109 protein-coding genes, 1 tRNA gene and 4 pseudogenes (1 of these 114 only partly in view) are annotated in these 112,557 nt (G+C 59.3%); 53 read left to right on the top strand and 61 right to left on the bottom strand.

Annotated elements, in window-relative coordinates:
* Together EJD88_RS14420 and lpxO are read left to right on the top strand one after the other, a co-directional pair.
* A protein-coding gene (locus EJD88_RS14420) for a Wzz/FepE/Etk N-terminal domain-containing protein (RefSeq protein ID WP_158878332.1) crosses the window boundary here: on the top strand, window positions 1–1,303 show its 3' portion. 14 nt of this gene lie to the left of the window's left edge; the window shows 1,303 of its 1,317 coding nt (coding positions 15–1,317); the start codon falls outside the window, past its left edge; it ends in the stop codon at window positions 1,301–1,303.
* A gap of 250 nt (window positions 1,304–1,553) precedes the next feature.
* Entirely contained in the window at window positions 1,554–2,453 is a 900-nt protein-coding gene (gene lpxO, locus EJD88_RS14415; RefSeq protein ID WP_158878300.1) for a lipid A hydroxylase LpxO, read from the top strand.
* Between the two features lie 18 nt (window positions 2,454–2,471).
* On the opposite strand, the gene ligD is transcribed toward lpxO, so the two are convergent.
* Both ligD and EJD88_RS14405 read right to left on the bottom strand, forming a co-directional pair.
* On the bottom strand, window positions 2,472–4,943 hold the full coding sequence (gene ligD / locus EJD88_RS14410; RefSeq protein WP_158878299.1) for a DNA ligase D: 2,472 nt from the start codon (window positions 4,941–4,943) through the stop codon (window positions 2,472–2,474).
* Between the two features lie 24 nt (window positions 4,944–4,967).
* On the bottom strand, window positions 4,968–5,795 hold the full coding sequence (locus EJD88_RS14405) for a Ku protein (RefSeq protein ID WP_099583120.1): 828 nt from the start codon (window positions 5,793–5,795) through the stop codon (window positions 4,968–4,970).
* Between the two features lie 184 nt (window positions 5,796–5,979).
* Here EJD88_RS14405 and EJD88_RS14400 point away from each other — a divergent pair, with 184 nt between their 5' ends.
* The 15 genes and pseudogenes from EJD88_RS14400 to EJD88_RS14335 all read left to right on the top strand — a co-directional run bounded on the left by EJD88_RS14400 (window position 5,980) and on the right by EJD88_RS14335 (window position 20,298).
* Window positions 5,980–6,294 (top strand): hypothetical protein, encoded by a 315-nt coding sequence (locus EJD88_RS14400; protein WP_099583119.1) that lies wholly within the window; start codon window positions 5,980–5,982, stop codon window positions 6,292–6,294.
* A gap of 11 nt (window positions 6,295–6,305) precedes the next feature.
* The gene (locus EJD88_RS14395; protein ID WP_158878298.1) at window positions 6,306–7,454 is read left to right on the top strand and encodes a PQQ-dependent sugar dehydrogenase; all 1,149 of its coding nucleotides are present in this window, start codon (window positions 6,306–6,308) and stop codon (window positions 7,452–7,454) included.
* Window positions 7,455–7,632: 178 nt separating this feature from the next.
* The gene (gene gabP / locus EJD88_RS14390) at window positions 7,633–9,042 is read left to right on the top strand and encodes a GABA permease (protein WP_112195406.1); all 1,410 of its coding nucleotides are present in this window, start codon (window positions 7,633–7,635) and stop codon (window positions 9,040–9,042) included.
* Entirely contained in the window at window positions 9,039–10,115 is a 1,077-nt protein-coding gene (locus tag EJD88_RS14385) for a GlxA family transcriptional regulator (RefSeq protein ID WP_158878297.1), read from the top strand. The genes gabP and EJD88_RS14385 overlap by 4 nt, the downstream gene beginning before the upstream one ends.
* 172 nt (window positions 10,116–10,287) lie before the next feature.
* Window positions 10,288–11,415, top strand: a pseudogene (locus EJD88_RS27560) (HAMP domain-containing protein); the annotation flags it as partial.
* A 144-nt stretch (window positions 11,416–11,559) separates the two neighbouring features.
* The gene (locus tag EJD88_RS27555) at window positions 11,560–12,273 is read left to right on the top strand and encodes a methyl-accepting chemotaxis protein (protein WP_371926557.1); all 714 of its coding nucleotides are present in this window, start codon (window positions 11,560–11,562) and stop codon (window positions 12,271–12,273) included.
* A 17-nt stretch (window positions 12,274–12,290) separates the two neighbouring features.
* Window positions 12,291–13,211, top strand: a complete 921-nt coding sequence (locus tag EJD88_RS14375; protein ID WP_158878295.1) for a substrate-binding domain-containing protein — start codon at window positions 12,291–12,293, stop codon at window positions 13,209–13,211.
* 165 nt (window positions 13,212–13,376) lie between these two features.
* Window positions 13,377–13,883: a CinA family protein gene (locus EJD88_RS14370; protein ID WP_158878294.1), complete on the top strand. Its 507-nt coding sequence runs from the start codon at window positions 13,377–13,379 to the stop codon at window positions 13,881–13,883.
* Window positions 13,883–14,401, top strand: a complete 519-nt coding sequence (locus tag EJD88_RS14365) for a hypothetical protein (RefSeq protein ID WP_158878293.1) — start codon at window positions 13,883–13,885, stop codon at window positions 14,399–14,401. The genes EJD88_RS14370 and EJD88_RS14365 overlap by 1 nt, the downstream gene beginning before the upstream one ends.
* Window positions 14,402–14,408: 7 nt before the next feature.
* The gene (locus EJD88_RS14360) at window positions 14,409–14,855 is read left to right on the top strand and encodes a DUF421 domain-containing protein (protein WP_054070289.1); all 447 of its coding nucleotides are present in this window, start codon (window positions 14,409–14,411) and stop codon (window positions 14,853–14,855) included.
* 95 nt (window positions 14,856–14,950) lie between these two features.
* Window positions 14,951–15,178 carry a PLD nuclease N-terminal domain-containing protein gene (locus EJD88_RS14355; protein WP_099583105.1) on the top strand — a complete coding sequence of 76 codons (228 nt, stop codon included), beginning with the start codon at window positions 14,951–14,953 and terminating at the stop codon, window positions 15,176–15,178.
* 22 nt (window positions 15,179–15,200) lie between these two features.
* Entirely contained in the window at window positions 15,201–16,130 is a 930-nt protein-coding gene (locus EJD88_RS14350) for a ZIP family metal transporter (RefSeq protein WP_099583104.1), read from the top strand.
* 224 nt (window positions 16,131–16,354) lie between these two features.
* On the top strand, window positions 16,355–17,371 hold the full coding sequence (locus EJD88_RS14345) for a M42 family peptidase (protein WP_256673649.1): 1,017 nt from the start codon (window positions 16,355–16,357) through the stop codon (window positions 17,369–17,371).
* Window positions 17,372–17,702: 331 nt separating this feature from the next.
* Window positions 17,703–18,587 carry a manganese catalase family protein gene (locus EJD88_RS14340; RefSeq protein ID WP_158878292.1) on the top strand — a complete coding sequence of 295 codons (885 nt, stop codon included), beginning with the start codon at window positions 17,703–17,705 and terminating at the stop codon, window positions 18,585–18,587.
* Between the two features lie 109 nt (window positions 18,588–18,696).
* On the top strand, window positions 18,697–20,298 hold the full coding sequence (locus tag EJD88_RS14335; protein ID WP_178117128.1) for a histidine kinase famiy protein: 1,602 nt from the start codon (window positions 18,697–18,699) through the stop codon (window positions 20,296–20,298).
* Between the two features lie 194 nt (window positions 20,299–20,492).
* On the opposite strand, the gene cyoD is transcribed toward EJD88_RS14335, so the two are convergent.
* The 4 genes from cyoD to cyoA are packed head-to-tail and all read right to left on the bottom strand — an operon-like array spanning window position 20,493 to window position 24,350.
* Entirely contained in the window at window positions 20,493–20,831 is a 339-nt protein-coding gene (gene cyoD / locus EJD88_RS14330) for a cytochrome o ubiquinol oxidase subunit IV (RefSeq protein WP_112195382.1), read from the bottom strand.
* A gap of 1 nt (window position 20,832) precedes the next feature.
* Entirely contained in the window at window positions 20,833–21,447 is a 615-nt protein-coding gene (gene cyoC / locus EJD88_RS14325; protein ID WP_158878291.1) for a cytochrome o ubiquinol oxidase subunit III, read from the bottom strand.
* Between the two features lie 3 nt (window positions 21,448–21,450).
* Window positions 21,451–23,424: a cytochrome o ubiquinol oxidase subunit I gene (gene cyoB, locus EJD88_RS14320; RefSeq protein WP_158878290.1), complete on the bottom strand. Its 1,974-nt coding sequence runs from the start codon at window positions 23,422–23,424 to the stop codon at window positions 21,451–21,453.
* Window positions 23,425–23,426: 2 nt separating this feature from the next.
* The gene (gene cyoA / locus EJD88_RS14315; protein ID WP_158878289.1) at window positions 23,427–24,350 is read right to left on the bottom strand and encodes a ubiquinol oxidase subunit II; all 924 of its coding nucleotides are present in this window, start codon (window positions 24,348–24,350) and stop codon (window positions 23,427–23,429) included.
* A gap of 418 nt (window positions 24,351–24,768) precedes the next feature.
* On the opposite strand from cyoA, the gene EJD88_RS14310 reads away from it, so the two are divergent.
* Both EJD88_RS14310 and EJD88_RS14305 read left to right on the top strand, forming a co-directional pair.
* Window positions 24,769–25,083, top strand: coding sequence for a hypothetical protein (locus EJD88_RS14310; RefSeq protein WP_158878288.1), 315 nt, complete (start codon window positions 24,769–24,771; stop codon window positions 25,081–25,083).
* A gap of 367 nt (window positions 25,084–25,450) precedes the next feature.
* Entirely contained in the window at window positions 25,451–25,720 is a 270-nt protein-coding gene (locus tag EJD88_RS14305) for a DUF6555 family protein (protein ID WP_099583095.1), read from the top strand.
* A gap of 48 nt (window positions 25,721–25,768) precedes the next feature.
* On the opposite strand, the gene EJD88_RS14300 is transcribed toward EJD88_RS14305, so the two are convergent.
* The 11 genes from EJD88_RS14300 to EJD88_RS14255 all read right to left on the bottom strand — a co-directional run bounded on the left by EJD88_RS14300 (window position 25,769) and on the right by EJD88_RS14255 (window position 35,904).
* Window positions 25,769–25,984, bottom strand: coding sequence for a hypothetical protein (locus tag EJD88_RS14300; RefSeq protein WP_158878287.1), 216 nt, complete (start codon window positions 25,982–25,984; stop codon window positions 25,769–25,771).
* A 137-nt stretch (window positions 25,985–26,121) separates the two neighbouring features.
* Complete coding sequence (locus tag EJD88_RS14295) at window positions 26,122–26,673, bottom strand: ATP-dependent Clp protease proteolytic subunit (protein WP_099583091.1); 552 nt, start codon at window positions 26,671–26,673, stop codon at window positions 26,122–26,124.
* 53 nt (window positions 26,674–26,726) lie between these two features.
* Entirely contained in the window at window positions 26,727–27,011 is a 285-nt protein-coding gene (locus EJD88_RS14290; protein WP_099583089.1) for a general stress protein, read from the bottom strand.
* 331 nt (window positions 27,012–27,342) lie between these two features.
* Entirely contained in the window at window positions 27,343–27,516 is a 174-nt protein-coding gene (locus EJD88_RS14285; RefSeq protein ID WP_027616405.1) for a general stress protein, read from the bottom strand.
* Window positions 27,517–27,949: 433 nt separating this feature from the next.
* Complete coding sequence (locus tag EJD88_RS14280) at window positions 27,950–32,095, bottom strand: CheR family methyltransferase (RefSeq protein WP_158878286.1); 4,146 nt, start codon at window positions 32,093–32,095, stop codon at window positions 27,950–27,952.
* A gap of 336 nt (window positions 32,096–32,431) precedes the next feature.
* On the bottom strand, window positions 32,432–32,674 hold the full coding sequence (locus EJD88_RS14275; protein ID WP_158878329.1) for a hypothetical protein: 243 nt from the start codon (window positions 32,672–32,674) through the stop codon (window positions 32,432–32,434).
* Window positions 32,674–32,928 (bottom strand): DUF6555 family protein, encoded by a 255-nt coding sequence (locus tag EJD88_RS14270; RefSeq protein WP_158878285.1) that lies wholly within the window; start codon window positions 32,926–32,928, stop codon window positions 32,674–32,676. The genes EJD88_RS14275 and EJD88_RS14270 overlap by 1 nt, the downstream gene beginning before the upstream one ends.
* Window positions 32,929–33,029: 101 nt before the next feature.
* Window positions 33,030–33,311, bottom strand: coding sequence for a hypothetical protein (locus EJD88_RS14265; RefSeq protein WP_158878284.1), 282 nt, complete (start codon window positions 33,309–33,311; stop codon window positions 33,030–33,032).
* Between the two features lie 265 nt (window positions 33,312–33,576).
* Complete coding sequence (locus EJD88_RS14260; protein ID WP_371926556.1) at window positions 33,577–34,317, bottom strand: OBAP family protein; 741 nt, start codon at window positions 34,315–34,317, stop codon at window positions 33,577–33,579.
* 105 nt (window positions 34,318–34,422) lie between these two features.
* Window positions 34,423–34,677, bottom strand: a complete 255-nt coding sequence (locus EJD88_RS27235; RefSeq protein WP_099583081.1) for a hypothetical protein — start codon at window positions 34,675–34,677, stop codon at window positions 34,423–34,425.
* 624 nt (window positions 34,678–35,301) lie between these two features.
* Window positions 35,302–35,904, bottom strand: coding sequence for a helix-turn-helix domain-containing protein (locus EJD88_RS14255; protein ID WP_112195367.1), 603 nt, complete (start codon window positions 35,902–35,904; stop codon window positions 35,302–35,304).
* A gap of 161 nt (window positions 35,905–36,065) precedes the next feature.
* Here EJD88_RS14255 and EJD88_RS14250 point away from each other — a divergent pair, with 161 nt between their 5' ends.
* Entirely contained in the window at window positions 36,066–36,761 is a 696-nt protein-coding gene (locus EJD88_RS14250) for a B3/4 domain-containing protein (protein WP_158878282.1), read from the top strand.
* Window positions 36,762–36,829: 68 nt separating this feature from the next.
* Here the strand turns inward: EJD88_RS14250 and EJD88_RS14245 are convergent, their stop codons facing one another.
* Both EJD88_RS14245 and EJD88_RS14240 read right to left on the bottom strand, forming a co-directional pair.
* Window positions 36,830–38,449, bottom strand: a complete 1,620-nt coding sequence (locus EJD88_RS14245; RefSeq protein WP_158878281.1) for a methyl-accepting chemotaxis protein — start codon at window positions 38,447–38,449, stop codon at window positions 36,830–36,832.
* Between the two features lie 131 nt (window positions 38,450–38,580).
* Window positions 38,581–38,730 (bottom strand): annotated as a pseudogene (locus EJD88_RS14240) (DUF4224 domain-containing protein); the annotation flags it as partial.
* A 187-nt stretch (window positions 38,731–38,917) separates the two neighbouring features.
* On the opposite strand from EJD88_RS14240, the gene EJD88_RS14235 reads away from it, so the two are divergent.
* On the top strand, window positions 38,918–39,538 hold the full coding sequence (locus tag EJD88_RS14235) for a hypothetical protein (RefSeq protein WP_256673648.1): 621 nt from the start codon (window positions 38,918–38,920) through the stop codon (window positions 39,536–39,538).
* Between the two features lie 253 nt (window positions 39,539–39,791).
* Here EJD88_RS14235 and EJD88_RS14230 read toward each other — a convergent pair.
* Window positions 39,792–39,878 (bottom strand) — tRNA-Leu (locus EJD88_RS14230).
* 325 nt (window positions 39,879–40,203) lie between these two features.
* On the opposite strand from EJD88_RS14230, the gene EJD88_RS14225 reads away from it, so the two are divergent.
* On the top strand, window positions 40,204–40,662 hold the full coding sequence (locus tag EJD88_RS14225; RefSeq protein WP_158878280.1) for a GFA family protein: 459 nt from the start codon (window positions 40,204–40,206) through the stop codon (window positions 40,660–40,662).
* Window positions 40,663–40,664: 2 nt separating this feature from the next.
* Here EJD88_RS14225 and EJD88_RS14220 read toward each other — a convergent pair whose 3' ends face one another.
* On the bottom strand, window positions 40,665–41,192 hold the full coding sequence (locus tag EJD88_RS14220; RefSeq protein WP_099583068.1) for a DinB family protein: 528 nt from the start codon (window positions 41,190–41,192) through the stop codon (window positions 40,665–40,667).
* Between the two features lie 95 nt (window positions 41,193–41,287).
* Here EJD88_RS14220 and EJD88_RS27230 point away from each other — a divergent pair.
* Window positions 41,288–41,365, top strand: a pseudogene (locus tag EJD88_RS27230) (DUF533 domain-containing protein); the annotation flags it as partial.
* A 28-nt stretch (window positions 41,366–41,393) separates the two neighbouring features.
* Here EJD88_RS27230 and EJD88_RS14215 read toward each other — a convergent pair.
* The 8 genes from EJD88_RS14215 to EJD88_RS14180 all read right to left on the bottom strand — a co-directional run bounded on the left by EJD88_RS14215 (window position 41,394) and on the right by EJD88_RS14180 (window position 49,535).
* Window positions 41,394–42,203: a hypothetical protein gene (locus tag EJD88_RS14215; protein ID WP_158878279.1), complete on the bottom strand. Its 810-nt coding sequence runs from the start codon at window positions 42,201–42,203 to the stop codon at window positions 41,394–41,396.
* A gap of 18 nt (window positions 42,204–42,221) precedes the next feature.
* Window positions 42,222–42,569 carry a DUF2493 domain-containing protein gene (locus EJD88_RS14210; protein ID WP_158878278.1) on the bottom strand — a complete coding sequence of 116 codons (348 nt, stop codon included), beginning with the start codon at window positions 42,567–42,569 and terminating at the stop codon, window positions 42,222–42,224.
* Between the two features lie 65 nt (window positions 42,570–42,634).
* Entirely contained in the window at window positions 42,635–45,349 is a 2,715-nt protein-coding gene (gene mgtA, locus EJD88_RS14205; RefSeq protein ID WP_158878277.1) for a magnesium-translocating P-type ATPase, read from the bottom strand.
* Window positions 45,350–45,583: 234 nt separating this feature from the next.
* On the bottom strand, window positions 45,584–45,877 hold the full coding sequence (locus EJD88_RS14200; protein ID WP_112195357.1) for a hypothetical protein: 294 nt from the start codon (window positions 45,875–45,877) through the stop codon (window positions 45,584–45,586).
* 317 nt (window positions 45,878–46,194) lie between these two features.
* The gene (locus tag EJD88_RS14195) at window positions 46,195–46,806 is read right to left on the bottom strand and encodes a LysE family transporter (protein ID WP_158878276.1); all 612 of its coding nucleotides are present in this window, start codon (window positions 46,804–46,806) and stop codon (window positions 46,195–46,197) included.
* 73 nt (window positions 46,807–46,879) lie between these two features.
* Entirely contained in the window at window positions 46,880–47,671 is a 792-nt protein-coding gene (locus EJD88_RS14190) for an AraC family transcriptional regulator (protein WP_158878275.1), read from the bottom strand.
* Between the two features lie 96 nt (window positions 47,672–47,767).
* Window positions 47,768–48,238, bottom strand: a complete 471-nt coding sequence (locus tag EJD88_RS14185; protein ID WP_112195352.1) for an arsenate reductase ArsC — start codon at window positions 48,236–48,238, stop codon at window positions 47,768–47,770.
* A gap of 13 nt (window positions 48,239–48,251) precedes the next feature.
* On the bottom strand, window positions 48,252–49,535 hold the full coding sequence (locus EJD88_RS14180; RefSeq protein WP_158878274.1) for an arsenic transporter: 1,284 nt from the start codon (window positions 49,533–49,535) through the stop codon (window positions 48,252–48,254).
* A gap of 227 nt (window positions 49,536–49,762) precedes the next feature.
* Between EJD88_RS14180 and EJD88_RS14175 the strand changes: the two genes are divergently transcribed.
* The 4 genes from EJD88_RS14175 to EJD88_RS14160 all read left to right on the top strand — a co-directional run bounded on the left by EJD88_RS14175 (window position 49,763) and on the right by EJD88_RS14160 (window position 51,818).
* Window positions 49,763–49,978 carry a hypothetical protein gene (locus EJD88_RS14175; RefSeq protein WP_112195350.1) on the top strand — a complete coding sequence of 72 codons (216 nt, stop codon included), beginning with the start codon at window positions 49,763–49,765 and terminating at the stop codon, window positions 49,976–49,978.
* Between the two features lie 312 nt (window positions 49,979–50,290).
* Complete coding sequence (locus tag EJD88_RS14170) at window positions 50,291–50,986, top strand: AzlC family ABC transporter permease (RefSeq protein ID WP_112196956.1); 696 nt, start codon at window positions 50,291–50,293, stop codon at window positions 50,984–50,986.
* Complete coding sequence (locus EJD88_RS14165; protein ID WP_099583048.1) at window positions 50,983–51,294, top strand: AzlD domain-containing protein; 312 nt, start codon at window positions 50,983–50,985, stop codon at window positions 51,292–51,294. Before EJD88_RS14170 ends, EJD88_RS14165 begins: the two co-directional genes overlap by 4 nt.
* A 170-nt stretch (window positions 51,295–51,464) precedes the next feature.
* Window positions 51,465–51,818: a hypothetical protein gene (locus EJD88_RS14160; RefSeq protein ID WP_099583047.1), complete on the top strand. Its 354-nt coding sequence runs from the start codon at window positions 51,465–51,467 to the stop codon at window positions 51,816–51,818.
* A 144-nt stretch (window positions 51,819–51,962) separates the two neighbouring features.
* On the opposite strand, the gene EJD88_RS14155 is transcribed toward EJD88_RS14160, so the two are convergent.
* The 11 genes and pseudogenes from EJD88_RS14155 to EJD88_RS14110 form a co-directional block, all read right to left on the bottom strand.
* Window positions 51,963–52,667 (bottom strand): YoaK family protein, encoded by a 705-nt coding sequence (locus tag EJD88_RS14155; RefSeq protein ID WP_099583046.1) that lies wholly within the window; start codon window positions 52,665–52,667, stop codon window positions 51,963–51,965.
* A 69-nt stretch (window positions 52,668–52,736) separates the two neighbouring features.
* Window positions 52,737–53,775 (bottom strand): annotated as a pseudogene (locus EJD88_RS14150) (ATP-binding cassette domain-containing protein).
* Window positions 53,776–53,899: 124 nt separating this feature from the next.
* A complete protein-coding gene (locus tag EJD88_RS14145) occupies window positions 53,900–54,928 on the bottom strand; it encodes a DNA topoisomerase IB (RefSeq protein WP_099583045.1) in 1,029 nt (342 codons plus the stop codon).
* Between the two features lie 72 nt (window positions 54,929–55,000).
* On the bottom strand, window positions 55,001–56,080 hold the full coding sequence (modC, locus tag EJD88_RS14140; RefSeq protein ID WP_099583168.1) for a molybdenum ABC transporter ATP-binding protein: 1,080 nt from the start codon (window positions 56,078–56,080) through the stop codon (window positions 55,001–55,003).
* Between the two features lie 5 nt (window positions 56,081–56,085).
* On the bottom strand, window positions 56,086–56,766 hold the full coding sequence (gene modB / locus EJD88_RS14135) for a molybdate ABC transporter permease subunit (protein ID WP_099583044.1): 681 nt from the start codon (window positions 56,764–56,766) through the stop codon (window positions 56,086–56,088).
* The gene (modA, locus tag EJD88_RS14130) at window positions 56,767–57,525 is read right to left on the bottom strand and encodes a molybdate ABC transporter substrate-binding protein (protein WP_158878273.1); all 759 of its coding nucleotides are present in this window, start codon (window positions 57,523–57,525) and stop codon (window positions 56,767–56,769) included. It lies immediately after the preceding gene.
* Window positions 57,526–57,643: 118 nt separating this feature from the next.
* The gene (locus tag EJD88_RS14125; protein ID WP_158878272.1) at window positions 57,644–58,702 is read right to left on the bottom strand and encodes a nitronate monooxygenase family protein; all 1,059 of its coding nucleotides are present in this window, start codon (window positions 58,700–58,702) and stop codon (window positions 57,644–57,646) included.
* Window positions 58,703–58,808: 106 nt separating this feature from the next.
* Complete coding sequence (gene ada / locus EJD88_RS14120; protein ID WP_158878271.1) at window positions 58,809–59,855, bottom strand: bifunctional DNA-binding transcriptional regulator/O6-methylguanine-DNA methyltransferase Ada; 1,047 nt, start codon at window positions 59,853–59,855, stop codon at window positions 58,809–58,811.
* Between the two features lie 75 nt (window positions 59,856–59,930).
* Window positions 59,931–60,596 carry a DNA oxidative demethylase AlkB gene (gene alkB / locus EJD88_RS14115; protein ID WP_158878270.1) on the bottom strand — a complete coding sequence of 222 codons (666 nt, stop codon included), beginning with the start codon at window positions 60,594–60,596 and terminating at the stop codon, window positions 59,931–59,933.
* A 4-nt stretch (window positions 60,597–60,600) separates the two neighbouring features.
* Window positions 60,601–60,765, bottom strand: a complete 165-nt coding sequence (locus EJD88_RS27015; RefSeq protein ID WP_178117126.1) for a hypothetical protein — start codon at window positions 60,763–60,765, stop codon at window positions 60,601–60,603.
* 25 nt (window positions 60,766–60,790) lie between these two features.
* The gene (locus EJD88_RS14110; RefSeq protein WP_027606593.1) at window positions 60,791–61,093 is read right to left on the bottom strand and encodes a DUF1883 domain-containing protein; all 303 of its coding nucleotides are present in this window, start codon (window positions 61,091–61,093) and stop codon (window positions 60,791–60,793) included.
* 212 nt (window positions 61,094–61,305) lie between these two features.
* Here EJD88_RS14110 and EJD88_RS14105 point away from each other — a divergent pair, with 212 nt between their 5' ends.
* Together EJD88_RS14105 and EJD88_RS14100 are read left to right on the top strand one after the other, a co-directional pair.
* Window positions 61,306–61,659: a hypothetical protein gene (locus EJD88_RS14105; RefSeq protein ID WP_099583038.1), complete on the top strand. Its 354-nt coding sequence runs from the start codon at window positions 61,306–61,308 to the stop codon at window positions 61,657–61,659.
* 21 nt (window positions 61,660–61,680) lie between these two features.
* Window positions 61,681–61,911: a hypothetical protein gene (locus EJD88_RS14100; protein ID WP_112195335.1), complete on the top strand. Its 231-nt coding sequence runs from the start codon at window positions 61,681–61,683 to the stop codon at window positions 61,909–61,911.
* A 7-nt stretch (window positions 61,912–61,918) separates the two neighbouring features.
* Here EJD88_RS14100 and EJD88_RS14095 read toward each other — a convergent pair whose 3' ends face one another.
* Together EJD88_RS14095 and EJD88_RS14090 are read right to left on the bottom strand one after the other, a co-directional pair.
* Window positions 61,919–62,200, bottom strand: a complete 282-nt coding sequence (locus EJD88_RS14095) for a hypothetical protein (RefSeq protein WP_032885705.1) — start codon at window positions 62,198–62,200, stop codon at window positions 61,919–61,921.
* 141 nt (window positions 62,201–62,341) lie between these two features.
* Complete coding sequence (locus tag EJD88_RS14090; RefSeq protein ID WP_003191311.1) at window positions 62,342–62,527, bottom strand: hypothetical protein; 186 nt, start codon at window positions 62,525–62,527, stop codon at window positions 62,342–62,344.
* 310 nt (window positions 62,528–62,837) lie between these two features.
* On the opposite strand from EJD88_RS14090, the gene galU reads away from it, so the two are divergent.
* Together galU and gorA are read left to right on the top strand one after the other, a co-directional pair.
* A complete protein-coding gene (gene galU / locus EJD88_RS14085) occupies window positions 62,838–63,677 on the top strand; it encodes a UTP--glucose-1-phosphate uridylyltransferase GalU (RefSeq protein WP_003212579.1) in 840 nt (279 codons plus the stop codon).
* 98 nt (window positions 63,678–63,775) lie between these two features.
* On the top strand, window positions 63,776–65,134 hold the full coding sequence (gene gorA / locus EJD88_RS14080) for a glutathione-disulfide reductase (RefSeq protein WP_099583036.1): 1,359 nt from the start codon (window positions 63,776–63,778) through the stop codon (window positions 65,132–65,134).
* On the opposite strand, the gene EJD88_RS14075 is transcribed toward gorA, so the two are convergent.
* Entirely contained in the window at window positions 65,135–66,142 is a 1,008-nt protein-coding gene (locus tag EJD88_RS14075; protein WP_158878269.1) for a DNA-binding protein, read from the bottom strand. It abuts the gene before it with no gap.
* A gap of 170 nt (window positions 66,143–66,312) precedes the next feature.
* Between EJD88_RS14075 and EJD88_RS14070 the strand changes: the two genes are divergently transcribed.
* The 3 genes from EJD88_RS14070 (at window position 66,313) to ahpF (ending at window position 69,631) form a co-directional block, all read left to right on the top strand.
* Window positions 66,313–67,245 (top strand): site-specific integrase, encoded by a 933-nt coding sequence (locus EJD88_RS14070; protein ID WP_158878268.1) that lies wholly within the window; start codon window positions 66,313–66,315, stop codon window positions 67,243–67,245.
* Window positions 67,246–67,378: 133 nt separating this feature from the next.
* The gene (gene ahpC, locus EJD88_RS14065; RefSeq protein ID WP_010210361.1) at window positions 67,379–67,942 is read left to right on the top strand and encodes an alkyl hydroperoxide reductase subunit C; all 564 of its coding nucleotides are present in this window, start codon (window positions 67,379–67,381) and stop codon (window positions 67,940–67,942) included.
* A 123-nt stretch (window positions 67,943–68,065) separates the two neighbouring features.
* Complete coding sequence (gene ahpF / locus EJD88_RS14060; protein WP_099583033.1) at window positions 68,066–69,631, top strand: alkyl hydroperoxide reductase subunit F; 1,566 nt, start codon at window positions 68,066–68,068, stop codon at window positions 69,629–69,631.
* A gap of 52 nt (window positions 69,632–69,683) precedes the next feature.
* On the opposite strand, the gene gloA is transcribed toward ahpF, so the two are convergent.
* A complete protein-coding gene (gene gloA / locus EJD88_RS14055; RefSeq protein WP_112195327.1) occupies window positions 69,684–70,205 on the bottom strand; it encodes a lactoylglutathione lyase in 522 nt (173 codons plus the stop codon).
* A gap of 198 nt (window positions 70,206–70,403) precedes the next feature.
* Between gloA and EJD88_RS14050 the strand changes: the two genes are divergently transcribed.
* On the top strand, window positions 70,404–70,940 hold the full coding sequence (locus EJD88_RS14050; protein WP_099583031.1) for a DUF4946 domain-containing protein: 537 nt from the start codon (window positions 70,404–70,406) through the stop codon (window positions 70,938–70,940).
* Window positions 70,941–71,051: 111 nt separating this feature from the next.
* On the opposite strand, the gene EJD88_RS14045 is transcribed toward EJD88_RS14050, so the two are convergent.
* The 3 genes from EJD88_RS14045 to EJD88_RS14035 form a co-directional block, all read right to left on the bottom strand.
* A complete protein-coding gene (locus EJD88_RS14045) occupies window positions 71,052–71,417 on the bottom strand; it encodes a histone-like nucleoid-structuring protein, MvaT/MvaU family (protein WP_032885697.1) in 366 nt (121 codons plus the stop codon).
* 197 nt (window positions 71,418–71,614) lie between these two features.
* Window positions 71,615–73,156, bottom strand: coding sequence for an EAL domain-containing protein (locus EJD88_RS14040; RefSeq protein ID WP_158878267.1), 1,542 nt, complete (start codon window positions 73,154–73,156; stop codon window positions 71,615–71,617).
* 52 nt (window positions 73,157–73,208) lie between these two features.
* Window positions 73,209–74,114 carry a LysR family transcriptional regulator gene (locus tag EJD88_RS14035; RefSeq protein WP_158878266.1) on the bottom strand — a complete coding sequence of 302 codons (906 nt, stop codon included), beginning with the start codon at window positions 74,112–74,114 and terminating at the stop codon, window positions 73,209–73,211.
* Window positions 74,115–74,190: 76 nt separating this feature from the next.
* On the opposite strand from EJD88_RS14035, the gene EJD88_RS14030 reads away from it, so the two are divergent.
* Both EJD88_RS14030 and hppD read left to right on the top strand, forming a co-directional pair.
* Entirely contained in the window at window positions 74,191–75,114 is a 924-nt protein-coding gene (locus EJD88_RS14030) for a DMT family transporter (protein WP_158878265.1), read from the top strand.
* Window positions 75,115–75,357: 243 nt separating this feature from the next.
* A complete protein-coding gene (gene hppD, locus EJD88_RS14025) occupies window positions 75,358–76,434 on the top strand; it encodes a 4-hydroxyphenylpyruvate dioxygenase (protein WP_099583027.1) in 1,077 nt (358 codons plus the stop codon).
* 54 nt (window positions 76,435–76,488) lie between these two features.
* Here the strand turns inward: hppD and rarD are convergent, their stop codons facing one another.
* From rarD to EJD88_RS14010, 3 genes are all read right to left on the bottom strand, one after another.
* Window positions 76,489–77,370: an EamA family transporter RarD gene (gene rarD, locus EJD88_RS14020; RefSeq protein ID WP_112196954.1), complete on the bottom strand. Its 882-nt coding sequence runs from the start codon at window positions 77,368–77,370 to the stop codon at window positions 76,489–76,491.
* Between the two features lie 144 nt (window positions 77,371–77,514).
* Window positions 77,515–78,525, bottom strand: coding sequence for an aldo/keto reductase (locus EJD88_RS14015; RefSeq protein ID WP_099583026.1), 1,011 nt, complete (start codon window positions 78,523–78,525; stop codon window positions 77,515–77,517).
* 81 nt (window positions 78,526–78,606) lie between these two features.
* Window positions 78,607–79,509, bottom strand: coding sequence for a LysR family transcriptional regulator (locus EJD88_RS14010; protein ID WP_158878264.1), 903 nt, complete (start codon window positions 79,507–79,509; stop codon window positions 78,607–78,609).
* Window positions 79,510–79,610: 101 nt separating this feature from the next.
* Between EJD88_RS14010 and EJD88_RS14005 the strand changes: the two genes are divergently transcribed.
* Window positions 79,611–80,315, top strand: coding sequence for an SDR family oxidoreductase (locus tag EJD88_RS14005; protein ID WP_112195313.1), 705 nt, complete (start codon window positions 79,611–79,613; stop codon window positions 80,313–80,315).
* A 66-nt stretch (window positions 80,316–80,381) separates the two neighbouring features.
* On the opposite strand, the gene EJD88_RS14000 is transcribed toward EJD88_RS14005, so the two are convergent.
* The gene (locus EJD88_RS14000; RefSeq protein ID WP_158878263.1) at window positions 80,382–81,692 is read right to left on the bottom strand and encodes an MFS transporter; all 1,311 of its coding nucleotides are present in this window, start codon (window positions 81,690–81,692) and stop codon (window positions 80,382–80,384) included.
* 161 nt (window positions 81,693–81,853) lie between these two features.
* On the opposite strand from EJD88_RS14000, the gene EJD88_RS13995 reads away from it, so the two are divergent.
* The 4 genes from EJD88_RS13995 to EJD88_RS13980 all read left to right on the top strand — a co-directional run bounded on the left by EJD88_RS13995 (window position 81,854) and on the right by EJD88_RS13980 (window position 85,890).
* A complete protein-coding gene (locus EJD88_RS13995) occupies window positions 81,854–82,960 on the top strand; it encodes a sugar diacid recognition domain-containing protein (protein ID WP_112195311.1) in 1,107 nt (368 codons plus the stop codon).
* Between the two features lie 91 nt (window positions 82,961–83,051).
* Window positions 83,052–84,191: a glycerate kinase gene (locus tag EJD88_RS13990; RefSeq protein ID WP_158878262.1), complete on the top strand. Its 1,140-nt coding sequence runs from the start codon at window positions 83,052–83,054 to the stop codon at window positions 84,189–84,191.
* A 54-nt stretch (window positions 84,192–84,245) separates the two neighbouring features.
* On the top strand, window positions 84,246–85,316 hold the full coding sequence (locus EJD88_RS13985) for a DUF1176 domain-containing protein (RefSeq protein ID WP_158878261.1): 1,071 nt from the start codon (window positions 84,246–84,248) through the stop codon (window positions 85,314–85,316).
* A gap of 61 nt (window positions 85,317–85,377) precedes the next feature.
* On the top strand, window positions 85,378–85,890 hold the full coding sequence (locus tag EJD88_RS13980) for a GNAT family N-acetyltransferase (protein WP_158878260.1): 513 nt from the start codon (window positions 85,378–85,380) through the stop codon (window positions 85,888–85,890).
* On the opposite strand, the gene EJD88_RS13975 is transcribed toward EJD88_RS13980, so the two are convergent.
* Complete coding sequence (locus EJD88_RS13975; protein WP_158878259.1) at window positions 85,887–86,579, bottom strand: aspartate/glutamate racemase family protein; 693 nt, start codon at window positions 86,577–86,579, stop codon at window positions 85,887–85,889. The two genes, EJD88_RS13980 and EJD88_RS13975, sit on opposite strands and share 4 nt — an antisense overlap.
* Before the next feature lie 163 nt (window positions 86,580–86,742).
* On the opposite strand from EJD88_RS13975, the gene EJD88_RS13970 reads away from it, so the two are divergent.
* On the top strand, window positions 86,743–87,237 hold the full coding sequence (locus tag EJD88_RS13970) for a hypothetical protein (RefSeq protein WP_158878258.1): 495 nt from the start codon (window positions 86,743–86,745) through the stop codon (window positions 87,235–87,237).
* A gap of 120 nt (window positions 87,238–87,357) precedes the next feature.
* On the top strand, window positions 87,358–88,029 hold the full coding sequence (locus tag EJD88_RS13965; RefSeq protein ID WP_158878257.1) for a DUF3313 domain-containing protein: 672 nt from the start codon (window positions 87,358–87,360) through the stop codon (window positions 88,027–88,029).
* Here EJD88_RS13965 and EJD88_RS13960 read toward each other — a convergent pair.
* The 5 genes from EJD88_RS13960 to EJD88_RS13940 form a co-directional block, all read right to left on the bottom strand.
* Window positions 88,026–88,997: a DUF3829 domain-containing protein gene (locus tag EJD88_RS13960; RefSeq protein WP_158878256.1), complete on the bottom strand. Its 972-nt coding sequence runs from the start codon at window positions 88,995–88,997 to the stop codon at window positions 88,026–88,028. The two genes, EJD88_RS13965 and EJD88_RS13960, sit on opposite strands and share 4 nt — an antisense overlap.
* A complete protein-coding gene (locus EJD88_RS13955; RefSeq protein ID WP_158878255.1) occupies window positions 88,994–90,544 on the bottom strand; it encodes a J domain-containing protein in 1,551 nt (516 codons plus the stop codon). The genes EJD88_RS13960 and EJD88_RS13955 overlap by 4 nt, the downstream gene beginning before the upstream one ends.
* Before the next feature lie 63 nt (window positions 90,545–90,607).
* Window positions 90,608–92,008 carry a DUF1254 domain-containing protein gene (locus EJD88_RS13950; RefSeq protein ID WP_112195296.1) on the bottom strand — a complete coding sequence of 467 codons (1,401 nt, stop codon included), beginning with the start codon at window positions 92,006–92,008 and terminating at the stop codon, window positions 90,608–90,610.
* 130 nt (window positions 92,009–92,138) lie between these two features.
* Window positions 92,139–92,507 carry a response regulator gene (locus tag EJD88_RS13945; protein ID WP_158878254.1) on the bottom strand — a complete coding sequence of 123 codons (369 nt, stop codon included), beginning with the start codon at window positions 92,505–92,507 and terminating at the stop codon, window positions 92,139–92,141.
* Window positions 92,508–92,724: 217 nt separating this feature from the next.
* Window positions 92,725–96,033, bottom strand: a complete 3,309-nt coding sequence (locus EJD88_RS13940; protein ID WP_256673704.1) for a hypothetical protein — start codon at window positions 96,031–96,033, stop codon at window positions 92,725–92,727.
* A 492-nt stretch (window positions 96,034–96,525) separates the two neighbouring features.
* On the opposite strand from EJD88_RS13940, the gene EJD88_RS13935 reads away from it, so the two are divergent.
* The 5 genes from EJD88_RS13935 to EJD88_RS13915 all read left to right on the top strand — a co-directional run bounded on the left by EJD88_RS13935 (window position 96,526) and on the right by EJD88_RS13915 (window position 103,094).
* Entirely contained in the window at window positions 96,526–100,023 is a 3,498-nt protein-coding gene (locus EJD88_RS13935) for a response regulator (protein ID WP_158878253.1), read from the top strand.
* Window positions 100,024–100,854: a protein-glutamate O-methyltransferase CheR gene (locus EJD88_RS13930; RefSeq protein WP_224793894.1), complete on the top strand. Its 831-nt coding sequence runs from the start codon at window positions 100,024–100,026 to the stop codon at window positions 100,852–100,854.
* Window positions 100,851–101,450, top strand: coding sequence for a chemotaxis protein CheB (locus tag EJD88_RS13925; RefSeq protein ID WP_158878252.1), 600 nt, complete (start codon window positions 100,851–100,853; stop codon window positions 101,448–101,450). Before EJD88_RS13930 ends, EJD88_RS13925 begins: the two co-directional genes overlap by 4 nt.
* Window positions 101,444–102,637: a hybrid sensor histidine kinase/response regulator gene (locus EJD88_RS13920; RefSeq protein WP_099583006.1), complete on the top strand. Its 1,194-nt coding sequence runs from the start codon at window positions 101,444–101,446 to the stop codon at window positions 102,635–102,637. The genes EJD88_RS13925 and EJD88_RS13920 overlap by 7 nt, the downstream gene beginning before the upstream one ends.
* A gap of 79 nt (window positions 102,638–102,716) precedes the next feature.
* Window positions 102,717–103,094 carry a response regulator gene (locus EJD88_RS13915; RefSeq protein WP_099583004.1) on the top strand — a complete coding sequence of 126 codons (378 nt, stop codon included), beginning with the start codon at window positions 102,717–102,719 and terminating at the stop codon, window positions 103,092–103,094.
* Between the two features lie 59 nt (window positions 103,095–103,153).
* On the opposite strand, the gene EJD88_RS13910 is transcribed toward EJD88_RS13915, so the two are convergent.
* The 4 genes from EJD88_RS13910 to EJD88_RS13895 form a co-directional block, all read right to left on the bottom strand.
* Window positions 103,154–103,417, bottom strand: a complete 264-nt coding sequence (locus EJD88_RS13910) for a hypothetical protein (RefSeq protein WP_158878251.1) — start codon at window positions 103,415–103,417, stop codon at window positions 103,154–103,156.
* Between the two features lie 382 nt (window positions 103,418–103,799).
* Window positions 103,800–105,470: an ATP-binding protein gene (locus tag EJD88_RS13905; protein ID WP_112195284.1), complete on the bottom strand. Its 1,671-nt coding sequence runs from the start codon at window positions 105,468–105,470 to the stop codon at window positions 103,800–103,802.
* On the bottom strand, window positions 105,470–106,969 hold the full coding sequence (locus EJD88_RS13900) for an ATPase domain-containing protein (protein WP_112196953.1): 1,500 nt from the start codon (window positions 106,967–106,969) through the stop codon (window positions 105,470–105,472). The genes EJD88_RS13905 and EJD88_RS13900 overlap by 1 nt, the downstream gene beginning before the upstream one ends.
* Before the next feature lie 121 nt (window positions 106,970–107,090).
* Window positions 107,091–108,149 carry a tetratricopeptide repeat protein gene (locus tag EJD88_RS13895; protein WP_099582999.1) on the bottom strand — a complete coding sequence of 353 codons (1,059 nt, stop codon included), beginning with the start codon at window positions 108,147–108,149 and terminating at the stop codon, window positions 107,091–107,093.
* Window positions 108,150–108,445: 296 nt separating this feature from the next.
* Here EJD88_RS13895 and EJD88_RS13890 point away from each other — a divergent pair, with 296 nt between their 5' ends.
* From EJD88_RS13890 to EJD88_RS13875, 4 genes are read left to right on the top strand one after another with little or no spacing between them, the layout of a single operon-like run.
* The gene (locus tag EJD88_RS13890; RefSeq protein ID WP_158878250.1) at window positions 108,446–109,213 is read left to right on the top strand and encodes an SDR family NAD(P)-dependent oxidoreductase; all 768 of its coding nucleotides are present in this window, start codon (window positions 108,446–108,448) and stop codon (window positions 109,211–109,213) included.
* Between the two features lie 10 nt (window positions 109,214–109,223).
* Window positions 109,224–110,408: an acetyl-CoA C-acyltransferase gene (locus tag EJD88_RS13885; protein WP_158878249.1), complete on the top strand. Its 1,185-nt coding sequence runs from the start codon at window positions 109,224–109,226 to the stop codon at window positions 110,406–110,408.
* A gap of 12 nt (window positions 110,409–110,420) precedes the next feature.
* Entirely contained in the window at window positions 110,421–111,548 is a 1,128-nt protein-coding gene (locus EJD88_RS13880; RefSeq protein ID WP_099582994.1) for an acyl-CoA dehydrogenase, read from the top strand.
* A gap of 11 nt (window positions 111,549–111,559) precedes the next feature.
* Entirely contained in the window at window positions 111,560–112,333 is a 774-nt protein-coding gene (locus EJD88_RS13875; RefSeq protein WP_099582992.1) for an enoyl-CoA hydratase, read from the top strand.
* The last annotated feature ends 224 nt before the right edge of the window (window positions 112,334–112,557 follow it).

Here is a 112,557-nt window from a genome sequence, read left to right as displayed (position 1 = left end):
TCAGCTTCGCCTACCTTCGACATCGGATGAAATTGATCTCGTTGAACTCCTCCACGCAGTATGGAAGCAAAAAAAACTGGTCATCGGTTGCACGATACTGGTTGGCCTTCTGGGAGTAGGTTACGCATTTCTTGCGCCCAGGGTTTACCAGGTCAGCAGTGTGCTGCGGCCAGCGGCGATCAATGAGCTGGATGCCCTCAATCGTTCCGAGGTATACGAGTTGCCGCCGGCCGAGGCGTTGGCCAAGGTCGGCGCACAACTGGACTCCTACGAGGCCCGGCTGGGCTTTTTCAGGGCCAACCCGGCACTTTTCGAAGCCTTCCAGCGCCCTGGGCAAAGCCTGGAGCAGAGCTTTGAAGCCTTCAACCGCGATGGCATTAACCTGGTGATGCCAGATTTGAAGAAGGCTGACGCAGTCAACGCTTACGTTCGCCTGGAAATGCAGTACCCCAAGGGGGTTGATGGCGCGGCCATTCTTAACGGATTTGTCGACTACGCCATTGCACAGGAGCGCAACCAGGTAGGTGCCGACCTCAAGGTTATTGTCAATAACCGCCTCAACGAACTCAAGGGTAAGATCGACGCCGCACGTGCCAACTACGAAGCGGCTAAAGAATCGAAGATCGCCATGCTGCTGGAGTCGGATCAAGTCAAACGCGCACGTTTGCAGGATGAACTCACGGCGTTGCGTTTGCAGATGAAGATCGAGCGCACCAATCACCTTGCGGAACTGGCCGAGGCCATCTCCATTGCCAAGTCCGTTGGCTTCAAGACCCCCACCGCCCCCTCATCCATGGGAGGGAGCTCCCTGAACGGCTCGAACCCGACCATGCGCACCGTGGTAACTAATCAGAAGACCCCGTTGTACTTCATGGGCACCGAAGTGCTGGAAGCGGAGCGGGCAGCGCTGCAACAGCGTACCGATGACGATTTCACCAACAGCAGGGTGGCCGAGATCTCCAAGGAACTGCGCATGCTCGACACAAACCGTGAAGTCGAGGTTCTCAACAATCGTAAAAATGGAGATATTTTCCTGCGGGACGTTGAACGGCTGTGGGCGGAAGAGGCGCGGCTGCGCGGCCTGAATATCGATATGACTGGGCTGAAACTGGTCACTGTGGATCGTCGGGCACAGCCGCCGCTGTACCCGATAAAACCAACGGTGGGCATCATCATCGCACTGAGCGTATTGGCGGGGCTGCTACTGGGAGTGTTCGTGGCATTGATCCGGCATTTCGTGCAGGCTCGGCGTGCGGTCGGGCAGTTTTCGGTGTTCGATGATCGCCAGTCGCCGCGCCAATAGGGCGAGCCGTTACACGGGCAGCCTGTCGAGGCAGCTGCCCAGGACACTCTGTAGACAGCTTTTCACAATTCTCGGTTAACTTTTAGTTACAGAATATGGCTAAATAACTGTCAGTGGCCATGGAACTGCTTGTCATCAAGCCGCTCCTGGTGCCTGTCTGTGAATTGTGATTTCAGTTGCTGCTATCCATCCTCGGCCGTCGTGGGCACGCAGGAGCAGCCTGTTCTCTACTGACGTGTGACGAAATCCCTTGAAACTGATCATTGTTGTCCTCTATGTCGCCTCCATAGCGTATGTACACCTGCGTGGCCGGGTTCGGCACAAACTGGGTCGCCAACTGAGTGATCATTCGACCTTCCTGGCACCCATCAACTGTTTTCTGTATCTGTGCTCCAAACTGCCCGGCCGACCGTATCTTTCGACCAGCGATTTCCCCGACCTGAGCCCCTTGCAGGAGCACTGGGAGGAGATTCGTGAAGAGGGCCAGAACCTGATGCGAGCAGGGGCGATCAAGCGTTCCGACCAGTACGATGACGTTGGTTTCAACTCGTTTTTCAAGTCGGGCTGGAAGCGGTTCTACCTCAAGTGGTATGGCGACAGTCACCCGTCGGCAATGAAACTGTGCCCGCGCACCACCGAGTTGGTGCAGAGCATCGGTTCGATCAAGGCCGCGATGTTCGCCGAACTGCCGCCGGGTTCCAAGCTGGTGCGCCATCGCGATCCCTACGCCGGGTCCTACCGTTATCACCTGGGCCTGGATACGCCGAACGATCCGGGCTGCTACATCAACGTGGACGGGGAAAACTATTACTGGCGCGACGGTGAGCCGGTGATGTTCGACGAGACCTTTATCCACTACGCCGAAAACGCTACGCAGCAGAACCGCCTCATCCTGTTCTGCGATGTCGAGCGCCCGATGAAGTACCGCTGGGCGGCTGCATTCAATCGCTGGTTCAGCCGCACGGTGATGGCGGCGGCGGGTTCGCCCAACGACTCGGGCGACAAGACCGGCGGGCTTAACCGCGCGTTTACGCAGCTGTACAAGATCCGCCTGCGCGGCAAAGCGCTAAAAAAACGCAACCGCACGCGTTATTACCTGGAAAAATGGGCAATTTTCGCGGCCTTGGCGCTGATCTTCGTGCTTATCTAAAGCTCGCTCCGGGCGCCTTCACTGCGGTGGCTGGGCGCCCAATTTGTGCCACATTTTCTTGCTGATCTTCTGCCGATGGGCATAACCCGCCCACGGGTCTTCCTTCAGCCGCTGCAAGCGTTGGTGCAGATTAGCCACCGTCCACTGCTGCGCGCCGCGCACTTGCGGCAATTCCTTGCGACTGACCGGCACCGACACCGGCAGCCCTGGGCGTGCCCGTACCGAATACGCCGCCACGGTACTCGCGCCCCGTGCGTTGCGCAGGTAGTCGATAAAGATCTTGCCGACACGGTTTTTCGGCCCGGACGTGGCGGTAAAGCGCTCGGGCAATTGCTGGGTCATGAATTGGGCAATGGCCTTGGCGAACGCTTTTACCGTCTCCCAACCGTCCCGACGCGCCAGCGGCACTACCAGGTGCAGACCTTTGCCGCCGCTGGTTTTGACGAATGCTTCAAGGCCCAGATCGTCCAGTACCGACAAGGTCAGTTGCGCCGCTTCCAGCATGCTTTTCCAGGGCAGCGCCGGGTCCGGGTCGAGGTCGAGTACAAACAGGTCAGGGGTCTCGATCTTGTCCGAGGTGGCGCCCCAGGTATGGAATTCGACGCTACCCATTTGCACGGCGCCGACCAGGGCCTGGGTGCTGTCGATCTCCATCAGCCGCGCATGGCCGGGGTCCAGCGCGGCGTCCAGTTGCTTGATATGGGGAATCGCCAGGCGCTCTGAGTGTTTCTGGAAGAACTGCTCACCCTCGATGCCTTCCGGAGCCCTCAGCAAGGACACCGGGCGATGGCGCAGGAAGGGCAGGATCCATTCGCTGATACCTTCATAGAACTGCGCCAATTGCTGCTTTTGCGTGCCGCTGTGTGGGTCGATCACCCGCTCAGGATGGGTGATCTTCACCGCGCTCCTGGCTTGAGGGGCTTTCACGGATTCTGCCACCTGCGGCTGCTCGTGCACGATCTGCGCGGCCGGCTTATCGCTGCGCATGCCCATAAAGGCGGCATGGCGCACCACACCCTCACGGGTCCACTCGGCAAACTGCACTTCGCCGACCAGCGTCGGTTCCACCCACCGCACGCCTCGCGCCTGGGCACTGGTCAAGGCTTTGTGCAAAGGGGAGGTCGTGCGGGCCCGCGCCTTGAGCTGCGCGTAGATAGTGTCGAGCGAGGCCTGATCAAAACCGGTGCCCACGCGCCCGGCGTACCTCAGCCCGCTGTCGTCATTCACCGCCAGCAACAAGGCGCCAAAACCGCTGCGCGAACCCTGGGGGCGGGTATGCCCGACAATCACGAATTCCTGTCGCAACCGGCATTTGAGCTTGATCCAGTCGGCACTGCGCGTGGATGTGTAGGGGCTGCCCATGCGTTTGCCGATCACGCCTTCCAGGGCCAGGTTGCAGGCACTCTGCAAGATGTCCTGATGATGGGCAGTGAAGGCTTCGGAAAACCGCAGCAGCTTACTTTTGCTACTGGCCAGCGCGGCCTTGAGTTCGGCCCGGCGATCTTCCACGGGCGCCTGGCGCTGATCGCGGCCCTCCAGAAACGGCGCATCGAACAAGTAATAGACAAGGTCCAGGCTGCGGCCGCTGTCAAAGGCATTTTGCAGGGCCTGGAAGTCCGGTAACCCTTCAGGGTTGAGGCTGACCACTTCGCCATCCAGCCAACTGTCCTTGAGCTTGAGAGCGTGAAGGGCCTTGACCTGGCGGGGCAGGCGCTCGGTCCAGTCATGGCCGTTGCGGGTAAACAGCCGGACCTCGCCGTCGCGGATACGCGCCAGCATGCGGTAGCCATCAAACTTGATTTCGTACTGCCAGTCGCCGTCGGGTGCGCGGTCTACCAGAGTTGCCAATTGCGGAGTGAATTGCTCAGGCACAGCAGTGGCTTTTTTTTGCTTGGTTTTCGCATTGGCCTTGGCCTTGGGGGGCGCGATGGAGGCATCGCTGAGCACGCTTCCCGGCTCGGCTTGCACGATGTCGTAGTCGGCAGCGGGGCGCGCCTGTTGGTCGTTCTCTTTGATCAACAGCCATTGTTCCTTGTCACCGCTGCCTTTCAAGCGGGTGCGCACCAGTGCCCAATCTCCCGAGAGTTTTTCGCCCACCAGCGTGAACTTGAGTTTGCCGGCGGCGTAGGCCTTGTGTGGGTCGTCATGGGGTTGCCAGACTCCACGGTCCCAGACAATCACATCGCCAGCACCATATTGACCGGCCGGGATGCTGCCTTCGAAACTGCCGTAGCCCAGTGGGTGGTCTTCGACGTGCACCGCCAGGCGTTTCTGGCGAGGGTCGAGGCTGGGGCCCTTGGGCACGGCCCAGCTTTTGAGCACGCCGTCGAGTTCCAGGCGAAAGTCATAGTGCAGGTTGCGCGCGTCGTGCTTCTGGATCACGAATGACAGCGCCGACACCTTGCGCTTGCCGGTGGGCGCTTTGCCCGAAGGTTCTGCGGTGATCTTGAAATCACGCTTGCGGTTGTATTCATTCAGGGGCTTTGTCATGGGGTTCTCCGCGTGCTGGCGGGCTCAAGAGGCCTTTTTCTTGGTGGTTTTCTTCGCCGCCGGCTTGCCGGCCAGGCTGCGCTTGAGCAGTTCGGTCAGGTCGATCACGTCGGCCGACTTGCGCTCTTCGCTGCCTTCCTGGGATTCCACGTCTTCGATCTTGCCGGCCTTGGCCTTCTTGGCCACCAGCGCCATGATTTTTTCCTGAAAGCTGTCGCGGTAGTCCTCCGGCTGCCAGTCGGCGCTCATGTCTTCCACCAGCCGCTTGGCCATGTCCAGCTCACCCTTGGCCAGGGACGGCTTGGTCACGTCGCTGCCCAGTTCCAGTTCATCCAGGCTGCGCACCTCGGCGGGCCAGCGCAGCATCACCAGCACCAGAGCCGAGTCCAGCGGCATCAGCGCCGCGAGATGCTGCTTGGTGTGCAGCACCACATTGGCCAGGGCGACCTTGCGGGTTTTCTTGAGGGTTTCCCGTAGCAATGCGTAGACCTTGCCACCGCGTTTGTCCGGCGCGAGGAAGTAAGGCGTGTCGATGTTCTGCAAGGGGATCTGGTCGCTGGCGACAAAGGCGATGATGTCGATGGTTTGGGTGGATTTGGGGTGGGCCGCACGAATCTCTTCTTCGCTGAGCACCACATAGCGACCCTTCTCGAACGCTACGCCCTTGACGATGTGCTCCTTGGTGACTTCCTTGCCAGTGGTCTTGTTGATGCGCTTGTAGCCCACCGGGTCCATGCTGCGCTTGTCCAACCAGTCGAAATCCACGCCCTGGGCGGACGTGGCCGAGACCAGTGACACCGGGATATGAACCAAACCGAAGCTGATGGCGCCTTTCCAGATGGCCCGTGGCATATGAGCGATTCCTTGATCAGAGACTGTGTTCGGGTGACTCGCAGGCGCTGGAAAAAGTTTCCCCGGACAGATGCGCGGACAGATCGTGTTACACCTGATGAGGAAGTATTTAGTTACCAAAGCCGAACCCCAGGCGTAGCGTGGTATCGAACGCAGGTACTCCTCGCCCCAGAGAGGCTTTGTCATGATCACCCGAGTGCATCAACTTGCAGCGCTGGCGTTGGGCCTGGCACTTGCAGCCACCGCCCAGGCGCAGAACTTGCCTGGCAGCAACAGCACTAACAACGGCCCCATCCACCGCGCCAATCCCAACAGCATGCAGGGCACCCAGCCCAATGCGCCGGCGATTCGCGGCACCCAGACCGTGCCGACCCCGCGCACGCCGACCCTGGAAAACGGCGGCATCGGCAACCGCTATCCCCAACGCGAGGCCGCGCCCAGTCGCCCGGCCACCGAGACCAAAGCCCCCACATTTGATGCCAACGGCAATCGCCGGTAAGGACTTGTCTTATGTTTATACGCAAAACCCTGTTAGCCGTTATGTGCGCGACGACCCTGACCTCGGTTTACGCCGCCGGTTCGCAGCAATTTCCCAGTGAGCAAGGCAGTCTGAGCGTCACGGCGGTCGCCAAAGGCCTGGACCACCCCTGGGCCGTGGCGTTTCTGCCGGACCAGCAAGGTTTCCTGGTGACCGAACGCCCAGGCCATCTGCGGGTTGTCAGCCCGGATGGCAAGCTCTCGGCACCTCTGAGCGGGGTGCCTGAGGTGTGGGCCAAGGGGCAGGGCGGTTTACTCGATGTGGTGCTCTCGCCTGATTTCAAAGAGGACCGCACGGTCTACCTGTCGTACGCCGAAGGCGGCGGCGAAGGCGGTACGGCCGGTACGGTGGTGGGCCGTGGACGGTTGGCAGCGGACCTCAGCGGCCTGAGCGATTTCAAAGTCATCCTGCGCCAGGAGCCGAAGCTGTCCACCGGCAATCACTTCGGCTCGCGCCTGGCCTTTGACCAGAATGGCTACTTGTTCGTGACCCTGGGCGAAAACAACGACCGGCCCACCGCCCAGGACCTGGACAAGCTGCAGGGCAAGGTTGTGCGGATCTACCCCGATGGCCGCGTGCCGGATGACAACCCCTTCGTCGGTCAGCCGGGCGTACGGCCCGAGATCTGGTCCTACGGCCAACGCAACCCGCAGGGCCTGGCGCTGAATCCCTGGAGCGGCACGATCTGGGAAAACGAGCACGGGCCACGAGGCGGTGACGAGATCAACATCATCGAGCGGGGCAAAAACTACGGCTGGCCCCTGGCGACCCACGGTATCAACTACTCCCTGACGCCGATCCCGGAGGCCAAGGGCAAGACGGCGCAAGGCACCGTGGCGCCTCACCATGTGTGGGAGAAGTCACCGGGCATCAGTGGCATGGCGTTTTATGACAGTGACCGCTTCAAGGCGTGGCAGCACAACGTGTTCATCGGCGCGCTGGCCAGCCAGGAACTGATCCGGTTGCAGTTCGACGGCGACAAGGTCATCCATGAGGAGCGTTTGCTGGGCGGTTTGAAGGCACGCATTCGCGACGTGCGGCAGGGGCCGGATGGCTACCTGTATGTGCTGACGGATGAAGACCGCGGCGTTCTTTACCGTGTCGGCCTGAATCAGGACTGAAGGGTGGCGCCCAGCCCCCACAGCCCTGCGTCGTTGTCGGTATCAGGCGATTGTATGACGCAATGAGGCTATTTTTGCGGTCGGCATGCCGCGTACTGTGACCCGTCATTAAGAAATGATGATCGCCTGACCCTCCAGTCAGTACGTTTAATGTCGATCACAGAGAATAAAAACAACGATGAATAGCCCGATTTCCAAGGATTCAAACGGCCAACTGGCGCAGGGCTTCAAGCCGCGCCATGTGACCATGCTCTCGATTGCCGGGATTATCGGGGCGGGGCTGTTTGTCGGCTCCGGCCATGCGATTGCGGCAGCGGGGCCGGCGGTGATGCTGGCCTATCTCTTTTCAGGGCTGCTGGTGGTGCTGGTCATGCGCATGCTGGGGGAAATGGCCGTGGCCAATCCGGACACCGGCTCCTTCTCGACCTACGCCGACCAAGCCATCGGCCGCTGGGCCGGGTTTACCATTGGCTGGCTGTATTGGTGGTTCTGGGTGCTGGTGATTCCCATCGAAGCCCTGGCCGCCGGGCATATCCTCAATCAGTGGTTCCCGCAGATCGACGCTTGGCTGTTTGCCTTGTTGTCGATCTTTTTGCTGGTGATCACCAATTTGTTCAGCGTCTCCAAATACGGCGAGTTCGAGTTCTGGTTTGCCATGGCCAAGGTCATCGCGATCATCGGGTTTATCGGCCTGGGCGGTGCGGTATTGATGGGCTGGATTCCCGAGCGCGAAGCCAGCGGTTTGAGCCGTCTGATGGAAGACCATGGCGGTTTCGCGCCCAACGGGCTGTCTGCGGTCGTCGGCGCCTTTATCACCATCATGTTCAGTTTTATCGGCACTGAAGCCGTCACCATTGCCGCCGCCGAGTCCAGCAACCCGGCGCAGAACATTGCCCGGGCGACCCGTTCGGTGATGTGGCGCATCGGTGTGTTCTACGTGCTGTCGATCTTTGTGGTGATTTCCGTGGTGCCCTGGAATGACCCGCTGTTGGCATCGGTCGGCTCTTATCAGCGCGCGCTGGAGCTGATGAACATACCCCACGCCAAATTGCTGGTGGACGTGGTGGTATTGATCGCCGTGGCCAGTTGCATGAACTCCTCGATCTACATTGCTTCGCGCATGCTGTATTCACTGGGCAAGCGTGGAGATGCGCCAACGCTGATGAAAAAAACCTCAGCCGCCAGTGTGCCAAGGGCCGCCGTGATCGCCAGTACGGTGCTTGGGGCAGGCGTGACCTTGCTCAGTTACTTCATGCCGGCCGGGCTGTTCCAGTTTCTGCTGGCCAGCTCGGGGGCCATTGCGTTGCTGGTGTACCTGGTGATCGCCGTATCGCAACTGCGCATGCGCAAGATCCTGCAAAGCCGAAACATCGCGCTGACGTTCAAGATGTGGTTGTTTCCATGGCTGACTTGGGTGGTGATCGTGTTCATTTGCGCGGCCTTGGCGGTGATGCTGTTGAGCCCCGAACATCGCCTTGAAGTGTCGTCGACCATCTGCCTCGCGTTGCTGATTTCCCTGGCCGGCGTGATCACGGCGCGGCAACCCGAGCGGGTGCAGAAACCGATAGCGGTCGCCTCGCGCCCATGAAAGTCCGGCCCGTCACCGCTGTTGTGTTTGTGCTGCTGGATCAGTTCACCTTGATCTCGTTGGCGTCTGCAGTAGAACCGTTGCGCATGGCCAATCAACTCTCGGGTCAGGAACTCTATCGTTGGCACACCGCCAGTTGCGACGGTAATCCCGTGTGGGCCAGCGATGGCATGCCGATCACGCCTGACGGTTCCATAGCCAGCGTACCCTCGGCCGATATCGTGTTTGTGTGCGGCGGAACGGGTATTCAAAGCACCGTCACCCGCGAACTGGTGAAGTGGCTGCGTACCCAGGCGCGCTATTGCAGGCAACTGGGTGGCATCTGCACCGGCAGCTGGGTGCTGGCGCAGGCGGCGCTGCTCGACGGTTTTGAGTGCAGCGTGCATTGGGAATGGCTGGCAGCGATGCAGGAAGCCTTTCCACGGGTAACCGTCAGCGCCAGCCTGTTCACCCTCGACCGGGATCGTCTCACCAGTTCCGGGGGCACCGCGCCCATGGACATGATGCTGCACCTGATCGGCCGTGAGCATGGGCACGAGCTGTCGGCGGCCATCTCCGACATGTTCGTGTACGAGCGTATGCGCAATCAGCAAGACCATCAGCGCGTGCCCCTCAAGCACATGCTGGGCACCCAGCAACCGAAGCTGCAGGAAATCGTCGCGTTGATGGAGGCCAACCTGGAAGAGCCGATCAACCTGGATCAGTTGGCGGCATATGTGGACCTTTCACGCCGCCAGCTGGAGCGAATGTTCCAGAAATACCTGCACTGCTCACCGTCGCGCTACTACCTCAGGTTACGGCTGATCCGCGCGCGTCAGTTGCTCAAGCAAACCCCCATCTCCATCGTCGAACTGGCGGTGCTCTGTGGCTTTGTGTCCACCCCTCACTTCTCCAAATGCTACCGCGAGTATTTTGGCGTGCCGCCCAGCGACGAGCGGCTGGTGACGGCCAGCGAGCAGGGTGTTGGTACGAAACCGACCCGGGCCGCCATGCCGGTGCCCATGCCGATGAGTGCATTGGATCAGGCACGGGGCGAGGCGACATTTGCCAGTGTTAAAAACCTCAAGTCCTGAGCGTTGTCGAGCGCCAGCCTTGCGTTAAAGGCTGACACATGACTCTGTGCTGTGCTTTACCCTCAAGTTTCCCGCTGCCCAGCCGATGAAAGACTTAGCGTTGCGAGCTTTCTCCCTCGATGTACGCCCACGCTTCAGACAGCCTCACCCATAACAATTAAAGAGGGTAGCCATGACGATTTTACAGAGGGTGATCGGAGGCTTTGCCGTGCTTGTGCTGTTGCTGCTGACAATGGCCGGGATCAGCTATCAAAGCACGCATTCCATCAGCGAGCGCCTGGGCATTATTACGGGCCAATCGGCGCCGTTGAGTCGGGCCGCCAGTGAGTTGTACGTGCACATCCTGCGCGCGAACCAGGCGTTGCTGGCCATACTGATCAGCAACGATCTCAAACAGATCGACGCCGGCAAGCAACCGTTCACTGACAGCGTTGACCAGTTCAATCGTTTACTCGAAAGCACCGCGGTGTATGTCGTCGACCGGGACGAGCTGAAGGCCAGTCTCGCTCAACAGCGTCAGTTAGTGAATGCCTACACCGAACAGGCGCAAGCCCTGATGGCCTCGCATCGTGAGCATGTGCAGCAGCTCGCGCTGACGCGTGTGCTGCAAGGTTACAGCAGTGGCCAGGGTTCGCAGTTGACGGGTTTCTTGCGTGACGAGATTGCTCGTGCACGCGGTGCCGGCGACAACCAACAGGTCGCGGCAGCTGAAAAGCTGCTGTTGGAAGTCAATAAATCCTATGACGGACTGGCCGCCCATGCCGCGACGCCCGCCATCGAGAACCTGCAACGGGTGCTGAACCTGCAGGACGAGGTCATCAGCACACGCCTGCAGGCGTTATTGGCCGTCGACCCCAGAGGTGGACGGATTGCCGCCGTGATGGTCAATCGTCTGCTCACGGACCTGACCGGAGCCGACGGTGTATTCCATGCCTACCAGGCAGAGGCAAAACTGGGCGCCCAGGTCATGCAGCAACGCAATACGGTGGAAGCCGCACTGCAATCGACCCTTGGCAAGATTGGCGAGTTTGGCAGCCAATCCCTTGAGGTCGCCAATCAGGCCCGGGACGCTGCCAACGCCACCATCGGCACCAGCCGCAGCCTGTTGTTGATCGCTTGTGTACTGGCGGTGCTCGCCGCTGTGCTGATCGGGCTCTGGGTGGCTTTCAGCCTGCGCCGGCCGCTGGCCGCGTTTCGCGAGGTGCTCAAGCAACTGACGGCGGGTGATATGCGCGTCAGTTTCGACGTCTCGCGCAAGGATGAGTTTGGAGAGCTGGGCGGTTACCTGAACGAGCTGACCATTGCCCTGCGCAAAACCTTCCGCGAGCTGATCAGCTCCGCCGATGCCCTGGCGACCACGGCAGACAACAATGCCCTGAACAGTGAGCAGACCACCCGCGTGGTGGATGAACAAAAGGACCGGCTGCAATCGGCGGCCTCGGCCATGACTGAAATGGAAAGCACCGTGGAAGAGGTTGCACGGCGCGCCCAGGACACCCGCAAGGCGGTGGATGACACCAGTGACCTCACAGATGAGGTGCAGGAGCGTGTGGCCGAGACCATCGACAATATCCGGCGTCAGGCGGAGCAAGTAAACAAAGCCACGGAGGTCACTGACGAGTTGCAGAAGTACGGCCACACTATCGAGGGCATCGTGGTTGCCATCCGTACCATCGCCGAACAGACCAACCTGCTGGCGCTCAATGCCGCCATCGAAGCCGCGCGTGCGGGCGAGCAGGGCCGAGGTTTTGCCGTGGTTGCCGACGAGGTGCGCTCCCTGGCGAGTCGCACCCAGTCCTCAACCAGCGAAATCCAGGACATGATCGGCCGGATGCAGGAAACGATTCACTCCGTCGTCCAGGTGATGAACGAAAGTCAGGCGCAATCGAGCCAATGCGTGACCCTTGCCTCCGGTGCTGGGCAACTGCTGCACTCGATGAGCGCGGCGGTGGGCACGATTCGCGACATGAATATTCAGATCGCCGCCGCCACCGAGCAGCAGAGCGCCACCGTCGCGGAGACCAGTCGCATGGTCATCCAGATCAATGACTCAGCACAGCAGACCGCGCAAGGTGCCGAAGAATCGGCCAGCAGCAGCCAGCGCCTGTCGAGCATGGCCAAAGTGCAGCGTGAATTGCTTCATCAATTCAGCGTTTGATCCTCAGGAGCAAGAAAATGAACGCATGGTTGAAATGTTTCCTGGGGTCGGCGCTCTTAACCACGGGCCTGGCCCAGGCGGCCACACCGCTGGTGGGCGTGGCCATGGCCAAGTACGACGATAATTTCCAGGCGTTGCTGCGCAATGGCGTGCAGCAAAAGTCAGCGGCGATGGATATCGATATCTTTATGGAGAATGGGCAGGACAATGCTGAACTGCAGATGCGCCAGTTCCGCAACCTGATCCACTCCAAAGTCGACGCGATCATCGTGGCGGTGGTCGATGGCAAGAGCACGCCGCAGATGATGCGCCTGGCGAGTGAAGCGAATATTCCACTGGTGTTCGTCAACCGTAATCCATCGCCCGAAAAACTCACCGCCCGTGCGGCGTTTGTCGGTTCCAACGAACTGGAGTCAGGCACGTTGCAGATGGAAGAGTTGGCGCGCCGTGCCGGCTACAAGGGCAACGTGGTGATTTTGGTCGGCGACCCCGCCAATGCGTCCTCGCTGATGCGCACGGAGGACGTCGAAAAAGTCGTCGCCAAGTACCCGGACATGAAAATCGTGCAGAAAAAAGTCGCCAACTGGGAGCGCAGCCAGGCCGCCACGGTGGTCATGGACTGGGTGAAGCAAGGCGTCGACTTTTCGATTGTCGCCGCCAACAACGATGAGATGGCGATCGGCGCGATCATGGGCCTGGAGAAGGCGGGCAAACAGGCCAAGGATTACTGGGTCGGCGGCATCGACGGCACGTCGGATGGGCTCAAGCTCATGGCGGATGGAAAAATGGCAGTCAGTGTGTTCCAGGATGCCGTGGGGCAGGCCAATGGCGCGGTTGAGGCCGCTGTTCATCTGGCGCGTGGCGAAGGGTTGGAGGCGCCGATCATCTGGGTGCCGTTCCAACTGATTACCCCGGAGAATCGCCAGCATTTCGAGTGACAGGGTGGCGGAGCAGGCGGTCAATGCGCTGGGCTGGGCTTGTGGCGACACGGGGTGCAGGGGAGGTCGGGCGCCCCATGGCGCTCTAATCCTATTCGTGGAAAATCGTTGGAATGTTTGGCTTCTATAGCGGTCGATCAAACAATACCCCGATGAGTTCAGCACATGCCCATCGCAGATGAGATCGTCCAATACTTGCGTGAGCACGCCTTGGTAGTGACCACGGCGGAGTCCTGCACCGCAGGCAGAATCGTCACGCTGTTGTCTGAAGTGGAAGGCAGCGGCGAATTTATCGAATGTGGTTATGTGGTCTATTCGCCACAGGCCAAGCAACGATTGCTCCATGTCAGCCCCCAGACTATCGAGACGTTCAACCTGACGAGCGTCGAAGTTGCTGAGGAAATGGCCAGAGGGGCGTTACGAGACAGCACTGCAAATGCCGCCATCGCGACTACGGGGATACTCGGCCCCGACGCTGTGGACGGTATTCCCGCGGGCACAATTTGTTTTGCCTGGGCGTTTCAGTCCGATGACAAGTGCTATCTCTTCAGTCACGAGCACCGGTTCTTCGGCGGACGTTGTCAGGTTCAAGAGCAAGCCACCGAATACGCCTTGCGCCAGCTTCCCCATTTTCATCGCCGCGCGCAGCTCGGCGATACAGGTGAAGCCTGATGAGCGAAGACACCGATCATCCAGACTTGAAAAGCCGAAACCGTCCCGTTCGTGAGGACATGGCCTATCAATTGAAGGTCTGGCGTTTCGAGCGGGTCGGCTGGTACGTGTTGGTTCTGATTTTGGTGATGGCGCTCGGGGGCGTGTTTTCCAGAGGACTGCTCAGTTCGAGAGAGGTGCGTAGCGACGATGGGAAGGTCAGGGTCGAATACGAGATGTTTCATCGAAACGGCTCCACCAACTCGATGAAAATCACGCTGACAGAAAGGCCAAATTCACCCGTTGAACTGGAGCTGGCCGGGCAGTTGCTAGAGGGCTTCAGCATTGAAACCTTACAACCCGAACCGTTGCGATCACGAAGCTCCTCACAGGGCATGAAACTCTGGATGCAAACTGACGCCGATGGACAGGCGATCCTGTACCTCACCTTACGCGGCGACGCGGTCGGTCTCTTGCGCAGCAAAATCATCTCAGCCGGCACTTCAAGCGTAAGGCTTGTTCAATTCATTTTTCCTTAGGTGACCTATGGACTCTGTCTTGCGTGCAGGAGCAATGTATTTAGCCCTTATGGTGCTCTTCAAGATTGCTGGGCGGCGCTCATTGGCAGAGCTGACGACCTTCGATTTCGTCTTGCTGATGATGATCGGCGAAGCCACCCAGCAAGCGCTGCTGGGCGATGATTTTTCCATCACCAACGGCGTGCTCGTCATCGTGACGCTGATCGCCATTGACGTTGGCCTATCGCTGCTTAAACAGCGTTCTGGCTGGGTATCAAGGCTGATCGATGGTGAGCCAACGATCATCGTCGAGAATGGCAAGCTCCTGCACAGACGCCTGCGTCACGCTCGATTAATCGAAGCCGATGTAATGGAGGCTGCGCGCTCCAGCCAAGGTATCGAGAGGCTGGAAGAGATCAAGTTCGCGATAATTGAGCGCAACGGAAAAATCTCCATCATTGCTAAAGAAAATTAAAACGCAGACCCGTACTAGCTGCAGACCCGTGATTTTCTTGGAACGTCCGTATTCGCACGGAGCCTAAGGGTTAACACCCTAAGGAGGGCTAAACCATGTCTGAAGCCACCAGCTATTTTGCGATTGCTGTCGCCGTGTTCATTCTGCTTGTCGATCTATTGGCCATTGTCAGCGTGTTTCGGAGCGACAAAACCGTAGGGATAAAATCAGCGTGGGCGCTTGGTCTGATCATATTCCCGGTAGTGGGTTTGGTCGTCTGGGGAGTCGCCGGACCACGGGGCGTCAAGGAGGGGCCTTCCTCGCCCGAGCACAGTAAAGGCTGACGCTTAAAGCTACGGAGGAAGAATGACGGAACCCTCTTCATCTTTTGGAGTGCATTTGCGCGGTTGGTTGGCACACGTTTCCCGCTCAGGGTGGGGAGGACTGTCCTTTTGGGCGTTGCTGTTGTGTGTCACTGTTTTCCTCTTGGTCAGCGGTTATGGATCGTTTGTCGGTGCCAACAAGGCGAATCTCCACTTTGCTTTTCTGGGTGGGCTATCCGGGTTCGCCGCGACAGGACTTGGAGCCATTGCAGCAGTCGCATTGCGTGACATAACCGCCCGTACGCAAGACATCATGCTTGGCTTTGCCGCCGGCATGATGTTGGCCGCCAGTTCCTTCTCGCTCATTCTCCCTGGTATCGAAGCAGCTCAGGCCCTTTGCGCAAACCAGTTGCTCGCAGCATGCGTTGTTGTTGCGGGATTAGGGTTGGGCGTAGCGCTGATGGTTGGCCTTGATCGTTTCGTCCCTCACGAACACGAGAAAAGCGGGCGCAGGGGGCCGGACGCGCAGCGTATCAATCGGGTCTGGTTGTTCGTCTTGGCAATCACGCTGCATAACCTGCCAGAAGGGATGGCTATTGGAGTGAGCTTCGCCAACGGCGATATGAAGGTGGGGCTGCCGCTGACAACCGCGATTGCCATACAGGACATTCCGGAAGGGTTGGCAGTCGCCCTGGCATTACGGGTGACAGGCATCTCTGCGCTTCGAGCCGCGCTGATTGCGGTTGGTTCGGGGCTGATGGAACCCTTGGGGGCAATTGTCGGTTTAGGGATTTCCAGTAGCTTTGCCTTGGGGTATCCCATCGCTCTAGGTTTAGCAGCTGGCGCCATGATTTTTGTAGTGTCCCATGAGGTCATTCCCGAGACACATCGCAATGGTCATGAGACACCAGCGACCTTAGGCCTGATGCTGGGTTTCGCAGTCATGATGTTTCTTGATACAGCCCTGGGTTAGTTCTGAACCTTTTATCCGTCGCCCTGAAAAATTTCCGGAACACCTCTTGAATTTGTAATCCAAGTAAAAGCCGTGATTTGAAATCAGGCGGCGCTGCAATGGCGCCGCTTGCCATTTACAAGTGCCTGCGCGAGAGACCGAAAATGTCTGATGCACAACGTGAAGCGAATTCCAGAGCCTCAAACCCGCAAAACACACTTTCCGAATTGTTGACTCAACTCCTGATGGCTCGCGGGCCAGGTGGGCAGGAAGATGAGGTTCGCGAAATATGCTTGCAAACCATTACTCCTCTCTGCGACGAAACATGGGTTGATGCCGCAGGTAACGTCATAGGACTTATCAAGGGTAAGCGGGAGGTTACCGAATCGCGCAGAGCCGTAAGGGTCATGGCGCACATGGATGAAATCGCGATGGTGGTTAAGAGCGTCAATGAAGACGGCACATTGAGAGTTACTGCGCTGGGAGGCGCGAACCCGGTGAATTTCGGTATGTGTCCGGTTGATATTCTGGGTGATAACGAAATTATCCCAGGCGTTTTATCTTTCGGCTCAATGCATGCAACGCAGAATGCACCCCAAGGCGCTGATGTGTTATCGGGAAACGTGCACTGGAATGACGTTCATGTGATTACGCGATCTTCACCGCCGGTCTTGCGCACTCAGGGCGTACGTCCAGGTACGCGGGTCGTGTTGAGTCGTCATTGGCGTGAACCGTTTCGGGTGGGTGACGCCATCGCTGCGCATTTTCTGGATGACCGTGCCCCCATGGCGGCCGTGATCGATTCCGCCCATCAATTGAGCCATCGTCGAGATGAGCTGGCATGCGACGTATATCTTGTATTTACGACGTCGGAAGAAGAATCCAATGCAGGGGCGATGTTCGCATCCGCATCTCTCCCAGGTGAAACCACTATCGCTGTAGAGGTCGGGCCAGTGATGGATGAGTATGGAACGAGGCTGAGTGTCGATCCAATCATCAATACTGGCGACGAAAAGGGTTATTACACACGCGACATCGTGACGTCCTTGGCTGCTGCAGCAGAGCGCTGTGGTTACAGCCCTCAATATGCGTTACTCGTCGATTTTGCTTCAGATGCGAGCGCCGTATTAAGCAATGGCTCGTCGGCCAGAGCGGGGTGCATAGCAATACCTACCGAAAACACTCATGGTTATGAGCTGATTGTGGACGGCGCAGTTCGGGCTTGTTCGGCGACGCTTTGCGAGTACCTGGCCACTTGCTAAAGGCTGAAAGCCTTCCAGCGAGTAGCTTGTTCAAACTGATGAGGCTACAGGCGCGGGAACGTGCATGCTCGCTTCAACATAAGTTTCGGCTCACCACATGACTTTGCGCTTCGCTTGCCAGTCGCGCCGTTCATCGCCTGAGCCGAACGAGGACGCCGGGAAGTGAGCCACAAGTGCTCTGCGTCGCGGTTTCGCTTGATGCGTAACCCCCGACCGCTGGTCGTACTGCAACGGTTTATTTTGAAATTTATGAACAGGGAAGCGCCTCACAAAAAGGTAGGCAGCGCTCCAGGCGGGCGCTGCCCCTTTCTAAGCCTGAGGAGATTTGTTCATGTTTCTACATAACAAGCGACTTCAATACACAGTCCGTGTCGCCGAACCTAATCCAGGTCTGGCCAACCTGCTGCTGGAACAGTTTGGCGGCGCTCAAGGGGAGCTCGCGGCAGCGTCCCGCTACTTCACCCAGGCCTTGGCTGAAGACGATCCGGGCCGCAAGGATCTGCTGATGGACATCGCCACCGAAGAGCTCAGCCATCTGGAGATCGTCGGGTCCATCATCGTGATGCTCAACAAGGGCGCCAAGGGGCGCCTGGCCGAAGGCGTGGAAGAGGAGGGCGAGTTGTATCGCTCCCTCAACGGTGCCGGCAATGACTCTCACATCACCAGCCTGCTGTACGGTGCCGGTGCGCCATTGACCAACTCTGCCGGCGTGCCCTGGACAGCGGCCTATATCGACACCATCGGTGAGCCCACCGCGGACATGCGCTCCAATATCGCCGCCGAAGCCCGCGCCAAAATCGTCTACGAGCGACTGATGAACGTCACGGATGATCCGGGCGTAAAAGAGGCGCTGGGCTTTTTGATGACGCGGGAAATCGCGCATCAACTGTCTTTTGAAAAGGCGCTGCATTCGATCCAGCCGAACTTCCCTCAAGGCAAGCTGCCGGGCATGCCGGAATTCACGCAGGTCTATTACAACATGTCCCAAGGCGCGCAAAGTGTGCGTGGCCCGTGGAACCAGGGCGAAGGGTGGGAGTTCGTGGAGAACCCGCAACCGGCGGTCGATGGTGGTGATGGCTTGGCCACCGTGCAGCTGGATGCCGATGACGAAGCGACGTTGAGCGCGATGAAGATCCGCACCGCCTCGGACGCGACGAGCGATCCCGTTACCGGTGCTGACCTGGGCTCGGGAATGCAATCTAAACGCGAGATTTGACGTTGGGCGGCGCCCGACCGCCTGCGGCGGGCGCCAATTCAGTGCAGGGTGGCACTGTGCGACGTTTTCACGGTCCATGGAACACGCGCCACGTAACTGGAGGTGAACCTTGGCAAGCAAGAAAAAGCCCGTGGTCGACCGTGTCGACCCGGCTCGGCTCTCTTCCAGCCGCAAAGACCTGTTTTTCGCGGCCATGGAAACCAGCCAAAGCGCGATGATCGTTTGCGACCCCGCCCAACCCGACAACCCGATAATCTTCGCCAATCAGGCGTTCCTGAGGCTGACGGGGTATGAACAGGATGAAGTCATCGGGCGCAATTGCAGGCTCCTGCAAGGACCTGAAACCGATAAGCGTGCGCTGCGGCAAGTGCAGCAAGCGATGACATGCCGCCATGAGGTATGTGTGGAAGTACTCAACTACCGCAAGGACGGTTCGACGTTCTGGAATGAACTGTTCATTTCGCCGTTGTTCAACGAAAGCGGCCAATTGGTGTACTTTTTTGCCTCCCAATTGGACGTGAGCCGGCGCCACGACGCTGAACTGCGCGTGCGCCGCGTCCAGGACCTGGAGGCCCTGGGGCAACTGACCGGCGGCATCGCCCATGACTTCAATAACCTGCTGCAGGTGATGGTCGGTTATCTCGAACTGATCCAGCAGAGCGCCAAGCGCCCCGGCACCGACCCGCAGCGCATCTTCAACAGCGCCAGCCGCGCCAGGGCCGCCGCCGAAAAAGCTCAAACCCTGACCCAACAACTACTCGCGTTCTCGCGCAAGCAACGGCTCGACAGTCGCGTGATCAACCTGAACACCTTGCTGAGCCGCACCGATTTCCTGGCGCAGACACTGCAGGATGTTCAGCTGCATGTAGATCTGGCTGAAGACCTGTGGAACTGCCGTATTGACCCTGCGCAGGCGGAGCTGGCCGTGCAGCATTTGTTATCCAACGCCCAGGATGCGCTCGAAGGACATGCCGAGCCGACCGTGACGGTCAAGACGCGCAACGTTCAGGTTCCGGGCGATGCCAATGCGCAACGCGACGGGCTGGCTGAAGGCCGCTACGTGGGCCTCTCGATCAGCGATAACGGCAATGGCATCGATGAGAGCGTCCAGGAGAAAATCATGCAGCCGTTCTTCACCACCAAGGAAGAGGGCAAGGGCTCGGGGCTGGGGTTGTCGATGGTGTATGGCTTCGTCAAGCAATCGGGCGGTACTGCGCGCATCCATTCCTACCCAGGCGTTGGCACGACGGTATGCCTGTATTTTCCGGCGAACGACAGCCAACTCTGGGTCGAGCAAACGCCTGCGGCCACCTCGCTTCAAGGCGACGAGCGCATCTTGATTGTGGAGGACCGGCCCGAAGTGGCCGAGCTCGCGCAGGAGGTTCTGTCTGACTACGGTTATCGCACCGACATTGCGCACACTGCCGCCGAGGCGCTGGACCGGCTCGCCGGCACGACCTATGACCTGGTGTTCAGTGACTTGATCATGCCCGGCCAGATGAATGGCGCGGAGCTCGCGCGCGAGATAGCGCGCCTGTATCCGCACACCAGGGTGCTGCTTACGACGGGCTATGCGAAAGACTCGTTGGAGCGCGCGGATATACAGGTGCATGAATTCGAGCTGATTGCCAAACCCTACCAGCCCGCTGATTTGCCCAGGAAGATTCGCAGCTTGCTCGACACAGCGTGGACAGCGCCAGCATCAGGTTGAGGGCCATCACCAACAGAATCGAGAAGCCGAAGATCGAGCGCGCCCAGCGCGCTGGATCGACCCGGCGCACGCCGCTGTTGGCCAGCGCCAGCCAGTAAGCGCACAAGGCGCTGATCACGGCGAAATACGGTATGCCCATCTGGGCCACCACTCCCAGCAGCAGGGGGCCGACGCAGAAGGCCAGGGTGTACGCCTCAGTGCGCCAGCATGTTGTGGTGAATACTGCCCATGATCCATAGCGAGAGCCCTACCAGCAAAAGAATGATGACCGCCGAAAAAATCAGTGCAATCAGGTTCCAGCGTTGTTCCTCGGCCGTATCCAGATGCAGGAAGAATTTGAGGTGGACCACGATCTGGATCACCCCCAGCGCCACCACCAGCCAGGCGGTGATGGTGCGCGGAAGCGAAGGGAACATCACCAAGGCGAAAGGGATCAGGGTCAGCAGCACCGACAGCAGGAACCCGACCAAGTAGGAACGGCTACTGCCATGGCTGGTACCGGCGCTGCTGTGAATCGGACTTTGTTTGTACATGTCACACCACTCCCAACAAATAGACCACGGTAAAAACGCAGATCCACACCACGTCCAGGAAGTGCCAGAACAGGCTTAGGCAACTGAGCCGGGTGGCGGTGGTGTTGGTCAGGCCTTTCTGGCGAATCTGCACCATCAGCACAGCCATCCAGATCAACCCCGTCACCACGTGCGCGCCGTGGGTGCCGACAAGGGTGAAAAACGCGGTCAGAAACGCGCTGCGGTCGGGTCCGTAGCCTTCTGCGATCAGATGGTGGAACTCGTTGATTTCCATGGCGATGAAGCCGGCGCCGAGCACGAACGTGAGTCCCAGCCAACGCAGCACCTGGCTTTGCTGGCCACGGTTCATCGCGAGCATCGCGTAGCCGTAGGTGATGCTGCTCAACAGCAGCAGCATGGTTTCAAAGAGCACATAGGGCAGTTCGAAAATATCCACGCTCGAAGGACCGCCGGCCACGCTGTCGCGCAACACTGCATAGCCGGCGAACAAGCTCGCGAACAGGATGCAGTCGGTCATCAGGTAGATCCAGAACCCGAAGACGCTCAGCGAACCCGCGTCTTCATGTCCGTGTTCCTGAATATGAGCGACGTCTTTTTCAATCACGATATTGGACATGGATCAAGCCTCTGCCAGGTCTTTGAGACGTGCCGTTTCGATGCGTGCCACCTCTTGCGCGGGCACGAAGTAATCGGTGTCTTCGTCGTAGCTGCGCACCACGAACGCGACCACCGAAGCCACCAGCCCGAACGCCGCCAGCCACCAGATGTGCCAGACCAGGGCGAAGCTGCAGATCAGCGCGAACAGGCTGATCACCAGGCCCGAGGCGGTGTTGCGCGGCATGTGGATGCTTCGGTAATCGGTATGGCTGAGGGTGCTCACGCCGCGCTCCTTCATGCCCCAATAAGCGTCCAGGTCATTGACCTTGGGTTGCTCGGCGAAGTTGTACAGCGGTGGCGGAGAGGCGGTGGCCCATTCCAGGGTGCGCCCGTCCCACGGGTCGCCAGTGAGGTCGCGGTATTGGTGGCGGTTGCGGATGCTGACGAACAGTTGCAGTGCCTGGGCGGCCACGCCGCAGAGGATGATTGCCACGCCCAGCAGTTCCAGCAGCAGCCAAGGCCGCCATTCCGGATTATCGAAGTGGTTGAGTCGGCGGGTCATGCCCATGAAGCCCAGTACGTACGACGGCATGAACGCGAAATAAAAGCCGATCAGCCAGCACCAGAAGGCGATGCGGCCCAGCTTGTCGTTCAAGCGGAAGCCAAAGGCCTTGGGGAACCAGTAGGTCAGGCCGGCCATGTAGCCGAACACTGCGCCGCCGATGATCACGTTGTGAAAATGCGCGATCAGGAACAGGCTGTTGTGCAGCATAAAGTCGGCGCCCGGTACTGCCAGCAATACCCCGGTCATCCCGCCGATGCTGAAGGTCACGATAAAGCCCAGTGTCCACAGCATGGGGGTCTCGAAGCGCACCCGGCCACGGTACATGGTGAACAGCCAGGTGAAGATCTTCACCCCGGTCGGCACCGCGATAATCATGGTCATGATGCCGAAGAACGCGTTGACGTTACCCCCTGCGCCCATGGTGAAAAAGTGGTGCAGCCACACGATGAACGACAACACGGTAATCGCAATCGTCGCCCATACCAGCGACACGTAACCGAACAGCCGCTTACTGCTGAAGGTCGCGGCAATCTCGGAAAACACCCCGAACGCCGGCAGGATCAGGATGTACACCTCCGGATGCCCCCAGGCCCAGATCAAGTTGACGTACATCATCGGGTTGCCGCCGGCTTCGTTGGTAAAGAAATGCATGCCCAGGTAACGGTCCAGCGACAGCATCAGCAGGGTGGCAGTAAGAATCGGAAACGACGCCAGGATCAGCACCGAGGTGCACAGCGCATTCCAGGTGAACACCGGCATCTTGAACAACGTCATGCCTTCGGTACGCATCTTCAAGATCGTGACGAAGAAATTCAGCCCCGTCAGTAACGTGCCGATGCCGGATATCTGCAATGACCAGATGTAGTAATCCACCCCGACCCCGGGGCTGTAGGCCAACCCGGATAACGGCGGATAGGCGACCCAACCGGTTCGTGCGAACTCACCGATCCCCAATGAGACGTTGACCAGCGCGGCACCGGCCACGAACAGCCAGAAGCTCAGCGCGTTGAGAAACGGGTAGGCCACGTCGCGTGCGCCGATCTGCAACGGCACCACAACGTTCATCAGGCCGACGACGAAGGGCATGGCCACGAAGAAAATCATGATCACGCCATGGGCGGTGAAGATCTGGTCGTAGTGTTCCGGCGGCAGATAACCCGGCCCGCCACTGGCGGCCATGGCTTGCTGGGTGCGCATCATGATCGCATCGGAAAAACCGCGGAGCAGCATCACCAGCGCGACGATGATGTACATACAGCCGATCTTTTTGTGGTCCACCGATGTGAACCACTCGCGCCACAAATAGCCCCATTTGCGCTTCCAGGTAATGGTGCCCACTATCGCCGCGCCGATCAGCCCGATGAAGGCCAGCGTGTACATCACAATCGGTTCAGTGGTTGGAATCGCATCCCATGAGAGTTTTCCGAACATTGCTATTGCTCCTCGGCCAGTAAACGGGTGTGTTGATCGACGCGCTCTCCAGTGCCGCTCAATGGCGCTCGCCTGGTTTTATTGGCCTTGTTCATGCCTTCGTATTTATCGACGATGTCCAGGAACAGCCGCTCCTGCACTGCCGAGTAATAGGTCACCGGGTGCTTGATGGTGGGCTTGGCCAAGTGCGCATAGCTCGTTTGGTCAAGGGTTGTGGAGGCGCCCTTGACCTTGTTCACCCAGGCCTGGAAGTCGGTGGGGCTTAATGACAGCGTGGTGAAATGCATGTCGGAAAAACCGGGGCCGTTGTAGTTGGCGGCGATCCCTTTGAACTCGCCGGTCTCGTTGGCGATCAGGTGCAACTTGGTCTGCATGCCTGCCATGGCGTAAATCTGCCCACCCAGCGCCGGTATGAAGAACGACGTCATGGCCGCATCGGAAGTGATGGTGAAACTCACCGGCGTGTGCACCGGCAAGGCCAGTTCGTTGACGCTGGCGATGCCCAGGTCGGGGTAGATGAACAGCCACTTCCAGTCGGTGGCCACCACTTGGACGTTGATCGGTGGCGTGTCCGAGTCGAGCGGGCGATAGGGGTCGAGGGCGTGGGTGGTTTTCCAGGTCACCCACCCCAAGGCGATGATGATCAGCAGCGGCACGCCCCACACCACCGCTTCGATTTTGTGGGAACTGGCCCAGCGCGGTGAGTAACGGGCCTTTTTATTGGTGGCGCGGTAGCGGTAGGCGAATACGAACATCAATACGATCACCGGCACCACAACCAACAGCATCAGGCCCGTGGCGAGGATAATCAGGTCGCGTTCATCGGTTGCAACCTGCCCTTTGGGGTTGAACACCATTAAGTTGCAGCCGCTTAACAAGAAGACGCTGGCGAGATATGCCAGGCAATAGCCAATCGCTCGTTTCATGCCTTGCTCCTGTATTGAAAACGTCCGTTGTGACGGCGCCGAAACTCCGGCGCCGGTGTTCGCAAGTTGATTAAGCGAAACGCTGGCGCTGCGCTTGTTAGTGCGTGGCGCGATCAAGTGCATAACACCAGGCAATACGGCGCCGCCAGTGGAAAATCTGCATCCACTGCCCGGATCTGTTGACTTTTTCGGCCGCTCTGCGGGGCGTGTTTCACCGCGCTCCCGAACATTTTGAATAGGCGTTGGGGGGTTGGTTTAACAATTTGTTACTTCGCCTGACGAACGGCTTAACAAGCGAAACGGCAATAGACTTTGATGGGCGCATGACGTAGTTGGCCTTGGAAAAAAGACGGAATCCCTGTTGGGACATTCAGGTCTTACTTGAGGGTCAACCCACTAACGGCCCGGGAGAATAGTTATGTTTATTCGGGGTAATACCTATAAAGCATGGGCAGAAAAGGCATTGGAAGAGGAATGCTTTACTCAGGAAGTGGAAAACGGTTGCCATATCGAAGTCAGGGCCCGGGAGCGCGAAGACGCCGATATCGAAGTGTTGGTCAGCGTCTATACCGCGACGGGGCAATGCGTGGTCGAACGCACCAGGCAGTTGCCGGGCGCCGAATGGACCATGCACGACGCGCTCAAGCGCGGCATTGATCAGGCGGAACGGATCGCTGGCGGGGAATCGGGACGGCTGCCTTGCGCCGACGCGCACCTGCACGAGGACGATTAACGGGGCGCCGTGAAGTTCAAGTTACGCACCGCAGCGCATTCGAGCGCGGCGAAATAAGCCGCCGTTGCGTATATAAGTTCGGCGCACTAGTCACCGGCTCGCCGAATAGCGTTACGGCCCTATGTACTGCTCGAAAAAAAGCCCGTACGGAGTACGGGCAAGACAGGAGTTTTTACCAGAGCCTGGAGGGAACAGGCTCAATAGTAAGAAGCGCTAAAGTGAAAACGGTTTTGTTTTTTTTCATGAGGTGCCGACGAATGGTCATATCCCGGCGGGGCCGTAAGTGGGCGCAACTAAAAATACACATCAAAGAGGAAAAATCTGAACCTTCGCGCTGCTCCAATAACAAAAATCAGAAGGAGGGCATATGAAAAATTCTTTATATATTATCGAGTACGAATACCATCATAAGCCGAGATCTTTCATTATAAGAGCGGAGGTTATGAATAATGCAGAAGCGTGGCATTGGGCATCTTGCGATGCTGGGATCGGTATAATTCCGCGGTCACGCCATGAAAAGATCAAGCGGGTCAGCAGACCCCTTGCAGAACGCTACGGCCTGGAGAATGTCAGGTGGCGTCCTTCTGGCAGTATTCCATTTATTGCACAGCCCTATGTACCGCCGCCCCCTGAATGAGTGTAATTTTTAACAAATAAACTCATTTGAGTGTGGTGTTGGTTTGAGTCAAACCTTACTGTTTTTTCGACGTTCCTGCAGCATGCATAATTTGATGGCGCTGCGTTGAAGGGCGTCCATCATCAAGTCCGCCAGATACTGTTGCCTGCATTGCGGGCAGAGCATCTCGGCGGCTGTGGACACCAGATAGGAGGGTTCGTCCGTCGTCGGCTCCAAGGGCTGTTTACATTGGGCGCACTGGCCGTTCGCGTGTAGACCAGACATGTTCGACTCCTCCCTGAATTAAAAGCTCACTCACAATCCATGATGAGTTGAACGATTTCAATAAAAAAAAGGAAGAGTTTCAAACAAGCGATTAATTGATGTTAAAACGCCAATATTGGGGTTTCAGTTTAAAAGCGCTAGGAGTGAATGAAGCTGCTTACAAACTCTGCCTGGATGACCGGTAGTTCGATCCCATGGATCAAGCCGGCTGTCATGGCTTGTTGCGGGTCGAGAATGCGCGGCGCCGCGATCAGGTACTTTTCTGTTTCGAGTTTTTCCTTTGCATCCTGGGTACGCTCTTCGACGATGCGTGCATACAACTGCAAGTCGTAGTCAAGGCTCATGGCGTATTCGGACATACGCGAATGGTCGACGGCGCCTTGCACATGCCAGTGAAACGGATGAAACAGAAACTTGCTGTGCTTGCACGCCGTCCTGCGCTCACCGGCCAGAAAGATGATATTGCCCATCGACTCCACGGTGCCGAGGTTGTGGGTGTGCACCGCGATCGGCAGCGCCAGCAGGAAGTTGTACATGGTAAAACCGTAGCTGCATTCGCCGCCCATCGTGGCGATGTTCACTACCAGGCCCGAAGCCTCTTGCTGAACGGCCAACGAGGCTTTTTCGATGAGTTGGCTGCAGGTAGAGGCGGTGACCGGCCCGGTAAAGTTAATGACGTGTAAAGGCATGGTGTCTCCCGTCCATCAGGGCAGGGGAGCGCGGCTCCCCTGCATCAAGCACATCAACTGTTGCGTCCGCCACCATGGCTGTTCTGGCCGCCTTTACGGCCAGCTTCCGAGGCTTTCTCACGGTCGTTGGCAAAGTTGCCGCCACTGTTCTGACCGCCTTTGCTACCGGCGTCGGCGGCGCGCTCGGGATCATTCTTGAAATTGCCGCCGCTGTTCTGGCCACCCTTGCTTCCGATCTCCTGATAGAACTCTTTGTCATGTGAAGCCGAAGTTGCCTCGCCACCTTTCTTGCCGGCTTCGTTGACGCTCATTTGATTTTGCTTGTCGTTAGTAGTCATCTCAGTCATCTCGTCGTTATGTTGGTGATATATCTTTCAACTCGATCTACAGGTAGTTAAATACTGATGGTCGCTCAGGTTATAAATGCCTTTCGTACAGCGGTAGTGTTTGCGACGCATCGACAGTTGCTTCAGCCAGTTCGACAACGCGCCGATGTTCGTAACACGGCATTGTGTTCGCGCGTAGGCTTGCCCTCGGTTCAGTTCGCACTTGTGTGCTCGGTTTGTGAGGTAAAACACTTCGCTGATAGTCAGCTGATGCCCCCATGCTTAGTTCTCCTCTGCTATTAAGAGAAGGGGCAGCATGGCTGCCCCCTTGTGACTGCTGTTACTACTTGCGGCCGCCGCCATGGCTATTCTGGCCACCTTTACGGCCAGCTTCCGAAGCCTTTTCACGGTCATTGGCAAAGTTGCCGCCAGATGCCTGGCCGCCTTTCTTTCCCGCCTCGGACGCTTTTTCGTGATCGTTGGCGAAGTTACCTGGGTTTTTATTACTGGTCGTCATAATGCTACTCCAACTGTAATTGAGGTTTCGCTTACGCCCGTTTATTGCAACGGACATAGTTTCCGATAAGGGCGGCCTTCGAAATGTTTCGGGATTTTTTAAAAAGGACGATGAACGGTCTTTGGCTGAAGAAAACTTGTACAGATGCGCGGTGTTCGCGCCGCTTCGTATAAGTTTTTACTCCAAGTGGGGTGGGAGTGATATTAAATTAATAGCAATGGCTGCCGCTTCGCTTAGTGTGCAAAAATAGTTTTAATTGAAAGCTCTTGCACGGGTCGACTACCGAACCTACATCACGGAATGTTAGAGGCTGTATGCCAAATATATAGGTATGAAAGAGACTGATCGTGGGGCGGTGCTGGACAGGAAACAGCGGCTGGCTGCAGAGGAAGCCCCGCTCCTTGAGCGGAACGGGAAAATCCTCTTATCCCAACTAGCGACGTAAGCAACACAATTTTTCGATCAGAACAATCAACGATTCGTGGGCGACCGGTTTGCTCAAATGGGTGGTGAAGCCCGACTCAGCCGCTTTTTTCTGGTCACTGCCGGCCCCGTAACCGGTGAGGGCGATGGCGGGGACCTGGCGCAGATGACCTATCGCGCGCAGCTTGCGCATCAGCTCATGGCCATTCATTTTCGGCATGCCAATGTCCGAAATGATCAAGTCGTACTGTGCATCGCGGGCTGTTTCCAGCGCGGTCTGTGGGTCATTGAACGCGTTAACCTGAGCACCCTCCATCTCCAGCAGCAGATTCAGCACTTCAAGCACCTCGCAAGAGTCATCCACCAGCAACACCTTGACGCCATGGAGGCGTTCATTCTCGTCCTGTTCAGCGTCAGAAAGTGGCAGATGATCCTGTTGTTCGCACAGCGGCAGCCATACCGAGAAGGTGCAGCCAAAACCCAGCCCCCTGGAATGAACACTGACCGAGCCTTCATGAGCCTCCACCAGTTGGCGTACCAAGGACAAGCCTATGCCAAGGCCCTCGCGTTGATGCGTCTGATGCTGGTTTTCTGCCTGCCCGAACAGATCAAAGATCTTCTCCAGGCTGTCATCCGCCAGGCCGATGCCACTGTCGATCACGTCCAACTGGGCGCGCCCCTCCGAGCGGCTCAGCACCAACTGCACCTGACCGCCCTCCGGAGTGAATTTCAGCGCGTTGTTGACCAGGTTCCAGATCACTTGCTCAATGCGCGTCGGGTCGACGTCGACGATCAGGGATCCATGATCCGAAGGCGTTTGCAGCGTCACCTGACGACGATGCCCGTCGGCGAGCACTACGCCATGGATCTCCCTCAGCGTGCGAATCAGATCAACCCGTTGTCTCTTCAGCTTGAGCTTGCCCGTACGCACCCGTGCGACATCCAGCAGGTCGTCAATGATCCGTGCCTGGCTGGACACGGCCTCGCAGATCGTATTCACGGCTTTGATCGCCGGGCCCGCCGCCTTGGTAGCGGGCAAGCGACGCAGTAACTCGGCGTTCAGTTGGATGAGGTTCAGTGGATGTTTGAGTTCGTGCGACATCACCGCGAAAAACTCGTCCTTGAGATGACTCTTCGTCTGGGTTTCCATCAGGCGCTGGCTCTGCTCATCCTGAGTGCGTTTGTGGCCGGTCAGGTCGCGGGCGATCTTGACGTAGCCCTTCAAGCTGTCGCTCTTTAACTGCGTGACCTCACCGCTGCAGTAGAACCGACTGCCATCCTTGCGCACATGCCAGCGCTCATCTTCACCGCGACCATGTTCGCGGGCCGCGCGCAGCTCGCTCTCGGGTGCGCCGGCGGTGCGATCCTCCGGTGAAAAAATCAAGTCGTAATAGGCGCCCAGCACTTCGTCCTTGGTGTAGCCGAAGATCAGTTCTGCACCCGTGTTCCAGTCGGTGATGGCGCCGTGGTCATCAAGGATGATGATTGCAAAGTCATGGGTGCTCTCGGCCACCAGACGCATGCGCTCTTCGCCCAGGCGCAGTTCCTCTTCGGCCTGGCGCCGCTTGGTGATATCGATGAAGGTCAGCACCGTACCGTCGATGTGATCCTCGCTGGAGCGATAGGGCAACAACCGCGCGATGTACCAGCGGTTGTCCTTACCGCTGATTTCCCGCTCGATCATGTTCAGCGACTCAAACACCGTCGTAGCGTCTTCGGTGATTTGCGGGTAATCCAGGCGGTGGGTGATGTCCATCAACGAGCGCCCAGTGTCCACCGGGAGCATGCTGAAAATATCGGTGGCGCGGGGCGTGAACCACCGGATGCGCATATTGCGGTCGACGAATACGGTGGCGATGTCGGTGGAGGCGATCAGGTTGGTCAGGTAGTCATTGACCTTGTCCGTCTCTTCTACCTTGGTTTTAAGTTCATAGTTGACGGTCAACAGCTCTTCATTGATCGACTGCAGCTCTTCCTTGCTGGTTTCCAGTTCTTCGGTGGCCGAGCGCAATTCTTCGTTGACCGCCTGCATTTCTTCGTTGGAGGCCTTGAGTTCTTCGCTTGAGACTTCCGACTGTTCGATGGTGTCCTGCAAGTGCAGCTTGGTGCGTTGCAGCTCCTGCTCCAGGTTGCCCATGATGGCGTTTTCAGCATGGCTGACGGCGGTGGATTCGGCCTGTTGGAGGTCGATCGGGCTTTCCTGGAAGATCACCAGCACATAGTCGCTTTCGGTCGCGTCATCGCGATAGGGGCGGGCGGTAATGTCCACCATGAAGAGCGCCTGCTCGCGCTGAACGCGGATCTTGCGGGAGGTCACAGGCATGTTCGATTGCTGGACCTGAAAGAGTGTGGTGCGGATGTCGAGGCGCAGGTCGGGATGAACCAGTGCCAATAGGTTATGCGTTATCTCACCCGCCACATAACGCAGGAACCGCCCGGCACCTTCGCTCATGTGCAGGATCTGCGCGTGGATGTCCACAATAACGCTTGGCGGTGCGGCTTTTTCCAGGGCCCGCAGATGAATATCCGCGAATGAAACTTTGTTGGGGGCCTTATTTTCAGTCGCGATCGACGCGGTGCTTGGGCGCAAGTAGCCGCCTCGCGGCATGGTCGGGACGCGGCGCATAGCGGAGGAGCCGGCACGCACCCGAAAAATGCGGTTTCGTTTGTCGACTGGCACAAACAGGTCCAGGCAGCCGTCGGCCGACTCCGAGGAACCAAGGAACAAATAGCCACCGGGGCGCAGCGCAAAGTGGAACATCTGCAGGATGTCGCGCTGCACTTCGCGGTCCAGGTAGATCAACAGATTGCGGCACACGATCAGGTCGATCTGGGAGAACGGCGGGTCGGCCAGCAGGCTGTGTTTAGCGAACAAAACTTTCTCGCGAATTTCTTTACGCACCCGATAGTGCTGGTTTTTCTCTTTAGCAAAATACTGGCGCAACCGCGGTGGCGGTACGTCGGTGATGATCGCCTCGGGATACACGCCGTTGCGGCCGTGGGTGATTGCGCGCTCGTCAATATCGGTGGCAAATACCTGCATCTTGGCGCCGCTGGCATCCAGCGCCAGTTGCTCGGCCACCAGCATCGCGAGGCTGTAGGCTTCTTCGCCGGTGGAACAGCCGGCCGACCAGATGCGCACCTCTTCACGGTGCGGCACGCTGTCTTCGAGTGACTTCACCAGGTTAGGTACCACGTCACGCTCAAGCGCTTCGAAGGCCTCGCGGTCGCGGAAGAAGTTGGTCACGCCGATCAGCATATCGCCGAGTAGCGCCTTGGTTTCGTCTGGGTGCCCCTGGAGGAAATTGTAATAGGCCGCCAGGTCCGGCTGGGCGGTTACTTGCAAGCGACGCTCAATACGGCGCAACACTGTGGCGCGCTTGTAATGCTTGAAGTCGTGCCCGGTACTGGCGCGTAGCTGAATCAGGATGTCCAGCAACAGCTGCTCGGCCACGGCTGCATCGCGTTCGGATGCGGGCGGGGTGGTTTTGATTTCGGGATCGTTGGCGGTGGGCAGGATGATCGATTGAGCATTGCGCCACAGCTCCAGCAACTTCTGGGGCATTTCCACCACGGGAAGCACGAGATCGACCATTTGCGTTTCGATGGCAGCCCGCGGCATACCATCGAACTCAGCATCTTCCGGGGCCTGTACCAGAGTGATCCCGCCTTGCTCCTTGATTCGAGAAAGGCCCACCGCGCCGTCCGCTCCGGTCCCTGAAAGGACCACGCAAAACGCCCGCTCTTTATGCGCATCTGCCAAGTCGCGAAAAAACAGGTCGATGGCAATGTGCGAGCCGCCCTCGCGGGTTGATGGGGTTACCGCTAAATAGCCATCATTCATCTTCAAATGGTGAGCCGGCGAGATGACATACACCTGATTCTTTTCGATGGGCGTCGTGTCGTTGACCTGTGATACCGGTAAGCGGGTCGACTCCTGGATAATCTTGTCCGCCACGCTTTGATGATCAGGAGACAGGTGCAGAATCACCACGAACGCCATGCCGCAATCTTTGGGCATATGCTCGAAAAACGCTTTTACTGCTTGCAGCCCGCCCGCAGACGCGCCAATCCCAACCACCGGAAAATCCAAGTCACTGGGAATCAGATCCTTGCGTTGCGGAACGTTAGGGGACCGCAGGGGGGCAGACTTCATAAATACCAACCTTGGTTAACTGCGCACGCGAAGAGCGTGGAGGGGAAAAATTAAGCGAGGGCGAGGGCTGAACCAAAAGTGAAATATAGCGGAAAACCTGCGTGCAAAAGAATGCCTCGAATCGCTAACCCTATAAACCTTACCTTGCGGTTGAGGCACGCCACCTTCAGAAGGTTTATTCAGACTGACCAATGGTTCTGCCGCGCCTGAAGGGTTATCCGGTTTTTTCAAAATCCATCTGAACTTACCCTTCCGGCCCACCGTCGCAAAAGTAACCACAGCCAGGGGCTGTGATACTTGGCCGGGCGTCGGCCCTGTTTTCGACAGGGCTGTCAGCTACTTTTTTCGCTTGGCGCGGTGAATGCGCATCCACTCTTGGTAAGCGGCAGTGCGTTGCGCATCTGCGACTTTCTTCGCTTCGATAAAGCGCGCCCACGTCTGCGCATCGCCGCTGTAGCACTCAATGATTTTATATGCCAGCGCATCCAGTCGATCGGCTTCGAAAAACATCTCGTTATTTCGCGCGACCTCATCTTCCCGTGCTTGTTTTTCCGTATAACCAAGTGCCTGGCTGTTCATCATGTAAGGCCCTCCGACCACTGAACCTGTGTCGCGCCGCTCCAACGTACATCGGTAATGCCGTATTTTTCCGCCATCGGTTTAGAGACTCGCTTGAGGGTGTGCTGGCTAAATCTGGGTATGACGGCGACACCTGCATCGCAACTGGCCCAATGCCAAGCCTCGGCATTGTTCATTTGCGCTGCGCGCACGATGAAGGACTTCGGTTCACCGTGAAGCTGATACTCGATGGTAAATAGATTGTTCTGTTTCATGAGACCTCCCTATGCTCATGAATTACAGATATTTGACGTCAAATAAAATTCAAAAAATTGTCCGACAACTCGATGGATGAGCCTGGGCGTTCATTACGACCTCAGTCGTCTACTGTAAACGTGAGCCACCCGGGCGCATTCGTGGGCCGTTCGATATCGACGATGACGCCACTCACGGTGGAGCCATCGGGTAAATTGACCGTGACGAAGTTCGAATTACCCGGCCAATCCAGTGGCTTGTCGAAGTCCAAACGCGCAATCGTCGGCTTTCCGCTGCTACTCATTTGGATGTTTACGCCGTTGTTAAAGCGTTCATCCGAGGGTGTCCCCAAATGGCGCGAAGCAGTAATCACATTGGCAATACCTTGGAACTCGTAAGACATGCTGATTTACCTCAATTAGACGGGGCGGCTGCCCCCGATTCAGTTATGCGGCTTCAACTCGGCGCTCGCCGCTGGCGGGCCTAAACAGGTTGCCCGACGAGGTCGCTGAATGGGAGGCCGTTGCAGGGCGGTGCGGGTGAGCCAGCCGGATGCCAGGACTCATTCCGGTTGCTGAATCAATCATCATGACATCCTCCTATCGCTGGTCTTGCGATAGAGAAGGGCCGGCAGATGATCGTTCAATCCAAATGGCTGAGTGGCGCGTTCAGTGCTGATGGGCCGTTACAGTCGGATCGGTGATCTGGATAACGGTACCCTGTTGCCATGCGTCCGCACCGGGTGCGATGGGCGGGGCAACTATATCGACGCGAGTCTTCTTCTTTTCGGTGCTGTCGATACCCATTCGCTGATCTCGCTCGGCGACCATCCGAGGGTCGGCCTGGCCATCGGTGGTAAACCCCATCATCAATTGCGGCGCACCCATCGGCAGGCGTTTGTGGAGATCGGTATGCCAGGTATGCCAGGTCTTACCGTAGGTATGTACCAGTTTTTCCATCAAGGCGTGCTCGGCCACTTCGGGGATTCCCGGCGCGACCAGTTGTCCTGATTTCACTTCGTGCACGTGGCTGTGCCAAAGCGCCTTTTCAGGGGCAGGCAGTGTGCTGAATAACTGCTCGCTGATGATGTATTCCACGCCCATCAATTTTGCATCCTTGCGATTGCCGTCGTAGATCACGCATTGAATCACTTCTTCGTTCAGAACCGCGCAGTAGTGATGCGCTTCCATCTGCACATCGGGATGGCCGTTATAGAAGTGAAAACCGTCCAGATAGGCGTTCAATGCATCAACAGGCGGACGAGATTGGAGCAGGGCTGCACCGGCTTCCAGGGTTCGGGTTGATGGCGTAGTCGGTTTACCGGGCGCCCCCACATTCGAGGGGGAATCATTGCCAGCGCAGGCGCTTAGCAGGGTAAAGATTGCCGCCAAGGAAAACGATTTGGCCATTCTGGCTGTCGTGGTAGTCATTGTCGTGGGTTCCATCCTCTTGCCTTCTCTCAAGCTGATTGGGGAAAGAGCTTCAGTAGGGTCCGGCATATGAATTCCTGTTTATTACCCTACAGATGAACGCCTGGAAGACTGTCTCGACATGACCATTTCTTCCAGTATTTCCCGTATGAGCCTATTGATTCCCGATTCCCCGTGATAGTGGGCGCGATTGATATTTGCGATGGTGAACTGATCAGCGTCGTGCGCCGTTACGGTCACCGAAAGGCTGCCGTCGGGATTGAACGCACAGTTGACTGCGCAGTTAGGAAGGCGAGCGCAAAGGGCTGTTTCAATCTCAACTTTGGTAAGCGTGTCCATGGGTTCACCGGATTAAATGCGTAAACACGACAAGCCTAGATCAGAATGCCACGGCGTAAATGCTAGCAAGATAATGGCGTTGCGCGACGTTCCTTTCTGGAAGGTACCGCTCGTCAGACATGGCTCGAATTTCTTGAACATACGGTTTGCTCTCTCGGCCAATTTAATCAAATAGGTCTAGCGCGGTGCGATGATCGGTTTTGAGATTTCGCGCCGTATTGACTCACTCGCCAATAGGTAAACGATCATGAAAAAGTTGAGTATGTGCTTGGGCTTTTGCAGTGTATTCATGCTTCATGGATGCTTTGACAGCGCCGATAATGCAACCAAAGACAACTCCAGCGGTACCAAGTCCTCTGTACAGATGCAGGAAGGAAAGGCCGACGAGCGTAGCCAATAATTGATGGCCCGGCCGTTGTGAACCGTTGGGCCAAAACCCTTTTACGACAATAAAAATATTGGGTTTGGATGCTCCAAAAATGTACGCAATGTGCTCAGCAGATCGAGGCGCTGAATGAAGTGAGCTAAGGGCTTAACTGAAGTGACTACATGGCATGGGGGGAGGGGGGCGACCACCGATTGACGTTGGCCCGCCTCGGTGACCCTGCCTGGGACTTCCGGTACCTACTGGTGCATCTCCGTCACAGACATAGTGAATACCAGCTTGGATCTGCCAGCGTTGGAATAGGAATGGGGGACGTCGGTTTTGGCGACTGCCGAACTCCCCGCAGGAATGACCAACTCTGTTTCCCCTACCACACATTTCAGCGTGCCTTTTTCCACATGAAACAGTTCAAGCGTGCCCTGAGGATGCCCCTGTGAAGCGAAAGACTCGCCTGGGTGCATTTCCCAACGCCACAGCTCGATCATATTAGGGCCGGAGGTTCCCGCCAAAAGGCGCGCCGTTCCTCCCTGATCCCCGGTCCAGAGCGTGGGGATGTCTTGACTGTCGATGATATGGGCGGATGGGGCTTCGGTCACATTGACGATGTCTGCAACGGACAGGCCCAACGCGGCGGCGATTTTGCAAAGGATGCCGATACTGGGGTTCGCCGTACATTTCTCTATTTCGACAACCATTCCTTTGCTCACGCCAGCGCGGCGGGAAAGCTCATCCAGCGTGATCTTCTGCGCTTTGCGCGCCTGTTTGAGAGTGCGCGCAACGGCCAGGCTGACGGCTTGAGCATCAGCGCCAGGGGTAGTCGACAGGCTGGTATTGGTGGTCATTGATGAGGTCATGAGGAAAAAATGTGCTGGGATTCTCGGCCTTTATCAGCAGCTCCGTCAACCGGATCATCCGTTATAGTAGATGATATTGGTCATTATATTGACTTTGCTGGTCGTCAGTGACTAGCATGAAATGACATTAAGATTCCTGGAGGTTTTTGATGCTGTCCGTACTGCCGTTAATCGATCCAGCCGTTGCCCAGTTGGTGCCGGAGTTCAGGGCTCTGAGCATCGTGGTGGAAGCTACGCCACTGGCTCATCCTGAGGTGGCTCAGGTCGCGCTGGACCGTGCTTGCAAGGCCGTGCAGGAAGGTGGGCCAAGCTGGGGAGAAGCCCATTTGGCCGCATGGGCTGAGACATTCCGAAAGTTTGGGGCCAAGCCGCAACGCACGCCTTGTTCAGCTGAAGCGCTGCGTAAACGAGTTTTACGTGACGGCAGCTTGCCTAGCCTGGATCCCATCGTCGATCTCTACAACGCAATCAGCATCGAGTACGCCATCCCGGTTGGAGGGGAAAACATTGAGGCCTATGTGGGCTCCCCACGGCTCGTAGTCGCAGATGGCACTGAGCCTTTTGACACGATGAAAGAGGGGGCTCCTGCTTTCGAGTATCCGGATGCCGGCGAGGTTGTCTGGCGCGATGACAAAGGCGTGACCTGCCGTCGCTGGAATTGGCGGCAAGGCGTCAGGACCCGTCTCGGTGCTGACGCGAAGAGCATGTGGTTCATTCTGGAGAGTCTGCCGGCGATGCCGCTTGAAGCCTTGACGGAGGCGGGTGACAAACTCATCGAAGGGTTGCAGCAAATGATGCCGGGCGTCCAGATCGAAAGCTCACTGATTGGTCCTGGGGCCAGATAGCCGAAAGATCATTTTCAGACCATACCTAGAGCGCTTTTGAGTCTTGGATTTTCAGTAGTCGCCCTTTTTCACACCACGAATTTGTTAACCAAATGATTCAGGTTAACCGCCAGTTTGGACATTTCGCCACACGCACTGGCTGTCTGGCTGGCACCCGCAGCACTCTGAGTTGCCAGCTCGCGAATACTGACCAGATTGCGGTCAACCTCACGAGCAACATGCGACTGCTCTTCAGAGGCCGTGGCAATCAGGAGATTACGCTCATTGATCTGAACAATGGCCGTGGCTATTTGATCCAGCGAGGTGCTGGCCTCTTGAGCAACGCCAAGTGATTCGGTCGCCAGGTCCTTGCTCGTGTTCATCGCCTTTACAGCCAGGTCAGAGTCGTTCTGAATGGCAGCGATCATCTGCTCGATTTCTTGAGTCGATATCTGGGTGCGATGGGCCAAAGCCCTTACTTCGTCAGCAACTACCGCAAACCCACGGCCTTGCTCGCCTGCGCGTGCTGCCTCGATAGCAGCGTTCAAAGCCAAAAGGTTGGTTTGTTCTGCAATCGCCCGAATCACCTCGACAACTTTAGTGATGCTCTGTGCACGATCTGACAAACCTTGAATTTGTTCGCTTGTGTTTTCAACGTTAACGTTCAGCTTTTGAATGGAGCTCAATGTCTGCGCCACTCGGGCCAAACCTACCTCGGTATAGCCTTGGGTGCGCTTTGACTCTTCTGAAGCTGACTCCGCGTTACGAGCGACTTCATCAACAGCAGCGCTCATTTCCGTGACAGCTGTGGCAGCCTGATTGACCTCGTCATTTTGGGCGACAAGACCCCGACTCGACTCCTCAGTTACGGCTGTCATCTCTTCTGACGCAGAGGCCAGTTGGGTGGATGAATCGGAAATCTGCATAATTGTAGTGCGCAGGTTTGTCTGCATCTGCGCGAGCGCCTTCAACAGTCGCCCGACCTCATCCGTCCCGCTGACCAAAACTTCCTTGGAGAGGTCACTGGCCGCGATACGCTCTGCCACAGACAGGGCATCGTTAATCGGAGAGGTGATACTTTTTGTCAGTAATAATGCCAATCCAACCGTCAAGATGACCACGCCCGTTATAAGGCCGACAACAAGCCAAAAGCCATTGTTATAGAAGTCGGTCGCGTTTTGCCCAGCCCTCGCCGCACCTTCATCGTTAAAGGTGGTCAACTCCTTGATCTGCTGCTCCATGGTATTCGTCAGGGGACGGATGTTGTTACTCACCTGACTGACCGCGGCCGCTATGTCCCCCTGTCTCATCAACGGTTCGAGAATATCCAGTTGTTTGGAATAGGCATCGGCGCTGTTTTTTACCGGTGTATAAAACGAACGCTCCTTATCACTCGCGATCAGAGGCTCATAATTCGCCACTGCATCGATGAACGCTTTGCGGTAGCCAGGGAAGCTTTCAATATTCTTTTGAAGAGACTGAGGGTCAGCAAGGCCTCGCTGTGTTTCGAGCCTCAGACGAAGTGTCGCTTTATCCATCAACGCCGTTTGTCGGATGCTAGCCATCCAGTTGAGTTCGACGTCTTTTTCGGAGTCCCTCAGCTTGCCCATCTGCAGAACTGCAAATGCGCCGAGCACAAATACCAACGCAATAATTAGCGCGAAAAACAGAGCGGCGCGTGGTGCTACGTTGAGGTTTCTAAGGCGCATTCGGGATTCCTGTTTTCCAACTGTGGTTGATACGTTCGACAGGCTATCGACCCAAAGTTGGGAACCTTAAGGATAAGGCCGGAAAGGCCATGTGGTTGCCGACACAGCGCCGGTTGAAAAAATTCAGTCTGGGTTAAGGCGTTGGCGATAACGCAAGGCCAACCGCTGCGCTTGATGGGGTGGCGAATCCCGTTCCGCTTTAGCACTTGCACCTGGCCGGTTTTCGTTTTTGCGCCTGTGAGTGTGCAAACCTCCTCGTGCGACAGAAAATGAATATCCATACCTACCTTCCGCCGCGCGCAGTGGGTCGCGCTGTCTTGATGATGTGGATGACTTTGAAGGGGAAGGTTATTGCGTGGTGACGCGAGTAATCGAAGTGCGGAGCGCGACGAGAAGGGCCCGTGATCCGTTTCCAGACTGTCCAGCAGTAGTGGTAACGTCTGCGCTGTCATCCCTGGAGACGGCCAAATGAATCATCAAAGTCCAGCTAACGCCACAGCAACAAATGCTGGCAAGGTAAGTACTGCCCACCCGCCTATTTGGTATTACGGCCCCGAAATACCAATTATCGGAAGCAATGGTATGGGCGTTTTTGGCTTCACCCTTGCGCTGCTTCTGCTTTTACCGGGCTACGGGCTTGCGACGTTCCTTTTCACAGGGCCGGACGTCATTCATGGTCTGCAGCCTAACCATGGTGAAGGCCTCACAGCGTCATCCTTCATTCTGTTAATGCTGGCCAGTGCAGTGCTCATTGGTGCGTTCTTTGCTTGGGTTGTCTCTGAGCCTCAAGTGCAGGCCTTCACGTTCGACGGAAATCAGCAACTGCTGACCCTCACCATAACCCGCCGTTGTCGAAGCCCCATCGAAGTACGCGTCCCGTTTAGCGAAATCATCTACATTTGCCCTTATGTGATGAATTCGTTTGCTCATGATGGACATTTTCACGTCGCGTATCGCGGAGCGAAGGGCAAGGTTTTTGGGTATCGTCTAGGGGACGGTACTTCTCTCGAAAATATTGAGTTTCATGGGGCGTGGTTGCGTGGAATGGTAGGAGAGCGAATGTGCGAGCTGACGGATCTCGACGACTGAAAGCAGCCTAAAGCCTGTCTGAGCTACCGCACTATTGGTCGGCCCATCAGGTGTTCATTAGTCATACGGCATTCCTTGCCGGGCCATGCCCGGGCGGCGGAGTGGGAAAACTCAAACGCTATATGCACATAGAGCAGTCGAGACGTGAAAGGTTTGGGAGTGGTGTTCGTCGGCAGGACGCCGGGGGAAGGGAATTGCGGAGCAGAAAAGATAAGGGCCTGCCCAGGTTTCCCCGGCAAGCCCTTGATATCCTTGGTGCCCGAACCCGGAATCGAACCGGGACGCCCTTACGAGCGGGGGATTTTAAGTCCCATGCGTCTACCAGTTTCGCCATTCGGGCGGTAGCGCGATGCAGCAGGGTTGGGAATATATAGATCCAGGCGCGTATGCGCAAGGCCGCACAGCAGCTTTGTTGTGCGCGGGCTAGGGTGAAAAAGCTCGAAAGATCAGTGATCTACGGAGGCTTTAAGAGAAAATCAAGAGGATTCCCACGGCTTGGGAACAAGACTCATACCAAACAGCCGTAGCGATATTCCACCTTGGCAGCCCGTCAATGCATCGGTTGACGCGCCGTATCCGCAAACGTTCGTGTATGGCGCCAACCTGTTCAAGGCGAAACCTGGACGCTACCCTGCCACTCCCCTAATCATAAAAAGGAATGAGTGATGAGTGTCCAGACTCTGCCCCAGGAAGGCAGTTGCCGCTGTAGTCGTGTGCGTTTCAGTGTGAGTGAGGCGCCTGTGATCACCATGGCCTGCCATTGCACGGGGTGTCAGAAAATGACCTCCAGCGCGTTCTCCCTCAGTGCGTTGTTCCCGGCCAGCGCCTTCACCGTGACTCAGGGCTGTCCGGTGATCGGTGGCCTGCAAGGGGTGGACCGTCATTATGTGTGCCCACATTGCATGAGCTGGCTGTTTACTCGCCCCCATGGCATTGATGAGTTCGTCAATGTGCGTGCGACCTTGCTGGATAACGCCAGCGGGTATGTGCCGTTCATGGAAACCTGGACCAGCGAAAAACTGCCCTGGGCCACGACCCCTGCGGTCGAAAGCTTTGCGCAACTGCCTGAACCCCAGGACTTCCCGCGTTTGATGCAGGCCTACGCCGTGTTCAGTGCCCGTTGACGTCAATCGATCAATGCCAGCAGGTCCGTGTCGCCGACATCCACCCCGGCTTGAGTCAGCAGGGTCGTCGCCTGGCCCCGATGGTGGGTCTGATGGTTGAAGAAGTGCAGCAGCAGGCTGGCAAACGGCTTGTCGGCGGCAACGCCACGCATGTTGTGGTAGTGCAGGCGTAGGTCGAGGTCGGGCTCGCGCAACAGGTTGGCCCAGTCGATGATCAGTTGGTCCAGCCAGGTGCGGCGCGCCGCCAGTGCGCTCAGGTCAGCGAAGGCCAGGTGCTTGAGATCGACAGGCATGGCAATGGCCGCCAAGGGGGCCAGCGCGGTAGAGCCTGCAGGGTGTTGGGCGAAGCGCTTGAGCCAGACCGTATCACCCAGCACCAGGTGGTTGAGTGTGCCCAGGATCGAGCCGAAAAAAGCCTGGCGATCCGCGCGTAACTGCGCATCTGAAAGCTTGGCGGCGGCCTCATAGACCTTGCGGTTCATCCACTGGTTATAGGTCGCCATCAGTGCGATCTGCTCGATTCGGTTCACGGGTGTTCCCTGGTTGGCTGCGCGCCCGCTCGGCGGTCATGGTGTTCCGGCAGCGGCGGGCTATGGTTGTTGAACGCCAATACTACGCCAACGCGTCCTTCCAGACAGTCGACCAGTTTGATGGCCCCGAAGCCGAGGCCCACAGCCATGCAGTGTTGCGCGCCTTGATTGCCATCTGCATCTGGAGCAACAGGCCAAGGCCTAGAACCGCAACGTAGCGCCGGTCGTCAACCATTGTTCACGCTCGCCGATCAGGCTGCGCCCAACCACAACGTCCACATCGACGTATGTCCCGAGATGCAAGCGTGGCCCGGCCTGCCATGCCTGGTCGCCGCCGGCCTGACCATAACGCTCGGCGATCAGCGTCAGCATCGGCACCGGCTGATACTCAAAACCGGTGCCCCAGGTCAGGCGGTGTTTTTCATCGCCGTCGTTATAGGCATGGGCCCAGCCGGCATTCAGATTCAGGCGCAGCGGCGCCAGCGGCTGCCACGTCAGGGGGACGTTGAAATCCGCGCCGTCATACGCATGCCTGCGGTCCTGGGCAAAGTGCGCGCCGCCGGCAATCGCCAGCTGCAGCCCAAGATCATCCCGTGACAGCATCTGGGCCTTGAGTTGCGGGCTGAGCTGGCTTTCGCCGCTGGCACGTGACAGTGCTGCGCCCCATTGCACCGCAGGCATGGCACTTAACGTACAGGCCGGCGACAGTGTTTCGCTGTGGCTGCTGCCGTCGTGGCGATAAGCGCTGTACCAGGCGTCTACGTTGCATTCGCCTGGCGCGTTGATAGCACCGTCATCGACCACATAGGCGCCGCCAGCCGCATTGGCCTTGGATATCACGGCGATGAGCAAAATAAAGCCCAGCGTCAGGCCGATAAACATTAAGTTATGCCGCAATGCACGGCGTTTAGCCGGCGGCAACAGCAGCAAGCTGTGGCGCACATTACGGCCGTGACGCGCACGGTATTTGGCAAACCCGTCAGGGCGTTTTGGAGTGTGTGGGGTGTGCATGATGCACCTCGCTTGAGTTCAGCTTTCTACAGTCAGCACCGAAATGCCGCTGGCTTTGGCCTGGCAGACCAGCTCCGATGTGTCCTCACCACCCGGCAGGGCGATGACCACATCCGGGCGGCTGTCGGTCAGCATGAAGTGATTGCGCTGGCGTTCGGCCTGCTTGCCATGGCGTTGCCAGTTGGGCGGGTAACGCACCACGTCGATCCCGATTTCCCGGGCCCATTCCTCGATGTCACTGCCGAGGAACTGGTTGCCGCCGTGGATCAATACCTTCACCGGGCGCAGGCGGTGGTAAGCGTCCAGCACGTGGCGGGACTTCTTGGTGTCGGCGTAATGACGACCTGCACAGATCAAGATGCGCATAGTCCGGCTCCTTGTGAGGCACGGCGGCGGCCCGGCGACCGCCGCCGTTTAAACGGCAGGGGTGATCAGTACCACTGCTTGAAGCGGCGGATGTAGATCGTTTTCATCAGTTGGGCCACGCAGCAGTAGCTGACCAAGGTGCCCACCAGCCACGGAAAGTACGCCAGCGGCAGCGGTTGCAAGCCCACCAGGGTACCCAGCGGCGAGAACGGCACGTAGATCCCCAGCACGATCACCACGCAGGTCATCATCAACACCGGCCAGGCGGCTGTGCTCTGGAAGAACGGGATCTTGCGGGTGCGCAACATATGCACCACGAGGGTTTGCGAAAGCAGGCCTTCGATAAACCAGCCGGACTGGAACAGAGTCTGCATCTCGACGCTGTTGGCGGCGAACACGTACCACATCAGCGCAAAGGTGGTGATGTCGAAGATCGACGAGGTCGGCCCGATCCACAGCATGAAACGGCCGATGTTTTTCGCATCCCATTTGCGTGGCTGGGCCAGGTATTCCTTGTCCATCTTGTCCCACGGCAACGCCAACTGGGAGATGTCGTACATCAGGTTTTGCAGCAGCAAGTGGATTGCCAGCATCGGCATGAAGGGGATGAAGGCACTGGCCACCAGCACCGAGAACACATTGCCGAAGTTGGAGCTGGCGGTCATGTTCAGGTACTTCATGATATTGCCGAAGGTTTCGCGGCCCTTGAGCACGCCTTCTTCCAGCACCATCAGGCTCTTTTCCAGGAGGATGATGTCGGCGGATTCCTTGGCGATGTCGGTGCCGCTGTCCACCGAGATGCCGACGTCGGCATCGCGCAGGGCCGGGGCATCGTTGATGCCGTCACCGAGAAAACCCACGGTGTGGCCGTTGGCTTGCAGGGCCTTGAGCACACGGGACTTCTGCAGCGGCGTGAGCTTGGCGAACACCGTACGTTCTTCAACGTGACGTGCCAGGCTGGCGTCGTCCATCAATTCGATCTCCGCCCCCAGCAGCGGCCGGCCGGGCTCAAGGCCGACCTGACGGCAGATCTTGCTGGTGACCACCGCGTTGTCGCCGGTCAGCACTTTGACCGCTACGCCGATCTGTTGCAGTGCAGCAATCGCAGGGCCGGCGGTTTCCTTGGGTGGATCGAGGAAGGTCAGGAACCCCTGGATCACCAGGTTGCGTTCATCGCCGGTGGTGTGCTGCTGGCGTGCCAGCGCCTTGGGGATAGTGCGGGTCGCCACCACCAGCACCCGAAAGCCGTCTTCGTTGTAATCGTTGGCAATCGCCAGCAGTTCCTCGCGGCGGCGTTCATCCAATGGCACGGCGGCGCCGGCGTCCAGCACATGGGTGGCAATGCCGAGCATCTCTTCCACCGCGCCTTTGCACACCAGCAGATGGTCGTCGGCCGCGTCCTTGACCACGATGGACAGGCGACGGCGGACGAAGTCGAAGGGCAATTCATCGACCTTGCTGTAGGCAAACGGCACCTGGAATTTCGGATTCTGCTCTGAAAACTGCACCACTGCCTGGTCCATCAGGTTCTTCATGCCGCTCTGGTGATAGCTGTTGAGCCAGGCCAGGCACAGCACGGCATCATCGCGTTGGCCAAAGGCGTTGACGTGATGTTCGAGGATGATTTTGTCCTGGGTCAGGGTGCCAGTCTTGTCGGTGCACAACACATCCATGGAGCCGAAGTTCTGGATCGCATTCAAGCGCTTGACCACCACTTTGCGCTTGGCCATGGCCGTGGCGCCCTTGGCCAGGTTGGCGCTGACGATCATCGGCAGCATTTCCGGGGTGAGGCCCACGGCCACCGCCAGGGCAAACAGGAAGGCGTCGCCCCAGTCACCTTTGGAGAAACCGTTGAGGAAGAACACGATCGGCACCATCACCAGCATGAACCGGATCAACAACCAGCTGACGCTGTTCACTCCACGGTCGAACGCGGTCTGCACCCGTGAGCCAACAATCGCCTTGGCCAGGGAGCCGAAATACGTACGCGCTCCGGTGGCCACCACCACGGCCCTGGCCCGGCCGCTGACCACGTTGGTGCCCATGAAACAAATGTTTGGCAGGTCCAGCAGGTTGCCTTGATCGGCGCTCACCGGGCTGGCGGATTTTTGCGTGACGTCGCCCAGGGTGTCGTACTTCTCCACCGGCAAGGCTTCGCCGGTGAGCACGGCCTGGCTGATAAACAGATCGCGGGATTCGATCAGGCGGATGTCGGCGGGGATCATGTCACCGGCCGAAAGCTGCACGATATCGCCGGCCACCAGGTCGCGCATCGGCACTTCGCGCAGGGTCGGTTGGCTGCCCACCTGCTCACGGCGCAGCACGGTAGCGGTGGTGCGGACCATGGCTTTCAAGGCCTCGGCGGATTTGGCCGAGCGGTGCTCCTGCCAGAAGCGCAGCAGGCTGCTGAGCAGGACCATGGTCATGATAATGATGACTTTGGTCGGGTCAGCGTCTTCACCTGCCTGCATCGGCAGCCAGCAATCGGTAAAGAAGCTGATGGCGCCCAGGGTCAGTAGTACGTAGATGAACGGGTTGTTCAGTGCGTGCAGGAACTGGATGAGTGCATGGGGCGGCTTGTCGTGGGCAACTTCGTTATAGCCTTCCCGTTGCAGGCGGGCAGAGGCGTCCAGTTCGGTCAGGCCATCCTGGGTGGCACGGACGTTGGCGAGGGTGGCTTGCAGGCCGTTGTGGGCTTCGCGGGCGGCACGCATCGACAGTCTGGTGCCTTCGTCGATGCCTTTTTTCTTGTTCAGTGGCGTGTTTTTTACGGCGCTCATTGTTTGTACTCCTGTCGCCGGCTCTCGACAAAACATACCGGTACTTACCTGATTACAGGCGAGCAACAGCATGCCGGGCCGCCAACTTGGCGATCGGTTTAAATAAAGTATTCACATCACTTTTACAGTGCCCGCCAACAGCGTGTTAGTTAACTAACACGCAGCGGGCTACGACTGGCTAAGTCCATAAAGAACTCCAGGGTGTTAATAAGAAAGTTGCTGTTTCCAACCAGCTCAGGCGGCGCGAGCGCTCACATACAGACCGAGCATCAAGCTGGCTTGCTCCAGGCTGGAAACCTTCGGTCTCTGCGGGTCTTGAGGGTCGGCGTGGTCCCACTGCTGCACCAATTGGCCGCTTTGCGGGCAGATACGCCAGTGCGCCAGCGGGCGCGCTGGATACACTTGAGGGGAGGGTGCAACAAAGGTCGGGCGGGCCGGGGCAAAGCCTGCGGGCGCCCGGCACAGCTTGGCGCGCAGGGCTGCGGCTAGCGTGCGTACATCAGGCAAAACAAGGAGTTGGAAGGTCATAACACACCTCGGGACCGGACGGGCATCCGGCGAGGCAGTTACGGTGGAGCATCAAGCTCTAGCGCAGCTTACCGGACCGGGGAGGCGAGTCCTGTCATATTCTGGGTTTGGCGCCCGACGCCCGCAAACGCGGTGCTCGGACAGCGACTAGATACTGTGTCCATTGGCTTCTTTTGTGAGGTTTAAAAAAGGCCCCAGTTGCGGGCAGGGGCAATCTACTCAGGCGCTTACAAAATGTCAACGCATGATTAATTAAATTACCCAGTGTTCAGAGTTTATTCAGGCGAGAGGCGCTGGAAGTTACGCGATATATAACTTCATATACCTTGTGCCGCGAGAATCGCCAGATAGATCAATACCAACCCGCAGGTGCCATAACTGATACGTTGCCACAGGGGCGAAGCATTCTTGCGCAACAGGTTCACCAGCGCTGCGATCAGAAAGCAGGACAACACCGATGCCAGCATGAAGCCGGCAAAAAACATCAGGGTCTGCCCATGACTGGGCGTGGCGCCGACGATGCCGGACAACGCACTGCCAAGAGCGCCCCAGTAAACAATGTTTTTCGGATTAGCCAGGGAAATCGCCGCGCCCACCGCCAAGGCATTCTGTCCGGAACTGGCCGGTGCGTTGCCGGCTTCTGGTAACTGCCACGCATCGATCAGGCTGCGTACGCCGAGCCACGCCAGGTACAGCGCGCAGACAACGGTCAGCGGCACACGCACGGCGTCATGCTGGATAAGCAGGGCAATGCCGGTCAGGCCGATAACGGCCCAGACAGCATCACCGACCAGCGAGCCGATCTGCACCATCAGCGCAGGGGTAAAACCGTGCAGCAAGCCTCGTCGCAAGGTCTCCGCCAACACGGCGCCAGGGGACAGGCAAAATACAAAACCGAATACCAGCGCGTAGAAAAAGATTGTCAGCATGCCCGCGATCCTTCCAATGAGGAGGGCAGTGTGAAGCGCGGGGCGAAGGTTGTCTTGAACCAGATTGCGCTGCTCAGCGTTTCACTGCGCTCTGGTAACGACCCGGAGTCATGCCGTACGCCGCGCGAAAATGCCGATTGAGGTGGCTCTGGTCGGCAAACCCTAGGTCCTGGGCGACGTCCGACGCGGCGGCGCCGTTACGCAATAACCCCTTCGCACGGCGGGTGCGCAGTTGCATGGCCCACTGGCGAGGGCTGAGTCCGGTCTCTTTTTGGAAGGCCCGTAGCAGGTGGAATTTGGACAGCCCCAACTCGTCGCCGAGGTGGTCCAAGGGCAGCGAGTGATGCAGGTGCTCGGCCAGCAACTCCTGGGCACGCAGGACCATGGCTTTACCTGTCGCCGTACTGCCGGGCAGGCGTACGCCACTCATGGCAACCACCTCACCGAGCAGCACGACCATGGCGTCTTCATTCAGGTCACGGACCAGCGCATCGGTGCACAAAGCGCCTTTCACCGCCGCTGCCAGGCGTTGCGCGAGCAGTGGTTGAACACATAACGAGCGATCAAACTCCAGATGCGCCAAGCCCAGGTCCGCTGCTAATTGATCCGCAGTGACATAAAGGCTGACGAACTGCCACGGTGCGCCATCCGCCGCACCACCGCCTTGAATCTGCCCAGGGTTGTACAGGGTAATGCTGCCCGGCCCGGCGTCGAACTCCCGGCGGTCCAGCCAGACTTTTTCCTCACCGACCAGGTTTACGCCGATCACACATTCGTCATGGCTGTGGCGGGCGAAGGTCAGGCCGGTGCAGACGGTGCTGCTGACTTCGTAGTGGCCCAGCCAGGCGTGTTGCATCGTGCTCATTGCGCAAGCTCAGTCAGGAAGTGGGCATGAGCATACGCTGGCAGCACGGGCCAGATCGACTATTGATTGACCCGTGTGAGTCATTGCGTTCTCCCGCTACAACGCGGCGATACGGGATAACTCGACCTTCAGTCGGGCAGGATCGAGACAGGCAAACGGCAGGGCGAAAAACGCCTGGCAGCGACGTTCGATGATCGTGAGCGTGGCCTTGAACGCTGCGTCCACGCAAGCTTCATCGCCGTGGACATCCGACGGGTCCTCTAACCCCCAGTGCGCCTTGAGCGCCGGCCCGAAATACACCGGGCAGGCTTCGCCGGCGGCCTTGTCGCAGACGGTGATAACCAAATCCGGTGGGCTGCCTTCAAAGGCGTCGTTGCCCTTGCTGTACAACCCTTCGGTACTGATGCCCGCAGCCTGCAGGGTGCTCAGGCTGCGCGGCAGCACCTCGCCCTTGGGAAAACTGCCTGAGCTGATGGCCTCGAAACCTTGCGGTGCGAGGTGGTTGAACACTGCTTCGGACAAGATGCTGCGGCAGCTGTTGGCGGTGCACATGAACAGGACTTTCATTGCAGTCTCTCCGTCAGACACTCAGGCGCAACGCGAGGGCGGCGAGGGTGATCAGCAGCACCGGCAAGGTCAGCACAATCCCGACCTTGAAGTAGTAGCCCCAGGTGATGGTGATGCCTTTGCGTGCAAGGATATGCAGCCATAGCAGGGTGGCCAGGCTGCCGATGGGGGTGATTTTCGGGCCCAGGTCGCTGCCGATCACGTTGGCGTAGATCATCGCGTCCTTGACCACGCCCACGGCATGGCTCGACTCGATGGATAGCGCGCCGATCAAGACCGTCGGGAGGTTGTTCATCGCAGAGGACAGCAAGGCTGTCAGCACCCCGGTGCCCATGGCCGCGCCCCAGACACCGTAAGTGGCAAAAGTATCAAGCCAGGTCGCCAGGTAGGTGGTGAGGCCAGCGTTACGCAAACCGTAGACCACCAGGTACATGCCCAGGGAGAAAATCACGATCTGCCACGGAGCTTCCTTCAGCACTTTGCGCGTGGAGATCTTGTGGCCCTTGGCGGCGATCACCAGCAGGAGCACAGCGCACACCGCAGAAATCGCGCTGATCGGAATGCCCAGCGGTTCCAGTGCAAAGCAGCCGATCAACAGGATCCCCAGCACCCACCAGCCGGCACGGAAAGTGGCGCGGTCATGGATGGCGCTGGCGGGGTCTGCAAGGTCGGCGGGGTCGTAGGTGTGCGGGATGTCGCGGCGGAAGAACCACAGCAATATGGCGAGGGTGGCCGCGACGCTGACGAGGTTGACCGGCACCATCACTGCCGCGTATTCGTTGAAGCCGATCTTGAAGTAGTCCGCCGATACGATATTCACCAGGTTCGACACCACCAGCGGCAGGCTTGCCGTATCGGCGATAAACCCTGCGCCCATGACAAACGCCAGGGTGGCCGCCCGTGAAAAACGCAGGGCCAGCAGCATCGACATGACAATGGGGGTAAGGATCAGCGCCGCGCCGTCGTTGGCAAACAGCGCCGATACCAGCGCACCGAGCAGCACCATATAGGCAAACAACCGCCGACCACGCCCGCGGCCCCAGCGCGCCACATGCAGGGCGGTCCAGGCAAAGAACCCGGCTTCATCCAGCAATAGGCTAATGATGATCAGCGCGACAAACGTACCGGTGGCGTTCCAGATGATGTGCCACACCACCGGGATATCGCCCAGGCTGACCGCGCCGCAGGCCAGGGCCAGGATCGCGCCGAGGGTTGCGCTCCAGCCAACGCCGAGGCCCTTGGGCTGCCAGATGACCAGGATGATGGTGACGATGAAAATGGCAACGGCGACAAGCATGAATTAACGCTCCGGCAGCTCAGCAGCGATGCTGGCCCGTAGTGGTCTGCGATCATGGGGAGTTGTATGGCGGTTAGGGAATATACGTATTTCCCCATATTTCAGCCAAACTTTGTTTCAAATTGACCTGGATCAAACACCGGCAACTCAGCCACAAGTGATTGAAATTAAAATGAAACACGAATGTCCTAAAGTGCCCGCCCATTGCTGAAGAAGGAAGACCCCGCGTGCCCCGTGCCACTCGTAACCTGCGCAAGACCTTGGATTCCGTCGCGGAAAATAACGAAACCGCGGCGTTCGACCTGATGCGCGCCGTCGAGAAACTCGGCGATGAAGTGCTACGCCAGCGCCTGCTCAATACCATTCACCGGCTTAATCAGGATGCTTACGAGCTGCGTGAGGCGCGCGATTCGGTCGAATGGGTTTCGGTCAAACTGGCGTGATGGGCCAGTGCAGTCGTCCATATTCGGTTAACTATTCATAGGAACCAGTGCCGGTGACAGCGCCAATCGGATGCGGACATTCCTGAACCCGATAGGTATTGACATGCTACCTCCCATCGCGTTTCCCATCTGCCATCCACACCGACCGCGCAACAGGCTGGTTTATCGCCTGCTGTGATGCAGCCTTCAATGCCGACCCTATAGCCCCCCAACGGGCAGTTCCGCGTACAGCGGATGTGCGCAATATCGTTCAAGACAATCTTGATACCGGCAGGCATGCTTGGCGACCCCCAGCCGACGAGCCTGTTTCAGATGCCCAATGCCTTGCCTCTCCACGCGTTTTCCCGCGGCGCAATTGCAGTGATTCCCTTGTCGTTGGCCTGTGCACCCTGGGGGTTGTTGGCCGGTTCCATGGCCATCGATGCACAATTCACCCCGCTGCAGGCCCAAGGCCTCTCCGCCATTGTGTTTGCCGGTGCCGCACAACTGGTGGCCATTGGCATGGTCAAGAGCGGTGCCAGCCTGATTTCCATCGTACTGACCACGTTGCTGCTGACGTCCCAGCATTTGCTGTACGGCATGCATATGCGTCCAACGTTGTCGGCACTTGATAGCCGTTGGCGTATGAGCCTGGGGTTCCTGCTCACCGACGAGTTCTTCGCCCTGGTCAGCCACTATGACCGCCAGACCTTCAATCGCTGGTATGCCTTGGGCGTCGGCCTGACGTTTTATATCATCTGGAACCTGTTCACCCTGGCTGGCATTGTGCTGGGCAAAAGCATTCCCGGTCTCGATCAACTGGGCCTGGAGTTTTCCATTGCCGCGACCTTCATTGCCTTGATCACCCCCGTGGTGCGGGATGTGCCTACGGTGGTCTGCGTAGCGGTGTCATTGCTCTGTTCAGTGTGGCTGAGCTTCCTGCACTGGGAGTCAGCTGTGGTGGTGTCCGGCGTGCTGGGCATGAGCGCAGGCTTTGTCTGCAAGCGACTGGGAGTAGGGCAGCCATGATTTACCTGATGATTGTGGCCATGGGCCTGGTGGTGTTTCTCAACCGCTACCTGTTCATCGAACCTCGCCTGCCGGTGCGCCTCAACCGTGGCGCGCGGGAGTTTCTCGGGTTTGCGGTGCCGGGGATGCTGACAGCGATTTGCGGGCCGATTATTTTTCTTGCCGACCACCAGCTCAACCTGAGCCCGGCCAACCCGTATTTGCTGGCGGGTATCAGTGCGGTCGCGTTGATGTTCTGGACACGCAATGTGCTGCTCACGGTCGTGCTGAGCATGGCGCTGTTTTATCTGTTCCGTTGGTGGCTCTGACGCGCAGACGAAAAAAAGCCCGCGGGAGGGCGGGCAGAAGGGAGTCTTCAAAAATGAGCCAGGCCACTATAGGTGGCGTTCGCCTGCGTCACCGTGAAACAAAATTCATCCAGGCGCCAGTCAGTTGCGCGGCAATGCTACAGTCGCGTTTTTTTCAAGGAGGCGATGGCATGCACAAGGTGGTTATAGGCGCATTGGTCGTGGCAGCACTGGCCGGCTGCGCAGGTTCGAAGATGAACGAAGCGCGCTCGGGAGCGCCCTACAAGACCCTGGCATCGGACAAGGCCACGGTGGTGGTTGCCGAGTGCATTCAATTTGGCTGGCAGGATGAAAGCGTCTACGGCGTCGATGCCAGTGGCTTCAAGGAGCCGAATGGCGCCGGTGGTTTCACCGTCTATACCAGGGGCGGGGATTACTTTGCCGACGTGCAAAGTGCCGGTGCAGGATCGTCCATCAAGTACTACGCCGGCGAAGACACGATGCCCGCCAAACGTCGATTGGCAGCGCTGGCGACTTGTCTGTAATCCGTTGCCTTAGTGTTTTTAGGAAACGCCCGGCGGGACAGCCGCCGGACATTGGCTTATTATTCCCACCGCTTGCCCGGCGTGATGGCTCTTTACCGGTACACGGACGTCGAGGCCATACCGTCGGGCGAGCATCTTTAGCCCTTATCGCGGCATAAATCCCAAGTGCCAGCGACGCGGAATCTTCAGCGATACCAGCCCCAACACCCCAGCCAACCCACTGCTGACCAGCAACGCCTTCAGGCCCATGTGCTGCTCCAGCAACGCGCCAATGACTGCCCCCACAAACATGCCGCCCCACGGGATCAACTGCACCCGCCAGCCGTTACGCCTTTCCCCCAGCATCCAGCGACCCAGGCCACGACCAAAGCGTGACAGCGCCCCGGTGACATAGGTAAGGCCCACGGGCAAACCGTTGACCTCTTCGACGGCCGCATTGAGCATGCCCATTGCGATGATCGCCGCCAGCAGCGCGGGCAAGGTATCGTCTGATGGCCACAGCGCACCGGCGCACAAAAAAGCCGCGATACATAACAGCAAAGGCAGCGTATGCCGCCGGCCAAAGCGACTGACCACCACGCCCAATGCGTTGCCGACCACGAAGGTGGCGACCAGCAATAACAAGCGCCCCGTCAGCCCCAGATCGCCGGCGCTGATCGCTACGGCCAGGCGCGTAGTGTTGCCGCTCATGAACGAAACAAAATCGCCGCTGGCCATAAAGCCGATGGCATCGGTCATACCGGCCAACACCGAAAGACTGGCCACCAGCATCAAGCCGACTCGGCCGCGCCAACGCTGTCGATGGGCGAGTGCAGCATTGGCGTAAGGCTTGCGGGACGAAGGCAGCATAGGGCCGGGTTCCTCGGTGAGATTATCCGGCCACTACGGTAGGACGCTTTGCGCCCACACGCAATGACCTCAGGCAGCGTCCAGTCGCCAGCCATCCGGCGTCCAGCGCAACCGGTGGGTCGGCCGGATCGCCTGCACAAACGCCGCATCATGGGACACCACCACCATCGCTCCGCCAAACCCTTGCAGCGCCTGCTCGAAAGCCGTCACTGATTCCAGGTCCAGGTGATTGCTGGGTTCGTCGAGCAGCAACAGTTGCGCCGGCACATGGCGCCACAGGGCGATTGCCATGGCGGCTTTCAGGCGTTCGCCGCCGCTGAGTTGCGCGACCGGTTGGATCACGCGCAGCGCGTCCAGTTGCAGCAAGGCCAAGCGCGTGCGCAGCTCGGCTTCGGTCAGCGGCGTGCCCAACAGGTTGAGCTGCTCGATGATCGAGCGATGATTGTCCAGTAAGCCCAGATGCTGATCGATATAGGCACTGGGCACGTGCACGCTGCATTCCCCTGCGACCGCTTGCCGTTGGCCAGCCAAGACTTTGAGCAGCGTGGACTTGCCGCAACCGTTCGGCCCATGCACGGCGACACGTACCGGGCCCATGAGGTGGAGGTTGACGCAACTCGCGGGCAGCCATGATGATCGCAACCCGGGCCAGTTGTCCGCCGCTGAGTTGCTCGGCAGGCGTGTCGACACTCAGCTGCGACAATCCCGCTGTATCCAAAGCGCTGCGCAAACGGTCCGCGAGGTCCCAGCGTTCATCGATCGTCGCCAGGTCATCCACACTGGCGGAGCCTCTGGCCATACGATCCAGTGCCGCCAAGGTGTCAGCGGTTCCTGTGAGGCTGGCGACCGTATCGCCCGGCTCGACCACCACGGCCTGAGGCACAAACGCCACGCTCGCCCGGCGATCCAGCGTGCCGCAGGAGGGTGACAACTCGCCGGCGATCAACCTCGCGAGGATACTTTTGCCACAGCCATTGCGCCCCACAATGCCGGTGGGCGTAGGGTCGATGGACAGGGTGAGGTCTTCCAGCAGGGTTTCGCCATTGGCGAACTGGAAGTACAGGTGTTGCAGGGAAACCAAAGCGGGCAGCCGGTTGACGTGAGTCATCAGCACCTCCAAAGCAATGTCGAACAGGCCAACAAGCACGCGAGGCGGCTCGTTGCAGGTACATTCTGGAAGGCTTAGTGGTTCACGTCGGCGGTCATCCCGTGGGGCAGAAAGGAGGTAAAGCCTAACTCGCCTCGGCGAGCTGTTCAAGGAACATGGCCAGCGCGACTTCCTCTGCCTTGAGCCCTTTGCGCACCCGCGGCTTGGGCAATCTGGACAGCTCGCCCAGGCTGAAATGCTCCAATACCGCTGGGTGGATATAGCATTTTCGGCACACCGCTGGTGTATTCCCCAACTGCCGGGCAACGTCCTTGACCATCGCCACCACATGCCGTTTGGCGTCGGATTCCGGCTGCCATTCCAACTCGCGCAACACTGCCAGCGCCAGGGCGGTGCCGGCCCAGGTGCGATAGTCCTTGGCGGTGAAATCGGCGCCGGTGAGGCTGTGCAAGTAGGCGTTTACATCATGGGAACTGACGGTGTGTCGTTCGCCGTCTGCGTCCAGGTACTGGAACAGGTCCTGCCCCGGCAATTCCATGCAGCGCTTGACCACGTTGGCCAGGCGCCGGTCCTTGACGCTGACCTGATGCTCCACGCCACTTTTGCCGCGAAACTGGAACTGTATCTCGCTGCCATTGATGTCCACATGGCGGTTGCGCAGGGTGGTCAAACCGTAGGATTTGTTGTCGCGGGCGTATTGGGTATTGCCGACGCGGATCAAGGTAGCGTCCAGCAGCATCACCACGGTGGCCAGGACTTTTTCACGGGTAAAGCCAGGCTCGGCCAGTTGGGCCTCCAACTGCTTGCGCAACTTGGGCAGTGCGCTACCGAACGCTTGCAGGCGTGAGTATTTGTCGGTGTCACGGACTTCGCGCCAGCGCGGGTGGTAGCGATACTGCTTGCGTCCACGAGCGTCGCGCCCGGTGGCTTGCAGATGGCCACGCGGGTCGGCGCAGATCCACACATCGGTGTAGGCGGGCGGGACGGCGAGGGCGTTGATACGCTTGATTTCCTCGTCGTCGTCAAGGCGCTCACCCTTGGCATTGAAGTACTGGAACTTGCCGCGCACCCGCTTGCGGCGAATGCCGGGTTGGGTGTCGTCAACATAATGCAGGTCGCGGGGCAGGTCGGCGGGGATCGCGGAGTCGGGCATGGCGGGTTCCTTGGCAACAAATCAGGCCGGTATGTCTGATTGACCGCAGCGCTGTGCGGTCGTGCCAAATGCTTACGCCAGCACCGCGACTGCCTTGATCTGTGCCCACAGCGTCTGGCCCGGATGCAGTTGCAACTGGTCGCGGGAGAAGCGCGTGATGCGCGCCAGCAATGGCGTGCCCTCGGCTTCCAGGCGCACCAATACATGGGCGCTGTTGTCTGCGGGCGTTTCCTGGATCACCGTTACCGGCAGGCGGTTGAGGATGCTGCTCGGTTCCGACCCTTGCAGGCTGAGGCTCACGTCCCGTGCCTGCACCTTGACCCGCAGCGCGTGGCCCACGGCCATCGGTGCATGGGCCACGCGCATGGACAAGGCGCTGCCCGGCAGATGCAGGGTCAGCAACTGGTAATGCGCGTCGTAGGCAGTGACCGTGCCGTTGATCACCACACCGGCATCGTCGCCCCGTGCCAGCGGCAGGTCGAGCCGCGCCAGGGTTTCGCCAATCGGTCCGCTGGCCAGGGCCTTGCCGTCACTGAGCAGGACGATATGGTCGGCCAGGCGTGCGACCTCATCCTGGGCGTGGCTGACGTACAGCACCGGAATATCCAGCTCATCGTGCAGGCGTTCCAGGTACGGCAGGATTTCGTTTTTGCGCTGGCTGTCGAGGGCGGCCAGCGGTTCATCCATCAACAGCAGTTTCGGGCTGGTGAGCAATGCACGGGCGATGCCGATGCGCTGGCGTTCACCGCCGGACAAGTGCAGCGGGTTGCGCTCCAACAGGTGACCAATCCCCAATAGCGCCGTGGCCTGCGCCATGTCCACCCGGCGCTGTAGGCGGGGAATGCGCTTGAGGCCGAACTCCAGGTTGGCCCGCACCGACAAATGCGCGAACAGGCTGGCCTCTTGAAAGACATAACCCAGCGCGCGTTTATGGGGCGGTACGAACAAACCGCTGCGGCTGTCTTGCCACACGTCATCGTTGACCTGGATGAAACCATTTTCGGCGCGTTCAAGCCCGGCGATGCAGCGCAGGCAGGTAGTCTTGCCGGAGCCGGAATGCCCGTACAGCGCAGTCACGCCACGGCCTGGCAGATGCAGGTCCACGTCCAGCGCAAACCCGGAATAACGGAGTTGCAGGCGTACATCAATCATCGACATCAGCTCCAGCCCATCCTGGTTTTACGGCTGGAGTACAGCGCCAGCAACACGAGGAACGCAAATACCACCATGGCGCCGGCCAGCCAATGGGCCTGGGCGTATTCCATGGCTTCGACATGGTCGTAGATCTGCACCGAGACCACGCGGGTCTTGTCCGGGATATTGCCGCCGATCATCAGCACCACGCCGAACTCACCGACGGTGTGGGCAAATCCGAGGATCGAGGCCGTGATAAAGCCTGGTCGCGCCAGGGGCAGGATCACCGTAAAAAAAGTGTCCCAGGGATTGGCGCGCAGGGTGGCGGCCACTTCCAGTGGGCGAGTGCCGATGGCGGAAAACGCGTTTTGCAACGGCTGCACCACAAACGGCATGGAATAGATCACCGAACCAATCACCAGCCCGGCAAAGCTGAAGGTGAGGGTGCCCAGGCCCAGCCATTGGGTGAACTGGCCGAAGTAGCCATTTGGCCCCATGGTCAACAGCAGGTAGAAACCGATCACCGTCGGTGGCAACACCAACGGCAGGGCCACAATGGCGCCAATCGGGCCGCGCCACCACGATTGGGTGCGCGACAGCCACAACGCAATCGGCGTGCCGATGACCAGCAGGATCACGGTGGTCAGCGACGCGAGCTTGATGGTCAACCAGATAGCGGAAAAATCGGCACTCGATAGGGGCATTTACTTGGCCGGCTCGTAACCGTAGGACTTGATAACGGCAGCGGCTTTTGGCCCTTTGAGGTACTCGACCAGCGCTTTGGCAGCAGCGCTGTCTTTGCCTTTGTTCAGGATTACCGCGTCCTGTTTGATCGGATCGTGCATGGACGCCGGAACGATCCACGCCGAACCGCTGGTGACTTTGCCGTCTTTATAGATCTGCGACAAGGCAACAAAACCCAACTCGGCGTTGCCGGTGGATACAAACTGGAAGGCCTGGGTGATGTTCTGGCCCTCGACGAGCTTGTCCTTGACCTTCTCGCTCAGGCCTTCTTTCGCCAGTACCTGGGTGGCGGCCAGGCCGTAGGGCGCGGCTTTCGGGTTGGCGATGGACAGGTGCTTGAAGTCGTTGTTCTTCAAGACGTCGCCTTTGGCGTCTACATAGCCTTCTTTGGCCGACCACAGCGCGAGGGTGCCCACGGCGTAGGTGAAGCGCGAGCCTTTGACGGTATCACCTTCGCTTTCGAGTTTTTGCGGAGTGGTGTCGTCGGCGCTCAGGAACACTTCGAACGGCGCGCCGTTCTTGATCTGGGTGTAGAACTGGCCCGTGGCGCCGTAGGCCGCGACCAGTTTGTGACCGGTGTCTTTTTCAAAATCGGCGGCAATCGCCTGGATCGGTGCGGTGAAGTTGGCAGCGACGGCCACCTGCACTTCATCGGCGTGGGCCGAACCGAAAGCGAACGCAGCGACCAACACGGCCAGGCGTGAGGCGTGAATCATCATGGAGCAGCTCCTTGGAGATGTACGGCGTGGTATAGGTAGAAGGGCTAACCGCTATGTATGGGAATATATAGCGGCTAGCCATCGCCGGTACAGCGCAAAGTTGCTCCAGACGGCTGGACTATTTGAGTTTGGCCAGCGCGTGTTCCGCCAGCTCGCGGGTCAGGTCATAGGTGGTTGCGTCTTTGCCAAGGCGCAGTGCCTGGCCCGACCAGAGATTACTGAACCCGGCTTCGTCCTTGGCCTTGAGCGGCATCAATGCACCGCCAGCACGCGGAAACGCGGGAGCTGTCGGGTTGATTGCACCCAGTTCACGCATCACACGGTTGACGATGCCCCGCGCCGGGCGGCCGGTGAACAGGTTGGTCAGCGCGGTTTCGCTGGCCTGGGCATGGCGCAGTGCATGGTGATGGGACGCGCTGACCGTCGCTTCAGGGGTGAATAGATACGCGGTGCCAATCTGTACCGCGCTAGCGCCCAGGGCAAATGCCGCGACAATACCCCGTGCATCGCCAATGCCTCCGGCGGCAATCACTGGCACGTTCACGGCGTCGACAATCTGGGGTAGCAGGGCGAACAGGCCGATCTGCGTGTTGAGGTCGTCGCTGAGGAACAAGCCCCGATGACCGCCAGCTTCACTGCCCATGGCGATGATCGCGTCGCAGCCGTGCTGTTCCAGCCAGACGGCTTCTTCCACGGTGGTGGCCGACGACAGCACCTTGGCGCCAGTGGCTTTTACCCGATCCAGCAAGGTTTTTTCCGGCAGGCCGAAGTGAAAGCTGACGACTTCGGGCCGGAATTCTTCCACCACCTGGCAGGCGGCGTTATTGAACGGTGCGCGGTCACTGACCGGGGTGGGCGCATCAAAGTCTGCGCCCAGCTCGCGGTAGTAAGGCTCCAGCAAAGCCTTCCAGCGACGATCCCGTGCCACGTCCACTGCAGGCGGTTGGTGGCAGAAGAAGTTGACGTTGATGGGGCGCTTGCTGGCCTGGCGGATGGTCGCAAGGGCCTCGCGCAGTTGTTCGATGTTCAGTGTCGCAGCAGGCATCGAACCGAGTGCTCCAGCTTCGCAGGCCGCGATGACCATAGCGGCGGAAGTGGCGCCGGCCATAGGCGCTTGGATGATGGGCAGGTCGATGCCCAATAGGTCGAGAATGCGCGTGTCTGGCCAGGTGCTCATGGGATGCGTCTCCAGCGGTCGTCGGACTTTTCGCTGTTTTAGCAGGGCGTCCGCCATCCGGCCAGTCTGTTTTATTCACTGGACGACGCAGGGGTTTCGTGCGCGTTTAGTGGTCGCGTTCGCGGTCAAGCAATTGCCGCTTGCGCTCAACGCCCCAGCGATAGCCCGACAAATCACCATTGCTGCGCACCACACGGTGACAGGGAATCGCCACCGCCAGGCTGTTGGCGCCGCAGGCCTGGGCGACGGCCCGGAACGACTTGGGCGCGCCAATGCGCTCGGCAATCTGCCCATAGCTGGCGGTGTCGCCCACCGGAATGTCGCGCAAAGCCTGCCAGACCCTTTGCTGGAACGCAGTGCCGCGCAAGTCCAGCGGCAAATCCAGCCCCAGAGCGGGTGCCTCGATGAACCCCACGACATGGGCGACCAATTGCTCGAAGTCGTGATCGGCGCCCACCAGGTCAGCCTTGGGAAACTGATTCTGCAGGTCACGCACCAGTTGCTCCGGCTCATCCCCCAGCAGGATCGCGCACACGCCGCGCGTGCTCTGGGCCACCAGGATCGCCCCCAAAGAGCATTCGCCGACGGCAAACAGGATTGCGCTGTTGGTGCCACCGGCCTTGTAGTCGGTGGGTTTCATCCCCAGCAACTGGTTGGCTGATTCATAAAAACGGCTGTTGGAATTGAAGCCGGCGTCGTACAGGGCATCCGTCACCGTCTGCGTACCCTTGAGCCCGGCGCGCATTTTTTGCGAGCGATGGGCGCTTGCGTAGCCTTTGGGCGTCAGGCCGGTGACGGCTTTGAAGATCCGGTGGAAATGGAAAGGGCTCAGCCCGGCGAGTGTGGCGAGGGTGTTGAGGCTGGGCGGGGTAGCCGCCTGCTCAATATGCCGGCAGGCGTCAGCCACCCGTTGGGCGTCCTGCGCGGCGCGTTGTGTCTGGTCGCCGGCGGCACGTTTGCTGGGACGATAACCGGCGGCTTCGGCCTGCGCCGGCGTGTCGAAGAACTCGATATTTTCCGGGCGCGGCAAGCGCGAAGCGCTGCTGGGACGGCAATACACGCCGGTGGTTTTCACACCGTACACGAACAGTGTGTCAGCTTTGGAATCGCGGGCGAGAATCGCCGCCCAGCGCGGATCTTGTTCAGTAGTCATGTTCGGCACTCTTGACGGATCCTGGTCAGATTAGCCGCGCCTCACCGGCCAGGCACTCCGAAGCTTGCGCTCGAATTAGCCGGCGGTACGAAATGTCAGGTTGATGCGTTGTGGCCCCATGACCGGGTGCACACCTTCCTTGATCGGCAACACACCATGGAAACGCAGGCGATCAACGCCGCCCCAGACAGCCACGTCGCCATGGAACAGCGAGACCTTTTGGGTTTTGTCACTGCGCTGGTGACCGCCGAACAGGAAAACCGCCGGCAACCCGAGCGAAACCGAGACCACGGGCGCGCTGTACTGGCGTTCATTCTTGTCTTGATGCAGGGACATTTTGGCGCCCGGTACATAGCGGTTGATCAGGCAGGCATCGGGGGCGAAGTCGATAAAGCCGGCGTCGGCAGCGGCCAGCACGGCAAGTTGGCGCAACGCATCGGGCAATGCTGGCCAGGGTTGCTGACTGCGCGGGTTCAGTGGGCTGTAGCGGTACCCACGGGTGTCGGTGGTCCAGCCCAGTGCGCCGCAACTGCTCAACGCCGCCGACATCGTGAAGCCGCCTGGGGTGACCATTTGCCGAAACGGGGATTGAGCCAGCACGCGCCGCAGTTCTGGCAGAAGCCGCTCAATCCAGGGCAGGGCGAAGCCCCTTAACACGTAGGACTGTTCACCAATTTGCTCACGCCGAGCAGGTTGTTGCAGGGCGTCATCGGCGAACAGGTCGACAGTGGGGCCGGGCATGAGCTTACAGCGCCTTGCTCACGTTGATGTCGGTGATCACATCATCGGCATCATGGATTTTGTCCAAGGCTTTGCGGGCCTCTTCCGCACTGTTGGTCGTCAACTGGGCGAACTCGAAGCGGCGTTCACCGTTTAGCTTGTATTTGATTACGTATTTGGTGGTGGTCACGGCGATTTCCTGTGGCGTGTTCGGATCAGCTCAGCTTGGTGCTGGTACGACGTACGATGCGAATCTTGTGGGACAACGCGGGTTTGCGCGTAACGCTGATGGCGCGGCGGGTCACTACATCCAGGGTGATGTTCCAGAACCCGGTGCTGGGGGCAGTGATCTTGGCCGGAAACGTGTCAAACGCACCACCATGGTAAGTGTGGCGGCCGCCATTTTTAAAGCTGCGAAAATTCGCATCGCTCATCAGGCGGATATTGCAAGTCTGCGAGCATTCGATGACGACGATATCTCCCTCATTGAGGTGCTCGCGCTGGTGAATGAATTTCATGAGGTGTCTCCAGAAGGGCTTTTTCTGAAAAATCAGAACGATACGTAGGTTAAGATGGAGTTTATCAGCCCCAGCGCGTTTATTATCGGCCCGTCTTCAACGGCGTCGACAATTTAAAACAGTTATTTACCGAGTTATCAGGGATAAATCCTACGTGGGCGGGAGAAAATTACCATCCCGACTGTCGTAGGATCTTTAAGTGGAGATTTTGTATGAAGTGGAGTGTGTTGGTTCTGGCCTTGGCGATAGGTGGGTGTGCTTCGGTTGCAGATATCAAGCAGACCCCACCGACGCTGGCGGTCATTTCTGGTAAAAAACCCCAGGAATACGCGGCGTGTGTGGTGCATAAACTGTCGGCTACCCGCCGTCCGCCGCAGATCGAACCGCATAAGGACGGTGGTGTACAAGTGATTGTGCCGCAGAAGTTCTCGGCCGATCCTTCGGCAATTTTCGAAATTGATGAGCGCTCCAGCGGAAGCAGCATCAAGCTCTACGAGAGCATGTCCAACGTGCCGATCCGTCCGGGGGATGTCAAAAAGGCCGGGGAAGATTGCATTTCCGGCTGATGCCCTTGTGGAAAACCAGATATGAAGCGTGAACACGTCAAAGCCCGGCAGGCCGAGGGGCAAATCTCGGCGACCCATATCATCCAGAATCCTGCCGACCTGGGCGAGTGGATCGTCTTTTTCAAGAAAAGCGGCGGGCGCAGCTTTTTTCTGGTCGACGATCAGGACGAGGTTGAATCCTTCGCACGGCTGGATGAACTGACCGAGATCCTTCGGGAGCTAGGCATCAAGTTTGCCGAGATCCACTTGTAGTCTGTAGTTACTTGCAGACCACCACCACACTACGGTTTTTGAAATTGCCGACGTCCTGGCCCAAGGTCTTGTCGCTTTCTTTCAGCGATGGCGTGCCCTCTGTGCCAACGATGCGATAGCCGGTGCCGGCGCAGGAGGCATCGGCTTTTTCGTAGCAACTGGCCCAGGAGTTGGCTTCGCCTGAGCAGTCGATGGTCAAGCCCTGCTCGCCGTTTTTGAGGTAGACATCAGAAGTAGTGGTGCAGCCGGCAAGTGCCAGTACCGCAGTCAGTGCCAGAAGTTTGTTCATAGTGTTCGTCATCGAGGGTGTGGGAGGGGCGCTGACACTGTCGTGGGGCGTTTTCGGCAGATTATAGCGAACTGCCATCTAGGTACAGACAAACACAAAAAAGCCCCGTCAATCGGGGCTTTTTGCGCAGTGCCTGCAGGCTTACTTGGTCTTCGGCCGTTTGCTCGACGCGTGGCCCGCTTCATCCACAAACACTTCGGCTACGGCAATCGCCATGCTTTCTGTCTCGAAAACACCCGCGACGCTGTCCCCGTGGAAGTTGATCAAGTGCCAGCCGTCTGCTCGCTTGGTGATCAGGTAGCCGTTCACGCCTTTGGGTTCTGACATCTATTAACAATCTCGTGGTCTGGTTCAAGGGCACCATGATAGCGCCAAATGTCGCGGCCCCGCGCAAGTAATTCCAAGTGAGTGTGCCTGGCCGAAAAGCGTGCTAAAAGGGTTTCAGCCCTTTTAAACATAGGGGCAAAGGTGTTTTTTGTCGTGTCGGTGCACAGGTTCTTCGTAAGATAAGTGGAACTTACGCCGACATTTTTTCTCTATGTTGACATCGCAACGCCAGCAGGACCCATTGTAAGGTGACTGCGGCGTGATTAGACTGCGCCGAATTCCGTACGCACAGCCCTTTGTAAGGACTTATATGATCAAGAAATGCTTGTTCCCAGCAGCCGGTTACGGCACTCGCTTCTTGCCAGCGACCAAGGCCATGCCTAAAGAGATGCTGCCGGTGGTAAACAAGCCACTGATTCAGTACGGCGTCGAAGAGGCATTGGATGCCGGTCTGAACGAAATCTCCATCGTCACCGGTCGTGGTAAGCGCGCACTGGAAGACCACTTCGACATCAGCTACGAGCTGGAAAACCAAATCAAGGGCACCGACAAGGAAAAATACCTGGTCGGTATCCGCAAGCTGCTGGACGAGTGCTCCTTCTCCTACACCCGTCAGACCCAGATGAAAGGCCTCGGCCACGCCATCCTGACCGGCCGCCCACTGATCGGTGACGAACCGTTCGCCGTGGTCCTCGCGGACGACCTGTGTGTGAACCTGGAAGGCGACGGCGTATTGACCCAGATGGTCAAGCTGTACCAGAAATACCGTTGCACCATCGTTGCGGTTCAAGAAGTAGACCCTCAAGAAACCAACAAGTACGGCGTGATCGCCGGCGACGACATTGGTGATGGCCTGATCCGCGTACGCGACATGGTTGAAAAACCAGCGCCTGAAGATGCACCGTCGAACCTGGCGATCATCGGTCGTTACATCCTGACTCCGGATATCTTCAAGCTGATCGAAGAAACCGAGCCAGGCAAGGGTGGCGAAATCCAGATCACCGACGCCCTGCTGAAGCAGGCCAAAGACGGCTGCGTGATCGCGTACAAGTTCAAGGGTCGTCGTTTTGACTGCGGTGGCGCCGAAGGCTACATCGAAGCAACCAACTTCTGCTACGAGCACTTCTACAAGACTGGCAAGGCTTACTGATTCACGCTTGCCGCTGCTGAAAAGCCACCTTCGGGTGGCTTTTTCGTTTTTCGGTCCCATGTAAGTCGGTATGCTGATGTCCTGCCGAGGAGAGTGAAATGGCCTACGATTTTGATCTGTATGTAATTGGCGCCGGTTCCGGCGGTGTTCGTGCGGCGCGCTTTGCTGCGGGCTTTGGCGCCAAGGTGGCAGTGGCGGAAAGCCGCTACCTGGGCGGCACCTGCGTTAACGTGGGGTGCGTGCCCAAAAAGCTGTTGGTGTACGGCGCGCACTTTGCCGAAGATTTCGAGCAGGCCAGTGGCTTTGGCTGGTCCCTTGGGGAGGCGAATTTTGATTGGGCGACGCTGATCGCCAACAAAGATCGCGAGATCAATCGCCTCAATGGCATCTACCGTAACCTGCTGGTCAACAGCGGCGTGACCCTGCATGAGGGGCATGCGCGCCTGGTTGATCCGCATCAGGTGGAAATCAATGGCGAGCGTTTCACTGCCAAGCATATTCTGATCGCTACGGGCGGCTGGCCGCAGATTCCGGAGATTCCAGGGCGCGAACACGCTATTGGCTCCAATGAAGCCTTCTTCCTTAAAGAACTGCCCAAGCGTGTGCTGGTGGTCGGTGGCGGTTATATCGCCGTCGAGTTCGCCGGCATTTTCCATGGCTTGGGCGCCCAGACCTCGCTGCTGTATCGCGGCGATCTGTTCCTGCGCGGTTTTGACGGTGCGGTGCGCAAGCACTTGCAGGAAGAACTAACCAAGCGCGGCCTGGACCTGCAATTCAACGCCGATATCGAACGTATTGAAAAACAAGCCGACGGCAGCCTCAAGGCCACCCTGAAAGACGGTCGTGTGCTGGAAACCGATTGTGTGTTCTATGCCACGGGGCGTCGTCCGATGCTGGATAACCTGGGGTTGGAAAACACCGGCGTCACGCTCGATGAGCGCGGTTTTGTGCAGGTCAATGACCTTTACGAAACCAGCGAAGCGTCGATCCTGGCCATTGGTGATGTGATCGGTCGCGTGCAGTTGACGCCCGTGGCGCTGGCCGAAGGCATGGCTGTGGCGCGTCGCTTGTTCAAGCCTGAGCAGTATCGCCCGGTGGATTACGCAATGATCCCGACAGCGGTATTCAGCTTGCCGAATATCGGCACTGTCGGCTTGACGGAAGAAGAGGCGAAGAAGGGCGGCCATAACGTGCAGATCTTCGAAAGCCGTTTCCGGCCGATGAAGTTGACCCTGACAGATTGCCAGGAGAAAACCCTGATGAAGTTGGTGGTCGATGCCGACACCGACAAGGTGCTGGGTTGCCATATGGTCGGCCCGGACGCGGGTGAAATCGTCCAGGGCCTCGCGATCGCGCTCAAGGCGGGCGCCACCAAGCGTCACTTCGATGAAACCATCGGTGTGCACCCTACGGCGGCGGAAGAGTTCGTCACCATGCGCACGCCTGTGGCGGACTGATCAGTCCTCTGGCGTTGCCTCTGGCGCCGCTGCAACGGCGGCGGCCAGGCGCAATGCCTCGATACTGGCCTGGGCCTTGATCAGGTCCAGTTCCAGGGTTTTGTTGGTGTTCTGGTGTTCGGTCAACGCTTCCTGGCGTGATTGGCTCTCCAGCACCGCCACCCGCAGACGCTCCTGAAGCAGGGTGCGCTCGTTGTCGATTTGAATCAGCTGTTCGCTCAGCTTCAGTTGCTGGGCCCGGTCCTTGCGGTTTTGTTCCTGCAGCGCCGTCAATTCCTTCGCCGTCACCCGATGCTCGATCAGTAAACGCTCGTTGTCGCGATGCAGTTGAGTGATCTCATCCTGGCGCACCATGGCGCTTTGCTGAGCCTGGCGCAGTTCTGCCTGGACCTGCTGCAGTTGGCCTTCATGGCGACGCTGTTCCTGCTCGCGCTGCTCCTTGATCGCATTACGGTAATGCTCCAGCGCGTCGCGGGCGTGCAGGTGCTTTTCTTCCAGGGAGCGAATCTGTTCGTCCTTGTCGTTGATCCTCAGTTCGTAATCACTGCACGCCTGGCTTAGTCCGGCATTACGGGTCTGCTCGGTCTGCAAACTGGTGCTGGCCGTTTGCAGCGCGGCGCTTTCTTCTGCCAGCGCGGCCGCCTGGATAGCGAATTGCTGCGTGAGTTGGCCGTGGGCCTCTTCAAGGGCTTCGACCTGGGCGAGCAGGGCGGACTTCTGTTGTTCGAACCGCGCCTGGGCCAGATCAATCGGCTCTTGGGCCTTCTCTTTCAAGCGCTGCGCCAGTCGCGAAACCAGTTCACCCAGCTCGTCGTCAATGGGCGCTTCGGTGATGGTGACACGGGTTTCGCTGTCGTCCAGCTCCTTCAGATAGCGGTGGATCGTGGTTTTTGAGCCGGTATTGCCCATTTCGATGCGTACGGCGTCGATGCTGGGGTTTTCGCCGCGGGCAAGGATCGCCAGGCGTGCCGTTTGAACTACTGCTTTGTTAATGCCGCCGCGAGCCATGGGGTCTCCGTCGATTTAGTACTGTGGTACGTGGTATGTATTTACGTACTGTAACACGAATATAACCTTGTAAAAAATCACGATTCAACAGATGGGATATTGGCGTATTATCCCGTGTCATGCGCATTTGACGCGCTGAAACACCCCTCAGCAGTACGAATAGGCACCCTATGAGCGATCTGGATCGTTATCTCAACGCCGCCACCCGCGATAACACGCGCCGCAGCTACCGCGCCGCGATCGAGCACTTCGAAGTCAGCTGGGGCGGGTTTCTGCCGGCCACCAGCGACAGCGTGGCGCGCTACCTGGTGGCCCATGCGGGCGTGCTTGCGATCAACACCCTGAAACTGCGGCTCTCAGCGCTGGCGCAATGGCACACCAGCCAGGGCTTTCCCGACCCGACCAAGGCGCCGGTGGTGCGCAAAGTGCTCAAGGGGATTCGCGCCGTGCATCCGGCACAGGAGAAGCAGGCCGAGCCGTTGCAGCTCAAGCATCTGGAGCAGGTGGTCGCTTCGCTTGAAGCTGAAGCTCAGGAGGCAACCCTCGCGTGCGATCAACCGCGCCTGCTGCGGGCCAAGCGCGACATCGCGTTAATCCTGCTCGGCTTCTGGCGTGGCTTTCGCAGCGATGAGTTGTGTCGACTGAGTATCGAACACGTTCAGGCCACGCCCGGAACCGGCATCAGTCTGTATCTTGCGCGCAGCAAAAGTGACCGCGACAACCTTGGCAAGACTTATCACACGCCGGCGCTGTTGCGCCTGTGTCCGGTGCAGGCCTACAGCGAGTGGCTCAGCGCATCGGCCCTGGTGCGCGGCCCGGTGTTCCGCAGCATTGACCGTTGGGGCAACCTGGGCGAGGAGGGCTTGCACCCCAACAGTGTGATCCCGTTATTGCGCCAGGCGCTGGAGCGGGCGGGCATCCCCGCCGAGCAGTACACCAGCCACTCCTTGCGTCGAGGCTTTGCCACCTGGGCCCATCGCAGCGGCTGGGATTTGAAGTCGTTGATGAGTTACGTCGGCTGGAGCGACATGAAATCCGCCATGCGCTATGTTGAAGCGACGCCCTTTCTTGGCATGACCTTGGCCACTCAACCGCTGCTTTAAGATTTCTTCTATTAATACAGTCACCTGATAGGGAAAACCAATCGTCAGCATCAGGTTTGCCAATGAGCCATCGCCAGAAAGAATGGGTAGGATTCATCTCATCAACTTCTTAACCCCTGACGGAGAGTCAACGATGCCTATCATCAACAGCCAAGTAAAACCGTTCAAAGCTACCGCATACAAAAACGGCAACTTCGTAGATGTGTCTGACGCTGACCTGAAAGGCAAGTGGTCCGTTGTGTTCTTCTACCCAGCCGACTTCACCTTCGTTTGCCCAACCGAACTGGAAGACCTGGCTGACAACTACGCCGAATTCCAGAAACTGGGCGTCGAAATCTACAGCGTGTCGACCGACACCCACTTTGCCCACGCTGCCTGGCACAACACCTCGCCAGCTATCGGCAAGATCCAATACACCATGATCGGCGACCCAACCCTGACCATCTCCCGTAACTTCGACGTGCTGATCGAAGAAGCTGGCCTGGCGGATCGCGGTACTTTCGTGATCAACCCGGAAGGTCAGATCAAGATCGTTGAGCTGAACGACGGCGGTGTTGGCCGTGACGCTTCCGAGCTGCTGCGCAAAATCAAGGCAGCCCAGTACGTCGCTGCCCACCCAGGCGAAGTGTGCCCAGCCAAGTGGAAAGAAGGCGAGGCTACCCTGGCTCCGTCCCTGGACCTGGTCGGCAAGATCTAAGTCTGTGAAGCATCAAGGGCGGGATTCCGCACCTACCCAGTAAGCTGCAACCGCCCTCAAAAACGCCCGGGCGAGATTCGCTCGGGCGTTTTTTTATACCCGGAATTAAAGGAAATCGCCCGTATGTTGGACGCCAATCTTAAAGCTCAGTTGAAGTCATACCTGGAACGGGTCACCCAGCCGATCGAGATCGTCGCCTCCCTCGATGACGGCGCGAAATCCCAGGAAATGCTTGCCCTTTTGCAGGACGTTACCAGCCTCACCACGCTGATTACCCTGAAAAGCGATGGTGATGACGCGCGCAAGCCGTCGTTCTCCATCAACCGCCCGGGTGCCGATATCAGCCTGCGTTTCGCCGGTATCCCCATGGGCCATGAATTCACTTCGCTGGTGCTGGCCCTGCTGCAAGTCGGTGGCCACCCGTCGAAGGCCAGTGTCGAAGTGATTGAACAGATCCGCGCCCTTAAAGGCGAGTTCAGCTTCGAGACTTACTTCTCACTGTCATGCCAGAACTGCCCGGATGTGGTCCAGGCCCTGAACTTGATGGCCGTGCTCAACCCGAACATTCGTCACGTCGCCATCGACGGCGCGCTGTTCCAGGCTGAAGTCGATGAACGCCAGGTCATGGCGGTGCCGAGCGTCTACTTGAATGGCGTGAACTTCGGCCAGGGCCGCATGGGCCTGGAAGAAATCCTCGCCAAGCTCGACACCAGCGGCATTGAAAAGGCCGCCGAAAAAATCAGCGCCAAAGATGCCTTTGATGTACTCGTGGTCGGTGGTGGCCCTGCCGGATCCGCAGCCGCCATTTACGCAGCGCGTAAAGGCATTCGCACCGGTGTTGCCGCTGAGCGTTTTGGTGGTCAGGTGCTGGACACTATGTCCATCGAGAACTTCATCTCGGTACAGGAAACCGAAGGGCCGAAACTGGCCAGTGCGCTGGAAGCCCATGTGCGTCAGTACGACGTGGATATCATGAATTTGCAGCGCGCCAGCAGCCTGGTCCCGGCAAAGAACCCCGGTGATCTGCACGAAATTCGTTTTGAAAGCGGTGCGACGCTCAAGTCCAAGACCGTGATCCTGGCCACCGGCGCCCGCTGGCGTGAAATGGGTGTGCCGGGCGAGCAGGAATACAAGGCCAAGGGCGTGTGCTTCTGCCCGCACTGCGACGGTCCGCTGTTCAAGGGCAAGCGCGTGGCAGTGATCGGTGGCGGTAACTCCGGCGTGGAAGCGGCCATCGATCTGGCCGGTATCGTCAGTCACGTCACCTTGCTGGAATTCGACAGCAAACTGCGTGCTGATGCGGTGCTGCAACGCAAGTTGTACAGCCTGCCAAACGTTGACGTCATCACCAGTGCGTTGACCAGTGAAGTCAAAGGCGATGGCCAGAAAGTCACCGGCTTGGCATACAAGGATCGCGACAGCGGCGAGTTCAAGACCATCGACCTGGAAGGGATCTTTGTACAGATCGGTTTGCTGCCCAACACCGACTGGCTCAAAGGCACCGTCGAGTTGACCCCGCGTGGCGAAATCATCGTTGATGCCCGTGGTGAAACTTCACTGCCAGGCGTGTTTGCCGCCGGTGACGTGACCACCGTGCCGTACAAGCAGATCGTGATTGCGGTAGGCGAGGGCGCCAAGGCTTCCCTGAGTGCTTTTGATCACCTGATCCGCACCTCCGCACCCGCGTAAATAAGCAGGCGCACATGAAAAACCCCATGAGTGATCATGGGTTTTTTTTTCGTTATAGCGGCGTGGGCTGGATAATCTCGACCCAGTACGCATCCGGGTCTTTGATGAAAGCCAGGCTTTTCATGCGGCCATCGGTCAGGCGCTTCTGGAAGTCGCAACCCAGCGCTTCGAAACGTTCGCACGCGGCGACGATATCCGGCACCGCGATGCAGATATGACCAAAGCCACGCGGGTCAGTGTTGCCGTTGTGGTAGGCAAAATCGGCATCGTTTTCGGTGCCGTGGTTGTGGGTCAGTTCCAGGATGCCTGGGATCGACTTCATCCACTGGGTGCGCGCAGCGGCGTCGGCCGGGATCTGGGATTTGTCCACCAGGGCCAGGAAATACAGGCTGAATTCGGCTTCGGGGAAGTCACGTTTTTCAACCAGCGAGAAACCCAGCACGCGGGTGTAGAAGTCCAGGGACTTGGTGATGTCCTTGACCCGCAGCATGGTGTGGTTGAACACAAAGTTTTTGGTGGCGGTGTCTGGCTGGGCGGTGACGCCCGGGAAAGTGTTCAGTTCGTGCAGGCTCATGGGCCCTCCAGAAAAAAATGGGGCAAACGCGGCTCCCGTTGAGAGGAGCGTTCCCTTGGCTTGCGGCTGGCATCCGTGCAGCCGAGCCATGATACGCAAGGCCCGCCTGCGGCGCCAAATGAAAAAGGTCACGGGGGCCTTGCGACCGGCGGGCAGCGAGGCTCACACTTTGGCCCTTGAACCTTGGATGTTTTTTGCATGATCGAATGTCGTAGACCGCTGTTGAGCGCTGTGTGGTTGCTGTTGGCCAGTCCTTTCGTCTTGGCGGCAGATCCGGAAATTCACTGGCCCAGCGGCTGGCAAGTCGAGGAGGTGGTGCCTGACGGTGAAACGCCACCAACGCCGCAGCCGGTTTCGCGTCAGCGTGCAATCAAGAACGACGAAAACGGCAACACACTGATGGTCATGGAGTTGACGGCCACGCCGACCGAGGCTGGCCATAACGTTAATCTTCAAGGCGTGTTGCTGGAAATGCGCAAGTCCATTCAAAAGGATTTTGCCCAGAGCGGCTACCAAAGTGTCTGCAGCAAAATGCACCCGACAACATTGAGCCGTCTTGACGCGGTGGAAACTACCTGTGTGATTACTGAGAATGGACGGCACCTGCTTTCGCAAACATTGGTGGGGGCTGTTGATACCGATAAAGCCTATGTTTTTTCATACGCCGGTCAAGCCGATGCTTACGAAGCGAGCAAGGATGAAGTCCGTTCCGTACGTGATAGCCTCAAACTTTAAGTGCGTTTAGCACGTCGAATTTGAACAAAATGAAATGTTATTTAAGTTCGGTTTCGAACCCTGGAATAAAAAAGCCCCGCTGATGCGGGGCTCTTTGTTAGTGCGCTGTAATCAGCCGCGAAGCCAGGAATCTACAGTGGCGGCGCCATACTGTTCTTTCCAGGCCTTGAGGCCGCGGTGGTTGCCGCCCTTGGTTTCGATCAGTTCGCCGGTGTGCGGGTTGTGGTAAACCTTGACCACACGTGCACGGCGTTGTTTTGGTGCATTGGCGGCAGCAGCACTGGCCTTGCCCGGGTTTGGATCAAGGATCAGGATGATGTCGCGCAGGCCCTTGCCGTAGGTTTTCATCAGCCCTTGAAGTTTTTCTTCGAATTCGATTTCTTTCTTCAGGCCAGCATCGTTCTTCAGGGATTCCAGCTGGGCAAGCTGCTCTTGAAGGGCTTTTTCTGCTGCGCGAAATTCGGCGAGTCTGGACAAAATCTGTACTCCAATAGTGTAGTTGGCTGATATCAACTGAAGACAAAGCTACTAGCCAATAGCGTTAAGGCGACTCAAAGAGGACGTCGTCCTGCGAGTTCTGCACAGGCAAGAAAAATTGTAGTAGTTAATCTGCCGCGAGTAAATCATGTCTTTTGTCTTATTAACATATTTCAACGCCGCTAGTGCACGGCTATTCAATGGCTGGCCAGGTTTTTAATGAATTCATCGCTGGGTAATGGCTTGCCAAACAGATAGCCCTGTAGGAAATCTACGCCATGAGCGGCCAAGTACTCGCATTGTTCAGCCGTTTCCACGCCTTCTGCGACGATGCCCAGATCCAGTTTGCCGGACAATTCTATGATGCTGTCCAAGATATGCCTCGACAGTGCATCTGCGCCAATCATGGCGACAAAACTCTGGTCGATTTTCAAGTAGTCCACATTGAAGTTGCGCAAGTAACCCAGGCTGGAGTGGCCGGTGCCGAAGTCATCGATGGCAATCATCACGCCCAGTTGGTGCAAGGCGTCGAACAGGCGGCGGGTGATATCGGTGGGCTCAATCAGCTCGCGCTCGGTCAGCTCCAGCACCAGGGTTATCTGGCCCGGTGCGAAGGCGGCGAGAAACTCACGGCAATCGTCCACCAGTGTGAGGTCGAGGCAATGGCGCGCTGTGATGTTCACGCCGATATGGAAACCCGGGCTTAACCGCGCCGCATGGGGCGCCAACTGGGCCGCCGTCTGGCGCAGCAGGGCGCGGGTCATCGGCACGATCAGGCCGGAATGTTCGGCCAGTGGGATAAACAGATCGGGGCGCACCAAACCTTCCTTGGGGTGCTGCCAGCGCATGAGCACTTCACAGCCGGCCCATTCGCGACTGTCGCCGCGTACCACTGGCTGAAAGTACGGGATGAACTCATTGGCGCCCAAGGCTCTTCGCAGTTCATGGGTCGGCGCCGAAGCGCGTTTTTGCAGCCAATGGGCGAGCACGCCTGCCAACACGCCAAAGAACACGACCAAGCTGAAAATCGCACGATACCGCACCTGCATGTACCGCCAGACCTCGCCGTCCGGCATGCCGGCGTCGACACTGTAGCCATAGCGCTGGGAGGCCAGGTGATGATGGGCCACGGCAAATGGCGGGGCTGCAGAGGAATGAACCTTGCCCTCGGCATCCAGCCAGTTGGGCCCCACTTGCAGGACCAGCTGCGCATAGCGGCTGATCAGGCGCAAAGCGTTAGTCAGGTGGTAGCCGTCAACCGACGCAAACGCACCTTGGTCGCCTTCGACCAGTCGGTACACCAGTAAAGCCGTATCCGGCGTCACCGGGTTGCCATTCATCAGCCAGAGTCGACCCTCCACATAGTCGTCGGGGTTCACGGGGGATTCGTAGTCGCTGCCGAACAGTGAGCTGCAATAGATGTTCTTCTGCCAGGACAACGTCGTGGCCCGCACAAATGGCCGCCGTGTGACCTGTTCACGCAGGGCCAATTGCGCGCCGTTGTCACAGGGCTGGCCGGCCAACGGCAGCAAGGCCTGGGCGGCGAGGGCGGTGTTGTCGAGCATCAGGTCGAATTGGCGCACGGCTTCTTCAGCCGTTTGCGCCGTGCTCTGCTCAAGGGTGCGTTCGGCTTGCCAATACAGGATGACCACGCCGAGCAGGATCGGCGCGAGCCCACACAAGGCGCTGATCGAGTAGCGGACGAATGGCTTTCGCGGGCCTTTGACGGTGAGAGGCATGAGTTCTGCAGCCTGTTGCGGAGTAGGAAGTGCGCCGGCAGGCCGGTCAGTATTATTTCGATAATAGATGGCTCGGTGGACAATTGCTTGTCTTGCCAGCGCGTTGAGCAATCTCGATAAACGCCAGGGCGGCGGGTGACGACTGGCGACGGTCAAGCACCGCCAGGCCAATCTGGCGCGGTACTCGGGGAGATAACGGCCGTTTTACATAGCGCGGGTCGTCCCGTTGCGGCAACGATGCCTCGGCCACGATGCTCAGCCCGTCGCCGCGACTGACGGCTTCCAGGGTGCTCAGCAGTTGGGCGCAGCGATAGCGCACCTTGGGCCGTAATTGGGCCGCATCGAAGAGTCTGGAGACCAGCTCCGAGGAGCCTGCTTCGGTGAGAATGAAGGGATCGTCGCACAGATCCTGCAAGGTCAGGGCGTTGCGTGCGGCCAATGGATGCTCGGCGGGCAGCAACGCAACCATCTGGTCCTCGAACAAGGCGAAGGTGTCAAAGCGTTCCTGCTCCAGCACCACAAAGCCCACATCGATCCGCCGCTCATCCAGCCACTGCAGCACCTGGCGGTCGGGGCCTTCGTCCACATGAACCTCAATCCCCGGATAGGCAGCACGAAACTGGCTAAGGATGCCGGGCAGCAGGCGAATCGACGCCGTGGGCCCGAACGAGCCGATGCGCAGGGTGCCGCGCTTCATGCCGCGGGCGTCGGCAGCTTCCTGTTGCAGTGTATTGGCCAGACCCAGCATTGCGCGGGCGCGGCCGAGCAATTGCAGGCCGATCTCGCTCGGTTCCACCAGGCTTTGATGGCGCCGGAACAGCTCGACGCCCAGCTCTTGCTCCAAGGCCTTGATGGCGTGGGACACCGCCGACTGGCTGATGCCCAGCCGGTGTGCGGCGCTGGTGAAGCCTTGCAGCTCGGCTACCAGCGAAAAGATTTCAAGTTGGGTCAGGGTCATGAGCGAACACTCATTTTACGATGATTAATCATTAGCAGAAGAATACCCCAGATCGCCTGCCACTTGAGCCCACCCAATGAGCCCCACTTCGGATCGCCTGACCTATTGCAAACTCGCCGCCGTCACCATGATCTGGGGTGGCACCTTTGTCGCCGGGCGTTACCTGGCCGATCAGGTCAATCCGCTGCTGGCCGCCAGCCTGCGGTTTATCCTGGCGAGCCTGGCATTGCTGCTGTTCATGGCCTTCGCGCGCGTCCGCCTGGCTCGCCCGAGCCCACGGCAACTTGCGCAATTGACGGTGCTGGGCTTCTTCGGGATTTTTTTCTACAACCTGTGTTTCTTTTATGGGCTGCAGTACATCAATGCGTCACGGGCGTCGTTGATCGTGGCCTTGAACCCGGCGGTGATTGGCCTCGCGTCGTGGTTGCTGTTCAAAGAGCACCTGAGTTGCACCAAGGTCGCCGGGATCGCGTTGTGCCTGGCGGGCGCGGCCGCTGTGATTGTCAGTCGCAACCCTGGGCTGATGCAGGCAGGCGTCGACAGTTGGCGGGGTGACTTGCTGATCCTTGGATGTGTAGCGGCGTGGGGCATATATTCATTGGCTTCCCGTGGGCTGAACGCAAGCCTGGGACCGCTGCAGACCGTTACCTGGTCGGTGTTGCTGGGGACGGTGATGTTGACCGCGACTACCGCGGTATCAGGAAGCTTCACGGTTGAAGCACTCACCAGCCTGGGGCTGTCACAGTTGTTGAGCCTGCTGTACCTGGGCGTGCTCGGCTCGGCGCTGGCCTATATCGGTTATTACGACGGCATCCGCCGGATCGGCCCGACGCGTTCCGGCGTATTTATCGCCCTCAACCCGCTGACAGCCGTGCTGTGCGGAGCCTTGTTGCTGGGTGAGCAGCTGACCTTGCCCATGCTGATCGGTGGCGCCGTGATTCTGTCCGGCATTTACCTGTGCAACAAACCCCTTGCACGGGCCGGGGCAATAGGGATTTGATGAAGACTACGGACAAACACTGTTACGCTGTGTAGAATCGATTTACGCATACAAGAATAAGGACTTGCGCTCACGCAAGCCTCAGCCGTCAGAGACTGATGTAACCATGAAGCGACTCGGCTCCCCCCTCATCTTTGGTGACTTCCTCGCCCGCAGCGTGCGAGGCCTTTCCTGTGCGCCACCTTGCTGCCTCATCCTTGCTGCTAATTGACCTTCGTTAATCACAAGAATGAGGCGCCGAACATGGCCGACCAATACGAAAACCCAATGGGCCTGATGGGCTTTGAATTTATCGAATTCGCATCGCCGACCCCAGGCACTCTGGAGCCGATCTTCGAGATCATGGGCTTCAGCAAAGTCGCGACCCACCGTTCCAAGAATGTGCACCTGTACCGCCAGGGCGAGATCAACCTGATCCTCAACAACGAACCCAACAGCATCGCCTCGTATTTCGCGGCGGAGCATGGCCCGTCGGTGTGCGGCATGGCGTTCCGGGTCAAGGATTCGCAACAAGCCTATACCCGCGCACTGGAGCTGGGCGCCCAGCCAATCCACATTGAAACCGGGCCGATGGAGCTGAACCTGCCGGCAATCAAAGGCATTGGCGGCGCGCCGTTGTACCTGATCGACCGCTTTGGTGAAGGCAGCTCGATCTACGACATCGATTTCGTCTACCTGGAAGGTGTGGAACGCAATCCACAAGGCGCAGGCCTCAAGGTCATCGACCACCTGACCCATAACGTCTATCGCGGGCGCATGGCCTACTGGGCCAACTTCTACGAGAAGTTGTTCAACTTCCGCGAGGCGCGCTACTTCGATATCAAGGGCGAATACACCGGGCTGACTTCCAAGGCCATGAGCGCACCGGACGGTATGATCCGCATCCCGCTCAACGAGGAATCGTCCAAGGGTGCCGGTCAGATTGAAGAGTTCCTGATGCAGTTCAACGGCGAAGGCATCCAGCACGTGGCATTCCTCACCGACGACCTGGTCAAGACCTGGGACGCGTTGAAGAAGATCGGCATGCGCTTCATGACCGCGCCGCCGGACACCTACTACGAAATGCTCGAAGGTCGCCTGCCGAACCACGGCGAGCCGGTGGACCAGTTGCAAGCACGCGGGATCCTGCTCGACGGCTCATCCATCGAAGGTGACAAGCGCCTGCTGCTGCAGATCTTCTCGGAAACCCTGATGGGCCCGGTGTTCTTCGAATTCATCCAGCGCAAAGGTGATGATGGATTTGGCGAAGGTAATTTCAAGGCGCTGTTCGAGTCCATCGAGCGTGACCAGGTGCGTCGCGGTGTATTGACCACCGATTAAGCGTAAAAAAGCCCGGCCGAGGTTTCCCCGGCCGGGCTTTTTATCGCCTGTGAATCAGGCGCGGCGCTGACGCACCAGATGTTTGAAGCCTTCGAACACCAGCACCATCACTGCAATCCAGATCGGAATGTAGGTCAGCCATTCACCCGGCTTGATCCCTTCACCCAATAGCAGTGCCACCACCAGCAACAGCACCGGCTCGACATAACTGAGCAGCCCGAACAGGCTGAACGCCAGCAAGCGGCTGGCGATGATGTAGCTCACCAATGCCGACGCGCTGATCAGGCCCAATATGGGAATCAATGCGTACAGTTTCGGGTGCACATCCATCACCGCAAACCCCTGCTCGCCGCTTTGCACGAACCACCAGGCCACCGGCAGCATCAGCGCCATATCCAACCAGAGCCCGCCCAGGTTATCGGTCTTGAGGTACTTGCGTACGATGAAGTACAGCGGGTAACCAATGATCACCACCAGCGTCGCCCAGGAAAAACCACCGGCCTGGTATAGCTCGTTGAGCACCCCGAGGCCGGCAAAAAACACCGCGATTTTTTGCAGGTAGGAGAGCTGCTCACCCCAGACCAGGCGCCCGGTCAGCACCATGGTCAGTGGCAGCAGGAAGTAACCCACCGACACATCCAGGCTGCGCCCGTTCAGCGGTGCCCACATGAACAACCACAGCTGAACGCCCAGCAATGCCGAAGACAACACGACGCCTGCGATCAATCGTGGCTTGGCCGCCAGTAGCCGCAGCAATTCCAATACGCGCCGCCATTCGCCGCTGACGAGCATGAACACCGTCATGCACGGCACGGTCAGCAGCATGCGCCAGCCGAAAATCTCCAGGCCGCTCAACGGTGTGAGCAATGATGTGAAGTAATACATCACGGCAAACAACACCGAGGCCGAGACCGATAACACAACACCTTTAGACACGCTGTCCTCGCGAAAGCCGATTTGTACAAGAGAGGCGTGCATTATGGTGCTTACGGCGTGAAACGGCTGCTCTGTTTTGGGGCAAATGTTGGGAAATTTTCTCACACCACGGAATCGGCCTTGACTCCTGCGGCCATCCACCACCTACGATCGGGCAATGCGCCCCGAGACAAAGTGGCTCACATCGTTGAAGCCTGGCGTAGACGAGTGCCCCGGTGTCACCAACGAATCGATAAAAGCCTCATCCTCTGCGGTGATTTTCACGTCCAGTGCGCCGGTGTAGGCGTCCCACTGCGCCTCGGTACGTGGCCCGACAATCGCCGAACTCACCGCTGAGTTGTTCAGTACCCAGGCGATGGCAAACTCCACAATCCCCACGCCACGCCCTTGGGTGTATTGCTGAATCTGCTGGGCAATGCGCAGCGACTCCACGCGCCATTCGGTTTCCAGGATGCGCTTGTCCTGGCGTGCGGCGCGGCTGCCCGGCTCTGGCGTGACGTCCGGCGCGTATTTACCGCTGAGCACGCCGCGTGCCAGCGGGCTGTACGGCACTACGCCCAGGCCATAGGCGGCAGCGGCGGTGATCTGCTCGACCTCGGCCTGACGGTTGACGATGTTGTACAGCGGCTGGCTGATCACCGGTTTGTCCACGCCCAGACGTTCGGCCACGCGGATCACCTCGGCAATGCGCCAGCCGCGATAGTTGGATAAGCCCCAGTAGCGGACCTTGCCCTGGCGGATCAAGTCGCCGATCGCAGAGATCGTCACGTCCAACGGGGTGTCGTGGTCTTCGCGGTGCAAGTAGTAGATGTCGAGGTAATCGGTGTCGAGTCGGGTCAGGCTGGCGTCGAGCGCATTGAAGATCCGTTTGCGGCTCAAGCCACTGCGGTTGGGCAAGCCGTCCGGCGGGCCGAAACCGACTTTGGTCGCCACCACCCAATCCTGGCGATGCCGGGCAATGGCTTCGCCGACCAGTTCTTCGGAGCGTCCGCCGGTGTACACGTCCGCCGTGTCGATAAAGTTGATGCCCTGGTCCCAGGCCTTGTCGATGATGCGCAGCGAGTCCTCGGTAGGGGTCTGCTCGCCAAACATCATGGTGCCCAGGGTCAACGCGCTGACCTTCAAACCGGACTGGCCCAATGTGCGGTAAATCATGCATAGCTCCTTGCGGCTGTGAGACGGTCTCCATGCAATACCAGACTCAGAGGCTCTGGAACAAGCCCTGGGCATGTTTCTTCATTCGCTCAGCAACGCCTGACAACGCACTTGGAGAAACCGATGCAGCACTTTCACCCGCTCCGACACTTGCAGCCGGTGGGGGCACATCAAGTTGAACGGGGTGGGTTCGCCTTGCCAATCCGGCAACAGGTGCACCAGGCGACCTGCCTTGAGATCCCGGGCGACATCCAGGTTGGCTTTATAGGCGATGCCGTGGCCAGCCAAGGCCCAGCGCCGCACAATTTCACCGTCGTCGCTCAGGTAATCGCCGGTCACGTCGACTTCCCGCAGCTCGCTGCCCTGGCGAAAGAACCACGTACTGTTGGCGCGTCCCTGTCGCATGTACCGCAGCGTGCTGTGTTGCGCCAACTGCGTGGGTGTCGTGGGGGTGCCATGGCGCGCGAGATACTCGGGGCTGGCGCAGGCAATACGCTGATGATCGGGCACCACCGGCAGCGCCACCAGGCTGGAATCGCGAGGTACGCCGAAGCGCAGGGCGATGTCGACGGTGTCGCGGAACAGGTCGGCATTGCTGTCGTTGAGCAGCAGTTGCAGGCGGATGTTCGGGTGCTCCACCTTGAATGCGTCCAGCCAGCCCAGCACCACATTGCGCCCGAAATCCGAGGGTGCGGCTAATTGCAGTAAACCCGTCAACCCTTGGCTGTGCTGCCTCAGCGCCTGTTCACCGTCGGCCAGTGCGGCCAACGCTTCGCGCACGCTGTCGAGGTAGCGCTTGCCTTCCTCGGTCAGGCGCATGCTGCGGGTGGAGCGCGCCAGCAGGCGAATGCCCAGCCGGGTTTCCAGGCGTTTGAGGGCGATGCTGGCCGCCGCTGGCGTCAAACCCAGGCCGCGTGCGGCCGCGGACAGGCTGCCCGTATCGGCGGTGCGCACAAAGACTTCAAGGTCGAGGATTGAGCTCATTTGTAAAAATCCTTTAAAGATCTTGTCGTTTTACCGGGATTTTTCGTCGATTGCCAAGCTGGGAAGATGAACGCTCACTTTCTCACCCAGGATATCTCCCCATGACTTCTTCCCTCAGCGGTAAAACCGTCATCGTGATCGGCGGCAGCAGCGGCATTGGCGCGGCGGTGGCCAAGGCGGCGGTTGCGCGGGGTGCCCACGTGGTGCTGGCGGGCCGGCGCTTGTCCGCCGGCAGCGACAACGGCGTGCGCAGCGAACCGGTCGACGTGACGGACGCGACATCCCTGCAACGTCTGTTCGAAGGCGTCGGGCGCTTTGACCATCTGGTCTACACCTCAGGCCCGTCGGTGCGCGCCAAGCTCTTGATCGACACCGATCTGGACGAGGCCCAGGATAATTTCAACGTGAAACTCTGGGGCGCGTTGCGCGCGATCCAACTGGCGCTGCCGTTTCTCGACGAGCGCGGCAGCATCAGCCTGACCTCGGGGCAACTGGGGCGTAAGTGGGTGCCGGGGCAATTTATCAAGGTCGGTATCAATGCCGCGACCGAGGCACTGGGCAAGCAATTGGCCAAAGAGTTGGCACCGCGTCGGGTCAACGTGGTCAGCCCTGGGGTGATTGATACACCGGCGTATGCGGGGTTGGCTGAAGAGCAGCGGTTGGCGATGTTCGCCAAGGCGGGCGGTGCGTTGCCGGTTGGGCGGGTAGGGCAGGCCGAGGAGGTGGCGGCGGGGTATGTACTGGCCATGGAAAATGGCTATATGACCGGCAGCGTGATCGACATCGACGGCGGCGGATTGCTTTAGACAAAAACCGCGAGAACTCAGAGGACTCAATGTGGGAGGGGCTTGACCCCTCCCACAAGCGCCGCGTTATGCCTTCAAGGTGCGTGTCATCCGCAGAGCCAGAAAGCTACCCGCCACAATCACCGCCGCCAGGAAGTACAGCGCAATATCGGTCGAGCCTGTAGCGTCCTTCACAAAGCCAACGATATACGGGCTGAGAAACCCCGCCATCTGCCCCATGGAATTGATCAACGCCAGGCCACCCGCCGCCGCGCCCGCACTGAGCATCGCCGTCGGCACTGGCCAGAACATCGGCAGGCCGGTGAGGGCGCCCATGGTGGCGATGGTCAAGCCAAGGATGGCAATCGCCGGGGTGGTGGCGAAATTCACAGCAATCAGCAGGCCAATCGCGCCCATCAGCATCGGCACCACCAAGTGCCAGCGACGCTCCTTGCGCAAGTCCGCAGAGCGGCCCACCAGCAGCATAAACACCGCCGCCAGCAAATACGGAATCGCACTGAGCCAGCCGATCACCAGGTTATCGCTGAACCCCAGGTTCTTGATGATCGACGGCAGCCAGAAGTTGATCGCGTACACACCGCTCTGGATACAGAAGTAGATCAGGCCGAACGCCCAGATCGCCGGGTTCTTGAACACTTCGGCGAGGGAGTCGGTGGTGGTCTTCGGCTTGTTGGCCAGGTCCGTCGCCTGATCGGCTTCCAGCACTGCGCGCTCGTGGGGTTTGAGCCACTTGGCGTGGGCAAACGTGTCACTGAGCAGGAAGAAGGCGAGGGCGCCGAGAATCACGGTGGGGATGCCTTGCAGCAGGAACATCCACTGCCAGCCCGCCAAGCCGCCTTGGCCGGCGGCGAAGTGGTTGAGGATCCAGCCAGAGAACGGGCTGCCGAGCAAGCCGGACACCGGGATCGCCGACATGAACAGCGCCATGATCCGGCCGCGGCGGAAGGTCGGGAACCACTGCGACAGGTAAAGCACCACGCCAGGGAAGAAGCCGGCTTCGGCAGCGCCCGTGAACAGGCGCAGGGTGTAGAAATGCGTCGGCGTGGTGACAAACAACAGGCACGTGGACAAGGTGCCCCACACGATCATCATCAACGCAATCCAGCGCCGTGGACCGAACCTGGTCAGCGCCAGATTGCTCGGTACGCCGCACAGCACGTAGCCGATGAAGAAAATCCCGGCACCCAGGCCGTACACGGTTTCACTGAATTTCAGCGCATCAAGCATCTGCAACTTGGCAAAGCCAACGTTGACCCGGTCGAGGTAGTTGAACAGATAGCAGATGAAAATGAAGGGGATCAGGCGCAGGGTAATGCGCTTGTAGATGGCGTTTTTATCGTCATCGGTGGCCAGTGTGGCAGCGGCGCTCTGTGACATGGCGTTCTCTCTTTATTATGATTTTTCGCGATGCGAGGGTAACGTTGATCGCCCAACGAGTCTCGGCCACGGAGCGGGGTGCTGTCTTTGTGCTCGCGCACAGTGACGGATACTTTGCGCTGTGCCGATGAACAATCATGTTTTTTCAGGAATTTAGACTCATGTTCGAGTTGGATCATGACTTGGCGCAGGACATCGTCGATCGGACCATGGCGATTTTGCCCTACAACGTCAATGTCATGGACAGCCAGGGCCTGATTCTGGGCAGTGGCGAGTCCGAGCGGATCAACACTCGCCACGAAGGCGCGCAACTGGTGCTGGCCAATGGTCGCGTGGTGGAAATCGACGGCCAGACCGCCAAGCACCTCAAGGGCGTGCAACCCGGTATCAACCTGCCGCTGCTGCACGATCAGCGCTTGATCGGTGTGCTGGGCATCACCGGCGAACCTGAGCTGCTGCGCACCTACGCCGAACTGGTACGCATGACCGCTGAAATGCTGGTCAGCCACCGTCATCAGCAAGCCGAGCAGCAATGGCGACGCCAGCGTTGCGACGATCTGTTGGCCTTACTCCTCGCCGAAACCGGAGACTCGCCGCGCCTGGTCGATGAAGCTCAACAGTTGGGACTCAAGCCCCAACTGGCGCGCACGCCGTACCTGTTCGAACTGGGTGACGGCCAGTCGGCGGAGGCGTTGAGTGCCTGGCTGACGTCGCGCTATCCGGACAGTTGGTGCGTCAGTTCGGCGCAGTTCTCGCTGTTATGGTGCCGGCCTGCGGCGGTGCAGGTGGATAATCCACGGTTGCTCGAAAAACTCGCAGGCCAAGGCTGGAATGTCCTGCGGGTGGCCGTCGGTGGGCAGGCAGAGGGGCTGGCCGGGTTGCGCCGTTGCTACCGGCGCGTCGGTGACTTGCTGGCCTACGGCCGCGATGTTCTGCCGCATTCGCGGTTGCTGACCCTCAACCGTTATCGCTTGCCGGTGATGCTCTGGCGCCATCGCAACGACGACGCGCTCGACGAACTGCTCAACCCCCTGCGCAAGGTGCTGGCCAAGGACAACAACGGCCAACTGCTGGCCACCCTGCGCAGTTGGTGCGACCACGATGGGCAAAGCCAGGCCTGCGCCGATGCGTTGGGCATCCACCGCAACAGTCTGCGCTACCGCATGGAGCGTATCGCCGAACTCAGCGGCGTCGACCCACTGACCCTGGACGGCATGCTTGCCCTGTACCTGGGCGTACAGCTCTTGCCCCAGCCTTTGTCGGAATGAACAACAAACCCCACCCGCACTTGTGCATCGGACCGGCGTCATTCCCGGTGCCAACTGGCAGCATGGGCGTCATAAAAACCGGAGAAAGCCCATGAAAATCATCATCGCCCCCGACTCGTTCAAGGACAGCCTGAGTGCCGAGGGCGTCGCCCAGGCCATTGCCCAAGGCTTGGCGCAGGTCTGGCCGGATGCGCAGTTGATCCAGTGCCCGATGGCGGACGGCGGTGAAGGAACGGTGGATTCGGTACTCGCGGCCTGCAATGGCGAATTGCGCCGCCAAGCCGTACGCGGGCCGTTGGGCGCCACGGTTGATGCGCGCTTGGGCTGGTTGGCCGACAGCCACACGGCGATCATTGAAATGGCCGAAGCCAGCGGCCTGCAATTGGTCCCGCCAGGGCAGCGCGATGCCTGCATCAGCAGCACCTACGGCACTGGCGAACTGATCCGCGCCGCGCTGGATGCTGGCGCACAGCGCATCATCCTGGCGATTGGCGGCAGTGCCACCAATGATGGCGGGGCCGGCGCGATGCAGGCGCTGGGCGTGCAACTGTCTGACGCCCAATTCCAGGTGCTGGCGCCGGGCGGCCTGGCCTTATCCCAGCTGGCCCATATCAGCCTGGAGCGGCTTGATCCGCGCCTGTCCGAGGTGCGCTTCGAAATCGCCGCCGACGTCAACAATCCCCTGTGCGGTGCCCACGGCGCCTCAGCGATTTTTGGCCCGCAAAAAGGCGCCAATCCCGAGCAAGTCCAAAAGCTGGACGCTGCCCTCAGCCACTTCGCCGATCACTGCGCCAAGGTGCTGCCCAAGGACGTGCGCGATGAACCCGGCAGCGGCGCCGCCGGCGGCCTGGGCTTCGCCGCCAAAGCCTTTCTCGGCGCACAATTTCGAGCCGGTGTAGACGTCGTCGCCGAACTGGTTGGCCTGGACGCGGCCATACGCGGCGCCGACCTGGTCATCACCGGCGAAGGCCGCTTCGACGCCCAGACCCTGCGCGGCAAAACCCCCTTCGGCGTCGCCCGCATCGCCCAACAGCACGGCGTACCCGTGATCGTCATCGCCGGCACCCTGGGCGACGGTTATGAACAGATGTACGCCCACGGCGTTGACGCTGCCTTCGCCCTGCCTTGCGGCCCGATGAGCCTGGAGCAGGCGTGCGGTGAGGCACCGCGTTTGTTGCGTGAGCGGGCGGCGGATATTGCGCGGCTGTGGCGGGTGGCGGCCAAGCACTGACGTCGCCTCCCGAACATGGGACAATCCGCGCCTTTTTTGACACGGAGAGTCCCCATGCTGCGCCCCGCATTCCTGGCACTGCTGTTGACCGGCACTGCCACTTTCGCTCAAGCCGACGCCGAAACCGTCCCCTTGCTCCGGGAAATCAAGAACTGGGTCACGGGTTGCGACAACCTGCGCAATTGCCATGCCCTCAGCGCACCCAGTGGCGTTGACGAAGAGGACTACAGCTCGCTGACCTTGCACATCTGGCATCAGGCCGGGCCTGAAGGGTTCCTGCGTTTGCGGTTCGACCATCGCGGCGAGGCGCTGGACCTGTCGACTCTGCTGTTGGACGGCCAGCCGCTGGAGCTGGAGCTGACCCGGGACCTGCACATAGAACTCGACGATCAGGGCGGTGATCCCGAGGTGCAATCCTACGGCGTAATCGAGGACGCTGCAGCGCGGCGGTGGCTACAGCGTTTGCGCAACGGCCAGCGTGTGCAATTGCCGGGGGATGAGCAAGCCCATGTGTCGCTGAGTGGGCTGAGTGCTTCGCTGTTGTTGATGGATTCCGTGCAGGGCCGCGTGGATAACGTCAGCGCCCTGGCCCGGCCGGGTAAAGGTGCGGCCAGCGGCGTGCCCGCGCGCCTGCAGACACCAGTGTTGCGCAGATTCCCAGGAGCGCCGGGGTTGACTGCGCAGGAGCAGGCTGGCCTCGTCGCGGCTGCGTTGCATACCATCACGCCCGAGGATAACGGCACCGGCAGCGCGCCCGAGGCCAACGCTGGCGCCCTGACCGCACAGCAGGCGATGACGGTGGTGCGTTATGACTGCGCAGCCTACAACTGTGAATACGATGTGGTCAGCCGCCAGCGCCAGGCGCCGTACGCACAAACCCCGATGCACCTTGAGTCCTTGCCATTGGGGATCGAGCCGCTGCAAGGCTCGGTGGGGTACGACCCGGCCAGCGGCACCTTGAGTTATTTCTACAAGCTGCGCGGGCTCGGCGATTGTGGCGAGGGCGCCGTCTGGGTGTTTGATGGCCAGGGGTTCCAGCTCAGCGAGCTGCACGCCATGCCGCGCTGCACCGGGGTCGGTTACGGCGATTGGCCGGCGTTGTGGTCGACAGCGCCGGCACCCTAGCCATCGGACGGGCAGGGCCTCTACACTGGCTGGCCACGTGTCTTTCAAAGGATGAAACACCATGCACACGCCTGAACCCCATATCGTGATCCAGCGCTTTACCGAGGCCCATCTTGAGGGCGTCGCAGCGCTCTATAACGAACCGGCCGTGTGTCGACAGGTGCTGCAAATGCCTTTTCAATCCGTGGAGGCCTGGCGCAACAGACTGGTACTGGACAACGAGCGCCGGCTACAACTGGTGGCGGTGCACGGGGGCGAGGTGATCGGCCAGCTCGGCCTGGAACAGTACCTGCGCGTGCGCCGGGCCCATGTGGGTTCGTTCGGCATGGGCGTCGCACAGGCCTGGCAGGGCAAGGGCGTGGGTTCGCGCCTGCTGACGGCCGCGCTGGACGTGGCCGACAACTGGATGAACCTGCACCGCGTGGAACTCACGGTGTACGCCGACAACGAAGCCGCGCAACACCTGTACCGTAAATTCGGTTTCGAGGTGGAAGGGGTGTTGCGCGATTACGCCCTGCGTGACGGTGTGTTTGTCGACACCGTGAGCATGGCGCGCCTGCGCCGGTCGGCTTAATCCTGCAAGGCAAACGCCACCGCAGCCTGCGCATGCAGCTCGGTGGTGTCCAGCAGTGGCAGGTCGCTGTGTTCCGGCTTGATCAGCATCCCGATTTCCGTACAACCGAGGATGATTGCCTGGGCGCCACGGGCGGCCAGGGATTCGATCACCCGTTGGTAGATCTGGCGTGACGTGTCGCTGATCACGCCCACGCACAACTCTTCATAGATGATGCGGTGCACGTCCCGGCGCTCATTCGCGTCCGGCACCAATACCGTCAGGCCATGCTCGGCCAGGCGCGACGTGAGAAAGTCCTGCTCCATGGTAAAGGCAGTCCCCAACAGACCGACCGTCAGCGTGCCGGCTTCCACAGCGGCCAAACCGGCGGCATCGGCGATGTGCAGGAAAGGAATCGACACCGCCGCCTTAATACGTGGTGCCACCTTGTGCATGGTGTTGGTACACAGCACCACACACTCGGCGCCGCCCGCTTGCAGGCGACGCGCAGCCTCTTCCAGGATCAACGCGGCGTCATCCCAGCGCCCTGCATGCTGGGCCTGCTGCACAGGGCCGAAATCCACGCTGTACATCAACAGTTGCGCCGAGCGCAGCGGCCCGAGTTGGTCGCGTACGCGCTGGTTGATGATCCGGTAATACTCGGCGCTGGACTCCCAGCTCATGCCGCCGATAAGGCCGATGGTGCGCATGTGATATTCCTGACAAGGGATGTGGCTTCACCTTACCCACTGGCCAGCCAATAGTCATACGCAGTTGCCAGCCAAATGACCGGTGCAGTTTTAAGCCGTACGCCGAACCGCCGCATCTGCCATGATCAGCCCTCGCAACCTGGCTCACCCAAGGAATCTGGCAATGGACGATGTACAGCAACTGGGCGAGATGCTTCGTCATTACGCCGACAGCGAAGCGCACAAGAAGCAGCAATACGACGTGCAATCAGCCCGCTGGGCACAAAAACTCGGTGAGTTGTTCGGGCAGATCGAACAGTGGCTGGAGCCGGTGAAAACCGTCGGGCTGCTGGAGGTCTATCGTCAAGCCTATGTGGCCAGCGGACCCAGCGTGCCGGTGGAGACGTCCACCTTCAAGACCGAGAAGCTCATTGTGCAGATCACCGGCAAAACCGTGGAGTTCGTGCCGGATGTGATGGGCGCGGGCGGTTCGATTTCCGTTGCAGTGATGGGCTTGACCGCGGCGCGCCACGGCAGCGTTTCGCTGGTGCTGGCGGCCGATAAAAACGACTGGCTGTGGAAGAAAACCAATGGCCTGAAAGACCCGGATACCTTCGGTTTCGACGCCAACTTCCTGGCCTCGCAGTTGCAAAGCCTGATCCCTCGCGAGCGCAGCTGAGTCGTCTTGTCGCCACACCCGCTGGTCTGCCAAATGCCCGGGGTCAAATAAGGTGTATTCCCCAGGATTGGCTATACCTACAGCTCATTGTTTCGATGAAAACCGCCAGGGAGTTCGATGATGAAGCTAAGGCTAATGATCAGCACGCTATGCATTGCCACGATGGGGATGACGGGCTGCGCCAGCAAGGTGACGCAACCGGATGAGTATTCGGGCTTTCTGTCCGACTACAGCCACCTCAAGCAGGCCCAGTCACCGTCGGGCGCCGAGGTGATGCGCTGGGTCGATCCCAAGCTGGACCTGAGCCGCTACAACGCGGCCTACATCGAACCCACGCAGTTTTACCCCAAGCCCCACGGCACCGCGAAAATCCCCGACAGCACCCTCAACGGCATCAACGCCTACTACAACCAGGCGCTCAAGCGTGAGTTGGCCAAGTCACTGCCCCTGGCCAACGCGCCCGGCCCAGGTGTGATCGTGGTGCGTGCGGCAATCACTGCTGTCAGCAGCAAGACCGAAGGCCTGAAACCCTATGAGTTCATCCCGGTGGCCCTGGTGGCGGCGGCGGTGAGTACCGGCACCGGCATCCGTGACCAGGAAACCACCTTGGGCACCGAAGCGCAGTTTCTGGACGGCGCCAGTGGCAAGGTCATCGCCCAAGTGGTGCGCAAAGGCACCGGCAAGCCACTGGCAAACGATTCACAGGTAATGAAGGCCGATGACGTGAAAGGCGTGATCGACGGTTGGGCATCCGACCTGCATCAGTCCTACATGAAACTTAGAAAACACTAAAACGCATTCCTGGCCAGCCGGTTGTAGTAGCTGAGCAGGGCGTCGTAGCGGCGGGTGACGAGGTCATAGTCGTCACTCAACTGCTGCGGCGCGGCGTGGTCCTGCCAGTGCTGGTGCAGGGTAACCAAGGCCTTGAGGTATTCATCGGCAGGCGCCTTGATGTTGTACCAGAGGTGAATCGCCTCATCGTCGAGCCTTCTGCTGGGCATGGCGTTCAGAAAGATTCGGCTGTCTTCGGCAGTCTGGCGCAGCGCTTCGGTCAAGTCGGCCACCTGCTGCGGGGTCAGGTTGGCGTCGCGCACGCCTTGCTCGATCTGGTTGACCGCCTGGCGCGCCGTGATCATGTAGTTGAGCAGATGCCACTGCATGTCCCGGCCAAAGCGCGCCTCCAGCAGCGCCAGTTGCGCGGGACGCACGCGTAGATCTTCATCCTCCAGCTGTTGGCGCAGAGAAGTGGACGCCGTCAGGTAGGTTTCGACGACCTGGTCGTAAGCCAGCATTAATTGCTTGTGTTTGGCCTCTGCGGCTATTTCCTGGCCCGTAGGCGCCAGACTGCGCGCCTGCACGCGAGCGACCCCATCCGCCAGGGCCGTGAGGTTGTACAGCGATTGCGCGTAGGCGCCGGCGGCCGCGAGCAAATCGCTGGCGGGTGCCTGGCGTTCCAGTTTCACCGTGTACTGCTGCGAACACACCGACCGCTGGATAAGGTACGGCGCCGGCTCGTTGCGGTCGCCATAGTTGTCGAGGGTCGGCTTGTCGGGCTCGGGGTAATAAGTTAGGCGCGTATCCCGGTCGACGCGGTTCACGCAATCAATGATCGGCGCCAGGGCACTCGCCCTGGCGGTGTGGGGGCTGTCGCGCTGGTCCAGCCACAGTTGCACCTTTTGCAAAGGCCTGCTGGCACCGGCCACGCCGAGCAGGCCCAGGCCCAATGCCAGACTGATGGGTAACAACCATTTTGGATTCATGGCTTGGCCTCCTGACCGTACCACTGCGCCTGCGTGGCGGGCGCCTGGCACTCAACCACGCTGCGCGGCATGCGGCTGCACAGGCGTTCGGTCCACTGTTGCAGGCCTTGGTTGCGGGTGACCCGATGCTGGTTGTCGAGCACCTTCAAGCCAGCGTAGAGCGCGACCGCAGTGACGAGGCAAAGCGCCGTGCCGAGGACGGCCCAGCGCGGATGGCGGGCGGTCCACGGTGTGTGGTGATTCATGAAAGGCCGCTTGATCAGCCCCACCAGCGCCAGCGCGACCACCAGGGTCAAGCTGGCGAACGGGCTGAACACATAACCCAACGCCGCCGCCAGAACGAGGCCGGGGATCAGGTCGCGTATCGGCAACAGCGGCAAGTGGGTCGGGCTGAGACAGCGGGGCAAGCGTTGGCTCAGCTGTTCATCCAACACGCGGTATTGATGAGCCAACGGACGCCAGGCCTGCCAGGCGATGCCCGCACCGACCACGGCACCGATCGACCACAAAATCCCCAGGCCCAAGGTCGGTACCACGTTGCCGGCCAGGGCGTCGGCCTTTACCAGCACGCCCACCAGGCAACTGAGCACCAGCGCCACGAGCCACGGCCAGGTGTCCATCGCCGACTCCCAGCCCTGCCAGAAATACACCGTGCCACCGGGCATGCCTTCGGCAACGCTGACGTGATCGGCATAAATATCGGCGCTCAGGGTCTTGCAGGCCTTCCAGTCATCTTCGTCGAAGCGTTGGGCGAAGGCACGGCGCTGGCCCAGGCTCATCGGTGCCAGCAGTAAACGTGCGGCGCGCTGTTGCGGGCTGTGGGGCGGCTCTGCGGCCAAGGCGCGTTGGCGCGCCATGAAGGCTGGCCCTTGCTGGCGCTTCAACAACAGCGCCCAGTCGCCGGCCGGGCAGCCATGGTCTGCGCCGCCGTGCCAGTTTTGTCCGGCGCACACGGCGTCGAACACCGTGCTCGACCAGTAAGGATGGTTGGCAAGCAGCCTGGCCAACCATTCGTTGAACCACTCGGCATGGGGATGATTGTTGACCCAGGCATGCGCGCCGGGTGTAGCGGCGTAGGCGGCCAGGAACGCAGCGTCGTCTTGCTGGCCGAGGGCTTGGTGCAAGGGTTGCTGCAACCGGGTCCGGTGCTGGAACTCCAGGGTGCTGATCAATTCGCTGGGCAATTCCAACCGCTGCCAGGCGGTCAGCCAGTTGAAGGTCTCGAAGGCCCATCGCGTGTCTTCGGCATTGAGGTCGCCGTCGATACAGCGCTGCAACAGGTGGACTTCGAGCAACAGCGCGGTGCCATCGGCCATGGCCGCTTGGTAATGCTGGGCGAGGCTGAGGTCGGAGGTCTCGATAAGCACGTCATCCGCGACCTGCTCGCCTGGGTTCCACGCCAGTGCCGCCTCGTAGGCCTCGCGCAGACGCTGATAGCCCTCAGGGTCATCGTCCGGGCGGGTCTTTTTCAACAAGGCGGCGTATTGACGCTTGATCGTGCGGCTATCGGCACCTGGCGTCAGGCCGAGGACATTCCAGCAAGTCATGTGCGGTGCAACTCCCTAAACAATCGCGCCCGGTCTGACCCTGTTGCGACCGGGCGCGTGGTGTTACTTGAGCGGTGTCAGTGGCGGCAGCTTCCATTGACCGCTACCCACCTCAGGCTTGGGCAGGTAAATCCGCAGGACAGCGAAAAACGGGCCGGGCGGCGCCGGCAACCAGTTGCTCTGTTCGGCTTTCGGTGGCTCATGGTGCTGCAACGCCAGGGTCACACCGCCGTCGGCGTCGCGCTTGAGGTCACCCAGCATGCGCGAGTTGATCAGGTAGCGTTTCTTGTGATTGGGCACCAGCAGCTTGGTCTTGGCGTCGTACAGGGTCAGGGACCAGAACGCATCGGCCGGAGGCAACTGGTCCTTGGCAAAATGCACGGTGTAACTGTGACGCGCACCGTTGGCCGGCTTGCCCTCGCTGTCGACGAAATAACTGAGGTACGCGGCCTCGTCGCTGGAGTTGCCGAAGATGCCCATGTCCGCACCGGCGTAGCGGTACAGGTAGTTGTTCTGCAGGTGGTCGCGGCTGCCGAACAGCTCACCGCTGGGCACTTGGTGGGTGTCGAGCTTGTCCTTCTTGAACGTTGCAAACTCGGCGCGGGCATCGCTGATGCCATCTTCCAGGGCCTTGCGCTGCTCGGTCGTCAACTGGTTGAACTTGAAGGGCGCACCGGGGGCGATGCCGATTGTGGCAAAGCGCGCCAGCAGGTCTTTTTCACTGTCCTGGGGCGCGGCGAAGGCCAACATGAAGTTCAGGTAGCGAAACAGTTGCGGGCCTTCGGCCATGGTCGCGGTGGGCTTGGGCCACTCGACCTTCGGCGCCTTGGCCGGCGCGGCTTGTTTCACGTAGCTGCTCAGCGTCTGCACTTTGTAGCCGTTCTGGATCTGCTTGACCTTGTTCAGGTCTTTTTCATCGAACAGCTGCGTGCGGTAAAGGGCGTAGGCGATGTTGCTTTCGCTGTACACCACGCGGTCCACATCGACCGGTTGCTGACCTTTCCAGTCCGGGCCGGCAATCATGTAGTGGCCGCCATTGTTGCCGGTGCTGCGGGTGCCCAGGTAGGCGATGTTCTGCGTATAGAGGTCGATCAACTGCACCGAGTAGTAACGGTTATCTTCGATCTTCGGCAACGTGAGCACCAACGGCTCGCTGCGCAGGTCCATCCATACAAAGGAGTAGGGCGTGTCGGCGTTCGGGGTCAAGATCGCCGTGTCCTTGGGCGTAAACACCTGGGCGGTGTTGCCGATCCGGTTGAACGGTGCCTTGAAGTTGGCGCCGCCTTTATCAACGGCCTGGGTGTAGAGCGTCTTGTACATCTGCACCACCGGGTAGCCATACAGGTAGGCTTCCTTGGCGATGGCCCGCGCTTCGCTCGGGGTCGCGGTGAAATCGGCCCAGGCGCCGGTACTCATGAGTATCGAGAGGCTCGCCAACAGCAGGCGCGTCGGTTTTCCAATCATGTTGTTGCGTCCTTACAGGGGGCTTTGAGTGACGGGGAGTGAAGGCTGCGAGTTTCCGGTTTTATTTCCCGAACGTCACGTTAATCCCTGCAAAAATGACGCAGGTCACGTTATCCCGCTGGCGACGGAATCAGGCGTCGGGCAGCATTGATTTGACTTTGTCGCGCAGTTGGTCAATCGAGAACGGTTTGGCAATCACTTGCATGCCTGCGGGCACGTCAATGTTCTCGGCATAGCCGCTGGCAAACAGGATCGGCAGCGAGGGTCGCAGCTCACGGACTATGGTTGCCAGTTGCTTGCCGTCCATGTCCGGCAGGCCAACGTCGGTCATCATCAGGTCAATCACCTGGCCATTGTCCTGAACCTCGACCAAAGCCGCTTCAGCGTCGGCCGCTTCAAGCACCTTGAACTCCAACTCCTCAAGTACATCGACGATCAGCATGCGCACAATGGCGTCATCTTCAACGACAAGGATGATGGAGGCTGGCGGGGACGACATAGTGGGAGTTCCTGAAAAGAGGGGGGGCGGTGATAAAAAAGTCAAAAAGACACTTCACTAGTGAGTCTTCCGGATCCAGGCAAGTTCCCCAGAAGCGCGCATTGTGACGACACTGGACGGCGTTGTCTCTTTCCAGGGGCGTACAAATTGAATTCTTAGGCCCAGCCCCGCAGGGTTTGCTGCAAGGCTGGGGTGTTCAACAGCGCAAATCAAGGCATTACAATTGGGCATCGATGAGTTGCTGTAGAGCCGGCTTGTTCACGAAATCGACATTCATGTCAGTTGGGTCAAATGTGCTGACAGAGTATTCCCGTGTACCGCGCTTTTTGCCGTAGGGGAGCAGGGTGGCGGCAATGTTCCCGCTGTTCAGTGCTTTCTCCATGCCCTCCTGCATCGATTGCAAGGTGGTGAATGTGGCCATCCCGGAGTTGGGTTCGTAGAAAAACCAATCAGTCTTGCCGGCTTCAACTCTTATCCCGGCGAGCATTGCATGGTCCTTGGTCGTTATCCGCAGGGTTTTTGATTGGGGGGAGTTGGTCAAGTCCTCGATGATGTCTTGGTAAGGTTTCTTCGTATGCGGTTTGCCCATATGGAACGTAGTTTTCCTGCTGGCCGAGTCTTGAAGATCTTTTAGCTGTTGAATGAACAAAGCAGCTTTGGGATCGCTTGGGTTATCGGCTGCCTTGTAGAGGTTTTGCATCAGCTTATCTTCTTTCCCTTGGTGGACCGCCAAGGCCATTGCATTGGATAGACCCGCGCACTCGCCACGCGACGTAATATCAACATTCGCCAGGTAATGAACTTGTGACACCGGGACGACGCGAACGCCGGGCGCGCTAACATCGTGGGTCAAGAGACGAGATGCGTACTGAGCATTCTCAAGGTCGATCTTTTTGATTTCCCTTGTCAGCACCCCCATTTCTTCCGGGGTTCGATCGGGTTTTGATGCCAACTGCCTGAGTTCGGCGCTGTCCATGCCTTTGTGGTACCCCTTGACATTCTCCAGTAGGCCGCGTGAATGCCCTAGGTTGTACCGCGGCAGATTGGGCGGCGTTTGCGCAGCGAGGATGTTGTTCTTGAGGTCCATATGATGGAATTCGCGCTCTCCCTGGGCGTTAAACGTGGGGGGCTCACTTGCGCCCTTGGGCTTGAAATCCTTGATCGGCAACCCATACAGCTCGTTTTTGTCGGGGTTGTAGTGGTACCACTGATCGTTCTTGAGCACTGAGACCGTTTCAATGCTGCGGTTCCCGGCGGTAAACGTACCGATCAAGGCCGTGCCGTGTTCTTTGCTGACGGCGTTCAGCAGGTCATAGCTACCGCTGGCACCCCTTAGTTTATGAATGGCCTCAGCCCCTCTGGTCGCGAGGAAACTGGCGCCCTGGCCCAATACCCTCGCGCCTCCCGCCGCTAGATCACCCAAACCGCTCAAGGGGTTCAGCGCCCCTATGGTCGCTGCACCGATCACTTTGGCGGCGCGTAGCGCCTTGGCGCCGCTGGAGAGCGCGGAGCTACTTATCTTCATCAGTTTGCCTGCGGCTGCGGCGCCAGCGGTGAGAAAGCCGAATACATCCAGCGCCAGATCGAACGCGCCCTCGCCATAGTTCCCTTTCTGGAAATTGACGATGGCCGATCGAAACGGGATCAGGTTTAACAGAAATTCGGTGAGTGGCTTGGGGCCGCCTTGCAATTCGTCCAGGGTGGTCTGGCCCAGCGCATTGGCTTTTATAGACGGGTCGTCGAGTTCAAGGTGCTGCACAAACGCGTTGGCAATGGCACGGGATCGATCGCCGCTGAAGGAGTTCAACTGTGATTCATTCACCGGTCGTTCAACACTGAGCAGGTCGGCTCCCTCGTCAGGCTTGAAGGGTTTAGTCGTGGATACCCACCGTGATCGACTTGAACTCTGTTCCTCCGCCCGCCACAGATGCGTGGGTTCAATCGTGCCTTTGTTGAAGTTGATTTCGTAAGCTGCTGATACGCCGTTCAGTTCAGTCCTGACCAGCAGGCCTGGCTTGTTTGGACCGTAGGTTTTATCGGTAAACCCCAGGCCTAACTCGTGCGAACCTTCTTGGAACAAGGTGACTTTACCGAATTCGAAATTTTTTCGATCCGCCAACGGCAGCTGTGAAATCAAGTGCCGGATCGTGGTGTTTACAGCGGATTTTTTGTCCTTGATGCTTTGGCTGAACTCTTGTTCGAAGGCGCCTCGCACGCCAAAACTCAAGTTGGCGTTCAATGCTTCCAACGGAATACGGGGGTCATCCGACTTGAAGGGCGCCGGATCCGGCAAGTCCATCATGGCGATATCCAACATCGAATGCTCGCCTACCAGCCTGATTTGCTTATCGGTCCCGCGATAAGCGTCTGTACTCAGCACTTTCTCTTCGAAAAGCGGCCCCAGGTCGCCAAAACGCTCTTGGAGTCTGGCCAGTGCAATTTCTTTTCGGGTGGGTATTGGCTCGTCCAGCGCTTTGGTCGCCGTGAGCCGAGCGTCAAGTTGTTCGTTGAAGGCGGTTCTGACCGTATCGAGTTGTGCGTCGGAGTAGTCGTCGTTGAGGTTTTTGCCGATAACACCGTTGGCCACTCCCCAATCCACCAGGGCCGCAGCCTGGGCGTGCTGGGTAATCGAACGGTCTGCCAGGGATGCACTTTCGGCTTCTCGCATGACATCGGCAAACGTCATGTTCGGGACTTTGCCCGGCGTACGGGCCTCGATTGTGGCCGCAGCCACCGCCAGGTTCATCCACGCCGTACTGCCATAGGTCACCGAGGCAGGTATGTCCTTGATCAGGAACATCGGGGCGCGGCTGGCCAACAGCAGGTGGGCACCGACGTGTGCCAAGGCGGGGCTTGTGCGCTTTGTCGCGCTCAAATGAGCGGCCAGGCCTTCAACTACGGCGGAGGCGGGCTTACCCCAATGTTGCTCGCTTGCCAGATCGAAACCGGCAATGCTGTTGCGACGAGGCGCGGTGATGGACTCGGGGTCCATCTGCAGCGCAATCCCCGCCAGCAGGTAATCCGTCACGCTGCTGCCGGTGTCAATGCCTTGCATTTTCTCTTGTATGTCTTTGCCCATCAGTTGGGCCCGCGGCGAGCTGATCAGCGCATTCAGTATCTTCGCGGGATCATTCTGCGCATCCGCCGGTAACGGCTGGCGATAACGCAGGAACTCAAGTACACCGTCTTGGGTTTGCATCACCAACGGTTTGTCACCCAGATGGTGGACGTGATTGAGCGTAATGGCCCGCAGGCGTCGCTGTTCGTCTGACGCCAAGGGCGTTGGCCAGGACAGCGCGCCTCCCAGATTGCCCAGAGGGTGCTCCAACGCTCTGTCGATCACCGCATCAGCGAGTGCATTGAGGTGGAAGTGGGCGGCGGGCACCTTGACTCCCAGGTGCTCGATGAAAGCCTCCAGGCTCACGCTGCCATTGCCCGGCGCGAGGTACGAAGAGGCCGGATCGATAGCCATGGATGTGTTTTTTACCCCCTCAAGAATGGCCTCTGGCGTTGCGTCTTTGCCCATTCTTGTCGCCAGGTCCCTGAGCGCCTGGCCGAGCGTCTTCAAGTTCGCCTTATCGGCCAGTTGGCCGCAGAGGTCGGTTTTCCGGGGTGACGATGGGGTGTCCGAGGGGCCTATAGCCGAAGGGGCTGACTCAGCAAGGCTCGGCCTGGGCGTGGCTGTAACGACGGGAAGGGGCGTGGCGGTAGACACATGTGTCGAGATATTCAACATGCTGCAAATACCTTTACGGATAGGAATTAAGCGCCCTCCTGATGGAAGCTCCCTGTTTCGGAGACGCAGCATTGGGTGGAAAACCGACGCGCCCACGTTCCGATTGCACGTGCACAACAGTGTGAGGAGTTAAATCGTTGACATGATGTGACACGCCGTTGATAGAGGCACTTTTGTACCAAGTGGCAGCAGTTCTTCGCACTCCCGGCCTTAGAAAAATAGCGTTCAACCGCAACTTTGGGGCAAACTCCCGGTTTTTCCGTACTTGGCCAAGGCATGCCCATGACTCCCGCGTCGTCAGTCGATGAAAAGAGCTTTCGTACCCTCCTGAGCCGAAACGTGGCATTACCCCTGGGTGTGGGTGTGCTCAGCGCCGTGTTTTTTGTGTGCCTGATCACTTATTTGCTGACGGTGATCAAGTGGGTGGAGCACACCGATCGGGTGATCAATAACCTTAACGAGTCCTCCAAGCTCACCGTTGACCTGGAAACCGGCATGCGCGGGTTCCTGATCACCGGTGACGAGCATTTCCTCGACCCGTACGAAGTGGCCAAGCCGCGCATCATTGCCGACCTGCGTAACTTGCAGGAGTTGGTGGCGGATAACCCGCAGCAGGTCGACCGCCTCAAGCGCTTGGAGGCCATGCAGGGTGAGTGGAACAATTACGCCCAGTCGATGATTGATATGCAGCGCCAGAGCGGTGATTACCGCAGCGCTGTGAAGGCTGGCCGAGGCAAGCGCCTGACCGATGAGATCCGCAAGGAATACGACGACGCGGTGGCGATGGAGCAACAGTTCCGTCTTTCCCGCAATGAGGATGTCACACGTACCACGATAATCAGTGTCACCCTGTACCTGGCGTTCGTACTCGGCTTGAGTGGTTTTCTGGCGTATATCGGCAGGAAAAATCTGCTTTCTCTGTCAGAGAGCTACGCCACAACCCTCGCGTCACAACAGAAGATTGCACGCCGCCTCGAACAGCAGGCCTGGCTGCGCAACGGGCAGACTGAACTGGCCGAACAAGTGCTGGGCCAACTGACCCTGAACATGCTCGGGCGCAATATCCTGCAGTTTTTTGCCCAATACATGGGCTCGGCCGTTGCGGCGCTGTATGTGCGCGAGGAACACGGCGGCCTGAAACGGGTGGCCACTTATGGCTTCTCCCGCGAGCAGGAGCAACTGGAGCAATCAATCTACAGCGACGAAGGTATCGTTGGGCAGGCCGCGCAACTGGAGCGTCTGATCCGCCTGGATGATGTGCCGGTGGATTACTTCAAAGTCAGCTCCGGCCTCGGCGAAGGCCCTACACGCAGCGTGCTGGTAATGCCAACCAGCGATGACGACCGCGTCAACGGCGTGATCGAACTCGGCTTCCTGCGCCCGCTGGATGACCGCGACATTGAATTGCTGGAGCTGATCGCCGGCAACATCGGCACCTCCATCGAGGCCGCGCGTTATCGCCAGCGCCTGCAAGAAGTGCTGGCCGAGACCCAGCAGCTCAACGAAGAGCTGCAAGTGCAGCAGGAAGAACTCAAGACCGCCAACGAAGAGCTGGAGGAGCAGTCACGCATCCTCAAGGAATCCCAGGCCCACCTGGAGACCCAACAGGCAGAGCTGGAACAGACCAACGAACAATTGGCCGAGCAGACCCAGACTCTGGCCGACCAGCGCGACGCGATGGACCGCAAGAACATCGAACTCAATCAGGCCCAGGTGGAGCTGGAAGATCGCGCCGAAGAGTTGCAGCGTTCCAGCAAGTACAAATCCGAATTCCTCGCCAACATGTCCCACGAGCTGCGCACGCCGCTCAACAGCTCGTTGATCCTGGCCAAGTTGCTGGCGGAAAACCCCCAGGACAACCTCAGTGCCGAACAGGTCAAGTTTGCCGAGTCGATCTATTCGGCCGGCAATGACCTGCTCAACCTGATCAACGACATCCTGGATATTTCCAAGGTCGAAGCCGGCAAGCTGGAAGTGCGCCCGGAAAACTCCAGCGTGGCGCGTCTGGTCGACGGTCTGCGCGGGATGTTCGAACCCCTGGCTGCGGACCGCAAACTGGGCTTCCAGGTGGAGGTCCAGGCCGACGCGCCGGCGATGCTGTTTACCGACCGCCAGCGTCTGGAGCAGATCCTCAAGAACCTGCTGTCCAACGCGATCAAGTTCACCGAACAGGGTCAGGTCAGCCTGTCGGTGTCCCGCGCATCGGAGGAGGGCATTGCCTTTACCGTGCGCGATTCCGGGATCGGTATTGCGCCGGACCAGCAGGAAAGCATCTTCGAAGCCTTCCGCCAGGCCGACGGCACCACCAACCGCCGTTACGGCGGCACCGGCCTGGGCCTGTCGATTTCCCGCGACCTGGCAACCTTGCTAGGTGGCTACATCAGCGTGACCAGTGAACCCGGCAAGGGCAGCGTGTTCACCCTGATATTGCCGGAGCAGTACCTGGAGCGTGCCGACGACGCGCCGCCGATCGAGCAACCGCGCCACGCCGTGGTAGTGCCTGCCCCGACACCGATCAAGGTGTCGCCGCTGCCGGTCGCCGAGGCTGACTTGATCCCGCGCTTTGCCGATGACCGCGACAAGGCACCGTTCACCACCCGCTGCATCCTGGTGGTGGAAGACGAGCCCAACTTCGCCCGGATCCTGTTCGACCTGGCCCACGAACTGGGCTACCACTGCCTGGTTGCCCACGGGGCAGATGAAGGCTACAGCCTGGCCGAGGAGTACATCCCCGACGCGATCCTGCTGGACATGCGCCTGCCGGACCATTCCGGGCTGACCGTGCTGCAACGCCTCAAGGAGCACGCGAGTACCCGTCATATCCCGGTGCATGTGATCTCCGTGGAAGACCGCGTCGAAGCCGCCATGCATATGGGCGCCATCGGCTATGCGGTAAAACCCACCACCCGCGAAGAGCTCAAGGACGTGTTTGCGCGCCTGGAGGCCAAGCTGACCCAGAAGGTCAAGCGCGTCCTCCTGGTGGAAGACGACGACCTGCAACGCGACAGCATTGCCCGCCTGATCGGCGACGATGACATCGAGATCACCGATGTCGGCTTTGCCCAGGCCGCGTTGGACCTGCTGCGCACCAACGTCTACGACTGCATGATCATCGACCTCAAGCTGCCGGACATGCTCGGCAATGAGCTGCTCAAGCGCATGGCCACCGAGGACATCTGCTCGTTCCCGCCGGTAATCGTCTACACCGGGCGTAACCTCACCCGCGATGAAGAGGCCGAGCTGCGCAAGTACTCGCGCTCGATCATCATCAAGGGCGCACGCTCGCCGGAGCGCCTGCTGGACGAAGTCACACTCTTTCTGCACAAAGTCGAATCCCAGCTGTCCCATGACCGTCAGAAGATGCTCAAGACCGCCCGCAGCCGCGACAAGGTGTTCGAGGGGCGCAAAATCCTGTTGGTGGACGACGATGTGCGCAACATTTTCGCCCTCACCAGTGCGCTTGAGCACAAAGGCGCTGTGGTGGTGATCGGGCGTAACGGCCGCGAAGCCATCGACAAACTCAATGAAGTCGACGATATCGACCTGGTGCTGATGGACGTGATGATGCCGGAGATGGACGGATACGAGGCCACCGCCTTGATCCGCCAGGACCCGCGCTGGAAGAAGCTGCCGATCATCGCGGTGACGGCCAAGGCCATGAAGGACGACCAGGAGCGTTGCCTCGCGGCGGGCTCCAACGATTACCTGGCCAAGCCGATCGATCTGGACCGTCTGTTCTCACTGATTCGCGTATGGCTACCGAAGATGGAACGCATTTAAGTGGAGCACGTTTTTTTGGACAAGAGCAGCGACATCGAGCTGCGCCTGCTGATTGAGGCGATCTACCTCAAGTACAGCTATGACTTTCGCGACTACTCCGGTGCGTCGGTCAAACGCCGCGTGGCGCACGCACTGCGCCAGTTCGACTGCGCAACCATCTCGGCCTTGCAGGAGCGTGTGCTGCACGATCCGGCGGCGTTCATGCAACTGCTGCAGTTCCTGACGATTCCGGTGAGCGAGATGTTTCGCGACCCGTCGCACTTTCTGGCCATCCGCCAGGAAGTGGTGCCGCTGCTGAAGACGTATCCGTCGATCAAGATCTGGATCGCCGGTTGCAGCACGGGGGAGGAGGTCTACTCCATGGCGATCCTGCTGCGCGAAGAGGGCCTGCTGGAACGCACGATCATCTACGCCACGGACATCAACCCGGCCTCGCTCGATAAAGCCAAGCAAGGCATCTTCTCCCTGGAGAACGTGCGCGCCTACACCGCCAATTATCAGCAGGCCGGTGGGCAACGTTCATTTGCCGACTACTACACGGCGGCTTACGATTACGCCATCTTCGACAAGACGCTACGCGAGAACGTGACCTTTGCCGATCACAGCTTGGCGACCGATAGTGTATTCTCAGAAACCCAATTAATTTCGTGCCGTAACGTACTGATTTATTTCAATAAAAAGTTGCAAGACAGGGCGTTTGGATTGTTTCACGAGTCGCTGTGCCATCGCGGCTTTCTGGTGCTGGGCAGCAAGGAAACCCTGGATTTTTCGGCCTACAGCAAGCAATTCGAACCCTTGGTCAAGCAGGAACGGATCTACCGCAAATCATGAACGAAGCGCCAGCCAGCCCGATTCGCGGGATTGAAGCCATTGTCGTCGGCGCGTCTGCCGGCGGTGTGGAGGCATTGCTGAGTATTTTTGGCGAGCTGCCTGAGGGCTTTGGCTTGCCCATCATTGCGGTGCTGCACCTGCCGGATGAGCGTCGCAGCCAGTTGGCCGAAGTGTTTGCCCGACGCCTGCGTATCCCGGTGCATGAGGCGCGTGACAAAGAGCAGATCAAGGCAGGCGCTCTCTATTTCGCTGGCCCTGGTTATCACCTCTCGGTGGAGCTTGATTACAGCCTGTCCCTGAGCCAGGAGGACCGCGTGCATCATTCCCGACCCGCCATCGATTACCTGTTCGCGTCGGCCGCCGATGCCTACGGCAAAAATCTGCTGGCGATTCTGCTGACCGGCGCCAACCAGGACGGCGCGCGTGGTCTGGCCCACGTCAAGCGCTCCGGTGGCATCACTGTCGTGCAAGACCCGGCCGAGGCGCGCATCTCCGTAATGCCCCGGGCGGCCCTGGCCCTGCATACCCCCGACCATATTCTTACGCTGAGCCAAATCGGCTCGTTACTGGCTTTGCTGGAATCTTCCCCATGTTAAGTACTGTCCAGGCCAAACTGCTGATCGTCGACGATCTGCCGGAGAACCTGCTGGCCCTCGAAGCGCTGATCAAGCGTGAGGATCGCCAGGTCTTCAAGGCATTGAGCGCCGATGAAGCCTTGTCCCTGTTGCTGGAGCACGAATTCGCCATGGCGATTCTCGACGTGCAGATGCCCGGCATGAACGGTTTCGAACTGGCCGAGCTGATGCGCGGCACCGAAAAAACCAAGAACATCCCGATTGTGTTCGTCAGCGCTGCTGGCCGCGAACTCAACTACGCCTTCAAGGGCTACGAAAGCGGCGCCGTGGATTTCCTGCACAAACCGTTGGATATCCACGCGGTGAAGAGCAAGGTCAATGTGTTTGTCGACCTCTATCGCCAGAGCAAGGCCATGAAGCAACAGGTCGAAGCCCTGGAGCGCAGCCGCCGCGAGCAGGAGTTGCTGCTGAACCGCCTGCAGGCCACCCAAGCCGAGCTGGAGCAGGCCGTGCGCATGCGTGACGACTTCATGTCAATCGTCGCTCACGAAGTGCGTACGCCCCTCAACGGGCTGATCCTGGAAACCCAACTGCGCAAGATGCACCTGGCCCGGGACAACGCCGCCGCCTTCACCCTGGACAAGATGCACGCGATGGTCGACCGCGATGAGCGACAGATCAAAAGCCTGATTCGCTTGATCGAAGACATGCTCGACGTGTCGCGTATCCGTACCGGCAAGTTATCGATACGCCCGGCGCGGTTTGACCTCGCACAACTGGTCAGCAACCTGGTGGAAAACTTTGCGCCGCAAGTGGCGGCCGCCGATTCGTCGATGCAACTGGTTGCAGACGAGCCCGTCGAAGGCAGCTGGGACGAGTTCCGCATCGAACAGGTGGTCACCAACCTGCTGACCAACGCCCTGCGCTACGGGGCCAAGAGCCCGGTTGAAGTGCGGGTGTACAGTGAGCACGGCGAAGCACGGGTAGAGGTGCGTGATCACGGTATCGGCATCAGCGAAGAGAACCAGAAGCGTATCTTCCAGCAGTTCGAGCGCGTGTCCGCCAGTCAGGTAGCAGCGGGTCTTGGCCTTGGACTGTTTATTTCCGAGCAGATCGTTGCGGCCCATGGTGGCACCATCGAGGTCGAAAGCCAGATAGGCGAGGGCGCGCTGTTTCGGGTGTGCCTGCCCCTCGATACGTCGGCGTGAAATCAATCGTCACTTCGACGCAACCTTCTGCGTGACCCTATGGTCGTACATGCAGCAACTGACCGGACAAAGGCTTCCCATGAGTGAAGATGCACAAGATGTCGTACTGATTGTCGAAGACGACGAATCCATTATGTTTGTGCTGGGCGAATACCTGGCAGGCCTCGGCTATCGGGTGTTGAAGGCGATCAATGGGGAGCAGGCATTCGAAATCCTGGCCTCCAAGCCGCACCTGGACCTCATGGTGACTGACTACCGCCTGCCGGGCGGGATTTCCGGGGTGCAGATCGCTGAACCTGCGATCAAGCTGCGGCCGGAGCTGAAGGTCATCTTTATCAGCGGTTACCCTCAGGAAATCCTCGATTGCAACAGCCCGATCACGCGCAATGCACCGATCCTGGCCAAGCCGTTTGATCTGGATACGCTGCAGGAACATATCCAACGCCTGCTGGCCTGAAACGAAAGGGCCGGCGCAGAGATATCTCGGGCCGGCAAGACCACCTTCAGTCGATCAAATCAAATCAAATCCGGATGCCGGGTCGCAAGGTCCCGCAGCAACGTTTGGCCCTTGTGCTCCTGACTGAGTACCGATGAGAGCCCATAGGCGCTTCTGGTGTTGTCGCCGCCAACGAGGATGAGTTTGGCGCCGCCGTCTCCAAACGCAGTCTGTGCGTCTTTCAATGCGTTGGCTTGCAGATCGTTCAGCGCGCTGCCGCGCAGGTGCATCAGGGTCCGTTTCTGGTAGATGCCTTCCTTGAGATCCGAAAGGATCACGATCATTTGCATAGCGCAATAAAACTGCACGATAAAGCTGGGCCAGCCGTTTGTCAGCCTCTTCAGTGCTGTTAGTGCTCGCCCAATTAAAGGCATGTGTCGAGCCGTCACCGTCCGTGCTCGCCATTACATTGCGTCTGGAAATGGTTTCACCCGTATGCTTCGGGCGCGGTCTGGGCAAGGACGTGCTTTGAATAATCGGCAGGGTTGTCATGAAAACTCTCGACGAATGTAAGTGAGTCGTCTGATTAGATAGACGGCAACTTGTTCTGTGGCGAGAGATGTAGTTAAGGTCCCTGTGCGTATGTTTGAAGTGTTACAAAGCATTAGAAGAGCCACTAACAAGTTACCCTGCATAACTTGCGCCCCCCCATTATATTAGGAGGGGTTATGCTCGAATCATCTCCCTGACCTTCGCCGTCAATAGATCGAACGTGAACGGCTTGGTGATCAACTGCATGCCAGGGTCCAGGAACCCGCCGCGTACCGCCGCATGTTCAGCATACCCCGTGATGAACAACACCTTGAGATCCGGTCGAAGCTGCCGGCCGATTTCGGCCATCTGCCGGCCATTCATACCCGGCAGGCCGACGTCACTGATCAGAAGATCGATGCGTTGGTCCGACTCAATGATCGGTAATGCCGTATTGGCATCCCCGGCCTCAACAAAGCCATAACCCAACTCCTTGAGTACTGCGCAGACCAGCACGCGTACGGCGGGGTCGTCTTCGACGATCAGCACGGTCTCCCCCGAATTGGCCAATGGCAGCAGCGCAGGGTTGAGCGGGGCCGCCAGCACGGTCTCACCCAGAAAACGCGGCAGGAACAAGCTGACGGTCGTCCCCAGGCCCACTTCGCTGTGCAGGGTGACGTGGCCGCGGGACTGACGGGCGAACCCGTAGATCATCGACAAACCAAGGCCCGTGCCCTGGCCGATCGGCTTGGTGGTAAAGAACGGGTCGAATACACGGCCAATCACGCTTTCGGGAATGCCGCAGCCGTTGTCGCTGATGCTCAACTCAACGTAGTCGCCTGGGGGCAGGGTGCCAAAGGCGGCGGTAAACACGCTGTCCAGGTGTCGGTTGGTGGTTTCCACCACCAATTTGCCGCCGTTGGGCATGGCATCGCGGGCGTTGAGTACCAGGTTGAGCAGGGCGCTTTCCAGTTGATTGGGGTCGGCTTCGGCCGTCCACAGCTGGTCCGTGAGGTGCATCTCAAGGGTGATGCTTTCATTGATGCTGCGTTGCAGCAGTTCGCCCATTGAGCTCACCAGCTCGTTGATATTGACCGGCTTGGAATCCAGCGACTGGCGGCGGGAAAACGCCAGCAACCGGTGGGTCAGCCCGGCTGCGCGGTTGGCCGAGGTGACGCCCAGGTCGATCAGGCTGTCGAGGTCGTCCAATTTGCCACGGGACACGCGCCTTCGCAGCAGCTCCAGGCTGCCGATGATCCCGGTGAGCATATTGTTGAAGTCATGGGCGATGCCGCCGGTCAATTGGCCGACGGCTTCCATTTTCTGTGATTGGCGCAGGGCCTCTTCGTTGTGACGCAGTTGGGCCGTGCGCTCCTCGACTTGCTGTTCGAGGGTTTCCAGGGTGCGTTGCAGGCGCAGCTCGCTTTTGCTCAAGTCGATCAGGCGGTCACGCGCCTCATACTGCCGGCGACGGCCGCGCAGGGCAGTGCTGACCAGGCTGATTAGCGTCACGGGGTGGAAGGGCCGCTCCAGGAAGGTGACATTGCCGAGCAAGCCGCTGAACTGGGAGGAGCCATTCTGCTCGCTGCTGCCATGGTGGGTCATCAGCACGATGGGCATGTCCGACCAGGCCGGCTGCTGGTGCAAGTACTCCAGCAGGGGCTCAAGGTCGACACCGCGCAATGCTTCAGCGGCGATGATCAGCAGGCCTGCACCCTGTTCCAGCGCGTCGCACAGCATTGGCAGGTGGGTCGCGACGATGCCGGTGTAACCGGCCTCGTTGAGCATCATCAGCGCCAGCGAGCTATCGCGTCCTACGGGCGCCAGGATAATCGCGCGCTCGGAGACGCCAGGTAGAGTGGGCACTATCCCTCATCCTTGAGCAGAGGGGAGCCGGCACCCATGTAGGTCGGGATGCCGCGCAGTACGCCCTGGAAGTTGTCCAGAGGCTCGCCAACGGTAAGGCCACGGCTGCCGATGCGGTATTCACGAATGGTTGATTCGTGGGCGCCGGTACGCTTCTTGATGATCGAAATTGCGCGGCGGACTTTGCCCAGGGCTTCGAAGTAACGCAGCAGAATCACCGTGTCGGCCAGGTAGGTGATGTCGACCGGCGCTTGCATATCGCCGACCAGCCCGTGTTGGGCGACGGTCATGAAGGTGGCCGCGCCTCTACGGTTGAGGTACAGCAGCAGTTCGTGCATGTGCAGGATCAGCGCGTTTTCCTCCGGCATTGCTGCCTGGTACCCGTTGATGCTGTCGATCACCACGGTCTTGATGCCCGCTTCATCGACGGCGCGGCGCACCCGGTGGGAGAACTCGCCGGGGGACAGCTCGGCAGCGTCCACTTGTTCGATCATCAGGTTTCCGGTGGCCTGCAGCGCTTCGAGGTCGATGCCCATGTTTTTCATGCGCTCGAACAGCAGCCCCAGCTCTTCGTCGAAAATAAACAGCGCAGCCTTCTCGCCCCGTGACACGGCGGCGGCGGCGAAGATCATCGAGATCAGCGATTTACCAGTACCGGCTGGGCCGAGGATCAGGCTGCTGGAGCCGGTTTCGATGCCACCACCCAACAATGAGTCCATCTCGCTGATGCCACTGGTGAGCGTCTGGCGGTTGTAGCCACCGCGGTGTTCGGCCGCCACCAGGCGAGGGAACACGTGCACGCCGTCCTGCATGATGGTGAAGTCGTGGAAACCGCCGCGATACTTCTGACCACGGTATTTCACTACCCGCACGCGGCGGCGTTCGGCGCCGTAGTTTGGCGTCAATTCTTCCAGGCGGATCACGCCGTGGGCCACGCTGTGCACGGTTTTATCCAGGGATTCGGTGGTCAGGTCGTCCAGCAGTAATACGGTGGCGTCGTAACGTACGAAGTAGTGCTTGATCGCGAGGATCTGCCGGCGGTAACGCAAAGAGCTCTGCGCCAGCAGGCGGATCTCGGAGAGGCTGTCGACGACCACACGGGTGGGCTTGACCCGCTCCACCACCTCGAAAATCTGCCGAGTGGCTTCGCCCAGTTCAAGGTCAGAGGAATACAGCAGGCTCTGCTGGTGCTCTGCATTGAGCAGGCTTTCCGGTGGGGTCAGCTCGAAGATATGGATGTTGTCGTCCAAGTCCCAGCCGTGGGACTTGGCGCCCTGGCGCAGTTCGTGCTCCGTCTCCGACAAGGTGATGTACAAGGATCGCTCGCCGTTTTTCGCCCCGGCCTGGAGGAAATGCAGCGCCACGGTAGTTTTACCAGTGCCGGGTTCGCCTTCCAGCAGGAACAAGTGGCTGCGCGATAGACCTCCGGAAAGAATGTCATCAAGACCTTCGATGCCGATGGCCGCCTTTTCACTGAACAGCTCTTTGGATGTAGACAAGAAGTGCCCTCGGGTCACGTACAAGTAGAAGGGCATGTCCGTTGCGACACGCCATGTTTACTTGACCGTGGCACTTTGCAACCGTTCCACATTTGCTTCAATTTGTAAGCGCAGGACGGCTCTACAGACCTTGTTGCAACGCTGGATCGTCCGGGTTTTGTTGCTCAAGCTGAGCCAACAGCACCTGGACATTCTGCAACTGCCCGCTCTCTTTCCAGTAGTTGACCAGCAACACTCGCGCCTTGCGATTGGAAGGGTGACGCTGGACGATTTCCTCCAATTGGCGTTGCGCTGCTTCCAGTTCCTGCTGGTCGTGCAGGGTGGTGGCCAGGTCGTAGCGGTAATCCTGATTGTCCGGCTCCAGTTCCACTGCCTTGGACAGGCCGAGCAGCGCATAAGGCCGCTCGCCGTGGTGCAGCAGCCACATGCCGAGGGCGTGTTGCAGGTAGGCGGATTCGGGGTGCGCCGCCAACTGTCGGGCCAGTAATTGGCGGGATTCGTCAGTCTTGCCTTGTTTATCCAGCAGCTCGATCTGCGCAACCACTGCTTGCAGGTTGTCCGGCTGCAAACGCATCGCCTGCTCCAGGGCATGTTGCGCCTCAGGCAGCAGGGCGCTGTGGATGTACAGGCGTGCCAGTTGAATCCAGCCCTCGGCGGTTTCGGGCTGGGTCTTGAGGTGCTTTACGAATTCATCCAGTACCTGTTGCAACGGCCCGAAGTACAGGCCAAGGGTGTCCGGCGACAGGCCGAGCAAGGCATTGGCGGCGGCAAAGCGCACGCTTTGTTCGGGGTCATCCAGCGCCGGGCCGAGCAACAGGGTGCGCTGGCCTGTGGGAACCAGGCCGACAATGCTGTGGATCGCCGCTTCGCGGACCACGGGCGAGTCATTGCCCAGGTCCTTATCCGCCAGCTTCAGGGCCTGGGGGCTCGGGTAGTTGTGCAGTTCGGCATGCAGCGCAGCGCGGCGCTCATCAGTCAGGTCCGGGCGGCCCAATTGCTGATACAGCACGCGGGCGGCGCCCGGTTCGCCGTTACGCGCCTGCTTCAGGGCCTTGGAATAACCATGGGCAATGGCAGGCGCCACCGCCACTGGGGCGGAGCGCGAGAAATACCAAGTGATCAGCACAATGAACAACAGGGCGCACAGGCCGACGATGGCGTAACGGCGTGACTTTGACATGCAGGCGTCCGAAAGCTTGAGCAGCTATTACAAAGGCCGTCAGCTTCGGTCAGACCAGGGCAGGTGTCAAACCGGCTTCAGGTCAGTTGGGTGGCGCAGGCCATCAAGTTAGAAACTGGCGGGGAGGGCGTCCAATCGCTTGGGCCAACGGGCTGAATGGTGCGGTCTATGATCAATGCACTCTTGGCCAAACCAGTCAGCCATGTTGAAGGCTTTGACCATTGCCGCTGTGCAGCGCGCAAGGGACTATTTGGTCAATACGCTCGTTACTTGGTCCATCGTTCAAGGAAACAATGATGCAGATTGAAAACAAGGTTTTTCTGGTCAGCGGCGGCGCCTCAGGCCTTGGCGCGGCCACCGCTGAGATGCTCGTCGCCGCTGGCGCCAAAGTGATGCTGGTGGACCTGAACGCCGAGGCCGTGGCGGCCAAGGCCCTGCAGCTGGGTGATAACGCCCGCAGCAGCGTGGCCGATATCAGCCAGGAAGCGGCTGCCGAAGCTGCCGTGCAGGCCACCGTCGCGGCGTTTGGCGGTTTGCACGGGCTGGTTAACTGCGCCGGTGTGGTGCGCGGCGAAAAAATCCTCGGCAAGAACGGCCCTCACGGTCTGGCGAGCTTCGCACAGGTGATCAACGTCAACCTGATCGGCAGCTTCAACCTGTTGCGCCTGGCCGCCGCCGCCATTGCCGAGACCGAAGCGAATGCCGACGGTGAACGCGGCGTCATTATCAACACCGCTTCCGTCGCTGCGTTTGACGGGCAAATCGGTCAAGCCGCGTATGCGGCGTCCAAGGGCGCAATCGCCAGCCTCACACTGCCCGCCGCACGTGAGTTGGCGCGTTTCGGCATTCGCGTAATGACCATCGCCCCCGGCATCTTCGAAACCTCGATGATGGCCGGCATGACCCCCGAAGTACGCGACTCCCTCGCCGCCGGCGTGCCATTCCCGCCACGCCTGGGCAAGCCTGCCGAATACGCCGCACTGGTGCGGCACATCATTGAAAACAGCATGCTCAATGGCGAGGTGATCCGCCTCGACGGTGCCTTGCGCATGGCTGCCAAGTAAGGAGTGCTTCATGACTGATCCCATCGTGATTGTCAGCGCCGTACGCACGCCCATGGGCGGGTTCCAGGGCGACCTCAAGGGCTTGACCGCACCTCAGCTCGGCGCGGCCGCGATTCGTGCGGCGGTCGAGCGTGCCGGTATCGCCACCGACGCCGTGGATGAAGTGCTGTTTGGCTGCGTACTCCCCGCTGGCCTGGGCCAGGCGCCGGCGCGGCAAGCGGCGTTGGGCGCCGGGTTGGATAAGTCCACCCGCTGCACCACCCTTAACAAGATGTGCGGCTCGGGCATGGAAGCGACGATCCTGGCCCATGATTCACTGCTGGCCGGCAGCGTCGATGTGGTGATTGCCGGCGGTATGGAGAGCATGTCGAACGCGCCTTATCTGCTCGACCGCGCCCGCAGCGGCTACCGCATGGGCCACGGCCGCGTCCTGGACCATATGTTTCTCGATGGCCTGGAAGACGCCTACGACAAGGGCCGCCTGATGGGTACCTTCGCCGAAGATTGCGCGCTGCATAACGGCTTTACCCGCGAAGCGCAGGACGCTTTCGCCATTGCGTCGCTGGCCCGCGCCCAGGAAGCGATCACCCACGGCAACTTCGCGGCCGAGATCGTGCCGGTGCAGGTCACTGTCGGCAAAGAACAAAAAACCATCCTGCACGACGAACAACCGCCCAAGGCCAGGCTGGACAAGATCGCCAGCCTCAAACCCGCCTTTCGTGAAGGCGGCACGGTGACAGCGGCGAACTCCAGCTCGATTTCCGACGGCGCCGCGGCGCTGTTACTGATGCGCCAGTCCCAAGCGCACCAGCGTGGGCTCAAGCCGTTGGCGATCATCCACGGGCATGCCGCCTTTGCCGACGAGCCGGGGCTGTTTCCGGTAGCGCCGGTGGGCGCGATTCGCAAGCTGATGAGCAAGACCGGCTGGAGCCTGGATGAGGTGGACCTGTTCGAGATCAACGAAGCCTTCGCGGTGGTGAGCCTGGTGACCATGAGCAAGCTGCAAATCCCCCACGCCAAGGTCAATATCCACGGTGGCGCGTGCGCGCTGGGCCATCCGATCGGCGCCTCCGGCGCGCGCATCCTGGTGACCTTGCTCTCGGCCCTGCGCCAAAAAGGCCTCAAGCGAGGCGTTGCCGCAATCTGCATCGGCGGTGGTGAAGCCACGGCCATGGCCGTTGAATGCCTGTATTAAGGACTGCCCCCCATGCTGCCCAATGACGAACAACTGCAAATCAGCGACGCGGCCCGGCAATTTGCCCAGGAACGCCTCAAACCCTTCGCCGCCGAGTGGGACCGCGAGCACCGTTTTCCCAAGGAGGCCATCGGCGAAATGGCCGAACTGGGCTTTTTCGGCATGCTGGTGCCGGAACAGTGGGGCGGTTGCGACACTGGCTACCTGGCCTACGCCATGGCGCTGGAAGAAATCGCCGCCGGTGACGGTGCCTGTTCCACCATCATGAGCGTGCATAACTCGGTGGGTTGCGTGCCGATCCTCAAGTTCGGCAACGACCAGCAAAAAGCCCAGTTCCTCACGCCGCTGGCCAGCGGCGCCATGCTGGGAGCCTTTGCCCTGACCGAACCCCAGGCCGGCTCTGACGCCAGCAGCCTGAAAACCCGCGCCCGCCTGGACGGCGACCACTACGTGTTGAATGGCTGTAAACAGTTCATCACCTCCGGGCAAAACGCCGGGGTGGTGATTGTGTTTGCCGTCACTGACCCCGCAGCGGGAAAACGCGGGATCAGCGCGTTCATCGTGCCCACCGATTCGCCGGGCTACAGCGTGGCGCGGGTCGAGGACAAGCTGGGGCAGCATGCGTCGGACACCTGCCAGATCCTGTTTGAAGACCTGAAGGTTCCGGTGGCCAACCGTTTGGGCGAGGAGGGCGAAGGCTACAAGATCGCCCTGGCCAACCTTGAAGGCGGCCGCGTGGGCATCGCCTCGCAATCGGTGGGCATGGCCCGCGCCGCATTTGAAGCGGCCCGGGACTACGCCCGCGAGCGCGAAAGTTTCGGCAAGCCACTGATCGAACACCAGGCCGTTGCCTTCCGCCTGGCCGACATGGCCACGCAAATTGCCGTGGCCCGGCAAATGGTGCATTACGCCGCCGCCCTGCGCGACAGCGGCAAGCCAGCGCTGGTGGAAGCGTCCATGGCCAAGCTATTTGCCTCGGAAATGGCCGAGAAAGTCTGTTCGGCTGCCTTGCAAACCCTGGGCGGTTACGGTTACCTGAGCGACTTTCCCCTGGAGCGGATCTACCGCGATGTGCGGGTCTGCCAGATTTACGAAGGCACCAGCGATATCCAACGCATGGTCATCTCACGCAATCTCTAAGGAGCCGATACATGAGTTACGAAACCATTTTGCTCGACGTCCAGGGCCGCGTCGGACTGATTACCCTGAACCGTCCGCAAGCCCTGAACGCGCTAAATGCGCAACTGGTCAGTGAGTTGAACCAGGCGTTGGATAGCCTGGAAGCCGATCCGCAAATCGGCTGCATCGTGCTGACCGGTTCCAAGAAAGCCTTTGCGGCCGGCGCCGACATCAAGGAAATGGCCGAGCTGACCTACCCGCAGATCTACCTCGATGACCTGTTCAGCGACAGCGACCGCGTGGCCAACCGCCGCAAACCGATCATTGCCGCCGTGAACGGCTTTGCCTTGGGCGGCGGTTGCGAACTGGCGCTGATGTGTGACTTCATCCTGGCGGGCGACGGCGCCAAGTTCGGTCAGCCGGAAATCAACCTCGGCGTCCTGCCGGGCATGGGCGGCACCCAACGCCTGACCCGGGCCGTGGGCAAGGCCAAGGCTATGGAAATGTGCCTGACCGGGCGCTTTATCGATGCGGTGGAAGCAGAACGTTGCGGCATTGTTGCACGCATCGTGCCGGCCGATGAGCTGTTGGATGAAGCCCTGAAAGTCGCCACCCTGATCGCCGGCAAGTCAGTGCCGATCAGCATGATGGTCAAGGAAAGCGTCAACCGTGCGTTTGAAGTGAGCCTGTCCGAAGGCGTGCGCTTTGAGCGCCGGGTGTTCCATGCGGCCTTCGCGACGCTGGATCAGAAGGAAGGCATGGCGGCGTTTGTGGCCAAGCGTGCGCCGGAGTTCAAAGACAAATAAGCGTGTGGGGGCGGACGTATTGACACCCTGCGATCTGCGGGGCGCCAACGCAGCCTCGCTTGCGCTCGACAGCTGCTTGCCCGGTGAGAGCAGAGGTATCGGCTTATACATAACTCTGTGGTGAGCGGGCTTGTCCCGCGCTGGGCTGCGCAGCAGCCCCAAAACCAGGCAACTTGGTTTTTCTGAAAAAACGCGGTGGCTTTGATGGGGCTGCTTCGCAGCCC

It is taken from the genome of Pseudomonas sp. PB105, assembly GCF_009764655.1.
In the GTDB taxonomy this organism is placed as follows: Bacteria; Pseudomonadota; Gammaproteobacteria; order Pseudomonadales; family Pseudomonadaceae; genus Aquipseudomonas; species Aquipseudomonas cyclaminis.
This window is presented reverse-complemented; position numbering and strand designations above follow the sequence as displayed.

Excerpts from the sequence above, each read along its gene's own strand:
- EJD88_RS13980 (WP_158878260.1), top strand. The coding sequence starts at position 85,378 with ATGCACACGCCTGAACCCCATATCGTGATCCAGCGCTTTACCGAGGCC.
- EJD88_RS27555 (WP_371926557.1), top strand. The coding sequence starts at position 11,560 with ATGACTGAAATGGAAAGCACCGTGGAAGAGGTTGCACGGCGCGCCCAG.
- EJD88_RS14165 (WP_099583048.1), top strand. The coding sequence starts at position 50,983 with ATGATTTACCTGATGATTGTGGCCATGGGCCTGGTGGTGTTTCTCAAC.
- galU (WP_003212579.1), top strand. The coding sequence starts at position 62,838 with ATGATCAAGAAATGCTTGTTCCCAGCAGCCGGTTACGGCACTCGCTTC.
- EJD88_RS13875 (WP_099582992.1), top strand. The coding sequence starts at position 111,560 with ATGAGTTACGAAACCATTTTGCTCGACGTCCAGGGCCGCGTCGGACTG.
- EJD88_RS13910 (WP_158878251.1), bottom strand. The coding sequence starts at position 103,417 with ATGATCGTGATCCTTTCGGATCTCAAGGAAGGCATCTACCAGAAACGG.
- EJD88_RS14235 (WP_256673648.1), top strand. The coding sequence starts at position 38,918 with ATGAATCATCAAAGTCCAGCTAACGCCACAGCAACAAATGCTGGCAAG.
- EJD88_RS13890 (WP_158878250.1), top strand. The coding sequence starts at position 108,446 with ATGCAGATTGAAAACAAGGTTTTTCTGGTCAGCGGCGGCGCCTCAGGC.
- EJD88_RS14050 (WP_099583031.1), top strand. The coding sequence starts at position 70,404 with ATGATCGAATGTCGTAGACCGCTGTTGAGCGCTGTGTGGTTGCTGTTG.
- cyoC (WP_158878291.1), bottom strand. The coding sequence starts at position 21,447 with ATGTCCAATATCGTGATTGAAAAAGACGTCGCTCATATTCAGGAACAC.
- EJD88_RS14285 (WP_027616405.1), bottom strand. The coding sequence starts at position 27,516 with ATGACGACCAGTAATAAAAACCCAGGTAACTTCGCCAACGATCACGAA.
- EJD88_RS14255 (WP_112195367.1), bottom strand. The coding sequence starts at position 35,904 with ATGACCACCAATACCAGCCTGTCGACTACCCCTGGCGCTGATGCTCAA.
- modA (WP_158878273.1), bottom strand. The coding sequence starts at position 57,525 with ATGATGATTCACGCCTCACGCCTGGCCGTGTTGGTCGCTGCGTTCGCT.
- EJD88_RS14305 (WP_099583095.1), top strand. The coding sequence starts at position 25,451 with ATGAAAAATTCTTTATATATTATCGAGTACGAATACCATCATAAGCCG.
- mgtA (WP_158878277.1), bottom strand. The coding sequence starts at position 45,349 with ATGAGCGCCGTAAAAAACACGCCACTGAACAAGAAAAAAGGCATCGAC.
- EJD88_RS13970 (WP_158878258.1), top strand. The coding sequence starts at position 86,743 with ATGGACGATGTACAGCAACTGGGCGAGATGCTTCGTCATTACGCCGAC.
- EJD88_RS14070 (WP_158878268.1), top strand. The coding sequence starts at position 66,313 with ATGAGCGATCTGGATCGTTATCTCAACGCCGCCACCCGCGATAACACG.
- EJD88_RS14245 (WP_158878281.1), bottom strand. The coding sequence starts at position 38,449 with ATGCGCCTTAGAAACCTCAACGTAGCACCACGCGCCGCTCTGTTTTTC.
- EJD88_RS13965 (WP_158878257.1), top strand. The coding sequence starts at position 87,358 with ATGAAGCTAAGGCTAATGATCAGCACGCTATGCATTGCCACGATGGGG.
- ligD (WP_158878299.1), bottom strand. The coding sequence starts at position 4,943 with ATGACAAAGCCCCTGAATGAATACAACCGCAAGCGTGATTTCAAGATC.
- EJD88_RS14275 (WP_158878329.1), bottom strand. The coding sequence starts at position 32,674 with ATGAACAGCCAGGCACTTGGTTATACGGAAAAACAAGCACGGGAAGAT.
- EJD88_RS14030 (WP_158878265.1), top strand. The coding sequence starts at position 74,191 with ATGAGCCCCACTTCGGATCGCCTGACCTATTGCAAACTCGCCGCCGTC.
- EJD88_RS14125 (WP_158878272.1), bottom strand. The coding sequence starts at position 58,702 with ATGAGCACCTGGCCAGACACGCGCATTCTCGACCTATTGGGCATCGAC.
- EJD88_RS14190 (WP_158878275.1), bottom strand. The coding sequence starts at position 47,671 with ATGAGCACGATGCAACACGCCTGGCTGGGCCACTACGAAGTCAGCAGC.
- EJD88_RS13920 (WP_099583006.1), top strand. The coding sequence starts at position 101,444 with ATGTTAAGTACTGTCCAGGCCAAACTGCTGATCGTCGACGATCTGCCG.
- EJD88_RS14090 (WP_003191311.1), bottom strand. The coding sequence starts at position 62,527 with ATGTCAGAACCCAAAGGCGTGAACGGCTACCTGATCACCAAGCGAGCA.
- EJD88_RS13885 (WP_158878249.1), top strand. The coding sequence starts at position 109,224 with ATGACTGATCCCATCGTGATTGTCAGCGCCGTACGCACGCCCATGGGC.
- EJD88_RS14340 (WP_158878292.1), top strand. The coding sequence starts at position 17,703 with ATGTTTCTACATAACAAGCGACTTCAATACACAGTCCGTGTCGCCGAA.
- EJD88_RS14250 (WP_158878282.1), top strand. The coding sequence starts at position 36,066 with ATGCTGTCCGTACTGCCGTTAATCGATCCAGCCGTTGCCCAGTTGGTG.
- EJD88_RS14300 (WP_158878287.1), bottom strand. The coding sequence starts at position 25,984 with ATGTCTGGTCTACACGCGAACGGCCAGTGCGCCCAATGTAAACAGCCC.
- EJD88_RS14005 (WP_112195313.1), top strand. The coding sequence starts at position 79,611 with ATGACTTCTTCCCTCAGCGGTAAAACCGTCATCGTGATCGGCGGCAGC.
- EJD88_RS14350 (WP_099583104.1), top strand. The coding sequence starts at position 15,201 with ATGACGGAACCCTCTTCATCTTTTGGAGTGCATTTGCGCGGTTGGTTG.
- EJD88_RS13950 (WP_112195296.1), bottom strand. The coding sequence starts at position 92,008 with ATGATTGGAAAACCGACGCGCCTGCTGTTGGCGAGCCTCTCGATACTC.
- cyoB (WP_158878290.1), bottom strand. The coding sequence starts at position 23,424 with ATGTTCGGAAAACTCTCATGGGATGCGATTCCAACCACTGAACCGATT.
- EJD88_RS14200 (WP_112195357.1), bottom strand. The coding sequence starts at position 45,877 with ATGACCTTCCAACTCCTTGTTTTGCCTGATGTACGCACGCTAGCCGCA.
- cyoD (WP_112195382.1), bottom strand. The coding sequence starts at position 20,831 with ATGTACAAACAAAGTCCGATTCACAGCAGCGCCGGTACCAGCCATGGC.
- EJD88_RS13915 (WP_099583004.1), top strand. The coding sequence starts at position 102,717 with ATGAGTGAAGATGCACAAGATGTCGTACTGATTGTCGAAGACGACGAA.
- EJD88_RS13985 (WP_158878261.1), top strand. The coding sequence starts at position 84,246 with ATGCTGCGCCCCGCATTCCTGGCACTGCTGTTGACCGGCACTGCCACT.
- ahpF (WP_099583033.1), top strand. The coding sequence starts at position 68,066 with ATGTTGGACGCCAATCTTAAAGCTCAGTTGAAGTCATACCTGGAACGG.
- EJD88_RS14310 (WP_158878288.1), top strand. The coding sequence starts at position 24,769 with ATGTTTATTCGGGGTAATACCTATAAAGCATGGGCAGAAAAGGCATTG.
- EJD88_RS14000 (WP_158878263.1), bottom strand. The coding sequence starts at position 81,692 with ATGTCACAGAGCGCCGCTGCCACACTGGCCACCGATGACGATAAAAAC.
- EJD88_RS14395 (WP_158878298.1), top strand. The coding sequence starts at position 6,306 with ATGTTTATACGCAAAACCCTGTTAGCCGTTATGTGCGCGACGACCCTG.
- EJD88_RS14110 (WP_027606593.1), bottom strand. The coding sequence starts at position 61,093 with ATGAAATTCATTCACCAGCGCGAGCACCTCAATGAGGGAGATATCGTC.
- EJD88_RS27235 (WP_099583081.1), bottom strand. The coding sequence starts at position 34,677 with ATGGACACGCTTACCAAAGTTGAGATTGAAACAGCCCTTTGCGCTCGC.
- EJD88_RS13945 (WP_158878254.1), bottom strand. The coding sequence starts at position 92,507 with ATGTCGTCCCCGCCAGCCTCCATCATCCTTGTCGTTGAAGATGACGCC.
- EJD88_RS13960 (WP_158878256.1), bottom strand. The coding sequence starts at position 88,997 with ATGAATCCAAAATGGTTGTTACCCATCAGTCTGGCATTGGGCCTGGGC.
- EJD88_RS14400 (WP_099583119.1), top strand. The coding sequence starts at position 5,980 with ATGATCACCCGAGTGCATCAACTTGCAGCGCTGGCGTTGGGCCTGGCA.
- EJD88_RS13940 (WP_256673704.1), bottom strand. The coding sequence starts at position 96,033 with ATGGGCAAAGACGCAACGCCAGAGGCCATTCTTGAGGGGGTAAAAAAC.
- EJD88_RS13990 (WP_158878262.1), top strand. The coding sequence starts at position 83,052 with ATGAAAATCATCATCGCCCCCGACTCGTTCAAGGACAGCCTGAGTGCC.
- EJD88_RS13935 (WP_158878253.1), top strand. The coding sequence starts at position 96,526 with ATGACTCCCGCGTCGTCAGTCGATGAAAAGAGCTTTCGTACCCTCCTG.
- EJD88_RS14010 (WP_158878264.1), bottom strand. The coding sequence starts at position 79,509 with ATGAGCTCAATCCTCGACCTTGAAGTCTTTGTGCGCACCGCCGATACG.
- EJD88_RS13975 (WP_158878259.1), bottom strand. The coding sequence starts at position 86,579 with ATGCGCACCATCGGCCTTATCGGCGGCATGAGCTGGGAGTCCAGCGCC.
- EJD88_RS14095 (WP_032885705.1), bottom strand. The coding sequence starts at position 62,200 with ATGAACAAACTTCTGGCACTGACTGCGGTACTGGCACTTGCCGGCTGC.
- gabP (WP_112195406.1), top strand. The coding sequence starts at position 7,633 with ATGAATAGCCCGATTTCCAAGGATTCAAACGGCCAACTGGCGCAGGGC.
- EJD88_RS14195 (WP_158878276.1), bottom strand. The coding sequence starts at position 46,806 with ATGCTGACAATCTTTTTCTACGCGCTGGTATTCGGTTTTGTATTTTGC.
- ahpC (WP_010210361.1), top strand. The coding sequence starts at position 67,379 with ATGCCTATCATCAACAGCCAAGTAAAACCGTTCAAAGCTACCGCATAC.
- EJD88_RS14225 (WP_158878280.1), top strand. The coding sequence starts at position 40,204 with ATGAGTGTCCAGACTCTGCCCCAGGAAGGCAGTTGCCGCTGTAGTCGT.
- EJD88_RS14170 (WP_112196956.1), top strand. The coding sequence starts at position 50,291 with ATGCCCAATGCCTTGCCTCTCCACGCGTTTTCCCGCGGCGCAATTGCA.
- gloA (WP_112195327.1), bottom strand. The coding sequence starts at position 70,205 with ATGAGCCTGCACGAACTGAACACTTTCCCGGGCGTCACCGCCCAGCCA.
- alkB (WP_158878270.1), bottom strand. The coding sequence starts at position 60,596 with ATGCCCGGCCCCACTGTCGACCTGTTCGCCGATGACGCCCTGCAACAA.
- EJD88_RS13955 (WP_158878255.1), bottom strand. The coding sequence starts at position 90,544 with ATGACTTGCTGGAATGTCCTCGGCCTGACGCCAGGTGCCGATAGCCGC.
- EJD88_RS13925 (WP_158878252.1), top strand. The coding sequence starts at position 100,851 with ATGAACGAAGCGCCAGCCAGCCCGATTCGCGGGATTGAAGCCATTGTC.
- EJD88_RS14405 (WP_099583120.1), bottom strand. The coding sequence starts at position 5,795 with ATGCCACGGGCCATCTGGAAAGGCGCCATCAGCTTCGGTTTGGTTCAT.
- EJD88_RS14210 (WP_158878278.1), bottom strand. The coding sequence starts at position 42,569 with ATGCGCATCTTGATCTGTGCAGGTCGTCATTACGCCGACACCAAGAAG.
- modB (WP_099583044.1), bottom strand. The coding sequence starts at position 56,766 with ATGCCCCTATCGAGTGCCGATTTTTCCGCTATCTGGTTGACCATCAAG.
- EJD88_RS14360 (WP_054070289.1), top strand. The coding sequence starts at position 14,409 with ATGGACTCTGTCTTGCGTGCAGGAGCAATGTATTTAGCCCTTATGGTG.
- EJD88_RS14295 (WP_099583091.1), bottom strand. The coding sequence starts at position 26,673 with ATGCCTTTACACGTCATTAACTTTACCGGGCCGGTCACCGCCTCTACC.
- EJD88_RS14370 (WP_158878294.1), top strand. The coding sequence starts at position 13,377 with ATGCCCATCGCAGATGAGATCGTCCAATACTTGCGTGAGCACGCCTTG.
- EJD88_RS14185 (WP_112195352.1), bottom strand. The coding sequence starts at position 48,238 with ATGAAAGTCCTGTTCATGTGCACCGCCAACAGCTGCCGCAGCATCTTG.
- EJD88_RS14035 (WP_158878266.1), bottom strand. The coding sequence starts at position 74,114 with ATGACCCTGACCCAACTTGAAATCTTTTCGCTGGTAGCCGAGCTGCAA.
- EJD88_RS13995 (WP_112195311.1), top strand. The coding sequence starts at position 81,854 with ATGTTCGAGTTGGATCATGACTTGGCGCAGGACATCGTCGATCGGACC.
- hppD (WP_099583027.1), top strand. The coding sequence starts at position 75,358 with ATGGCCGACCAATACGAAAACCCAATGGGCCTGATGGGCTTTGAATTT.
- EJD88_RS14100 (WP_112195335.1), top strand. The coding sequence starts at position 61,681 with ATGAAGCGTGAACACGTCAAAGCCCGGCAGGCCGAGGGGCAAATCTCG.
- EJD88_RS14215 (WP_158878279.1), bottom strand. The coding sequence starts at position 42,203 with ATGCACACCCCACACACTCCAAAACGCCCTGACGGGTTTGCCAAATAC.
- EJD88_RS14075 (WP_158878269.1), bottom strand. The coding sequence starts at position 66,142 with ATGGCTCGCGGCGGCATTAACAAAGCAGTAGTTCAAACGGCACGCCTG.
- EJD88_RS14105 (WP_099583038.1), top strand. The coding sequence starts at position 61,306 with ATGAAGTGGAGTGTGTTGGTTCTGGCCTTGGCGATAGGTGGGTGTGCT.
- EJD88_RS13880 (WP_099582994.1), top strand. The coding sequence starts at position 110,421 with ATGCTGCCCAATGACGAACAACTGCAAATCAGCGACGCGGCCCGGCAA.
- modC (WP_099583168.1), bottom strand. The coding sequence starts at position 56,080 with ATGATTGATGTACGCCTGCAACTCCGTTATTCCGGGTTTGCGCTGGAC.
- EJD88_RS14290 (WP_099583089.1), bottom strand. The coding sequence starts at position 27,011 with ATGACTACTAACGACAAGCAAAATCAAATGAGCGTCAACGAAGCCGGC.
- EJD88_RS14145 (WP_099583045.1), bottom strand. The coding sequence starts at position 54,928 with ATGCCCGACTCCGCGATCCCCGCCGACCTGCCCCGCGACCTGCATTAT.
- EJD88_RS14155 (WP_099583046.1), bottom strand. The coding sequence starts at position 52,667 with ATGCTGCCTTCGTCCCGCAAGCCTTACGCCAATGCTGCACTCGCCCAT.
- EJD88_RS14375 (WP_158878295.1), top strand. The coding sequence starts at position 12,291 with ATGAACGCATGGTTGAAATGTTTCCTGGGGTCGGCGCTCTTAACCACG.
- EJD88_RS14385 (WP_158878297.1), top strand. The coding sequence starts at position 9,039 with ATGAAAGTCCGGCCCGTCACCGCTGTTGTGTTTGTGCTGCTGGATCAG.
- EJD88_RS14015 (WP_099583026.1), bottom strand. The coding sequence starts at position 78,525 with ATGATTTACCGCACATTGGGCCAGTCCGGTTTGAAGGTCAGCGCGTTG.
- EJD88_RS14280 (WP_158878286.1), bottom strand. The coding sequence starts at position 32,095 with ATGAAGTCTGCCCCCCTGCGGTCCCCTAACGTTCCGCAACGCAAGGAT.
- cyoA (WP_158878289.1), bottom strand. The coding sequence starts at position 24,350 with ATGAAACGAGCGATTGGCTATTGCCTGGCATATCTCGCCAGCGTCTTC.
- EJD88_RS14355 (WP_099583105.1), top strand. The coding sequence starts at position 14,951 with ATGTCTGAAGCCACCAGCTATTTTGCGATTGCTGTCGCCGTGTTCATT.
- gorA (WP_099583036.1), top strand. The coding sequence starts at position 63,776 with ATGGCCTACGATTTTGATCTGTATGTAATTGGCGCCGGTTCCGGCGGT.
- EJD88_RS14180 (WP_158878274.1), bottom strand. The coding sequence starts at position 49,535 with ATGCTTGTCGCCGTTGCCATTTTCATCGTCACCATCATCCTGGTCATC.
- EJD88_RS14260 (WP_371926556.1), bottom strand. The coding sequence starts at position 34,317 with ATGGCCAAATCGTTTTCCTTGGCGGCAATCTTTACCCTGCTAAGCGCC.
- EJD88_RS14160 (WP_099583047.1), top strand. The coding sequence starts at position 51,465 with ATGCACAAGGTGGTTATAGGCGCATTGGTCGTGGCAGCACTGGCCGGC.
- EJD88_RS14265 (WP_158878284.1), bottom strand. The coding sequence starts at position 33,311 with ATGTCTTACGAGTTCCAAGGTATTGCCAATGTGATTACTGCTTCGCGC.
- ada (WP_158878271.1), bottom strand. The coding sequence starts at position 59,855 with ATGACTACTGAACAAGATCCGCGCTGGGCGGCGATTCTCGCCCGCGAT.
- EJD88_RS13895 (WP_099582999.1), bottom strand. The coding sequence starts at position 108,149 with ATGTCAAAGTCACGCCGTTACGCCATCGTCGGCCTGTGCGCCCTGTTG.
- EJD88_RS14345 (WP_256673649.1), top strand. The coding sequence starts at position 16,355 with ATGGCTCGCGGGCCAGGTGGGCAGGAAGATGAGGTTCGCGAAATATGC.
- EJD88_RS14040 (WP_158878267.1), bottom strand. The coding sequence starts at position 73,156 with ATGCCTCTCACCGTCAAAGGCCCGCGAAAGCCATTCGTCCGCTACTCG.
- EJD88_RS14270 (WP_158878285.1), bottom strand. The coding sequence starts at position 32,928 with ATGAAACAGAACAATCTATTTACCATCGAGTATCAGCTTCACGGTGAA.
- EJD88_RS14365 (WP_158878293.1), top strand. The coding sequence starts at position 13,883 with ATGAGCGAAGACACCGATCATCCAGACTTGAAAAGCCGAAACCGTCCC.